Consider the following 80842-nt stretch of genomic DNA (forward strand, 5'->3'; position numbering starts at 1 on the left):
CGCGGCCAGCGGCGTGCGCAGCTCGTGGCTGGCATTGGCGACGAAGTCGGCGCGCATCTCCTCGACCCGGCGCAGCGGCGTCTGGTCGTGGAAGGTCATCAGCATGCATTTGTCGGCGCCGCCGAAGCTGGTCGGCACCGGCACGGGCGTGATGATCAGCTCCATCCAGCGATCGACCGGGACATGGTCGAGATAGGTCGCGCGCCGCGGCTCGGTGGTCGCGATCGACTCACGCAGCGCCGTGATGATCTCCGGCGAGCGCAGCGCGAACTGGGCAAGCTCGTTCCGGCGCAGCGCCGGCGCGAGCTGCGCGGCGGCGGCATTGAGATGGATGACGCGGCCGGCACGGTCGAGCAGCACCGCCGGATCCGGCATGCCGGCGACGACCGCAGCCACCGCGGCGCTCTCGACCGGATTGATACGGCGGGTGTCGTCGCGCGAGGCGGCGGTATCGTGCAGCCGCCACGGGATCAGGGCCGCAACGGCAATGCAGAGGAACACGGCAATGGCGTGCAGCGCCGACAATTCGCCGAGCGAGACCACGACCGACAGCGCCAGCGCTGCGGCGATCAGGATGATCGTCGAGTGCCGCAGCCGGTCGGACCAGGGCTGGGCGGAGGGAGAAGATGGGGCGTCGATCGCCATCGGGGCGGGCTTCTCCTGGAGGGCTCGTCTTAACGATTTGGTGCCGGTCAGGCGCCGCTGTCGCTGCGCTCTCTCACATAGGCGGCTTCAGGCGCCGGGCCGGGGTCGAGCTTGAGCGCCGCCTGCTGCAAACGCTTCGATCGGGCACCGATGATAACTTCGCGAAACGTCAGCAAGATTACAGATATGACGAAAGGGGACAGATAATAGAGGACGCGGAACAGCAGCATGCCGCCGAGCAGCTCCTCCCGGTCCATCTGCCAGAGCCCGACCAGCATGGCGGCGTCGAACACCCCAAGCCCTCCGGGCGAGTGGCTGGCAAAGCCGAGCAGCGTCGCCGAGACGAAGATCACCGCCACCACGACGAAGCCGAGATTGGGCTCGTCGGGGACAAGCACGTACATCGCCAGTGCGCAGAAGCCGAGATCGATGATGCCGATCGCGATCTGCAGCAGCGTCAGCGGGCCGCCCGGCAGCTCCACGGTCCACGGGCCGCGCCCGACCACCCGAGGCTGGGTCCAGACCCAGACCACATATCCAACCAGCGCTGCGAGGATCATCATCGCAAACGTCCGGTTCAGCCAGGGCGGAAGCATGTCGATCGAGGCCGCCGCCTCCGGATGATAGGCGATGCCGAGGCCGAGCACGGCGGCGTTGCCGAGCCAGAAGGTCAGGCCGGCGAGGAAGCAGATCTTTGCGACGTCGATCGCGTTCAGCCGATAGGCCGAATAGATGCGGTAGCGCACCGCGCCGCCGGTGAAGACGCTGGCACCGACATTGTGACCGATCGAATAGCTGGTGAAGGCCGCGAGCGCATTGACGCGGTAGGGCACATGGGAATGGCCGATCGCGCGCACGGCGAACAAATCGTAGAAGGTCAGCGTGAAATAGCCCGCTGCGACGAACAGCCCCGCCATCGCAATCTGGCGCGGCTCGGTGCTCTTGATCGCCTCGATCACCTCGTTCGTGTCGATGCCGCGCAGCATGTGGTAGAGCACATAGCAAGCGATACCGATGACCGCGACGCTGATCACAACGCCGAGCTTATGCAGGATTTGCTTCTGGCGCAGAATCGTCATCGCTCTGCGTATGGCTTCCAGCATCTAGACCTCGAACAACGCTTCAGCGGCCGGGGTGGCCGGCGAACAGGCGGACGACGCACAGGCACTCAACGAACCTTCACCGCCGGCTCCGGCATCGCGCATGCCCCCCGCCCTTCCACTAGCGCGTTTTGGGGCGGAGTGGAATTCGGCAATTCGAACAAAAACTCGTGCCTTCAATGTTTTAGGCAGGTTGCGGGCTCCGGATGCACGGTTTGGCGCTTTCGGCGGCAGGACTGACGCGAATCTCCATGGCAATCCTGCGCAGGCGCCATGAAGTTTTGATGATTTCGGCCGCACAATGTTCCGCCACGCCTTAAGCCGAAATCAATCTATGGGTCGCGCCTGCCTGTTGAAAGAGGGGGGTAAGGGCCGCGTTGTTCACGGTTTTCCGATGCGCCGAAGGCCATGGCAGCAGGCTCCTGCTCCCGGCGCCCAACCACAATGGTCAGGGTGCACGGCAACATCACGGAGCGGCCGGCGGCATGCTCCGCGCGACCACCCGGTCGCGTAGCCAGGCGCCGATGGTGCAGCCGACGAGGTAGCAGGCGAACATGACCAGCCCAAGGTCGAGCCAGTAACCGAAGCGGCCGGGCACCACATGTGCGAACGAAGCCGAGACCAGGGCGACGGCGAGCGCCGCAAGCCAGTATGCGGTGACCTTCGAGGTGCCGTTGCCGCGCTGGACCACCGAGATCCAGCCCATGCAAAATCCGAGCAGCAGCGAGCCGATCAACCAACCCATATGAAACGAGACCAGATAGGGCATCGTCACCTCACCAGAAATTCGATGCGGCGGTTTTGCGCCTTGCCGTCGTCAGTGTCGTTGCCGGCAACGGGCTGCGTGGCGCCATAACCGACCGCGGTGAAGCGGCTGGCGGGCAGCCCGGCCTTGACCAGATAGTCGATCACCGCCTGCGCGCGCTTCTCGGAGAGAGCCTGGTTGAAGGCATCCTCGCCGTCGGCATCGGTGTGGCCTGCGACCTCGATATTGGTGGTGGGACAACGCAGCGCGGTCTCGATCAGATGATCGAGAATGCCTGCGGAATCCGGATCGATGTCGGCGCGCTTGGTGGCGAAGCGGATCTTGCCCTTGTTCAGCAGCTCCGTGAACAGTTGCTGGCAGACGGTGCCGTCAACCGGGCCTGCCGCAGGCTTCACCGTGATCTCCGGCTTGTACTGCCAGTTCTTTGGAAAGTCCTTGCCGAGGCCTGCGCGGATGTCGTTGGCGGCGCCTTCATAAAGCGCATCGCCCGACAGCTTCACCTCGCGGTCGGACACCACGAGCGTGCCGGTGGACAGCCGCGACAGCGCGCCAAGTGCTGCGACCGCGGCCGTGTTGAACGAAGCGGGCGCACCGGCACTGGCCTTGAGATTGTCCACGACCTTCTCGGTGAAGAATTTTCGCGAGGCGCTGCTTGCGATCGCTGCGTGCACATTGTTGTCCGGCACGTAGCCGGTCAGCGTCACGGTCGCTGCAACCGGATCCTTGTAGGCCTGGAAGATGTAGGGCGGCGCCTTGACGTCGTTGGCCGCGATCGAGAAACCCTCGGGCAAATTCTTCAGCGCGGCCGCAATCGCTTCGCGACCGCCGAGGTCGCGCGCCATGCCCGACAGATCGACCTTGGTGTCTGTGATCGTGATCTTGCCGTCCTTGAGCTTGCCGATCTGGTCGAGCAGCAGCATCGCTGCCGCCTCGAATCGCGCAGGCGCGCCACGCGCCAGCCCCATCTGATCGGCCACCTCTGCACCGCCGACCTCCTTGCGGGCCGCCTCGGTCAGGCGGGTTTTCATGGAAGGCAGGGGCGCGGAGCCTGATAGCGTCACCCGGACCACGTCGCGTTCGGCGTTCCAGACGAAGGGCTTGGCCTCGGGAACCAGGCGGGTCCGGTCGTCGACCAGGCGCACGCCGGGGACCAGCTCGACCGTCATGACCGCGTCGCGGCGGCCTTCCTCGGAAAAGGCGTCGGCAGCCAGGCTGACGTCGCGGCCGTCCACGGCGATCCGGGTCTTGTCCAGAACGGTGTCCTTGAGGGCGGCCGAGCTGCGGGCCGACAGGTCGGCCTCGACCGGCAAGGTGTTATTCCAGGCCGCAAATCCCCACATGACAGCCAGGGGGATCAACCCCGGCCACCATTTACCGGCCCACCTGAAAAGCTTCTGCATTCGACGACCCGAACTCTGGAACCGGAGACAAAACAAACCCTTGGCGGGCTGTCAAACCGGAAATGACGCCTTTCCGGGCCCCTTGCGTGAACAATTGGAATAACTTTTTCTTCAAGGGTCCTTCCTTAAATAGAGGGTGGAATGCCAGGGGTCGGCCAACCGGTCATGAAACAACTCCGTAACAACGTCATCCGCGCCGGGCTGGGAGCACTCTATTTCAGCGGGGCGCACCATCTGCTGCGCCCGCTTTTGTCGGGCGTCGGCGCTATTTTCATGCTGCACCACGTGCGTCCGGCCCGCGAGGGCGCGTTCCAGCCGAACCGGCACCTCGAAGTCACCCCCGATTTCCTGCGCGCAACGCTGAGCCATTTGCGCTCGCGCGACATCGACGTCGTCAGCATGGACGAGCTGCATGAGCGGCTGGTGCAAGGACGGTTCGCCCGCCGTTTCGCCGCCTTCACGCTGGACGACGGCTATCGCGATAATTTGGAGTTTGCGCTGCCGGTGCTGCGCGAATTTGACGCGCCGTTGGCTGTGTATGTCGCCAGCGATTTTGCCGAAGGCACCGGACGGTTGTGGTGGGCGGCGCTGGAAGCCGTGATCGCAAAAGCCGAGCAGATCGAGGTCAGCATCGGCAATTCCACGCTGCGGCTCGATGCGACGACGCCGGCCGCAAAACAGGCGGCGTTCGACCGCCTGCACGACTGGCTGCGCGCGCTGCCCGGCGAGCATGATCTGGCGCGCGAGATCGCCGCGCTCTGCGTCAGGCACGGCGTCGACATGGAAGCGCTGTGCCGCGGCCTCTGCCTGTCCTGGGACGGGGTGAAGCAGTTCGCCGCAGATCCCCTGGTGACGATCGGCGCACACAGCGTCAGCCATTGCAATCTTGCGAGGCAAAGCGAAGAGATCGCGGCGCAGGAGATGGCCGAGAGCCGCGCACGGATCGAGCACGCGCTGGAGCGTCCCGTGCTGCACTTCGCTTATCCCTATGGCGACCGCGAAGCCGCCGGCGAACGCGAATTCGCCTTGGCCGCAGCCGCCGGCTTCAAGACCGCGGTGACGACAAGGCCGGGCATGCTGTTTGCCGAGAACGGGCGCCACATGACCGCGCTGCCGCGCGTCTCGCTCAACGGCAATTATCAGGACACGCGGATTTTGCCGGTGTTGACCTCGGGCGCGGCGACCGCGATGTGGAACGGCTTTCGCAGGTTTGCAGCGGCGTAGGCCCCGATCTCCGCAACCGCGCCACACCGGCGCATTCCTTGACTCCCCTGCCCGCCCCGCTCACAACGGACGCCAAATCAAGGGAGGCACCATGTTCAACGATCTGTTCTCGCTCAAAGGCCGCGTCGCGCTCGTGACCGGCGGCTCACGCGGCATCGGCAAGATGATCGCGGCGGGCTTCCTCGCACAAGGCGCGGCGAAGGTCTACATCACCGCGCGCAAGGCAGGCCCCTGCGAGGCGACGGCCAAAGAGCTGTCAGGCCAGTATGACGGCGAGTGCATCGCGCTGCCGATCGACATCTCGAGCGTCGAAGGCTGCGACAGGCTCGCCTCGGAAATCATCAAGCTGGAGCCGAAGCTCGACATCCTCGTCAACAATGCCGGCGCGGCCTGGGGCGCGGAGTTCGACGAATTCCCCGAGAGCGGCTGGGACAAGGTGATGGACCTCAACGTCAAGTCGCTGTTCTTCCTGACCAAGGCGCTGGCCAAACCGCTGCGCGCGGCGGCTTCGCATGAGCGCCCGGCGAAGGTGATCAACATCGCCTCGGTCGACGGCATCTTCGTCAACCCGAGCGAGACCTACTCCTACGCCGCCAGCAAGGCCGCCGTGATTCATCTGACGCGGCGCATGGCGACGAAACTGATCAAGGACAACATCAACGTCACGGCGATCGCGCCGGGCGCGTTCAAGTCCGACATGAACAAAGCCGCGCGCGACCATTCGGACGAAGTCGCAAAGCGCATTCCGGCGCGGCGGATCGGAACCGATGAAGACATGGCGGGAGTCGCGATCTATCTCGCCTCGCGTGCGGGCGATTACGTGGTCGGCAACACCATCGCTGTCGACGGCGGCGTTGTGTATGCGAATGCAGGGCTCGAGATCGCGGGGTAGCGCGCAGTAAAACGCACCTCTCCCGCAAGCGGGGAGAGGTGAAGAGATTACGACTCGATCTTCACGTACTCGAAATCGCCGGGCTTGTTGTCGATGCCGACTTTCGGCGGCGAGATCCACGAGGCGAACACGCCGGTCTCGGTGACGGGCTGCATCAGCGAGCTGATGAAGTCGCCGTCGGCGGTCGAGGGCAGCCAATTATCCTTGCGCTGCGCCCAATTGGCCTCGTCGATCAAAAGGCCATCCGGCGTGGCATGAATGGCCTTGAACTCGCCGATGTGGCGATGGAACGCGACGTTGGGCAGCTTGAGCTGGAAGTCGTAGCCCGCGGTCGAGATCACCTTGTTCCAGCGCAGCATGCCCTTGACGCAATCCTGGCTGTAATCGTCGCGCAGGCGCATGTTGAGCGCGGTCAGCGCCGGCTCGTCGACCAGCTTGATCTCGCCGTCGATGAACTTGAGCACCGGATAGGTCGCGTTCTTGAGCTGGTGATCGTCGTCGATCTGGGTCTCGTGATAGCGGCCCTTGATGCCGGTGTTGAAGGCGTTCGCCGCGTTGGTCGAGACTTCCGAGCCAAAGAGATCAAGCGACAGCGTATAGTGCAGGTTCAGCTTCTTCTGGATGGTCGGCAGATCGATCACGCCGAGCGCACGGACTTTTGCGATATCCGTGGGATCGGTGATGCCGGCCTCGCGCATCGCATCGCAAGTGCGCTGCACGACGCGGGTGATGCCGGTTTCGCCGACGAACATGTGGTGCGCTTCCTCGGTCAGCATGAAGCGGCAGGTGCGCGACAAGGGGTCGAAGCCCGACTGCGCCAGCGAGTGCAGCTGCATCTTGCCGTCGCGGTCGGTGAAGTACGTGAACATGAAGAAGGACAGCCAGTCCGGCGTCGCCTCGTTGAAGGCGCCGAGCATGCGCGGGCTATCCGCATCGCCCGAGCGGCGGCGCAGCAAATCGTCGGCCTCTTCGCGGCCGTCGCGGCCAAAATACTTCTGGAGCAGGTACACCATCGCCCAGAGGTGACGGCCTTCCTCGACATTGACCTGGAACAGGTTGCGCATGTCATAGAGCGAGGGCGCGGTCTTGCCGAGGTGGCGCTGCTGCTCGACGGAGGCAGGCTCGGTGTCGCCCTGGATCACGATCAGGCGGCGCAGCATGGCGCGATATTCGCCCGGGACTTCCTGCCAGGCCGGCTCGCCAAAATGCTCGCCAAAAGGAACGACGCGGTTCTCTTCCTGCGGCGCAAGCAAAATGCCCCAGCGATAATCGGGCATGCGGACATAGTCGAACTTGGCCCAGCCGCGCGGATCGACGGAGTAAGCGGTGCGCAGGTACACCAGCGACTCCTGGAAGCCTTCCGGCCCCATGTCGCTCCACCAATCCATGTAGCCGGGATGCCAGCCTTCGAGCGCTTTGAGCACCTGGCGGTCTTCAGCGAGATTGACGTTGTTCGGAATCTTGGTCGAGTAGTCGACGTTCATGATGTTCATGGCCGTGCTCCTTGCTCCGTCTCGTGTCCCGGACGCAGTGCTAGCCGCGAAGTGCTGCACTGCTGAGCCGGGACCTATTGTTCGGTCCGTCTGGGTCCCGGTTCTGCGCAGCGTCATTTCATGCCGCAGCGCGCCCGGGACACGGGTAGCTACACCCGCGTCATATCGAATTTCGGCTTCTGGCCGCTGCCGTAGCGACGCAGCGCGCCTTCCTCGCCGACGGCGTTGGGACGCTGGAAGATCCAGTTCTGCCATGCGGTGAGGCGCGAGAAGATTTTTGATTCCATCGTCTCCGGGCCGACGAAGCGCAGGCTCGCTTCCATGCCGGTGAGACTGTCGGGCGAGAAGCTGGCGCGCTCTTCGAGGAACACGCGGACCTCGTCGTCCCAGTCGATGTCGTCCAGCGCGAAGGTGACGAGGCCGAGTTCTTCCGCCTGCTCGGCGTCGAGCGCGGTGCCCATCGTGGCTTCCGCGCGCTCGACATCGGACGGGTCGGCCTGGAAGCGCGATTGCAGACGCGTCAGGCCGTGGCTCATCGGATAGGGGCCGAAATTCATCGCCGACAGCTCGATCGACGGCGCCGGGCGGTTGTCGCCCTGGCGCGTGCCGATCAGGATGTAGGAGCGGTCGGCGGCGAACACGAGCTCGGCGAGCGTGCCGGCGAAGCAGGAGCCGGGCTCGACCAGCGTCACCAGCGTGCGCGAGGTGACGTCGATGCGCTTGAGCACGCGCTTCCAGTAATGCCTGATTTCGTTGACCAGCCAGTGCGCCTTGTTGGCTTCGAGGAAGGCGTCGCCGGCGAGCACATGGGCGCGGTCGCCATGGCTCTTGAACACCAGCATCGCGATCTCGAGCTCGTTGATGCGCAGATGCAGGATGGCGTCATCGAGCTCGCGCGCCACTTGCAGCGGCCAGAACGAAGCGCCCTGCGCCATCATGCCGTCGATGTCGGCTGGCGGCGCAACCTCGGGCGCCTTGATCGAGATGGTGGCGATACGCGCGGCGCGATCGATGTCGACGGTGACGAAGCCGTAGCGGATGCTGGTCTCGTCGATGACGCGCTTGAGCGGGGTCAGCGCAACGCCCTTGCCGCTGGCCTTGCGCTTCGAGCCATCGGCAAATTCCCTGGCGCGCTCGGCGACCTTGGCCTCGAGCTTCGAGTTCGGCGCGATCTCGTCGACCAGACGCCATTGCACGGCGCGCTTGCCCTTCACGCCTTCCTCGATGGTGCAGAAAAAGTCGGCGTGGTCGCGGCGCACCTTGCGCTTGTCGACGACGCGCGTCAGACCGCCGGTGCCCGGAAGCACCGCGAGCAGCGGCACTTCGGGCAGCGACACCGCCGAGGCGCCGTCGTCGGCGAGGATGATGTGGTCGGTCGCCAGCGCAAGCTCATAGCCGCCGCCGGCGGCGGAGCCGTTCACCACGGTGATGAAGCGCTGGCCGGAGTTCTCCGAGGAGTCTTCCATGCCGTTGCGAGTCTCGTTGGTGAACTTGCAGAAGTTCACCTTGTGGGCGTGGGTGGAGCCCGCAAGCATGCGGATGTTGGCGCCGGCGCAGAACACGCGGTTCTTGGCCGAGCGCATCACCACGACCTTGACCTCCGGATACTCGAAACGCAGCCGCTGGATTACGTCGGCAAGTTCGATGTCGACGCTGAGATCGTAGGAATTCAACTTGAGCAGATAGCCTTCGAACAGGCCGCCGTTCTCGTCGACGTCCATGGTCAGGGTGGCGACATCGCCGTCGACCGCGAGCTTCCAGTGCTTGTAGCGGGATGGTTCGGTCTGGAAATCGATGAATGTCGCGCCGCCTGCGAGGCGCCGATCTTCCCCAGCCATGGGACCACCCTGAGCTTGATTATGCATTTTCGCCGTAGCGTTAGATGCACAATAATGCATCTTTTTGAGCGCGTCTAGCCCTTAGACGAGACAATATGCATTTTGCTTCATGTAGGCTACTGGGACCGCACAATGGCGCTGAGCGCGATCCAGTCGGCCTTGGAGAGCTGGGGACGGCCGAGCTTAGCCTGGAGCAGCGCGTTGAGCGCCGGGACCGGAAAGCTCTCGACAAAGCCGTCGCCGCCGGCCAGCGCCTTGCGCGAGTTCAGCGCCCGCAACTCTGCCTGCGCCTCGCCGAACAGGCGCGCGGCCGAATGCGAGCGCTGCATCCGCAGCCGCAGATTTGCGTTGGCGACGTGGATGCAGGTGCGAAGCAGAATGCGCTCGCGCCCGCCTTGCGGCGCTGCGGCCCAGACCGCCTCCAGCACCTCCTGCGATTCCCAGAAATAGCCGCGGTCGTTGAGCGTGAGCCCGTAGCGCAGCGCCGGATGGCGCGCGGGCACATAGCCGCGGAAGGCCGAAGGCACCAGCGCCTTGGCCATGTCGAGCGTCTCGGAGTCGGCATCGGCCCCGGTCTCGCCGGGCACATAGGCCCAGCGCGGCCACGGCAATTGGCCGGTCGCATGTGAAGGCACATTCATGGATGTGCCTCCGCAGAATCATGCGGCGCGTCCCTGAAGTCCCTGATCGTCGCGCAGGGCCGCCCTTGCAAATTGCTCAATTGCGTCAAGCGTCGCCCCCGGCGCTTCACGATGCGGGGAATGGCCCGCGTCTGAAATGATTTTTAAATCTACCGGACAGTAGCACTCTTCCTGCGCAATTTCGACCTGTCGCAATGTCCCATATTGGTCTTCCGCGCCTTGCACGATCAGAACAGGAACGCGGACATAGGCCAGATATTCCGAGATGTCCCAATCGCGGAACTTTGGATCGAGCCAGGCGCCGTTCCAGCCAACGAAGGCGTTGTCGACATCCTTGTGCCAGCGCGCGAGTTTTGCCTTGAGGTCCGTGGTCTCGAAGGTCGCCTTGATCGCGGCGATAGATGCCACCGAGATGTCCTCAACGATGAAATGCGGCGCGATCAGCACGAGGCCTTGCAGCCGGTGATCCTGATGCGCGCCGGCATAGATCGTCGCGATCGAGGCACCGTCGGAATGGCCGAGCAGCAGACCGCGCTTGAAGGAAATCGCATCGAGGATTTTCGGCAGCACATCCAGCGCCTCGCGCTGCATGTAATCAAGCGGCCGCGGCAGCGCGACCTTACTCGACTGGCCATAGCCCGCGCGCGAGTAGACGAAGATGCCGGCGCCGGTGGCGTCTCGAAGCTTCTCGGGAAAATCGCCCCAGAGGCCGACCGAACCGAGGCCTTCATGCAGCATCACGATGGTCGGTGCGTCGGCAGCTTGCGGCGCCAGCCATTTGTATTCGAGGCTGGAGCCGCCGATGCTGAGGAAGCCGGTCGGGGGGAGATTTGACATGCTGTCACTCTTCTTCGTGCGCGCAGTTAGAACGAGATGCGTCCGCTGGCTCGGTCGTTCCCTCCCCCCTTGCGGGGGAGGGCTAGGGAGAGGGGTGCCACACAGGGACTCCCGCTGTGACGAAGAACATCTGGTGCGCGACAGCAAACACCGTTTGCTGGGCTTCCCCTCTCCCCTACCCTCCCCCGCAAGGGGGGAGGGAGCGCAGCGGAGTTTGGTGCAGCAGTGTGCATCGCACTGAGCGCTCTCAATTCGCCCCGTCACGCAGCTTGAAGCGTTGGATCTTCCCCGTCGCCGTCTTCGGCAAGGATTCCACCACATCGATCCAGCGCGGATATTTCCACGGGCCGATCTTCTGCTTGACGTGGTCCTTGAGCATCTCCTGCAAGTCCGTCACCTTCGCGCCGGGACGCAGCACAACGAAGGCCTTTGGCTTCAGCAGGCCTTCCGGATCGGCCTCGGGCACGACGGCGGCTTCCAGCACGGCGGGATGTGTGATCAGCGCGCTTTCGACCTCGAACGGCGAGACCCAGATGCCGGAGACCTTGAACATGTCGTCGGCGCGGCCGCAGAAAGTGTAGCGGCCTTCACCATCGCGGACATATTTGTCACCGGTGCGGGTCCACGGGCCCTCAAAGGTGCGGCGGCTCTTGTGGCGCTGGTTCCAGTAGCCTTCGCCGGCCGAGGGCGCATCGACCAGCAGTTCGCCGACCTCGCCATCGGCGACGTCCTGGCCGGCTTCGTTGACGAGCCGCACCGCATAACCCGGCACCGGCTTGCCGGACGAGCCGTATTTGATGTCGCCGGGCGCATTCGACAGGAAGATGTGCAACAGCTCGGTCGAGCCGACGCCGTCGAGAATGTCGACGCCGAAGCGCGATCTCCAGCTATTGCCGACGGATTCCGGCAGCGCCTCGCCGGCGGAGGTGCAGATGCGTAAAGCGCCGCCGCCGCGCTCGCTCTTCATCGTCTCGTCGTTGAGCATCGCCGCGAACAGGGTCGGCACGCCGTAGAAGATCGACGGGTTGTAGCGGTTCATCAGGTCGAACATACGCGCTGGCGTCGGCCGTTCACTGTTCAAAATCGTGGTAGCGCCGACCGACATCGGGAAGGTCAGCGCGTTGCCGAGGCCATAGGCGAAAAACAGCTTTGCCGCAGACAGACCAACATCACTCTCGCGAATGCCGAGCACCTGCTTCGCATAGGTGTCGGCCGTCGCCTGCAAATTCGAATGGATGTGACGCACGCCCTTGGGCATGCCGGTGGAGCCCGACGAATAGAGCCAGAATGCCGGCTCGTCGGGATGCGTCGCGGCGGTGGTGAATTGATCGCCTTCGCCTGCGATTTCTTCGGAGAGCTGCTTGTGGCCATTCTGCTTGGCGCCGGAGACCACGACATGCTCGAGGTCGGGCATGCGGCCGACCACGTCCTTGATGACGGGATAGAGCGCCTCGGAGACGAACAGCACGCGCGCGCGGCAGTCGGCGAGGATGTAGGCATATTGATCGGCGGTGAGCAGCGTATTGAGCGGCACCGGCACAATGCCGGCACGGATCGCGCCGAGGAAAACGACCGGGAAATCGACCGTATCCAGCATGATCATCGCCACGCGCTCCTCGCGACGGACGCCAAGCCGGCGCAGCATGTTGGCCGCGCGGCGGGTCTCGCGCTGGAGCTCGCCATAGGTGAGCCGCGAGACGGTGTCGTCGAAGGCGAGCTTGTTGCCGCGCCCTTCCTCGACGTTACGGTCGAGCAGCCAGGTCACCGCGTTATAGGACCCCTCGCTCACGGTCGTCTCCCCCGAACTTAGAATTATAATTCATACAAAGACACTGCGACGGCTTGCTGTCAATGCTAGCAGGCATTATGTTTCATTAAAACACGCTGCAAGGCCTCCTTTAAAGAAGGCATCCGCTAAAGAAGGTCCATGATCGACAGTCCCGACGCCGAATCCCGATTTCTCGAACAGCTCGGCCAACGCGTGCGCACCATGCGCGCGCTGCGCGGCATGTCGCGCAAAGTGCTTGCCAAGGTCTCAGGGATTTCGGAGCGCTACATCGCGCAGCTCGAGAGCGGCAAGGGCAATGTCTCCATCGTGCTGCTGCGCCGCGTCTCCGACGCGATGGGCGCGCATCTGGAAGATTTGCTCCCCTCGGCAGACCCGACACCGGACTGGCAGATGTTCCGCGATCTCCTGCGCAAGGCGACGCCTGCACAGATCGCGCAGGCCAAGGACCTGCTCGCCGGCGGCAGCGCATCGGCCCCACGGCGCGCGCCGTTCTGCGGCATCGCGCTGATCGGCCTGCGCGGCGCCGGCAAATCGACGCTTGGGCGAATGCTGGCGAAGAAGATCGGCTGGAGCTTTGTCGAGCTCAACAAGGAGGTCGAGCAGCAGAACGGCCTCTCGGTCGCCGAGATCATCGCGCTCTACGGCCAGGAAGGCTTTCGCCGCATGGAGCAGGCAGCGCTGCAGCAACTGCTCGCGCGCAACGAGCTGATGGTGCTGGCGACCGGCGGCGGCATCGTCTCCGAGCCGCTGACCTTCGACCAGATCCTGTCGTCGTTCTACACGATCTGGCTGAAGGCCGAGCCCGAAGAGCACATGGCCCGCGTCCGCCGCCAGGGCGATCTGCGTCCGATGGCCGATGACCGCTCCGCAATGGCCGAGCTGCGCAACATCTTGCTCAGCCGCGAGCCACTGTATTCGCGCGCGACAGCGGTGGTGGATACGGCGGGGCTGTCGGTCGATGCGGCCGCTGCAAGGCTGATCGATGCGGTGCGGCCGGTGCTGCAAAACGAAGCCCGCAGCTTCGGGCTGCGGAGTGTGGCGCTGTAGAAATGACCGACAGCGACGCCGCAATCTCCATGTTCGAGCGGATCGGCGGCAGTGCCACGATCGACCTTCTGGTCGACCGTTTCTACGACCGCATGGATACGCTGCCGGAGGCGAAGATCATCCGCGCGATGCATGCGGGCGACCTCGGCCTGATCAGGGACGTGCTGAAGCGCTATCTCACCGAATGGACCGGCGGTCCAAAACTCTATTCTCCCGAGAAAGGCCATCCGCGGCTGCGGCAGCGGCACATCGGCTTTACCATTGGCGATGCCGAGCGCGACGCGTGGATGGCCTGCATGCGCGGCGCGATGGAGGAGACGGTCGCGGATGCGGTCGCGCGACAGGACCTCGATCGGGCGCTGTCTGGTCTCGCCGACTGGATGCGTAATCGATAGGTGCGTAGCCCGGATGAGCAAAGCGACATCCGGGACTTCCCGCGACGCCTTTCCCGGGTATCGCTTCGCTCACCCGGGCTACAGCAATTGCGACCGCACGGAGTCCGCGGCGTCGCGCAGCAGCGGCAGGAAACGCTCGATCAATTCCTGCGCCGGCACGCGATCGACATGGGCGCCCATATTGATGGCGGCGACGATCACATTGTCGTAACGGCGCACGGGAACCGAGATCGAGCGGAAATGCGGCTCGGCCTCGCGGTCGACCAGCGAATAGTTTTGCGCGCGATCGGTGGCGATGCGCGCGAGCAGCGCCTTGGGATCGGTCTCCGTCTGCGGTGTTACTGCCTCGCGCTTCATCGCCTTGAGCCGTGTGGCGAGATCGGCATCGTTGAGCTGGCCGAGCATAGCGCGTCCGACCGAGGTACAGAACGCCGGTAGCCGGTAGCCGATTTCGAGACCACCGGAGAACATTCGCGCCGGACTACTGCGCGCGATGAACACGACCTCATCACCATCGAGCACTGCGAGCGATGATATCTCCTGCGCCGCAGTCGCGACGCGATCGAGCACAGGCTGAAGTACGGCGACAAGCTGATTGGAGCGCAGATACGACGCCGCCAGCGTCAACACATGCGGCGTCAGGGAAAACAGTTTGCCATCGCCGGAGACGTAGCCGCCGCGCTGGAGCGTGAACAGCATGCGCCGGGCGGTCGCGCGCGGCAGATCGGCAGCGCGAGCGAGATCGCTCAGCGTCATCGGTCCTGTGGTCGCGCCAAAACATTGCAGCAGGCGCAGGCCGCGATCGAGGCTCTCGACGAAATCCGTCGCGCGCTCGTCGGTCTCGCTCCGCTTCAGCTTGGGCATGGGCTTCCGGACAATCCTGCAAAATAGTGCTTGCTGCCTCTCCAAGGCATGTCATAATTCGCCCATTCGTTCAATAGGCGAACAATCGCCACTCCACAAAGGATGCACTCGCCATGATGAGCCAGGAGCAGAACGACCAGATCACCCGCACCGGGCCGAAAGACCCTTGCGGGAAGCTGATGCGGAGCTACTGGCAGCCGGCGGCGCTGGTGGACGAACTGGAAGGCGATCGTCCGATCCGCCCCATCAAACTGCTCAGCGAGAACCTCGTGCTGTTTCGCGACGAGACCGGGCGCTACGGCCTGATCGACCGCCATTGCGCGCATCGCGGCGCCGACCTCGCCTTCGGGCGGTTAGAGCATGGCGGTTTGCGCTGCGCCTTCCATGGCTGGCTGTTCGATGCCACCGGCCAGTGCATCGAGACCCCGGCCGAGCCGAAGGATTCAAAGCTCTGCCAGAACATCCGCCAGCGCTCCTATCCCGTGGTGGAGAAGAGCGGCATCCTCTGGGCCTATCTCGGCGAGGGCGAGCCGCCGGCATTTCCGGAGCTCGACTGCTTCGTCGCGCCCGGCACGCACACTTTTGCGTTCAAGGGCCACATGGCCTGCAACTGGCTCCAGGCGCTGGAGGTCGGCATCGATCCCGCGCACGCCTCCTATCTGCACCGCTTCTTCGAGGACGAGGACACCTCGACGGCCTATGGCAAGCAATTCCGCGGCGCATCGGCGGGAAGCGACCTGCCGATGACGAAAATCCTGCGCGAATTCGACCGCCCGATCATCAATGTCGAGCACACCGAATACGGCCTGCGGCTGATCGCTCTGCGTGAGATCGACGAGGAGCGAACGCACGTGCGCGTCACCAATCAGCTCTTCCCGCACGGCTTCGTCATTCCCATGAGCACGGAGATGACGATCACGCAGTGGCACGTGCCGGTCGACGATGAGAACTGCTACTGGTACGCGATCTTCACCAGCTATTCGAAGCCGGTCGACAAGCAGAAGATGCGCGACCAGCGGCTCGATCTCTATGAGCTACCCGACTACGTCTCGCGCAAGAACCGCAGCAACGATTACGGCTTCGATCCGCACGAGCAGCAGACCGCGACCTACACCGGCATGGGCAACGACATCAACGTCCACGACCAGTGGGCGGTGGAATCGATGGGCGCGATCCAGGACCGCACCAAGGAGCATCTCGGCACGAGCGACAAGGCGATCGTGCAGTATCGCCGCCTGCTGCGGCAGGAGATCGAGAAGGTTTTGGGCGGCCAGAAGCCCATGCTGTTCCTCGACGACAGCAACGCCCGCGCAATCCAGGGCCCGGCGACCATGGACGGCATCGGACCGACGCGGGGCTGGGAGACCTACTGGATGGAAGTCGACGTCAAGCGCCGCCGCGGCGCGCCGTGGACCGCGCCGGTGCCGAAAGAAATCGCGGACAACGTGCACCGGCTGACAGCGGCGGAATGAGGGTGATACTCTCTCCTTCGTCATTGCGAGCGCAGCGAAGCAATCCAGGCTGTCTCCGCGGAGGGATTCTGGATTGCTTCGCTGCGCTCGCAATGACGGAGAACGTGACAGGCGTTTTGCGTCCGTCGAGCATCGTGACTGAGGAGCAATCAAAGTGACTTTCGTCGCGCGTCATGCGCTGTGGTCGGATGAGCAGAAGGACGCCGCAGCGCGCATGCGCCGTCTCGTCGAGGAGAAGAATCTCGAAGTCATCCGCCTCGCCTTCCCCGACCAGCACGGCATTTTGCGCGGCAAGACCATCATCGCCTCCGAGGCGATGGCGTCGCTCGAGAGCGGCTGCTCCATCACCACCACCATGCTCGCCAAGGACACCTCGCACCGCACGGTGTTTCCGGTGTTCACCGCGGGCGGCGGCTTCGGCATGAAGGAGATGGAGGGTGCGGCCGACGTGCTGATGGTCGCCGATCCCACAACGTTCCGTGTGCTGCCATGGGCGCCGACCACGGGCTGGGTGCTGTGCGACCTGTATTTCAACGACGGCCGTCCGGTGCCGTTCGCGACGCGCGGGCTCTATCGCAAGGTGCTCGACGAAATCGGCAACCGCGGCCATGATTTCGTCGCCGGGCTCGAGGTCGAATTCCATATCTTCAAGCTCGACGACCCGCATATGCGAGCGGAGGATGCCGGCCAGCCGGGCACGCCGCCGTCGGTGAGCCTGCTCAGCCATGGCTATCAATACCTCACCGAGCAGCGCTTCGACCAGATGGAGCCGGTGCTGGAGATTTTACGGCGCGACATCGTCGCGCTCGGGCTGCCCTTGCGCTCGGTCGAGGTCGAGTTCGGGCCGAGCCAGTGCGAGTTCACCTTCGCGCCGAAGAGGGGCCTGGAGCCCGCCGACAACATGGTGCTGTTTCGCTCTGCCGTGAAGCAGATCGCGCGCCGCCACGGCTATCACGCCACTTTCATGTGCCGGCCAAAACTGCCGAATACGTTGGCGAGCGGCTGGCATCTACATCAGTCGATCGTCTCGCGTACGTCTGGCGAAAATCAGTTCATGGCGAAAGAAAGCGGCGAACCGCTCAGCGCGTTCGGCCGTTCATATCTCGCCGGCCTGCTCGACCACGCCCGCGCGTCCACCGTCTTCAGCACGCCGACCATCAACGGCTACAAGCGCTACCGCTCCTATTCGCTGGCGCCCGACCGCGCGATCTGGGGCCGCGACAATCGCGGCGTCATGATCCGCGTGCTCGGTGGGGCCGGCGATGCCGCCACGCGCCTGGAAAACCGCATCGGCGAGCCCGCCGCCAATCCCTATCTCTACATGGCCTCGCAGATTCTCTCAGGCCTCGACGGCGTCGATCGCAAGCTCGATCCCGGCCCGTCGGCCGACTCGCCCTACGAGACCAAGGCGCCGCTGCTGCCGAAAAGCTTGCGCGATGCGGTCAGCGCGCTGAAGGACGATCCGTTCTTCCGCGAGAAGTTAGGGGCGGAGTTCGTGGATTACTACACCCACATCAAGAATGCAGAGATTGATCGCTTCCTGAGCGAGGTGACCGATTGGGAGCATCGGGAATATTTCGAGGTGTTTTGAACTGGACCGCAGCCCTCTCCCCCGTCATTGCGAGCGAAGCGAAGCAATCCAGAATCCCTCCGAGGAGACAGTCTGGATTGCTTCGTCGCAAGAGCTCCTCGCAATGACGGGGAGAGAACGGGGGCTAAATCCCCAGATATTTATGCTGCAGATCCGGCTCGGCCATCAGCTCAACCGACGTGCCGCTCCACACCGTCTTGCCGCGCTCGATGATGGTGTGGCGGTCGCAGATGCGGGCGAGATGATCGACGTTCTTGTCGACGACGAGAATCGACTGGCCGCGGCTCTTGAGCAGCGACAGGCAGTGCCAGATCTCTTCGCGGATCAGCGGGGCGAGACCTTCGGTCGCTTCGTCCAGGATCAGCAGCTTTGGATTAGTCATCAGCGCGCGGCCGATCGCGAGCATCTGCTGCTCGCCGCCGGAGAGCTGGTTGCCCATGTTGGACGCGCGCTCGGCCAGGCGCGGAAACATCACGTAGATCGCGGCCAGCGTCCAGGGATTGGGGCTATCGAAGCGATCGGCGGCGGCCGCGACCAGGTTTTCTCGCACGGTGAGGTTCGGGAAGATCTGGCGCCCCTCCGGCACAAGGCCGATTCCGAGTTTTGCAATTCTGTAGGATGGCTGCGTCCGCACCTCAGTGCCCGCAAAGCGGATGCTGCCGGCGCGCGCGGGCGTCAGACCCATGATGGAGCGGATCGTCGTGGTCTTGCCCATGCCGTTGCGGCCCATCAGCGAGACCATCTCGCCCGGCTTGATCGACAGCGACAGGCCGAACAGCACCTGCGAGAGGCCGTAGCAGGTTTCGATGCCGTCGACGTCGAGCAGGGTGTCAGTCACCGCTTTTTCAGACATGGTGCGTCACCACATGCGCCTCGCCGAGATAGGCGCGTTTGACGTCCTCGTTGGCGCGGATCGCGGCGGGATCGCCGGAAGCAATGACGCGGCCATAGACCAGCACCGAGATGCGGTCGGCGAGTGCAAACACCGCGGGCATGTCGTGCTCGACCAGCACGATCGAGACTTCTTTCCGCAGCTCCTGGAGCAGCTTCACCATGCCCTGGGATTCGGTGACGCCGAGACCGGCCATCGGCTCGTCCAGCAGCAGCAACTTGGGCTTGCTCGCGAGCGCGACCGCGAGCTCGATCTGGCGGCGCTCGCCATGGCTGAGTCTGGACACCAGCACATCGGCACGATGCAACAGGCCGACGCGGTCGAGCGCGGCGTGGGCGGCATCGCGCAGACCCTTTTCCTTGCGCGCATCGGCGAAGAAACGGAACGAGTGGCCGGCATGCGCCTGTGCCGCCAGCGCGACATTGTCGGCGGCGGTGAAATCAAGCAGCAGCGAGGTGATCTGGAACGAGCGGGCGAGACCCAGCGCGCAGCGGCGATAGGCCGGCAGATAGGTGATGTCGCGGCCGCCGAGTGAAACGCTGCCGGAATGTGGCTCGAGATGTCCGGTGAGCTGGCTGATCAGCGTGGTCTTGCCGGCGCCGTTCGGGCCAATGATGGCGTGCAGCTCGCCGCTCGCGACGTCGAGCGAGACGTTGTCCGTCGCGACAATGCCGCCGAAGCGGCGCACCAGCTTTTCGACGCGGAGCAAGGGTTCAGCCACGATTGAGCCTCCCGAGCAGGCCCATGATGCCGCCACGGCCGAACAACACGATCAGCAAAAGCAACGGGCCCATGATCAGCGCCCAGTATTCGGTGAGCTGCGACAAAAACTCTTCCAGCAGCAGATACACCACCGCGCCCATGACCGGACCGAACAGCGTGCCCATGCCCCCCAGGATCACCATCACCATGAGGTCGCCGGAGCGGGTCCAGTACATCACGGCCGGGCTGATGAAGTCGGTGTTGTTGGCGAGCAGCGCGCCGGCAAGGCCGCACATCATGCCGGAGATGACGAAGCAGACCAGCTGGTAGCGTTTTGCGGGGAAGCCGATCGCCTGCATGCGCTGCTCGTTGGAGCGCAGGCCCTGCACGACGAGACCGAAGCGCGAATTGACGATGCGCCAGATCAGGACAATGACCGCGAACAGACAGCCGAGGCAGAGATAATAGAACTGCGTGCGGTTCGACAGGTTGATCAGCCCGGAGAAGTCGCTGCGCTTGTAGACGGTCAGGCCGTCATCGCCGCCGTAGCGCGCGAGGCCCGAGGCGACGTAATAGGCCATCTGCGCGAAGGCGAGCGTGATCATGATGAAATAGACGCCGCGGGTGCGCAAGGAGAGCGCGCCGATCACGAGTCCGTAAATCGCGGAGGCCGCGAGCGCGACCGGAAACTGGATGAAGCCGCTTCCGACGCCTTCCTGCGCGAGCATCCCTACTGCGTAACCGCCGATGCCGAGATAGGCGGCATGGCCAAAGCTCATCATGCCGCCGAAGCCCATGATGAGGTTGAGGCTCGCGGCGGCCAGCGCCAGGATGATGACGCGGGTGAACAGCGTCAGGATGAAGATGTTGCCCGACAGCTGCGAATACAGCGGCAGCAGCACGAGGCCCGCCAGCATCAGGGCCGTGACGGCCTTGCTTACCGTGAAAGTCTTCATCGACGGTTGGCCGGAAACAGGCCCTCCGGCCGCACCACCAGCACAATCGCCATCACCAGATAGATCAGCATGGACGACAGCGCGGGCGCTGCGGTCGAGGCCGCGGCACTGCTCAATACCTGCCGCAGCAGGTTCGGCAGGAAGGCGCGGCCGAGCGTGTCGATCATGCCGACAGAGATCGCAGCGATGAACGCGCCGCGGATCGAGCCGATGCCGCCGATCACGACGATGACAAAGGCGAGGATCAAAATGTTCTCGCCCATGCCGATCTGCACGGTGAGGATCGGCGCCTGCATCAGCCCGGCAAGGCCCGCGAGCGCGGCGCCAAGGCCGAACACCAGCGTGTAGAGCAGCTTGATGTTGATGCCGAGCGCGCCGATCATCTCGCGGTTGGAGGCGCCGGCGCGGATCAGCATTCCGATGCGGGTGCGCATCACGCCGAGATAGAGCAGCAGCGCAACCATCAGCGCGACGACGATGATGGCGAGCCGGTAGGCGGGATAATGAATGCCGGGCAGGATCGGCACCGGCACCGTGAGCCAGACCGGCAGCGGCAGCGCAAGGCCGGCCGGGCCCCAGATCAGCCGCACGGCTTCATTGAAGAACAGGATCAGACCGAAGGTCGCGAGCACGTGGTCGAGATGGTCGCGGCCGTAGAGATGCCGCAGCGCCGACATTTCGAGCACGATGCCGAGCACCAGCGTGGCGCCTAGCGCCAGCAGCGCGCCGAGCAGGAAGCTGCCGGTCCAGGCCGCGAAGGTCGCCGCGAAATAGGCGCCCATCATGTAGAGCGAGCCGTGCGCGAGGTTGACGAGATCCATGATCCCGAACACCAGCGTCAGGCCGGCAGCGAGCAGGAACAGCAGCAGGCCGAACTGCAATCCGTTCAAAAACTGTTCGACGACGAGTAGCATCAAAACTCTTTCAGGCGCACGCGGAATAGCGCCGATGTTCGAACACAGTCGCCATCAGTGAAAGAGCTCCCCCTGCCTGTTCAAGGCGGAAAAATGGGTAATGGCAGTATCGTTCCGAGGCAAGAGCGATTCGACACCCAACATGCACTTTGTTGCATGCCGGTGCATGCGATCGAAATCGAGCCTGCAAGAAAGCTGCCGTGCAGGATGGGGCAACCTGCCGCACCCAAACGATCACCCTCCCACCGGCAGGCCGGAGGGAGGGTGCGAATGTCGTCGGAATGGAGAGAGGATGCGCCTAGTGCGACGTGATCTGCCGGGGAGCATCGGCCCGCTCGGCAAGCACGGTGTTGGCCGTTGACGCCTCCAGCGCCGCCATCCGGAACAGATAGGCGAGCGTCGCCAATCCGGAATCGTCCGCCATCTGCGCCAGCTCAAGCGCCATGTCGGACATGTAGCCGAGATTCTCGTCCTTGGTCTGCGCCATGATCTGGCTGTCCCGCATCATGTTCGACATCTCAGGCGCTCTTTCGTTGCGCGGCAAGGCCGCAGATGTTGGCACGGGCAACGGCGTCCAGACGCGGGCCGTCCTGTCGCACGATCGAAGTCACGCCGATGCGGTCATGCAGGGCGTCGACGGTCTCCCGGCGAATGTCTATGGTCGCGGCCATGGTCCAGGCGTTCTCGACCAGAGCCGGCAGACCAAGCGGGGTCACGACGAAGCCGGCCTCGTGGAAGCGCGGCAGCCACCAGGTTTCCATGATCGCGCTGACCTGCGCGATGCCCTGATTGAGGCAGAACTCCTGCACCGCCGCCATCAGTTGCAGGTTGAGGGCGCCATCGCGGCGATCGCGCACGACGAAGTAGCGCGACCATTCCCAGACCAGCGGATCGGAGGGGCAACCGCGAACCGACGCCAGATGCGGGAAGACCTCGCTCATCATCGAGGGCTTGGTCGTCGGGTAGAGCCGGTGACCGCCGATGACGCGCCGATCCTCCAGCGCGAGCAGATAGACAGTGTCCTCGTCGTCATAGGAATCGACCTCGCGGCAATCCGGCCGGCGCAGCGTTTCCCAGCGCCGCTCCTCGACGAAGATGTCATGGCGTATCCGGAAGTGCTGATCGAGCACGTCTTCGTAAAGGTGGCGATTGACCGAGGAAATTGCGTGAATCATGAAAACCCCCATTGAGCCTCAATGGGGAGAAGAATCTTCGAAAAGAGGCGGGTTCGATATTGGGAAATTTCCCAGTACGCCGCCTAGGGATTGATGATCTTGTTGCGAATCGCCAGTGCAACCGCATGCGTACGGTTGACGGCGCCCAGCTTGCGCGCGGCGGTTGCGAGATGCTCTTCGGCGGTCCGCTGCGTAATGTGCAGGATCTCGCCGATCTCCCAGGCCGACTTGCCCTGCGAGGCCCACGAGATCACCTCGCGCTCGCGCGGGGTGAGACGCGTCAATGGATACGGCGTCGGCCGGAGCAGACGGCGGATGTGGTCGAAGCCGTACATCGCCATCAGGTGCAAGGCCGGCTTGCTGCGAGAGTTGAGATCCAGATGAACGCCGCCGAGCGACACCGCGGCCTCATAGCCGGTAAGCCCGTGGATCGGCACAATGAAGCCGCGCGACATGCGAAAATCGGTGGCGCGGTTCATCACCTCGGCCGCATTCGGCTCGAGTTCGGCATTATAGGGCGCTTCCGACCACTCGAACGGATTGACCGATTGCCGGCATAGCCGCACCACGGGATCGGCGCGATCGTAATTGTTCTGGGTGTAGAGATTGAACCAGCCTGCCGGCCAGCGCTTGGCGAGCACCATCTGCGCAAACCGCTGATCGGGATTCGGCAAGCCGGTCACGATGATGGTCTCGAAGCCGAAGCGACCGAAGGCCGATTCAAGCGCATTCATTGCGTCTGGCACCTTGCGATAGGTATCCAGTCCTTCAATGAAGTCGAGCGCTTCCCGGCCATAGTCGACGGCGGACATCGGTGCGTTTCCTACCCCTCGCTCTCGGGTATAGCACGTATTTGAGGGCTGCCTCAATTCGCTGCTCCCGTAGTTTTCCGGAGCCCACCCGTTCCGAACATTTAATCTACTTGTGGAAGAAGTGACGTCAAGATACACCTATGGCGTCTGAAGCGGGAAAACCACGATGCAAGACGAGGACATCGCCCTCAACAGCGTGCTCGGCCTGGAACTCAACCGCGTGTTTTTCGCCGTCCGCGAAACGGCAAACAAGCAGAAGATCATCGAGTTCGCGCGCGAGATGCTGCAAAGCGAGCGCGCAAAGCGGCCCGACAGCGCCGCGCCCGACGGCCCGGCGAGCTAGAACGCAGTCGCGACAAACGACGCCGCAGCATCGCATCGCGCGTCGACACCGCCCTTCCATCTGAACGCGCAGATTTTAGTCGAAAGCAGTCTGGCTGTTGCCTTCCCTTTTTCCCGGCCACGCTCTCGTGCCCCGGACGCAGCGCAGCGTCTCTTCGACGATGCGCTGCAGAGCCGGGGCCCACATTGCCAATAGCAACCGCTGTGACATGGGTCCCGGCTCAGCGCCGCAACGCTAGGGGCGTTGCAGCGCGTCCGGGACACGAGAGCGACTTGCCTCCTCTCTCCACATCGACAAGCACTTGCCACTGGCTGCCATCGCATCTCTCGTGAGATGATCGCCGCCACGATCCTCTTTCGGATGCCCTGTTCATGATGACGCTGCGCCAGGTTGAAGTGATCCGTGCCGTGATGGTGACAGGCACCATTGGCGGCGCGGCCAAGCTGCTCAACGTGTCGGCCCCGGGGATCAGCCGGCTGGTCAAATACACCGAGCGCTCGCTCGGCATCCGCTTCTTTCAGCGCCAGAACGGCCGCTACTTCCCGACGCCGGAAGCCGAGACCATCTTCGAGCAGATCAACGGGGTCTACAAGAAGGTCGACGACCTCTCTGAGATCATCTCCAAGATCGGCCGCGGCGGATTGTCGGAATTGCGCATCGGCTCGGTGCCCAGCATCTCGCAGGTGATGGTGCCGCGCGCGATCGAGCGGGTGCGCCGCCGCTATCCTGATTTGGGCATCGACATCAACATCCTCAAGCTCGAGGAGGCCATCGACTATCTGATGCTCGGCCGCGGCGAGTGCGTGGCGATGAGCTACCGGCTCGAGCATTCCGGACTCGACTTCATGCCTCTCGCCTCTGGCGAGCTCTATTGCATCGTGCCATCAGGCCACGAGCTCGCCGGACGCAAGCAGGTCTCTGCGGCCGAGATCACGCGCTATCCGCTGATCGGCATCGATCCCAACGATCCCTATGGCCGGATCATGGCCGAGATTTTTTCGCGCAACCGGCTCGACTACAACATCACCATCCGCGCGCGCTTCGGCACCACCGTCTGCGCGCTGGTAAAGGCGGGCCTTGGCATCGCCATCATCGACCAGTTCACGGTGGCCCATGGCGGCTATCCCGGGATCGAGCTGATCAAGATCACCGAGCCGACGCGGTTCGACACCTATATTGCGGTCAAGCACGGCGCGCCGCTGTCGCTCCACGTCGAGTATTTCATCGAGTCCCTGCGCGCCGAGATGCGCGCGGTCGAGCCGTCCCGCGGCAACGGCAAGGCCACTGCCGCGCGCGGGCGGAAGAAATAACATTATGTTAGGTTTGCCGGATAAAAGGGTAATTGTGTTAGGCGAGGGAAAAGCTATCGTCCCACGCGTGAGCCCCCTTGGAATCGCGCGCATTTCGCGGCTAATGGCCGGAAACCACCGCTCAGCATCAGGCGATAGTCGATCATGTCAAAGCGCGGACCTGCCGCATCCAAGAAGCTCCTGACCGGCCTGATCGGCGCGCCGATCGCGCATTCCGCCTCCCCCGCCATGCATGAGCGCGCCGCCGAGGCGCTCGGCCTGCGCGGTCATTATCAGCTCATCGAAGTGGCCGGCGCCGACGCAGCCGGGCTCGCCATGATGCTCGAAGGCGTGCGGCGCCTCGGCTTTGCCGGCGTTAACGTCACCTTTCCCTACAAGGAGGCGGTGGTCCCGCTGCTCGACGAGCTGGCACCGGCTGCGGCCGCCATGGGGGCGGTCAACACCGTGGTCGTGAGGGATAACAGGCTGATCGGCCACAACACCGACACGACGGGCTTTGCGCGCGCCGTCGCGCCGCTGCTGGCGCCTACGGGAAACGCGGTCGCCGTGATCGGCACCGGCGGCGTCGGCAAGGCGATCGCCTTTGCGCTGGCGAGCCTTGAGGTCACCGACCTCCGCATCTTCGACAGCGAACCGGCGCGCGCCGAAAAGCTCGCCGCGCTGCTCGCCAAACAGGGTGGCGCCAAGGTGACTTCAAGGGTGGCCGCAAGCGTCGCGGACGCGCTCGATGGTGCAACCGGCCTCGTCAATGGCACGCCGGTCGGCATGCTGCCGAACCGGGGCATCCCGGTCCCGGCCGCGCTGCTGCGCGAAAACCTGTGGGTCGCGGACGCCGTCTATTCGCCGCTGATCACGCCGCTGCTGGCCGCGGCGCAAGCCAAGGGCGCGCGGATCATGACCGGGCGGGAGCTTGCGATCTACCAGGCCGCCGACGCGTTCGAATTGTTCACGGGCCTTGCCCCATCGACCGAGGTCATGGGAGAGGCATTTGACGAGGTGATGGCGGCACGAAGTTCGACCTATCACGCAGCGTAACCGAAGCGGCCGGACACAAGGCCGCAGACAAATTCAATGAAATCGGGAGGAGAGACCATGAAATCGACTTTGCTGGCAGGCGCCCTGCTTGCCTTCGCGACTGCAACCAGCGCCCACGCCCAGGCGATCAAGCTCGCGGACGTGGCCGAGCTTTCGGGCGGCGGTGCCACCGTCGGCACCAATTGGAAGAACGGCATCGACCTCGCGATCGAAGAGATCAACGCCAAGGGCGGTGTGCTCGGCCGCAAGTTAGAGGTCACCCACGCCGACTCGCAGTCCAATCCCGGCGTTGCCCGCGCGCAGGTGCAGAAGGCGCTCGACGCCGAGCCCTACGTGCTGCTCGGGCCCGGTTATTCCGGCTCGGTGAAGGTCACGGCGCCGCTCGCGGCCGAGGCCGGCATCGCGCAGATCATGGGCGGCGAAGCCGCCGAGCTGACGCAGGCCGGAAACAAATTCCTGTTCCGCACGTCTTTCGGCCAGCAATCCTCGATGCCGAAGGTCGCCAAATATATCCACGACGACATGAAGGCGAAGACGGTCGCGGTGGTCTGGGTCAACAATGACTTTGGCCGCGGCGGACGCGACGTCGTCGTCAAGGAGCTCGACCGGCTCGGCTCCAAGGTAGTCGCCGACCTCTCGACCGAAGCGGGCCAGGTCGATTTCGCCGCCGACGTCGGCAAGATCAAGGCCGCCAATCCGGACGCGGTGTTCGTCTATGTCAACGAGGAAGAAAGCGCGCGTATTCTGAAAGAGCTGAAGCGCCAGGGCGTCACTGCGCCGCTGATGGGTGAGACCACGCTGATCGGCCAGAAGGTGATCGAGCTCGCGGGCGACGCCGCCAACGGCGCGCGCGGCCATGTCGGCCTCACCACCGACGCGCCGGTCGATTTGATCAAGGCGTTCCGCGACAAGTTTGCGAAGAAGTATAATTACGTCCCTGATCATAACGGCCTGAAGGGCTATCTCGCCGTCTACATGGTGAAAGCCACCACCGAGAAGATGGGCAAGGTCGATTCCAAGGCGTTCGCCGACGCACTGCACGGGTTGACGATCAAGGCCGCGGACGAGCCGGGCATTTTGATGGACGTAACCTTCAGCGACACCGGCGACATCGATCGCCAGAGCTTTCTGGTCGAGGTGGTCGAAGGCAAGCAGGTGGTAAAGCAGGTGCTGCCGAAGGTGAAATGAGGGCCTCTTTCTTCTCCCTCTCCCCGCAAGAGCGGGGCGAGGGAGACGATAGAGCGGGGCGAGGGAGGCGAAAGAGAGGAAAATGTCCAACCTGTTCGATCTTCTGGTCGCAGGACTGGCCACCGGCGCGATCTATGCGCTGGTCGCGGTTGGCTTCACGCTGCTGTGGCAGACCTCGCAGACCATCAATTTCGCGCAGGGCGAGTTCGTGATGCTGCCGGCGTTTTTGATGCTGGCCGCGATGCATGCCGGCGCGCCGTTCTGGCTCGCGATCATCCTCGGCATCCTGCTCTCGATGCTCCTGCTCGGGCTCGCCTTCAAGATGCTGCTGGTTGATCCGATGATGCGCCATGGCGTGCTGCCGCTGGCGATCGCGACGATGGCGCTCGCAATCGGCCTCAAGGAAGCCGTGAAACAGTTCTTCAGCGCCGAGGCCTCGCCCTTCCCCTCGATCGTGCCGACCGGCGACATCTCCATCCTCGGCCACGCCGTGTCGCTGCAAAGCATCAGCGTCCTCGTCGTCGCCATTCTTGCCGTGTTCGGCCTGACCGCGCTCCTGAACCGCACTTCGCTCGGCCATCAGATGCAGGCAGCCGCGCAAAACCCGACGGTCGCGCGCATCATCGGTGTTCCCGTCGAACGCATGATCCTCCTGACCTTCCTGATCAACGCCTTTCTGGTCGCGCTGGCTTCGCTGCTGATCACGCCGATTTACCTGGCAAAGTTCTCCTCCGGCGAAGTGCTCGGACAAGCCGCCTTCATCGCCGCCATCGTCGGCGGCTTCAACCAGGTGCGCGGCGCGATTGCCGGCGGCCTGTTGATCGGCGTGCTCGACAATCTCGCGGCCGCCTATGTCTCGACGCAGTACCGCGCCGCCGTACCGATGATCTTCCTGATCGCCGTGATCCTGTTCCGGCCGCAGGGATTGCTCGGCCGTGCCGAGGAGCGCACGGTATGAGCGGATTCGCCAAACCGTTGAAGATCGCGCTTGGCCTTGCCGTCATCGCAGGCCTGATCATCGTCCCCATGAATTTCAATCGCTATGGCCTGTTCATTCTGAGCCAGTGGGCGGTGATGAGCATTGCCGCGATGGGGTTGAACCTCACACTCGGCTATGCCGGTCAGGTCTCGCTGGCGCAGGGCGCCTTCGTCGGCATCGGTGCCTATGCCGCCGCGATCATGACCACGCATGGCTGGCCGCTGCCGGCCGCGATCGTGGTCGCGATTGCCCTGAGCTTCGCGGTCGGCTGGGTGCTCGGCTATCCGGCGCTGCGCGTGCAGCATCATTACCTTGCCTTCGTCACGCTCGCCTTTTCGACGCTGGCCTTCCTGGTGTTCCGCAACGAGAGCTGGCTCACCGGCGGCATCTACGGCATCTCCAACATTCCGCGCCCGCACTTTTTCGGGATCGCCACCAGCAAGCCGCTGCCGTTCTACTATGTCTGCCTCGGCTCGCTCGCGATCGTATCGGTCGCGGTGTGGTGGCTGATCCGCTCGCCCTGGGGCCGCGCCTTCATGGCGCTGCGCGAAAACCCGCTGCGCGCACAGTCGCTCGGCATCGACACAAGACGCTACACGCTGATGGCGTTCGCGATCGGCTCGGCGCTCGGCGGCGTCGCCGGCGCGCTCTATGCGCCGCTGACGCAATATATCGACCCCGTGCCGTTCAACCTGTCGCTCTCGCTCGATCTGCTGATGATGGTGATCGTCGGTGGCGCTGGTTTCTTCCTGGGACCGTTCCTCGGCGCGATGATCGCGGTGCTGCTGCCGGAATGGCTGCGCTTCACCGAAGGCTATTATCTGATGATTTACGCGGTCGCGGTGATGGGGCTTCTGATCTGGTCGCCGACCGGCATTCTGGGAATCCTCGATCGCTACATGGCCGAGCGCCGCACCAAGGCAGCCTCCGCGCTGCGCGCCGTTGCAAAGTCTCGCCTGGAGACGGCGCAATGAGTGCCGTCCTCGAAGTCACCGACATCAAGAAGAACTTTGGCGGCATCAGCGCGGTCGACGGCGTCTCGTTCGACGTGCGCGAAGGCGAGATCCTCGGCCTGATCGGCCCGAACGGCTGCGGCAAGTCCACTTTGTTCAACTGCATCCTCGGCCAGCTCACTCCCAGCGGCGGCGAGGTCAAGCTCGACGGCAAAGTCGTCACCGGCTTGCGGCCTGCCGAACTCAACAAGCTCGGGGTCAGCCGCACGTTTCAACTCTTGCAAGTCTTCCCAAAGCTCTCGGTGCGGGAGAATTTGATCCTCGCGGGACAGGAGCATCAGGGCAGCATGGCCTCGCGTCTGGTCGGCCGTTCCGATGCCGGGTTGACGGAGGCTGCCAACCAGATGATCGGCTTCTTCAAGCTCGATCATCTTGCAGCAGAGCCCGCCGGCGGCCTCTCCTACGGCCAGCAAAAGCTGCTCGATGCCGCCATGGCCTTCATGGGCGGCCCGCGCCTGGTGCTGCTTGATGAGCCCGCTGGCGGCGTCAACCCGTCGATGCTGGCGGATCTCAAGGAGCGGCTGGTCGCGATCAACCGCGAGAAGAACGCCACCTTCGTCGTGATCGAGCACAACATGGAATTCGTGATGTCGCTGTGCTCGCGCGTGATGGTGATGGCCGAAGGCAAGGTGCTGGCGATGGGACGGCCGGACGAAGTGCGAAAGAACCCGGCCGTGATCGAAGCCTATCTGGGACATTAGACCATGAGCGATCCGATCCTCTCGGTTCACAATCTTGTCGGTGGCTACGGCAAGATGACGATCTTGAACGGCACCACTTTCGCCGTGCCACAGGCAACCATCACCACCATCATCGGCCCGAACGGCGCCGGCAAGTCCACCGTGTTCAAGGCGATCTTCGGCCTCTTGAAGCTGCGCGAAGGCAAGATCAGTTTTGCAGGCCGCGACGTCACGAACCAAAGCCAACGCGCGCTGCTCAATGCCGGCATCTGCTACGTGCCGCAGGGCCGCAACATCTTTCCCGAGCTCTCCGTGCGCCACAATATCGAGCTTGGCGGCGTTGCCGCCGGGAAGGGCCTCGACCTGCCGAAGCGGATCGAGGCGGCCCTCGACCTGTTTCCGGCGCTGCGACGTAAATCAGCGCAGCAGGCCTCCACACTCTCGGGCGGCGAGCAGAAGCAGCTCGAGATCGCGCGATCGCTGCTGCTCGAGCCAAAGCTCGTGCTGATCGACGAGCCCTCGATCGGCCTGTCGCCGCTGATGGTGCAGCAGACCTTCGACATTCTCAAAAGCTTGCGCGACCGCGGCGTCACCATCCTGATGATCGAGCAGAACGCACGCTCGGCGCTGGAAATCTCCGATATCGGCATCGTGCTCGAGCTCGGCCAGACCCGCATGGTCGACGACGCGAAGCGCATTCTGAATGATCCCCGCATCGGACAATTGTTCCTGGGCGGCGCGATGGAGGACAATGCAGCATGACCAAGCGCTCGATCGCGACCGTCTCTCTCTCAGGCGCGCTGGACGAAAAGCTCCGCGCCATCGCATCGGCTGGCTTCGACGCGGTCGAGATCTTCGAGAACGATCTGCTCTCGTTCGGCTCGGGCCCGCGCGACATCGCAAAGCTCTGCCGCGATCTCAATCTCGAAATCTGCGCGTTCCAGCCGTTCCGCGATTTCGAGGGCATGCCTGAGCCGCAGCGCGCGCGCAACTTTGCCCGTGCCGAGCGCAAGTTCGATCTGATGCAGGAGCTCGGCACCGATCTGCTGCTGATCTGCTCCAACGTCTCGCCTGCCTCGCTCGGCGGCATCGACCGCGCCGCGGACGATTTTCGCGAACTCGGCGAGCGTGCGGCCAAGCGTAGCTTGCGCGTCGGCTACGAGGCGCTCGCCTGGGGCCGCCACGTCAACGACTATCGCGACGCCTGGGAGATCGTGCGGCGCGCCGATCATCCCGCGATCGGAATCATCCTCGACAGCTTTCACGCGCTCGCCCCCGGCTTTCCGGTTCGCGCGATGGCGTCGATCCCCGGCGACAAGATTTTTCTGGTGCAGCTCGCCGACGCACCCAAGCTCGAGCTCGACATCCTGTCCTGGAGCCGGCACTTCCGCTCCTTCCCCGGCCAGGGCGATCTGCCGGTCGGCGAATTCATGCAGGCGATCGCGGCCACCGGCTATTCGGGGCCGTGGTCGCTGGAGATCTTCAACGACCAGTTCCGCGCCGGCTCGGCCACGCAGACCGCGGTCGATGGCCTGCGATCGCTGATACTGCTGGAGGATCAGCTCGCACCGGACTGGCCAAAGCTCGTGAGCGAGCCCTTGGCGCCGAAGGCCAAAAGCGGCGGCACAGGGTTCATCGAGTTTGCCGTCAACGAGACCAAGGCCGGCGAGCTTGCCGGTCTGTTGTCGCAACTCGGCTTCCGCAAAACCGGCAAGCATCGCAGCAAGGCGGTGGAGCGCTGGTCGCAAGGCAAGGTCGAGCTCGTGATCAATTGCGAGACCGACGGCTTTGCGCATTCGCACTACGTCACCCACGGTCCCGGTGTCTGCGCCATCGCGCTCGATGTCGACAATGCCGGCCTTGCCATGCAGCGCGCCGAGACGCTGAAGGCGCGCACCTTCTACCAGCCGGTCGGGCCGGGCGAACTGGAGATCCCCGCGATCCACGGCGTCGGCGGCAGCCTTCTGTATTTCCTCGATCAGGCCGGCAAGAACTGGGACACCGATTTCGAACCCGTACCAAGCGATGCGGGCGCGGACGCGCTGCTTGCGGTCGATCACATCGCGCAGTCGATGCCCTATGACGAGATGCTGTCCTGGTTGTTGTTTTACACCGGCATCCTCGACCTCAAGCGGCTGCCGCAAATGGAGATCGCCGACCCTCGTGGCCTCGTGCAGAGCCAGGCCGTCATCAACGCCGACCAGAGCCTGCGCTTCGTGCTCAACGGATCCTCCGCCAACCGCACGCTGCCGGCGCGCTTCATCTCCGAGTTTTTCGGCTCAGGCGTGCAGCACGTCGCGTTCACGTGCCGGGACATCTTTGCGGCGGTTGCCGAGATGCGCGCCCGTGGCGCGGACTTCCTGGATATCCCCGACAATTATTACGATGATATTGAAGCCAAATACGATCTCGCACCCGAATTGATGGCGCAGCTGCGCGCCAACCACATCCTCTACGACCGCGAGGGCGACGGCGAATTCTTCCAGGTCTATACCCACATTTTCGACGAGCGGTTTTTCTTCGAGATCGTCGAGCGCAGGAATTATCAGGGATTCGGCGCCGCCAATGCCGGGATCAGGTTGGCAGCGCAGGCCCGCGAGGTAAGACCCGCGAGCATGCCGCGGGTGTGATTACCCTCTCCCCTTGTGGGAGAGGGTGGCTCGCCGCGAAGCGGCGAGACGGGTGAGGGGTTCTCTCCGCGCACTCGATGGAAATTACTTCGCGGACAGATACCCCTCATCCGGCGCTTCGCGCCACCTTCTCCCGCAAGGGGAGAAGGGGCAGCATCGCTCGTGGCTACTTCATCGGGCACTTCTCGTGGAAGCGGTCCTGGTCATCGGTGACGATGGTGGCAACGGTCTTCAGCGAAAGCTCGCCCCCGGCGCCCTTCACCACGTCCTGCAAATAGAAGTTCTGGATCGGGATGTGGTTGTTGCCGAACTTGAAGGGGCCGCGCAGCGACTTGAAGTTGGCCTTTTCCATCTCGGCCTTCATCGCGTCCTTCTTGCTGGTGTCGCCCTTCACCGCAACGACCGCGCTGTTGATCAGCTGCGCCGCGTCATAGGCTTGCGCGCCGTAATAGGTCGGGCGCAAACCGGTGTACTTCTTGCGGTAGTCGGCGACGAAGCGCTTGTTCTGCTCGTTGGGGAGGTCGTTGACCCATTCCTGTGCGCCGGGCACGCCAAGCGCATTCTCCTTCTGGAGCGGCAGCGACAGCTCGTCGACGGTGAACGCCGTATAGAGCGGCATCGTGCTCTTCAGCCCCGCCTGCGCATATTGATTGAGGAACTGCACGCCGGCAGCACCCGGATAGAACACGAAGATCGATTCCGCGCCCGAGGCGCGCGCCTTGGAGAGCTCGGCGGAGAAGTCGAGCTGGCTCGGCCACACCGTGTATTCCTCACCCTTGACCTCGCCCTTGAACGTGCTCTTGACGCCCGCGAGCATGTCCTTGCCGGCGGCGTAGTTCGGGCCGATCAGGAACACGCTCTTGACGCCGTTCGCATTCATGTAGAGGCCCACGGCGGCCGGCGTCTGGTCGTTCTGCCAGGAGGTCGAGAACACGTAAGGCGAGCACAGCTCACCCGCGACCTGCGACGGACCGGCATTGGCCGAGATCATGAATGTCTGCGAGTCGACCGCGGTCTTGAGCGAGGCGAGGAACACGTTCGACCAGATGTAGCCGACGATGAAATCGACCTTGTCGGACTGCACCAGCTTCTCGGTCTTCTGCTTGCCGACATCGGGCTTCTGCCCGTCGTCCTCGTAGATCACCTCGACCGGTTTGCCGTCCATCTTGCGGCCGATGTGATCCAGCGCCAGTTCGAAGGAGTTGCGCATGTCGTTGCCGATCACGGCGGTCGGGCCGCTGAAGGTCGAAACGAAACCGATCTTGATGGTGTCGCCGGCGAATGCCGGATTTGCCAGCACCAGCGCCGCTGCGCCCGCCAGCCAGAATGCCGTCCTCATAACCACTCCCCTCCTTATTATTGATCCCGGAAGCGGGGTGATCGCCGCCCCGGGTCTGTCTCTATTGAACGCAAAATCTGTCGCGCCGCCAATGGCTCAGCACCCGCCCTGCACCATATTTCGCCCCAATCGGAGATGGCAAGAAATATAATTCTACTTACTTCGGCCAAGGCATGGTCAAGGCTGCGGCGTTTTCCCGCGGCAGAGCGATACACCGAGCCTATGCGGCGATTGATGACGGCTATTGGACCGCGGCACCCAATCCGCACTTAAATGAGGAAGTAGCAGCAGCAAGATTCGAGGGTACATCATGACCACGGCACCCCATCGCGTCGTCATCGTCGGAGCCGGTTTTGGCGGGCTGGAGACGACCCACCGGCTTGCGGGGGCACCCGTCGAGATCACGCTGATCGACCGCCGCAACCATCATCTGTTCCAGCCGCTGCTCTACCAGGTCGCGACCGCATCGCTGGCCACTAGCGAGATCGCCTGGCCGGTGCGACATCTCATGCGCGACCGGCGCGAGGTGACGACGCTGTTTGCGACGGTCAGCGGTGTCGATGCTGACAGGCGCTGCGTGCAGATCGACGACGGCAGCGAGGTGCCCTACGACACGCTGGTGCTCGCGACCGGTGCGCGCCACGCTTATTTCGGCCACGACGAATGGGAGCAGTGGGCGCCCGGCCTGAAGACGCTGGAGGACGCGACCACCTTGCGCCGTCACATCCTGGTAGCGTTCGAGCACGCCGAGCGCGAGACCGATCCCGCGAAACGCGCGGCGCGGCTGACCTTCGTCATCGTCGGCGCAGGCCCCACGGGGGTCGAGCTCGCCGGCACCATTGCCGAAATGGCGCATCACACGCTGCCTGCCGACTTCCGTAACATCGACACCCACAAGGCGCGCGTCGTGCTGATCGAGGCGGGCTCACGCGTGCTGGCCGGCTTTCCCGACGATCTCTCGGCCTACGCGCAGGCATCGCTGGAAAAGATCGGCGTCGAGGTCGTGCTCGGGCAAGCCGTGACCGAGATCAATCGGGAGGGCGTGGTGTTCGGCGACAAGCGGCTCGAGGCGAAGACCCGGATATGGGCCGCCGGCGTCCGCGCCTCACCCGCGGCCGAATGGCTGGGCGCACCGGCCGATCGCGCCGGGCGCGTGCAGGTCGAAGACGATCTCAGCATTCCCGGTCATCCGGAGATATTTGCGATCGGCGACACCGTCTTGATCAACGCCTGGGACGGGAAGCCGGTGCCCGGCATTGCGCCGGCGGCCAAGCAGCAGGGGCAACACGTTGCCGAGACCATCAAAGCCCGCCTGCGTGGCGAGAACAAAGGCGCGTTTCGCTACAAGCACTCCGGCAGCCTCGCGCAGATCGGCAAGCGGCTTGCGGTGATCGACTTCGGCAAGGTCAAACTGCGCGGCACCATCGCATGGTGGATCTGGGGCATCGCCCACATCTACTTCCTAATCGGCCTGCGTCACCGCCTCAGCGTTGCGCTCAGCTGGCTCTGGATCTACGCACGCGATCAGCGCGCGGCGCGGTTGATCACGCAGGGGAGCAGCAAGGTGGTGTAGGGCTCCTCCCTTCTCCCCTTGTGGGAGAAGGTGGCGCGAAGCGCCGGATGAGGGGTCTCTCTCCGCGAATTCAATCGTGAGAGGCGTACACGTGGAGAGAACCCCTCACCCGGCTTCGCTACGCGAATCCACCCTCTCCCACAAGGGGAGAGGGTACAGCGTCGCTCGTGGCAACAGCGTTCCCTACTTCACCAACTCACAGCCGCCCTCCGCCATCGGCCGGAACGCCTGCTCCGCCGGAATCGTCGAGACCAGCTTGTAATAATCATACGGATATTTCGACTCCTCCGGCTTCTTCACCTCGAACAGATACATGGGATGCACGACGCGGCCGTCCTGGCGGATGACGGTGTCGCCGAACAGCTTGTCCTTGCCTCTAAACTTCTTCATCTCGGGCACCGCGTCCTTGGCGTTGTCGCTGCCAGTCGCGGCGACTGCGTTGAGATAGGCAAGCGTCGAGGCATAGACGCCGGCCTGGTTGCCGCTCGGCATCTTGCCGTTCATGCCGGGCCGCGCGGCGAAGCGTTTTGCGAACGCGCGGGTGTCGTCGTTCATGTCCCAGTAGAAGGCTTCCATCAGTTGGAGGCCCTGCGCGACCTTGATGCCCATGCCGTGGACATCGTTGATGAAGAGCAGGAACGCCACGAGCTTCTGCCCGCTCTGCTGCACGCCGAACTCGGCGGCCTGCTTCACGGCGTTGATGGTGTCGCCACCGGCGTTCGCAAGCCCGATCACCTGCGCCTTCGAGTTCTGCGCCTGCAACAGGAACGAGGCGAAGTCCGACGTGCCGAGCGGATGCTTTGACGATCCCAGCACCTTGCCGCCATGCCCCTCGATATACTTTTGCGCTTCCCCCTCGATGCCCTTGCCGAGCGCATAGTCCACCGTGAGGAAGTACCACTCCTTGCCACCGCGCGACATCATCGCGGCCGCCGTGGTGTTGCCGGTCGCCCAGGTGTCGTTAACCCATTGAATGGTGTTGGGCGAACAGGCCTTGCCGGTGAGATCCGAGCTTGCCGTGGAGGACGCCAGGAACGTCATGCGGCTGTCGCGCAGCAGCGTGTTGATGGAGAGACCGACTGCCGAATTCGGCACGTCGACGATGGCGTCGACACCCTCGACATCGAGCCATTTGCGCGCAATCGCATTGCCGACATCAGCCTTGTTCTGGTGGTCGGCATAGACGATCTCGACCTTGATGCCCTTAGCCCCGCCGTTAAAATCCTCGGCTGCCATGCGCGCGGCCTCGACCGAGCCCATCCCATTGGTGTCCTGAAAGATGCCTGAGATGTCGTTGAGCACACCGACGCGCACAACGTTGTCCGATATCTCGGCGCTTGCGACGCCGCTCATCAGGCTCGCGGCCAGTGTCAGCGTCCACTTCAGGTTCTTCATTGGTCCCTCCCCTATTATTGTTTCGCCACCGACCGCGTCAGGCCGGCGAGATCGTCACCGGCAGGCTGTCGAGCCCGCGCAGCGTGTTGTTGAAGCGGCGCTTTGGTTCACCCGTGATCTCGATGCTGGCGACGCGGCGAGCCAAAGCCGAAAGCATCGTCTCGCCTTCGAGCCGCGCCACGAGCTGGCCGACGCACATGTGAATGCCGGAGCCGTAACCGACATGGCCGGACGTGCGGCGGGTGATGTCGTAACTATCCGGCTTGTCCCATCGCCGCGGATCGCGGTTAGCGGCAGCAAGGAACATCAGCACTTTCTCGCCCTCGCCGATCGTCGCGCCCGACAGGTCGACCTCACGCGTCGTGGTGCGGAAGAAGGTCTGCACCGGGCTCTCAAAGCGCACGGCCTCCTCGAAAGCGTTACGCGCCAGCGTGAGATCGCTGCGCAGGCGCTGCCATTGGTCGGGGAAGCGGGCGAGGCAATAGACGGCCGCGCCAATGCCGTTGACGGTGGTATCGAGCCCAGCCGACAGCAGCGAACGCACCAGCAACGGCGCTTCCGTGGCCGTGATGGCGCCATCGTCGACATGGGCGTGAATGCAGGCGCCGATGCCGCCGGGCGTCAAATTATCGCGCTGGCACTGCGCGGTGACATAGGCCTGATGCGGCGCCGAGCGCGCGATCGCCTCCTTGCGCAATTCGTTCGGCGGGCCGAACGCGTTGAACACCAGGCTCGCATAGGGAATGAGGTTTTCGCGACCCTCGGGCTTCAGCCCAAGAGCATCCGGAAAGATCGAGAGCGGATAGGCCTCCGCCAGATCCGCGATCGCATCAAAACTGCGCTTCTCCAGCAGTGCGTCGACCCGTTGATCGGCCGCCGCGGCGAAGCGCTCGCGCAGCCCCTTCATCACAGTCGGCGACAGCACTTTTGACAGCACGGCGCGGGTGCGGGTGTGCTCGGGAGGATCGGCCTCGAGAATCAGGCTCTGCGGCCGCCACGGCGTCTCCTTCTTGAAGTCGGACAGGCCAACGCCGCGACTGGAGCAGAACGTCGCGGGATCGTTCAGCACGGCATGGACCTCGGCGTACCGCGCCACGCCATAGAGCTTCCACTTGTCGAGATAGACGACCGGCCCCGTCTCCCGCAGCAGCTCATGGGTCGGATAAGGGTCGGCAAAAAAATTCATGTCGAAGGGATCGACATCGAGATGCGGGACGCCTGATACAGTCGAGCCGGGTGCGCTCATAAAGGTCCTCCCTCATTTTGATCTTGTGAAAGCGCCACGCTTGCCCTTAGGTCTTCAGGCACGCAGCGAGACAGAATCCCGATATGCCGCCGTCTTCGACCAGAGCCCGCCAAAAGCCTGCGCCCACGGAGGCCGGACCGACGCTCGATCTCGACCGTTACGTCCCGGCTTTCATCACCTTCATCGCCAACAAGCTCTCGAACAGCGCGACCGCGTTCTATCAGAAGCAGTTCGGCGTCAACGTCACGGAATGGCGGATCATGTCGCTGCTGGCGATCGAGCCCGGCATTCCGGCCTCGCGCATCTGCCACGTCATCGGCTTCGACAAGGGCCCGGTGAGCCGGACGCTCGCAGGTCTGGAGAAACGCGGGCAGGTCGCGATCCGCACCGACCCGAATGACGGCCGCACCCATTCGATCTCGCTGACGGCGAGGGGCCGCGCCACCCATGACAAGGTGATCGTGGCGGCATTCGAGCGCGAACGGCGGCTGTTGTCTTGCTTGAGCAAGGACGAGCGCGAGGTCCTGATTGATTTGTTGCGCCGGCTGCACGAAAATTTGGGCGCGGTGACCGGCGGCAGCACCAGCTGACGCGGCGGCCGTGAGGCGCATCGTCTCGCCGCCTTCAGGCATACGCCGGCAGTTGCCAGCGGCACCCTCTCTGCCGAGCATTCGTTTCCTCCAGGATCAGGCGCAGCGGTTCCCCCGCCGTCATCCTTGTCTGGAACGGTTCGCACGAATTAGTTGCTTAAGCAACAAAAGAATCATGCAGGATATTGCGGCAGGTTGGCTGGCGTATTGCTTTGCCAAACTCTCGTGTCCCGGACGCGCTGCAGCGTGAAACGCTGCTGCGCAGAGCCGGGACCCATCGCCCTGGGCGAAGGATGGGCCCCGGCTCTGCAGCGCACCACTGCGTGCTGCGCTGCGTCCGGGGCACGAGAGGTGCTAGCTCAGAGACCAGCGGTCAATCGTTGCAGCCGATCCACTCCGCCGACGCATCATCATTCAACCGCGCCACCGCATCCGCGCGTCGCGTCAGCACGGCGCGTTGGTTGATGTAGCCCTTGTCGGTGATCTCGCCGCCGTCAACCGACGGCGGCTCGGCGAGCAGCAACGCACGGGTGGCATGGCCGGAGGAATTGGCGCCTTGCTGTTTCAACTTTGCGAGGCCCTGCGCGATCGCGACCCTGACCTTGTCATGCGTCAGCACCTCATTCACGCCGACCGTTTCGGGCAGACCGACATGAGCGCGGCAAGCCGCGATGTTCGGAAACACCAGAAACCGCACCTCGTCGCCACCATGCCCTGTGACGACGATATCCTGCGCAAGCGGCGCCAGTGCTGCAATGCCAGCGACGCGCAGCGTCCCGACGCTGACCCATGTGCCGGAGTTGAGTTTGAAATCTTCCGCGACACGGCCATCGAAGAACAGGCCGCGCTCGGGCCGCACGGGATCGGCAAGCTTCACGGCGTCGCCGATGAGGTAGAAACCTTCTTCGTCAAACGCCTGCCTGGTGAGCTCCGGCGCCTTCCAATAGCCCGGCGTGACGTTGGGGCCGCGCACGCGCACCTCCAGCTTGTCGCCAGAGCTGACGAGCTTCAGTTCGGTGCCCGGAATCGGCACACCGATATTGCCGGAGCGCTCCGCGAGGAAATGGCAGTCTGTCGCGAGCGGCGAGGTTTCGGTCGAGCCCCAGGCCGAGACCATCGGCAGCGCACGGCCGACGGTCTCGATCGAAAGCTCCTCAAGCGCATCCCACAGATTCTGCGGCAACGCTGCGCCGGCATAGAAGGCAAACTTCACCTCGCTGAAGAAGTGGCGGCGCAACTCCTCGTCGCCGCGCAACGCCGCGATCAGCATGTCGAACCCGCGCGGCACATTGAAATAGACCGTCGGCGTCACGCTTTTCAAATTGGCGAGCGACGTCGCAAACAGCCCGGGTGCAGGCTTGCCGCCGTCGATATAGAGCGAGCCGCCGTTGCGCAGCACGAGATTGAAATTGTGGTTGGCTCCGAACGTATGGCTCCACGGCAGCCAGTCGAGAATGACGAGATCGCGGGTCTGTTCGAGAAATGTCCAGGTCTGCGCCTTGGCCTGCTGGCTCGACGTCAGCATGCGCTGGGTGTTGATCACAGCCTTGGGCGTGCCGGTCGAGCCCGAGGTGAACAGGAATTTTGCGATCGTATCCGGCGTCACGGCGGCGAAGGCTTTTGCGACATCCGAAGTTTCAGGCGTTGCCGCAACCGCGCGGAAGGCGAGCGCATCGGCATCGCTCGCATTGCCGCTGATGATCTGCGCACGATGCAGCGGCTTGATCGCGGCCAGCGCCGGCGCGAATGGCCTGGTCGCGGAGACATAGATCGCGCCGGGCTCTAGCAGCGAGATCATGCCCTTGAGCTTGTCGAAGTCCTTTGACATCAGCGAATAGGCGGGCGAGATCGCGGTCGAGGGGACACCGACATGCTGGGCGGCCAGCGCGAGCAGCGCATGATCGATGCCGTTGTCGGAGAGGATGACGACGGGGCGTTCGGCGCTGAACTGTTGCGCGAGCATCCAGGATGCCGCCGCGCGTACCCGCCGCAGGGCACCCGCGTAGGTCACGGTGGCCCAGGGCGTATCGGCGCTGTCGCGCTCGGCGAGGAAGATTGTATCAGGCGCCTGCCGTGCCCAGTGCTCCAGCCAGTCGCCGATGCAACGCGCGCTGTCGCGCAAGGGCTCGCCCGAGCGCAGCACGATGCTGCCGTCGGCGCGATGCTCGGCGACGGTTTTTGGCGTTGCGAACAGGCTCGAAGCGTCGCCATGTGCGGCGGTTGTCATGTTTTCCTCCTCCGCCCGGATGCCCGGATCGGCCGCAGCCTCGTTCCGGGCTGCTTTGGCCATAATGTTGGGCAGGACAATTGTTGTCGTCAACAACAATCTTCCGCTTGAGGCATCAAGGCGCTAAGCTTGCCCGACAGGAGACGCGATGTGACAGCCAGCGCAGCCAGAGTCGATGCTCGCCCTTCCCTACGCAAACGCGTCGGCAACGGCGCCGCGCGGCGGATCGACGCGGACGAGATCGGCCTCGACGCGCTGGTCGGCCACGCCGGCTATGCCGTGCGGCGCTTCCAGATCTGGATCTTTCAGGACTTCATCAGGACACTCGGCGATGTCGACATCAGGCCGACGCAATATTCGGTGCTGACGGTGATCGGCGCCAACCCCGGCCTCTCGCAGATGGCGGTGGCCAAACGCCTCGGCATCGAGCGCGCCCGGCTGGTGCATCTGCTCGACAGCCTCGAGCAGCGCAAGCTGGTGAAGCGGGTCAAGTCGAAGACGGACCGGCGCTCCCACGCCCTGCACCTCACCGGCCAGGGCGAGACGGCACTGGCGAAGTTCAAGCGCCTCGCCGCCGAGCACGAACGGCATGTCGAGGCCAAGATCGGCAAGGCGAACCGGGAGCGGTTGCTCCAGATCCTCGCGGACTTCACTTGATCGCGACTGCACATGATTTGGGCAGATGCCCGTAACAGGGCGCTGGCGCGGCGACCTGCTCAATCATCGAAATATCCCCCAACCCACTGATCCCACGATAATATCCGAGACACCTGCGCTGCCCGGATTCTGTACACAATGGCACATCGCTTGCTTCAATCCGGGTGAGGACAAGTTGCCGGAGTTTTGTCGCCATGAAGGCTGAAATGGGGGCTGATCAGCCTGAAACGATCGCCGCGATTGTGGCCGCGCATCGCGCGGGCACGGTCACGCCGGCGCAGACGATCGCGCGGACCTATCAGCGCATCCGCGACCACAACGATCCCGCGGTGTTCATCAGCCTGCGCGACGAGAAGGACGCCATCGCGGAGGCCGAAAAGCTCGCCACGAAGGATGCAGCCAGCCTGCCGCTCTACGGCGTGCCTGTCGCGGTGAAGGACAATATCGACGCGCTGGGCTTTCCGACCACGGCGGCCTGCCCGGCCTTCTCCTATACGCCGACGCATGACTCGACCGCGGTGGAGCGGCTGCGCGCGGCGGGCGCCATCATCATCGGCAAGACCAATCTCGACCAGTTCGCGACCGGCCTCGTCGGGGTGCGCTCGCCCTACGGCATTCCCAAAAACTCGATCCGCGAGGATCTGATTCCCGGCGGATCGAGCTCGGGTTCGGCAACCGCCGTCGGCGCGGGCCTCGTGCCGCTATCGCTGGGCACCGACACCGCCGGCAGCGGGCGCGTGCCGGCAATGCTCAACAACATCGTCGGGCTGAAACCGAGCCTGGGCATGATCTCGACTGCCGGTCTGGTGCCGGCCTGCCGTACGCTCGACTGCATCTCGGTGTTTGCGCTGACGGTCGACGACGCTGCGTTGGCACTGTCCGTGATGACGGGGCCGGACCAGGCCGATCCATTCTCGCGCGACCGTCCGCTTGGCGCGATCACACCGTTCCCGGCGAATTTGCGCCTCGGCGTGCCGCGCAACGGGCAGCTGATCTTCTTCGGCGACAAGAAGGCGGAAGCGGCATACGCAGATGCTCTGAAGCGCTGGACGTCAATCGGTGCAACGCTGGTCGAGTTCGATCTCGAGCCGTTCTACGAGACGGCGCGGTTGCTCTATGAGGGGCCGTGGGTTGCCGAGCGCTATCTCGTGATCAAGAATTTGCTGGCGTCCGCGCCTGATTCTATTCACCCCGTGACACGCGAGATCACTGCCGCCGGCGCGCGGCTCACGGCGGCGGACACCTTCTCGGCGCTCTATCGCTTGCAGGGCCTGCGCAAGATCGCCGAACGGACGTTCGCCAACATTGACGCACTGGTGCTGCCGACGGCACCGACGGCGTATACGACGGCGCAGGTGCTCGCCAATCCGATCGAGCTCAACAGCCGGCTCGGCACCTACACCAATTTCGTCAACCTGCTCGACCTCTGCGGTCTCGCAATCCCCGCAGCGATGCGCGCCGACGGCATTCCGTTCGGCATCACGCTGCTCGCGCCTGCCGGACGCGATGCGCTGCTCGCGAGCATCGGCCGCGTGTTTCATGCAGATACCAAGCTGACCGTTGGCGCGAAGGGCGTGGCGCAGGCGCCGCTCGCACAGCTCACCGCGAGCAGCAGCGACGAGATTCCGATTGCCGTTGTCGGCGCGCATCTCTCCGGCATGGCGCTGAACGGTGAGTTGAAGGCGCTGAACGGCAAGCTGGTCGAGGCAACCAAAACCGCAGCGGATTACAAGCTCTATGCGCTTCAGACCACGCCGCCGAAGCCCGGCATGCTGCGCGTCGAGGCCGGCACGGGCGCGTCGATCGAGCTGGAGATCTGGTCGCTGTCGTCGTCCGCCTTCGGCAAGTTCGTGAATGCGATTCCGGCACCGATGGCAATCGGTACTGTTCGCTTGGCGGATGGCCGCGGCGTGAAGGGCTTTCTCGTTGAACCGGAAGTGCTGAGCGAAGCCCGCGACATCACAAGCTACGGCGGCTGGCGCGCGTATATGGCGGAAGCTGCGACGGCGTGAATGGTCTCGTGTCCCGGGCGCAGCGCATCACGCAGTGGTGCGCTGCTGAACCGGGACCCACCACTACAATCTCAAGAAAAAATGGGTCCCGGCTCAGCGGAGCAGCGCTTCGCGCTGCACCGCGTCCGGGACACGAGAGTGGAGTTACACCGACACAGCGTAAATCTCGTACTCCCCGCGCACCAATTCGATATGCGCACGCATCGCAGCCGCGGCGCCCTGCTTGTCGCCGCGCATGATGGCGACGACGACGCGGTCGTGTTCGGCTTGCGACTTGGCCAATCGGCCGAGATTGCGGAACTGGGCGCGGCGGAACGGCTGCACGCGCACGCGCGTCGCCAGCGTGATCTCGGCGATGTAGCCGTTCTGCGAGCCCGCATAGATCGCGTTGTGGAAGCGCTCGTTGACCTCGTGGAAGCGATCGGGATTGCCGGCGTAGCTGAGAACACGCAACTCTTCGTGCACGGCTTCGAGACCATGACGCTCAGTGGCGGTCATGCGCTCGGCGGCAAGGCCGGCGCACATCGCCTCGAGCTCCGCCATCGCCTCGAACATGCCCGTCAGCCGCTCGAACGAGGGTTGCGCCACCACTGCGCCGCGATGGGGCCGTGCCTCGACAAGGCCGCTCGCCACCAGCTGCCGCAACGCCTCGCGCACCGGCGTCCGCGAGACGCTGAAGCGCCGCGCGATGTCGGTTTCATCAAGCGGCGAGCCGGGCGCCAGCGTTCCCCGCACGATCTCGTCGGCGAGTTGAAGGCGCAGCTCCTCGGCGCGCGTAACCTTGTGCACGCTTGGCTGCGCCCGGTCGACCCGTGGCACCACCGGCTCGGCCGGCAATGTTCCGGGCGGAAGATCGTCAAGCGTCATACAATCAGGTCTCTTTCGGCTCGTCGATGATGCTGACATGGGCAGCGGCGACGCGCCAGCCCTCCGGGAAGCGAATCCAGGTCTGCATCTGACGGCCGACCCTGCCAGGCGCGGTGTCGCGATAGAACAGGGTGGAGGCGACGGCCGTGTCGCGGCCATAGCTGGTGATCACCGTCTTGGCGGTGCGGCGGTTGAGCCCGACCGGCGAGCGGCCGGCGCGGAAGCCGGAGATCGCCTCGTAGCCATAGAGGTTCTCGCCGATGCCGTAGCGCAACGTGCGGGGATCGTTGCGGAAGAGTTCGCCGAGCACTGCGACGTCGTTGGTGACGAGAGCCTGCTCATAGCGGTCGAACGCGGTTTTGACTTCCGCGAGCACGTCGGGGAGATCGATCTCCATTTCAAATTCCTCTCAAAGTCCCCTTGGCGCGGGCGCCGCGGCGACGCCCATCTTCTCCAATGCGTACGCGACGCGTAGCGCGATGTCCTCGCGCCAGGGCGCGCAAATGATCTGCACGCCGATCGGCAGCGGCTCGAGCGGCACCGGCACGGCGACGACCGGCAGGCCGACGAACGAGATCGGCTGGGTATGGATGCCGATATTGGCGCGCACCGGCAATTCGACGCCGTCGAGCTTGAAATTCACTTGGCCGAGTTTTGGCGCGGTGCAAGGCGTCGCCGGCGCGATCAGCACGTCGACCGATTTGAAGACCTCGGCAAATTGCGCGCGATACCAGCGGCGGAATTTCTGGGCGCGGTCGACCAGCGGCGCCGGCACCATGGCGCCGGCGATCAGCCGGTCGCGCACGGCCGGATCGAAATCGTTGGGGCGCTTGCGCAGGCGATCGAGATGCAGCGAGGCGCCCTCGGTGGTGCTGATGACGTAAGCCGCCGCGCGGGCGCGCGCGGCTTCGGGCACATCGACCACGCGCGTCGCGCCGAGTGCCTTGGCAACGCGGCTGACGGCTTCGACGGCCTCCGGAAACAAATTGTTCTGGAAGTAGCCGCCGGCAATCGCAATGCGCAGGTCCGAAACCGGATTGGCGAGCAGCGGCAGTGTCGGCTCCAGGCCACGCGTGGTGCAGGCGGCGTCGTCCGCATCCGGGCCCTGCATCGCGTCATAGGCGAGCGCGAGATCGGTGACGGAGCGCGCGAACGGGCCGAGATGATCGAAGCTCGCCACGAACGGGAACGAGCGCGCGCGGGAGAGCCGGCCATAGGTCGGCTTCAGACCAAAAATGCCGCAGAACGAGGACGGCACGCGGATCGAGCCATTGGTGTCCGATCCCAGCGCGATCGGCACCAGCGCGCCGCCGACGGCGCTGCCCGAACCGCCGGAGGAGCCGCCGCTCATCCGCGTGGTGTCATGCGGATTGCGCGAGGGGCCGTCATGGACGTTCTCGCCGGTGAAGTCGTAGGCGTATTCGCCCATGTTGAGTGCGCCGACGAGAACGGCACCGGCGGCTTCCATCCGCTCGATCAGCGTGGCGTCGCGTTTGGCCGGTGCGAGATCGCGGTTGATCTTCGAGCCGGCGCGTGTGGCAAGGCCCGTGACGTCGAAGAGGTTTTTCACCGCGAAGGGAACGCCGGCGAGCGGGCCGACTTCCTTACCTGCGGCGACATCGGCATCGATCGCGCGCGCCTTGGCACGGGCGCGATCGGCGGTCACATCGGTGAAGGAATTGAGGATGCCGTCGTGCAGCTTGATGCGCGCGAGCGCGGCTTCGATAGCATCGAGCGCGGACAATTTTCCGCCGGTCACCGCCTTGGCGATGTCGGCAGCATTCATCTCTGGATTGGTGGTCATGGCGGCGTCAGGCGGTGAAGACCGGCGCCGGCTCGGTCTCGTCCGGCAGCGCGAATTCGTCGACCAAGCGGGCGAGCCGCAGCGACACTTCGAGATTGGCGCGGACCACCGGTCTCCAGGCCTCTTCGACCGGCAGCGCCAGCGCTTTGGAAACGGCGTCGATATAGTCGTCCAGCGGCTCGGCCATCACGCTCCCAAACAATCAGTGCACCGGCAACGGCGGATGCGGGATCGCCGTCAGCAGTTCCTTGGTGTAGTCGTCCTGCGGATCGCTCAAAACCCTTTCGGAAGAGCCTTCCTCGACGATTCGACCCGACCGCATGACAATGACACGATCGCACAACAAGCGCACTACATTCAAATCATGCGAGACGAACAGATAGCTCATACCTAGCCGCGCCTTGAGGTCCTGGAGCAGGTTCAGAACCACGGCCTGGACCGAGACGTCCAGCGCCGCCGTCGGCTCGTCCAGGATGACGAGCTTCGGATGCAGGGCGATGGCGCGGGCGATGCCGACGCGGGCCTTCTGGCCACCGGACAATTGGTGCGGAAACCGATCCAGCAGATTGTGCGGCAGGCCGACCATGGTGGCGAGCTCCTCGCAGCGAAAGCGCAGCGCGTCGCGGCCCCTGATGTCGCCGAGCTGCATGATGGGATCGGCGATGGCGCGCACGGCGGTGAAGCGCGGATTGAGGCTGTCGGTCGGGTCCTGGAACACCATCTGGATGCGGCTGCGCTGCGGCAGCCGGGCGAAGGAGGCAGGCGCCATGGCGCCGATGTCCTCGCCGTCGAACTGGATCAGGCCTGAGGTCTGGTCGAGCAGGCGCATCACCATCATCGAGGTGGTCGATTTGCCGCAGCCGGATTCGCCGACCAGGCCGACGCTCTCGCCATGGCCGATCGAGAAGCTGATGCCGTCGACCGCGCGGAACACATCGGGCTCCACGGGCGGCTTGCGGCCAAACAGTTTTCCGAGCGTGGCAGTCGCACCCTGGCGGGGATATTCCTTGACCAGCTTCTCGATGAGGAGGAGCGGCGTCTTCTCCGCGCCTGCTGCGGCCGTCGGAGCGGTTTCGTGCGCGGCGCTTGCGGCGGCGAGTGCAGCACCCTCCTCCTCCGGCAACAGATCCCGCAGGCTCACACCAAGCCGCGGCGTCGCGCGCATCAGCTTCTTTGTATAAGGGTGCTGCGGGTTGGCAAAAATGTCGGCGGCCTTGGCGGTCTCGACCACGCGGCCCTTCTCCATCACCACGACACGGTCGCAATAGGCGGCGGCCAGTCCGAGATCGTGCGTGATCAAAATGGTCGACATCGCCTTGCGCTTGGTCAGCTCGACGATCAGATCCATCACCGCCTTCTGGGTGGTGACGTCGAGACCGGTGGTCGGCTCGTCCGCGATCAGCAGCTGCGGATTGCAGGCCAGCGCGAGCGCGATGACGACGCGCTGGCACATGCCGCCGGAGAGCTCGAACGGATAGGCATGATAGCGCTCGCGCGGACGGGCGATCTTGACCTGCTCCAGCGCCTCGATCGCCTTTTCGCCGCGATCCGAAACCATGGCCTGCTGCACATGGGTGCGCAGCACGTCCTCGATCTGGTCGCCGACTTTGCGGATCGGGTTGAGCGCGGCACGCGGGTTCTGGAAGATCATCGAGACTTCGCGCCCGCGCAGATCGCGCATCTGGTCTTCGGTCGCGGCCTTGACGTCGATGCCGGAGAACATCACTGAGCCCTCGGCGATCCGCCCGGCACGATCGAGGATGCGCATCACCGCATAGGACGTCACCGACTTGCCGGAGCCGGATTCGCCGACGATGGCGAGCGTCTCGCCCTTGGCGACGGAGATGTTGACGTGCTGCACGGCTTTCACGATGCCGCGGCGGGTGGTGAATTCGACCGTGAGATCCTGGACGTCGAGCAGCGGCTGGGCGGTCATGGACGGCTCCCGTCACTCAGGAGATCGAAAACAACCCCATGCACAGTAGAAGCCGCACTGAGATCATTGAAGAATTTTCGTGGGGCCTTTTCCATCACGTCCTCCGCTGGGGATCGACGATGTCGCGAAGGCCGTCGCCGAGGAGGTTGAAGCAGAACACGGCGATCATCAGCGCGAGGCCGGGGAAGAGCGCGATCCACCATTCGCCCGAGACCATGAAACCCGCACCCTCGGCGACCATGATGCCCCATTCGGCGGTCGGCGGGCGAACGCCGAGGCCGATGAAGGAGAGGCCGGCGGCATTGAGGATGGCGTAACCCATGGTCAGCGACATCTGCACGATCATGATCGGCATGATGTTCGGCAGGATGTGCACCAGCAGGATACGGAATTCGCCGTTGCCGGAGAGGCGCGCGGCCTGCACGAAGCCGGCGTTGCGGCGGACATTGGCTTCGGCGCGGGCAACGCGAGCATAGAGCGGGAAGTTCACGATGGCGGTCGCCAGAATGATGTTCTGCACGGTGTTGCCGAGCGCCGCGACGATACCCATCGCCAGCACGAACAGCGGGAAGGCCATGATGGTGTCGGCGATGCGGCCGACGATGCGATCGGTCCAGCCGCCAAAGTAACCCGCCGCGATGCCGGCGAGGCCGCCCATCAAGAACACCAGCACGACGGAGGCGACCGCGATGAACGTATCGAGCCGCGTGGCCACCACGACGCGGCTGAAGATGTCGCGGCCGAGCTGGTCGGTGCCGAACCAGTGCGCGGCCGACGGCGCTTTCAACGCCGCCACCGTGTCGGAGGCGAGCGGATCGTACGGCACCACATAGGGGCCGAAGACCGCGGCCAGGAGAATGACGATCAGCAGGCCGAAGGAAAAGCCAGTGACCTTGTTCTCACCGAGGACGTAGCGGGTCTGTTCGAGGAGCGCGACAAATCCCGACGTACGCGCGGGACCAGCCGGTTCAACAGCAGGTGCAACGGAGCTCATCTTTCACCCCTAGCCTTCAAGCCTTACGCGCGGATCGATCACGCCATAGAGAATGTCGATCACGAGATTCAAAAGCACGTACATGACCGCCATGGTGAGGACAAAACCCTGCACCGGCGCGAAATCCGACGAGATCAACGCTTCCACCGCGTAGGAGCCGATGCCGGGCCAGGCGAACACTTTTTCGACCAACACGTTGGCGCCGAGCAGGAAGGAGAACACCATGCTGAGCGTGGTGATCACAGGCAGCATCGCATTGCGAAACGCGTAGGTGACGATGACGGTGGCCGGCGACAGGCCGCTGGCGCGCGCGGTACGGACGAATTCGGAAGACAGCACCGCGAGCATCGAGGCGCGCGTCATGCGCGCGATCGGTGCCAGCGAGAAGATCGCAAGCGTCGTCGCCGGCAGGATGAGCTGACTGCACGCCGAACGAAACGCCTCGAGATCGCGCGCGAGCAGCGTGTCGATCAGGTAGAATCCTGTGACCGTCGGCGGCGCGCTGTAGAACACGTCGAGCCGGCCGAGTGGCGCGGGCGACCAGCCGAGCTGGAAGTAGAAGACATAGACCAGCACGAGACCGGTGAAGAACACGGGCAACGACACGCCGGCTGTCGTCGTCACCCGACATAAATGATCGACCCATGATCCCGGTCGCGTTGCCGCCAGCACGCCGAGCGGAATGGCGATGACGATCGAGACGATGAGGCCGAGCAAGGTCAGTTCTGCGGAGGCCGGCAGGCGATTGCGGATCTCGGCCGCGACCGGCTGTCCCGTTGTCAGCGAGTTGCCGAAATCGCCGTGTGCGAGATCGTTGGTGTAGCGGAAGAACTGCTCGATCAGCGGCTTGTCGAGGCCGAGCTTTTTCCGGATCTGCTCGACGGCTTCCTTGGTGGCAGCGGGCCCGGCGAAGTACGCGGCGGGGTCGCCGGGCAGCGCACGTGTCAGCAGGAAAGTGACGATGACGACGCCGATTAGCGATGGAATCGCGAACATCAGGCGCTTGCCGATCATGGTCAGCATGGCATGGGACTCCAAGATGACGAAGCTCCGCCAGTTGCTGGCAAGAGTTCTGCCGCTTGCGCGGCTGCGCTCCCTCTCCCCTTGTGGGAGAGGGTTGGGGTGAGGGGTAGCCGCAAGCGAAGTCGGAGTTCGTGGCTACCCCTCACCCTGCCCCTCTCCCACAAGGGGAGAGGGAATGAGAGAGCGGTGGCCACCTCACTCGAATCCGAAAGACCAACAGATGCCGATGCGTCGCCGACGATCAGCATGACCCCCTCACCCCTTCGCCATCGCGCGATAGTCCAGGCGGCGGTGGAACCAGTATTGGTAGCCGCTGATGTTCTTCTGCATCGCGACGTTGACGAACGGTTGATACAGCGGGATGCGCGGGATGTCGCTGAAGGCGAGATCGACAAAACCCTTCACGTCCTTGTCGTAAGTCGCCGTGTCGCCGACAGCTGCCGCGTTGCGCGCGCCGTCGATCAGCTTGTCCATCTCCGGCGACTTGTAGCTCATGGTGTTGAAGACGGAATTGTTGCCGTGATAGCACCAGTAGAAGAAGTATTCGGGGTAATCGAGCCAGCCCGAGAACACGTTGGTGAAGAGCGGCATTTCCTTCTTGTTCAATTCGGTGCGCCAGTTGGCGCCGGGCACCTTGTTGATGGTGGTCTTGATGCCGATTTGTGCGAGGCTTTCCTGCACCAGCACGCAGAGCGGTTCGTTGACGCCCGCGAAATTCAAGTCGAACGAGATCGTGGTCTCGAAGCCGTTGGCGAGGCCTGCTTCCGCCATCAGCGCCTTCGCCTTCTCGATATCGGTGTTGTATTTGTGCGGCTGCGGCCAGGCGACTTCAGTCGGCTTGTCCTTGGGTGCACCGAACATCGGGTTTGCCAGCCCGAACATCACCGCGTCCATGATCTTCTGATAGGGGATCGCGTAGGCAACCGCCTGGCGTACCTTTGGATTGTCAAAGGGCGGCTTGGTCACATTCATGCCGATGTACTGGATGCCGTTGGAGAACGGCAGCGACACCACATTGAGCTTGCCGCTCGCCTTCATCTCCTGAAAGTCCTTGAACGGCAATTCGTAGGAGATGTCGGCGTCGCCGCGTTCCAGCAGCGCGCGACGGTTGCCGGCCTGCGGCACCATGCGCCAGATCACGCGCTTGATCTTCGGCAAGGGGCCGCCGACCCAATCCTCATTGCGCTCCATCACCACTTCGGTGCCGGCCGTCCACTTCGTCACCTTGTAGGCGCCGGAGCCGGCGGTCTGCTGCTTGGTATATTCGAGACCCCAGGGGTCCTTCTCGCTGGCGTTCTTTTTCACCAGCTCGGAATTGATGATGCAGGGAACGATGACGGCGAGATCGGGAATCGTCAGCCTGTCCTTCTTCAGGAAATCGACGCGCACCGTATAGTCGTCGATCACGACGAACTGCTCCGGCTTGGTCAGCGAGCCCGCGCTCATCTGGAAGGTCGGGAAGCCGCCGACGGTGACGGCGCGATCGAGCGACCACTTCACGTCTTTCGCCGTGACCGGCGTTCCGTCGTGGAATTTGGCGTTCTTCTTCAGCTTGAAGGTGACCGACATGTCGTCGATCTTGAAGTCCTCGGCGAGCTCGCCCTTGAACTTGTCGCGGTCGTAATAGGGCACTCCGCCGGGGCCGACCTTCATCTCGTGGCTGATCAGGCGGTCGTAGCAATTCCAGGACACCTCATAGCCGGGCACGTTGGTGCCGACGCCGTGGATGTCGAGATTGTTGGGGCCACCTTCCGAGACGATCAGCAGCGTCTCCGAGCGCGCATCGGCATAAGCGGACGAGATTACGGACGGCATCGCCGGAAGCGTCGCGCCCGCGGCCAATCCGGAAACAGACTTGAGGAAATCGCGGCGTTTCATGAAACTGCTCCAACTCGAAAGTTTCTGGTTGGAACAGGGATTCGCAAGGTTCGTGCCAGAGCTTAATGAAACCTCGATTTCCGTCTAATCCATTGAAATAGCTAATTAATATAACATTATGCGCAAATGACGCCCGAGGCCCAAGACTCAGGCATTGCATACAAAGACGCTCATTTGCTCATCAAATAGACTAAAAAGATCTGCGGCTTATTTGATAGGCGGGCCTATTGGCAGAAGTCCTCGTTGTTGACCCGCAAGCACCTTGGCGCCGCGACCGTCTTCTGCCTGGCGCAGCCGTCGTTGCCGTCCACCTTCTTCAGCGCCCGCAGCGCGGCCATGGTCGGACGATACCAAAGGAAGTGCTCGTCGGAGAGCTGCGACGCCCGGCGCAGGCCCTGGATGGTGGCGGCATCGAACGCCCCGCTTTGCTCGCCTGAGAAGCAATCGAGCCGCGCCAATTGCGCCTGGATGAGCTGTACCAGCTCACGGCCCTCATAGGTCGGCCCGGCGCTGTCGAGCACGGTGATCTCGCGCAGGCGCGAGGCCGCGCCGCGCGCTTCGTCGGCTTCGGGGGAATTGGGAAACAGCGCGGCGACGAGATCGTAGGCCTCTGGCGTCCGCGTCTGCCGCGCGCGATCGAGCACGATTGACGCGGCGGAAGCCACCACGGGCCCGCTACCGGCCGCCCCCTTTTTCAGCTCGGCCACGGCGGCGCGCGCCTCATTGGCTTCCGGGCTCGCCGGAAAGCGGTCGATCAGGAGATCGTAGAGCGCGACATTGCCGGTCTCCTTCGCCGCGGCGAGCAATTGCGCGGCCGGGCTCGGCGGTGGCGGCGGCGGCACGAAGAAGAAGTCGAGCTCGAGCGAGGTGGATTCCCAGGGGATCTGCTGCTCGCCGGTGGCGAGCCGGACCTGGCGGCGTACGCTCTTGAACACGTCCTCCAGCCGCTCGCCGGGTACGACCACCGCATCCGCAAGCGCCTTGGTATAGGGGCTATGGCCGTCCTCGCCGTCGAAGGCGGTCTTGCCCGAGCCGGTGGCTGACGCAATGAACACGCCGTAGACCGCGCCCATCGGCACCAGTCCGGCCGTACTCACTGCTATGCCCGGCGGAAACGGATTATCGCGGCAGGCATCGACGATGAGGATGTTGAGCGCATTGCCGGCGCTGGCGAGACGATCGGCGATGCGTTTGACGGCGAGTGATTGCTGCACGATGTCGGCGCGCCGCTTGATGTCGGCATTGACGGGCACGAGATAGTTGGCGCCATCGCTCTCGACGCCATGGCCGGCATAATAGAGCAATGCGACGGTCGAAGGTCCGCTTGCCCTGACCTTCAGTGCAAACTCCTCGACATCCTGCGACAGGCTTTTCAGGTCGCGGTCGGCAACGGCGGTGACCTCGAAGCCGGTCTGCCGCAGTCTTTCTGCGATGAGCTGGGCATCGCGCCCGGGATTGGCGAGCGTGCCGAGCTTGGAATAGCTGGCATTGCCGATCACCAGCGCGAGCCGCGGCGCGGAGGCAGCCACGGTCTTCCGTTCGCTTGCAGCCAAGGCCGACTGGGCCGCAAGCAGGCTCAAGAGCCAGACCAATAATCCGAATTCAAAAGATTTTCGCATCTGCGTCATGACCATCAGGCAACGCAAAACCTTAGGCGAACGCCTCGCCGCTGTCATTCCGGAGCCCTCAATAAATTGACGGTCAATGAACGATATGCTTGGATTCTGCGGATTGATGATTCCGATCTTTTCCGCGATGCGGCAGTCGCGCTCGCGATCACAGATTTCCTCTTGCCCCGGCCACCCTTGCGAGATCGCGCGTGGCCCTGACGTGCTGCGGATCACATTGGGAAGGGTTTTTCGCAGTTAAAGGTGATCCGGGAATCAGGACATGCCGCGCGGGTTCGCGGCCGGCAGTGGTATCGCTGCCGGTTGCGAGGTCGAGGTCATTCCCAAGCTTTCAAGTTGTTCTTTCAAGTTTGTCCTCGGAGCAAGAACCGCTCTCAAAATTCGTTTCAGACGGCAGGGGTATATTCATGAGGGGCCATGCATCTGGAATTCCGCATCGCAGCCTGTCGAGACTTGCGATTTGCGTCGGCGTATCGGGTCTGCTGGCGCTGCTCATCGGCGGAGCGCCATTCGAAAGCCGTGAGGCCATGGCGCTCACCCCGGTCGGCACGGCCGCACACAACGCGGATGCCGAACTCAACAAGTGTGGCAGCAACACCGGCACGGCGCTCTACGGCTGCGTCGCAAATGTGCTGAACAATTTGTGCTACCAGATCGGACGGAGCGCGATACCACCCGGGATAAAACAACCGTTCGACGGAGCCGTTTCGCGGCTGCGACGCGCCGTCGACAAGGTTCAGGCGCTCTCGGCGCTCGCGCAGGCCCGGGCGGTGATTTCAGGCGCCTTGCAGCAGGCAAGATCGATCGGGCATGTCGAGGGCGGCACCGCCGATGCTCAGGACCTCGCGGCCATTTCCGCAGTGCTCGGCCACGCCGTCCAACTGATACAATCCAAGGGGTGATACGCCTGACTCCCATAATCCCCCTCAGGCCAGCGAGGCTGGCCGCGACCGTTGCGGCGGTTGCTGCCTTGGCGGGGCTCATGGCCTCGGCGGGGCTTATTGCCTCGGCGGGGCCTTCCTCTGCCGGCGTGCTGAGCGGACGCGAATTCCAGAACCTGATCGCGGGCGGGCCTGAAGGCACGACCATCGTGTTTCAGGGCGGCACCGACAAGATCTTCTACTCGCCGAGCCTGAAGAACCGGCTGCGCCAGAGCGCCGAGCTCGGCCCCGACTTCCTCAAGCAGAAGATCCTCCAGAACACCGTGACCGAGGGCACCTTCATCGGCGCGACCATCGAGGACGGCAAATGGCGCACCATTTCGGGGATCGCCGGCATCGCCGCCGATTCCGACAGCGGCCATGGCGTGCTGACGCTGCTCCAGACCTTTCCAGAGGACACCAGCATCAAGGCCTTCCAGAAGCGCGACCGGCTCTATGCCGTCGTCATCGTCGAGGACGCGCCGGGCGGCGTCGTGTGCCGCAGATCACAGTGGGAGAGATTGTTCGCACTTAAGGGTGAACCGAAGCTGACGACGGTGCCGTGCGAATTCACGGTAGGCAACGCGGTGACGCCAACGGCACCGCGATAGGGGGACGTTCATGACGACACTGATTCTCGGAGCCCGCACGGGCTTCCGGCGTAAGGGCGTGCGGATCCTGGCGCTGATCCTGCTGGCGATGCTGGCCGCGCTGGTCCCCAACCGGGACGCATCCGCTTCCACCGTGCTGAACGCCGCCGCGGCCACCGCCAATTCCGGCCTGTCCGGCTGCAATACCAGCCAGGGCAAGGCGCTCTACAATTGCGTCGCCGATGTGCTCGAGCGCACGGCCAACGACCTCAATTCGATCAGGGTCGGCGAGACGCAACGGGCGCTGCTGACGGCCGCGAGCCAGCTCCGCGCCGCAAACAGCAAGGCGCAGGCGCTCTCCGCCATCACGCAATGCCAGGCCGCCATCGCCGGCGCGTTGCGGCAGGTGAAGGCCACCCCCGGCGGCACCATGAGGGTGCCGGGATGGGGCGACAACGGGCTAGCCTCCATCGTGGGCGTGCTGGCGCGCGCGGCGCGGATGATCCAGGCCAAGGGATAACGAGGGATAGAGGAGGACTACGTCATGATTTCAGGAAACAAACTGATCAGGTCGACGGTAACGGGCCTGCGGATCGTCACGGCCTTGCTGTTGCTCGCAGCCATCCCGCTGAGCACCGGCTCGGTCCGTGCCGGCATGGGGATGGCCGCGGCCGCAGCGGTCGGCAGTTCGGGCCTCGAGGCGTGTCGCACCACCAGCGGCAAGGTTCTCTACGACTGCGTCGCGGGCGTGCTGGACAGGATGAGCGGCACCCTGCCGCGAGCTGCCGATCCCGAGGTACGCGGCGCGTTGCAGACCGCGGCGGCGCAATTGCGGGCCGCGAGCAACAAGGCGCAGGCGCTCTCCGCCATCGCGCAATGCCGCTCGGTATTCTCAGGCCTGATCCAGCATCTGCGATCGACCGGCGGAGACGCGCCCGGCCTCAGCGCCATCGCCGGCGTGCTGAGCAAGGCGGCGGCGCTGATCCAGTCGAAGGGATAGGCCCGATCCCGGGCCGCGGCGGGCAGTGCTCGCCGCAGCCTGCTCGCCGCTTCAGCTCGCCCAGATCAGATCCTGCAGCGCGACCAGATCGTCCGCTTGCTGCTGCCAGCCCTCGATGCAGATGTGGCTGTTGAGATCGCTGGCCTGATGCAGCAGCATCAGGGCCATCAGCCGCCGCTTGAGCGCGAAATCGAGCTTCGCATAGCCAAAACCTTCGAGCAGGCTGCACACGCGGCCGGGTCGGCCGGCCGCCATGAAGGCGCTGGGGCCGAGCAGATCGTAGTCGCGCCATCCCGCCCGCACGTCGCCGAAATCGAACAGACCCGCGAGCGACCATGTGCCGTCATCGCAGGCGAGCAGAAAATTCTCCGGAATGTATTCACCGGTCAGGATCACCGGCGATGCGTCCATCGGAATCAGTTTTGTCGCATCGCGCAGCAGATCATCGAGGCCTTCGAGAAATTTTTGCGCAAGGCCGAGGCGCGCGTGCCGTGCCTTGCAGCCTTGCATCTGGGCGCGCATGAAATCGTCCCAGCGCGGCTCGATCTGCGCGAGCGGTCCAAGCGGCGCGCGCTGCACGGCGGCGATGGTCTCGCCGATCTGGCGCAGCACGCGCTCCTTCTGCGCTTCCGGCAAGGACGGCCAGACCTCCGAGCCGAGCGTGCCTGATAGCCGCGTGATGACGAGATAGGGCCAGCCATCGCGGGTCCCTTCTGCGACGATTTTGGGGATCGGCAGATGAAGCCGCCCTGCGAGCTGCGTGAGAGAGCCGCGCTCGGAGACGAATTGCGCGCGGAGCAGCGGCGGGAAGATTTTCAGGATCAGGCTTTCGCCGAGGCCGACGACGAGATTGGTGCCGGTCGAAAACACATGCGGCGAGCCGACATCGAGACCGTGGCTGCGCGCGATGTCGAGCGCGACCGGCAGCCATCGCGCCCGCTCGGCACGCAAGGCGCGGTAGGCATCCAAGCTCGTCGACGCGGACATGCCCCAAGCCCCTGCCGAACAAGCGCCCGCGGAATCCGGCGGCAGCGTCCCCTCCATCACAGCATCAACCTATTCCAACACATCCTTGACGCTGTTCTTGATGGTCGGGGGCACCGCATGCTCGGGGATTTCGATCGTCGTGGCACCGCGCGTGATCCGGTAACTGAACGCGTCGGCTTGGCCCGGATGCGCGGCAGGAACTTTCTTTGGATCGGCAAACAACGCGTCCACCGTCTTCTGATCGGCGGCCGACAGATCCGACAATGCCACTTCACCGCGACTCTTGAGGTGAGGGCCGCCGAAGCCGGCGACCCCTCCGATGCGCTCGATCTTCAGACGATCCACGCGTCCTTCCTTTCGTAACTCGCTTTAGAGCCCGACCTTCTTCCATCCCGTATCGACGGCGGCCGAGACCGCGGCGTCGCCAGGATACAACGTGTGGGCACCCTGCCGGGTCCGCGCCGCAAACGCCTTCATGGTCATGTTCGGCGTCGGCCCGAAACCCGTGAGCGAATGATACCACACCTGCCCGATCTTGGCCCAACTGTATCCGCCAAGCGTCGTGCAGGCCGTGCAGAAGGCGAGGTTCGGCGGGCCGCTGGAGTAATGCGGATCCATGCCGGGCGTGATCTGGGAGTATTTGGTCGGCTGCGGCGCCAGGCAGTGCTTGGCCGCGGGATCGGCCATGTCGCGCAGGCAGATGAAGCCCTGCTTCTTGGAAGCGGGACCCATGATGTCCTTGCCGATCAGCCAGTCGGCCTTCTTGACGTCCTGCTTGGCTTCCCACTGCCGGAACATCGAGCCGAAACAGTCGGAGATGCTCTCGTTGAGGCCGCCGGCATCGCCGCTATAGGCGAGCTGGAGGCTGTGCTGGGTCACGCCATGGGTCAGCTCATGGCCGATGACGTCGTTGCCCCTGGTGAAGTCGACGAAGATGCTGCCGTCGCCGTCGCCATAGATCATCTGCGAGCCGTTCCACATGGCGTTGTTGTACTTGTCGCCGAAATGAACCGACGACATCATGGTCATGCCGTGATCGTCGATCGAATTGCGGTTGAAGACCTGCTGATAGAACTTCGCCACCTTGGAGGTCTGGTTGAAGGTGCGCTTGACCGAGCCGTCCGAAGACGTCTTCGGCTTCGGTATGGGCGTCCCCGGCAGCGTCTGCGTGTGTTTGCAGTCGTAGACGGTGACGGACGGCGCCGCCGCCAGCGTGATCATGCCGCCGGCGCGCGCCGCGGCAACGCTGGTCAGTCGCCCGGCCTGTGTCCGCATTTCGCGCAGCTCATGACTGATCTGGACCGTGTCGACCAATTGCTTGCGAAGCGGAGCAGACAGCTTCTTGTCCTGTGAGAGCCTGGTCAGAACGTCGTTCGGGATGATGCAACATGTGCAAGGCATAGGTGATCTCCACTAGTTGTTCCGAAAATGGATGGATCAAACAACCCTAGGATTATTCCTGCCGGCGAGCGGCAAGCGTCGGCGCCAGCCTGGCGTCACGCGTTCGAGATTATCGCAGGTGGGCGGCCCGTTGCGTGTGAACTCGCACACACTTCGGGGTTGTGCGATGTCCGGCCGCAGTCGCCGGCGAACGAGGCCCGCGGGTGTGGCGTAGCCCCTATCGATCCGGGCTGGCGCGCTCGAACTGGCGCAGCAGCTTGTTACCGCGCTCGACGGCGGCATCGAGCGCTGATTGCGCGCTCTTCTGGCCGGCAAAGGCCCGCTCGAGCTCGTCCTCGATCGCGCCGCGGATCAGCACGAAGGAGCCGAGCCGGATGCCTTTCGAGTTCTCGGTCGGCGGATGCAGCGTGATCTCCTCGAACGAGATCGCGAAGCCCGGATTGCGCTCGTAGAAACCTTGCGCGCGCGTCAGCTCGAATGCGGCGCGGGTAACAGGCAGATATCCGGTGTTCTGGTGCCAGGCAGCCTGCACGCCGGGCTGCGACAGATAGGCGAAGAACCGCGCCACGCCCTTGTATTCCTCGCGCGGCCGGTCGCGCAGCACCCACAGCGTGGCGCCGCCGATGATCGAATTCTGCGGCGCGTCCTTCACGTCGGGCCAATACGGCATCATGCCGTAGCCGATCTCGAATTTCGAATTCGCCTTGATGTCGGCGCGCGTCGCCGAAGAGCCGATGAAGATGCCGCATTCGCCGTTCTGGAAGCGCGGCTCGGCCGTTTGCCCACGGCCGCTATAGTCGAACAGTTTCGTCTTTTGCCACTCGGCAAGCTGGGCGATGTGTTTCACGATAACAGGATTGTTGATGGTCAATTCCGCATCGAGGCCGGCAAAACCATTCGCGCGCGTGGCCAGCGGCAGATTGTGAAACGCCGAAAAATTCTCGATGTGGATCCAGGACGGCCACGACGTGGTGAAGCCGCACGCAGCGCCGCGGTCGCGCAGGCGTTTTGCAGCGGCACCAAGCTCGGGCCAGGTCTTCGGCGGCGTCTCCGGATCGAGGCCCGCGTCACGAAACATGGTCTTGTTGTAGTAGAGGATCGGCGTCGACGAATTGAACGGGAACGACAACAGATTGCCGGCCGCATCGGTGTAATAGCCGGAGACCGCGGGAAGGTAATCGTTGAGCGAGAACGGCTCGCCCATGTCGCGCATCAGGCTGAACACCGGGTAGATCGCGCCCTTGGCCGCGGTCATGGTCGCGGTGGCGACCTCGTTGACCTGGACGATCGCGGGCTGGCTGCGCGAGCGAAAGGCGAAGATCGCCGCCGTCACCGTCTCGGTGTAATTGCCCTTGTAAGCAGGCACGATCCGGTAATCGGATTGCGCGGCGTTGAAATCGGACGTGAGTTTTTCGAGCTGCTTGCCGAGCTCGCCGGACATGGCGTGCCACAGCGCGATGTCGGTTGCAGCGCGCGCCTGCGCGGTGACCATGAAGACCGCGGCGGCGGCAATGACCTGTAAAAAGCGTAATGCTGAAATCACGATGGCACTTCCCATCTCGCGCGGCAAAAAGCGACCGCATCCTGCTTACGGCGGGGCATTGCCGGTTTCAACCGGGAATGAGGCCGAGACGCGGCGCACAATCACCCCGCGGGCCCGGCGCGGGATGGCCTTCCCCTAACCATCTGCTAGATTGCATTGAACCTTTTGCTCCCGCCATAGACTCCACCACTGAGGGGTTGAGTGTGCCAGTGTTGAACCGTGCCGAACTCTCGCGGGCCGGGGTGGTTTTCGTCGCGCTTCTGCTCGCCACCTGCGCGACGAGCGCCGTTGCGCGTGAATTCCGCGCTGCCGACACCCAGACCGAGGATTACCCCACCGTGCAGGCGCTGCGCTTCATGGGCGCGCTGATCAATGAGCGCACCGGCGGCCGGCACGAGATCAAGGTGTTCCACTCCCGCCAGCTCGGTGAGGAAAAGGAAACCATCGAGCAGACCCGGGTCGGCGCGATCGACCTCAACCGGACCAATGTCGCTCTGATCGGCAACTTCGTCCCGGCGATGAACGTGCTCGCGATGCCGTTCCTGTTCCGATCGATCGAGCACATGCAGAAGGTGCTGGACGGGCCTGTTGGCAGCGAGATCCTGGACAGTTTCGAGCCCTACGGCTTCGTCGGGCTCGCCTTCTACGATTCCGGCGCGCGGTCGATCTACAACGGCGTCCGTCCCGTCAGGAGCGTCGCCGATCTGAAGGGCCTGCGGATCCGGGTGCAGCAATCGGAGTTGATGAGCGAGATGATCCGCGCGCTCGGCGCCGAGCCGGTCGAGATGCCCTATGGGCAGGTGCTCACCGGGCTTGCCAACCATCTGATCGACGGCGCCGAAAACAACTGGCCATCCTTCGTGACCACGGACCATTACAAATATGCCGGCTACCTCGCGCTCACCGGGCACACGATGAGCCCCGAGGTACTGGTGATCTCGCTCAAGGCCTGGAAAAGCCTGTCGGCGGACGACCAGCAGATTTTCCGCGAGGCCGCGGCGCGCTCCAGCCGTTTCATGCGCGAGAAATGGCGCGATCTCGAGGAGCAGTCGCAGCTTAAGGCGCAAGCGGCCGGCGTCACCATCGTCAGTGAGATCGACCGCAAGCCGTTCGAGGACGCGATGGCTGCGATCTATGCCAAGGCCGGACGCGATCCCGCCGCGGCGGCGCTGATCGAACGCATTCGCAAGGTGGAGTGAGGCCTGTTGCCTGCGCTTGGACATAGCGAGCACGCAGACCGGCCACCCGGCCCGATCGGGCGGCTGCGCGCGCGTCTCGTCGGCATGCTCCGGGCCGTGCCGATCCGCTGGCGCATCCTGTCGATCGCTGCGCTGAACTCCGCCGTGGTGATTGTGCTGGTGGCGATGATCTGGAACGGCTCGCAGGTGCTCGGCTCGGCCTGGGACGACGTGCGCCAGGTGCGCGAATCCGACCGCATCCTGGCGCTGCTCGAAAGCGAGACCGGGCGGCTGCAGAACCTGATCCACCGCTACATCAACCAGCCGAGCCCGGACCTGTTCGCCGAGATCCTGCTGCTGCGCGAGGCGGTGCTGGGCACGCTGACCAACCGCGCCGCCAAGGACCCGATGCTGTCGGGCTCGGTCGAGGAGCTGGAGCGCACCACCGACCGCTTCCTCAACGGCTTTGGCGAGCTGCGCAGCGTGCAGGCGACCATCGCCAGGACCTATGAAGACCAGGTGCAGGGTCCGGCCAGGGACATGGCCGGCCTCTACTCCGTCATCGAAGGCGCCACCGGGCATCGCGACGCGCTGATCTGGCCCTCGCTCGGCAAGTCGCGCGAGGCTTTCACCGCGATGCTGGTGGCGGCCAATTCCTATTATCTGTCGCTGTCGCCGGGCGCGGCCGACGATGCGCGCCGCAACACCGAGACGATCGAGAAGACCATTCCCGTGATGATCGATCTCGCCGACAACGATCTTCAGCGCATGGCGCTGCAGCGGTTGGCTGCCCGCACCATGGCGCTGCGCGAGGGGTTCGCAAAGCTCTCCGAGCAACTGACGAGCCGAACTGAACTGCTGCGCAACACCATCGATGCCAGCCAGGCCGAGGCGATCGGTGCCATCGACGACCTCTCGACAAAAATGCGCCAGCGCGAGCAGAAGGCGCAGGAAACCTTCGACCGCACGCTGGCGGATATTTCGCGGCGGGTGCTCTCGATCGCGGTGATCTTCCTCGGCATCATCCTTACCGCCGGTGTGCTGATCGCACTGTCGATCCGGCTGCCGCTGCAGCAGATCATGACCGCGATGCGCGCGATCACGCTCGGCGATCTCGGCCGCGAGGTGCAGGGCACGCGCGCGCGCGACGAGGTCGGCGCCATGGCGCGCGCGGTGGAAGTGTTCCGCGAGAACGCGATTGCCAAGCGCGAGACCGAGGACGAGCTGCGCGCGTCGAAGGAAAAGGCCGAGAGCGCGCTGCTCGAGCTCAACACCGCGCAGCAGAATTTAATCGACGCCGAGCGGCTCGCAGCCCTCGGCGGCCTCGTCGCCGGCGTCGCCCACGAAGTCAACAACCCGATCGGCATCAGCCTGACGGTTGCGTCCAGCTTTGCCCGGCGCACCGACATCTTCGAGGCCCAGCTCAAGGGCGACGGCGGCCTGCGCCGCTCGCAGTTGGAGGAATTCGTGCAGTCTTCGCGCGATGCCTCGCAGCAGTTGGTCGCCAACCTCACCCGCGCCGGCGAATTGATCCAGTCGTTCAAGCAGGTCGCGGTCGACCGCTCGCATGCGGAGCGGCGGCAATTCTCACTCAGCGAAGCCACCGACCAGATCATTGCAAGCCTCAGGCCGGTGCTGAAGCGCTCGCCGACCACGCTCCAGGTCGACGTGCCCGAGGGACTGCTGCTCGACGGCTATCCCGGCTCCTACGGCCAGATCCTGACCAATTTGTTCCTCAACGCCGCCAACCATGCCTTCGCCGACGGGCGCGCCGGCACCATCACGATCTCGGCGCGGCCGCGCGGGGCCGACGACATCGAGATCATCTTCACCGACGACGGGGCCGGCATGACCCCCGACGTGCAGCGCCAGGCCTTTGACCCATTCTTTACCACTCGGCGCAATGAAGGTGGCACGGGACTCGGCCTCCATATCGTCTATAACCTCGTCACCCAGCAGCTCGGCGGTCGCATGATGCTGGAATCCAAGCTGGGACAAGGCACTACTTTTCGCATTATCATACCCCGGGTCGCCAAGGGCGGCGCGCAAAGCACAGAGACTGACGGGACTTCTCAATGGCCGAACAGGACGATGTCCTCCACCTGATCGACGATACCGGTACCGCGTCGGAGGAGACCAACGCCCGGAAATGGAAGATCGCCGTCATCGACGACGATCAGGCCGTGCATGACGGCACCCGTTTTGCGCTCTCGGACTACAATCTCAACGGCCAGGGCCTGGAGATCCTCTCGGCGCATTCCGCGGCCGAAGGTCGCAAGCTGATGGCCGAGCACGGCGACATCGCCGCGGTGCTGCTCGACGTCATCATGGAGACCGACGTCGCCGGCCTTGAGCTGGTCGAATACATCCGCAACGAGCTTCAGAACGAGACCGTGCGCATCATCCTGCGCACCGGACAGCCGGGCCAGGCGCCGGAGCGGCGCGTGATCGTGCAGTACGACATCAACGACTACAAGGCCAAGACCGAGCTCACCGCCGACAAGCTGTTCACCTCGCTGACCGCGGCGCTGCGCTCCTATCAGCAGCTCGAGCGCATGGTGCAGACCCGCCGCGGGCTCGAGATCATCATCGACGCGGCATCGACCCTGTACGACTTCAAGTCGATGCAGCGGCTCGCCGAGGGCGTGCTGACCCAGCTCGCCTCGCTGCTCAATGTCGATTGCGCCGGTATACTGGTTTTGCGCGACAATGGCGGCATCGACCCCGAGCTCTCGGTGCTCGCCGGCAGCGGCTGCTACAGCCGCTTCATCGGCACCACGTCATCCAAGGCACTCGACCCTGATTTACGCGCGATGGTGGAAGCCGCCTTCCAGGGCCGCAAGAACGAATTCGCCGACCATCGCAGCGTGATCTATCTGCGCACCGGCAGCGGCCGCGAGGTGGTGGTGCTGCTCCAGGCCGAGCGCGAGCTGTCGGAGACCGACCGCTCGCTGGTCGAAATCTTCTCCAGCCGGCTCTCGATCGCCTTCGACAACGTCATCCTCTACCAGCAGCTCCAGGACGCCAACACCCAGCTGGAAGACCGCGTCGCCCAGCGCACCCGCGCGCTGATGCAGGCCAACCGCCGCCTGTCGGCGCAATGGCTGCGGCTGCAGCGCGCCAACGGCTTCAAGAACGAGATTCTGGGCACCGTCGCGCACGATCTGAAGAATCCGCTCGGCGTCATCCTCGGCCGCACCGAGATGCTGAAGGAGCTGATCTCGACCGGCGCTTCGGCGAGCGGCGTGGTCGCCCAGGTCGACCACATCCGCGACGCCACCAAGCGCCTGACCACGATGGTCGATCATTTGATCTCGGACGCGATGGCCGACGCCTTCGACATCACCATCCGCCGCGAGCCGGTTGATGTCGCAGCCCTGGTCAAGGAAGTCGCCGAGGCCAACCAGCCGCTCGCCGTCAACAAGCAGCAGGCGATCCACGTCACGGCGCCGGCCAACATCGTCACCATGTGCGACACCGACCGCATCCGCGAAGCCATCGACAATCTCATCAGCAACGCCATCAAATACTCACCGATCGGCGGCAAGATCACCGTCGCAGTCACCCATGAGGGCCATGACACCGTGGTCCGCGTCAGCGACGAGGGCGCGGGCCTGTCGCCGGAGGATCTCGGCCGCCTGTTCGGCCGGTTCCAGCGGCTGTCGGCAAAACCGACCGCCGGCGAGAGCTCCACGGGGCTTGGGTTGTCCATCGTCAAGCGTATTGTGGACATGCATGGCGGCGAGGTGACCGCCGACAGCGGCGGCCCCGGCAAAGGCTCGACCTTCACCATCACCCTTCCCGCGACCGAACTGCCGTGATGTAGAGACCATGACCCAAAGCCAGCACATCATGATTGTCGACGACGAGGCCCCGGCCAGGGAGATGGTCGGCGATTACCTCAAGATGCACGGCTTCACCGTGACGCTGTGCGACGGCGGCAAGTCGCTGCGCACCGCGATCGACGGCGGCATGCCCGACCTCGTCGTGCTCGACCTCAACATGCCCGAGGAAGACGGCCTCTCGATCATCCGCGACCTCAAGAGCCGCATCAACGTCCCCGTCATCATGCTCACGGCGACAGCGAGCCCGATCGACCGCGTCGTCGGATTGGAGCTCGGTGCCGACGATTACGTGGCAAAACCCTGCGAACTGCGCGAGCTGATGGCGCGCATCCGTTCGGTGCTCCGGCGGAGCACGCCGATGAAGGCTGCTGCGGCCGAGGCGACGCCCACGAAATCCGACAAGGAGCAATTGGTGCGGTTCGGCACCAAATGGCTCGATCTCGAAGCCCAGGCCTTGCGCGACGACGAGGGCAACGAACATCCGCTGACCGCGTCCGAGTTCGGGCTACTCAAGGTGTTCGCGGCCAATCCGAAGCGCGTGCTGTCGCGCGAGCGTCTGCTGGAATTGGCCAATGCGCGCGATGCCGAAGCCTTCGACCGCGCCGTCGATCTGCGCATCATGCGCATCCGCCGCAAGATCGAGCCCGACCCGACCAAGCCCGCCGTGATCCGCACCATCCGCGGCGGCGGCTATCTGTTCTCGCCCGCTGGCGAGAAGGCGTAGGGCTGGCCACGGACTAGGTGCCGAGGGTGGCTGGTCCCGGATCTGCGCTGACGCTTGTCCGGGACGACAGTGGCGGGTGAGGCGCGACGGAACGCAAACGTTCAAAATTCGTTCCGCGCCCCCAAACCCCACCCCCGTATTTTCCGTACATTGAAATTCCACGACTTTTTGCCCCGAATGTTTCGTCGCGACCCTCGCGACGAAACAATTTGACGGCGCACGAAACCATTTTCCCCTTTTCGTGCAGACGTCCCGAAACGTTGGCTCATTAACACTTTGATCCAAGGAAACGCCGCTCGGTTGCGGCGCTACGGGGAGCCAAGTCAATGCCGAACGTCATCGCCATCAACGCCCAGGCCAGCCAGAGCATCATTGCCGCTCAGGCGACTTCGGACGTCATGCTTCTGGAAAGCATTGCCGACGGCAACCGGACGTCCATGCACATCCTTTATTGTCGGCACAATGTGCGGGTTTATCGCTTCATCCTGCGCATCGTGCGTGACGCAACCACCGCCGAAGACCTGGTCAGCCAGGTGTTTTTGGATGTGTGGCGGACCGCCGGCCAATTCCAGGGCCGCTCGCAGGTCTCGACCTGGCTGCTGTCGATCGCCCGCTTCAAGGCGCTGACCGCGATGCGCCAGCGCCGTTTCGAGGACATCGACCAGGAAGACGTGCGCCAGATTCCCGATGGCTCCGATACGCCGGAGACGTCGCTCGACCGCAGCGACACCAGCGCAATCCTGCGCGCCTGCGTCGCCAAGCTGTCGCCCGCGCATCGCGAGATCATCACCCTCGTCTACTACCATGAGAAGTCGGTGGAGGAGGTCGGTCAGATCATCGGCATCCCCCAGAGCACGGTGAAGACCCGGATGTTCTACGCCCGCAAGCAGTTGGCCGATTTGCTTAAGGGTGCCGGCGTCGATCGCTTCGCTGCCTGAAGGGCAAGGATTTCAATGGGATAGGACCTCGGTTTTGGCCCCATCCCGGACACGGAAGTGTTACCGCCCACGAAACAATTGAAACAAACCACAACATCAGGCGGAAAAACTTCGTCCCTATAAAGATCACATACGGTTTCATTAAACCTCCCAAGACCTCCAGCGACCCGGACGATGCCCCCGTCCGGGTCGTTTTGTATTTGGGCTTAGGCGCATCACGGCACCATGTTGTGACTGAGCCAGGTCAGGCGGGCACAGGTTTCTCATTCCCTCCCCCCTTGCGGGGGTCCGAGGCGAGCGAAGCTCGCTCTCGAGGGCAGGGAGAGGGGTCCACACCGGGACTCCATCAACCTCTCTTCTTCGCAACGGCGACACCATTTCCTGGGCCACCCCTCTCCCCCGCCCTCCCCCGCAAGGGGGGAGGGAGCGCACCGTTGCTGCGGCCGGCAGAGTGCCGCGCGAAACAGCGGCGCCGTCACGAACGTGTGACGCGCGTAACGATCCGCGCATTGGGCCGAACCTCCCCTCGTGACCTCCATCACGAGTGCCCCGATGCTCGAATTTCTCTTCGCCGTCCTTGCCGGTGTCCTCACCATCGCCGCGCCGTGCACCTTGCCGATGTTGCCGATCCTGCTCGGCGCCTCAATCGGGCGCGCGGGACATTTGCGTCCCACCATGATCGCGCTCGGTTTCGTCGTCTCGTTCTCCGCAGTCGCGTTGCTGCTCGGCGCACTGACGCGGCTGTTCGATTTCGATCCGAACGTGCTGCGCGAGGCCGCCTCGGTCCTGCTGCTCGGCTTCGGCCTGTTGATGCTGTGGCCGGCGCCGTTCGAATGGCTGTCGATCCGGCTCAATGGCTGGCTCGATCTCGGCAATTCCAGCGCCACACAGCGCGAAGGCGCGCTCGGCGGGCTCATCCTTGGCACCACGCTCGGCCTGGTCTGGACGCCCTGCGCCGGCCCCGTGCTCGGCTCGATCCTGACGCTGGTTGCGACCTCCAGGAATTTGGCCTGGGCCAGCGTGCTGCTGATCGCCTACGCGATCGGCGCGGCGATCCCGATGCTGGCGATCGCCTATGGCGGACAGGCCGTGACCACGCGCGTGCGCAGCCTCGCCCGCATCTCGCCGCGGCTCCAGCAGGGCTTTGGCATCGTCGTGATCGCCTTCGCGGTCGCCGCCTACTTCCAATACGACACGCTGATCGTGGCGTGGCTCACCGGGTTCTACCCCACCGGCCAGATCGGCCTGTGATCATTCTGCATCTCAACCGGAGGACGTCTTCCATGACTTTCAAACTGCTCGCCGTCTCCGCCGCCCTGATCGGCATCGCCGTGACAGGCGCCGTCATCCCCGGCATCTGCGACGAGGCTGCGCGCGCAACGCCCATCGTCAGCGCCCCTGCGGTGCCGATCCAGGTCGCGGCCGCGAGCCAGCAGGCCGCGCCCGATTTCACCGGCATCAGCAGCTGGTTCAACTCAAAGCCACTCAGCATCGCCAACCTCCGCGGCAAGGTCGTGCTGGTCGATTTCTGGACCTATGGCTGCGTCAACTGCGTCAACACGCTGCCGCACGTCACCGAGCTCTACGCCAAATACCGGGATAAGGGCCTGGTCGTGGTCGGCGTGCACACGCCGGAATTCCCGTTCGAGCGCTCGGCCTCCAACGTGCAGGCGGCACTGAAGCGCCACGGCATCACCTATCCGGTGGCGCAGGACAATGATTCCAGGACCTGGGATGCCTACAGCAACCGATATTGGCCGGCGCAATACCTCATCGACCAGAACGGCAAGATCGTCTTCCAGCACGAAGGCGAAGGCCGCTACGACGAGATCGACCGCGCCGTGGCGAAGCTGCTGAACGCCAGCAGCTGATCCCGCACGGGCATCGGCGGCTGGTTTCGAGTCTCGCCGTTGTTGCTTGACTCCACGGACCCGTCCGTGGAGTTTCGCGGCGACTCAAATCAGCGCCCGCAATGGACGACGCGACCACCAGCACCGACATCCGCCTTCGTGAAGGCGCCTCAATCGCGCAGCGGCTGGTCGTGGCCGGCTCTGCGGCGGCCGTTGCGCTGTGTTTCACGCCGGGCCTGTTCACGCACGATGCCCTGGAAATTATCATTTCCGTGCTCGCGCTGCTGGTGGGCGCAGGGGTCGTCGGCGGCATCATGCTGGCGCCGGCGGTGGTGTGGATCATCACGCCCAACGAGATCCTGATCGGGCGACAAAGTCCGTTCGGAAAGCTCCGCACCAGGGTCGTTGCGAAGAACGAGATCGCGGGATTGCAGGTTCCCGGCAGCAAGCGGGTGAAAGCCCGCTTTCAACTTGTTTTCACGCTCGTTTCAGGGGAACGCCTGGCCTCCCCGCCGATCGCCGACGTCACCCATGTTCGCGAAACCGTGGCCCGGATCGCCGCGCAGTTCGAGGTCCCCAATTTCGAGCAGCCGGTCAATCCGCTCGATGCCAGCAATCCCGAGATGCATCTCGGCGAGCCGCTCGAGGCGTTTTCCACGCGCGACATCAGGATCGTCGCGTTGATCGCCGTCGCCTTGTCCACCGTGCCCTACGCCACCAAGCTCTGGCGCGGATGGCCGCCGAGCCACGTCGACATCCTGCTGCTGCCGCTCGGCGCGCTCGCCGCATTCGCGGTTTACAGATATGCCAACCTCGTGACCGGCGCCTTCTGGATTGTCCGCGAGGGCGATATCCGCGTCGAGCGCCTGTGGGGCAGCGGCGAGCCGCGCGCGGATCATATCGAGGGGCATGACGTGAAGACGATCACCGTCGACCGCCGTGGCCGGTCTGAGGACGAGCACTGTATCGTTACGATCAGAACGCGCTCGGGACGACGGTTTCGCAGCCCGCGCATCGGCTCGCGGCCGGAAGCCCGTGCCGTGGGGACGGAGATCGTGCGGCGGCTCGGAATTGCGCCGGAGAGCAACAAGATCTAGCGGTCCTCCAGCCGGCGAGGATGCCGCCGGCACTGCTTTTCGCGCCATCCCCTGTTTGTGGCATTGCCGGGGCCCGTCAAAAAACCAAAGCATTCTCGTGACATACCAGCCGGGCGCGCCATCAACTTGCCATGATGCTGCCTCTGGGTTCAGATGGTTTTGAATGATATTCGCTGTAGCAGCGGGGAGAGCTTTACATGACGGATTTTCGTCGCCTGACCGGGATGTTTGTGGCTGCGATCGGCCTGATCCTGGCTGCTCCCCACGCTTATGCCCAGCAGCCCGACCGCGGCGATGAGCCGGGCCTGGTCGCCGACGATAGCTACGAGCTCGATCCGGAATGGCAGAAGCAGGTCGTGTACTACCGCACGACCGAATCCCCGGGCACCATCATCATCTCCACCACCGAGCGCCATCTCTATCTGGTGCAGCCGGGTGGGCGCGCGATCCGCTACGGCATCGGCGTTGGCCGCGATGGCTTCCAGTGGCAGGGGCTGGTCCAGATCACCAACAAGAAGGAGTGGCCGGACTGGACGCCGCCGCCGGAGATGATCCAGCGCCAGCCCTATCTGCCGCGCTTCATGGCCGGCGGCCCCGGCAATCCGCTCGGCGCCCGCGCCATGTATCTGGGCACCACGGTCTACCGCATCCACGGCACCAATCGGCCCGATACGATCGGCACCAAGGTCTCCTCGGGCTGCTTCCGGCTGGTCAACCGCGACGTCGCCGATCTCTACGATCGCATTCCGGTCGGGACCAAGGTGGTCATCCGGCAGAAGCCCGAAATCTAAGGGTTATAGTTGGGGCATGATCTTTCCGGAAAACCGCTTCACACTTTTCCGGATCATGCCCTCCGCCCTCGTCCAAATTCCTTTTCCCGATTATTTCGAGAGAGCAACATGATGCGCACATTTCGAGGCGGCCTGCTGATCGGGCTCGCTGTTGCCGTGCTGGTCGGCGTCCTGGCGGTGATCTACGAGTTCTACGATACCCGCACGCTGAAGCGCACCGTGCGCCGCGGCGAAGTGCTGTGCGGCGTCAACAAGGGCCTGCCGGGCTTCTCGATCCCCGACGACAAGGGCAACTGGACCGGCTTCGACGTCGATTTCTGCCGCGCGGTGGCCTCGGCGATCTTCAACGACCCGAGCAAAGCGAAGTTCGTTCCGCTCGACGCCAGCGAACGCTTCAAGGAATTGCAGAGCCGGAAAGTGGACATCCTCTCGCGCAACACGACCTGGAGCATGGCGCGTGAGCTCGACTACGACCTCTATTTCCCCGCGGTCGCCTATTACGACGGCGCAGGCTTCATGCTGCCCCGCGCGCGCAACAAGGAAACCTCGCTGGACCTCGACGGCAGCAAGGTCTGCGTGCAGGCGGGCACCACGACGTTGCTCAACGTCGCCGACTACTTCCGCGCCAACAACATGAAGTACGAAGAGGTGAAGTTCGACAAGCTGGATGACGTCGTGAAGGCCTACGACACCGGCAAGTGCGACACGCTCTCCGCCGACGTCTCCCAGCTCTACGCGCTGCGGCTGAACCTGTCGAAGCCCGGCGACCACATGATCCTGCCGGACATGATCTCCAAGGAGCCGCTCGCCCCCGTCGTGCGCCAGCGCGACGACGATTGGATGATGATCGTGAAGTGGACGCTCTACGCCATGATCAACGCGGAAGAACTCGGCGTCACCTCGGAGAACATCGACGAGGCCCTGAAGTCGAAGAAGCCGGAAGTGATGCGCCTGGTCGGCACCGAGGGCAATTACGGCGAGCAGCTCGGCCTCACCAAGGACTGGGTCGTCCGTATCATCCGCAACGTCGGCAATTACGGCGAGATGTACGAGCGCAATATCGGCGAGAAGTCCAAGCTGAAGATCCCGCGCGGGATGAATCAGCTGTGGAACGCGGGCGGCGTGCAGTACGCACCGCCGATCCGGTAAGCTTCGCGCAACAACAACCGCGCTCTCGAACGTCATGCCCGGGCTTGTCCCGGGCATCGACGTTTTTGAGGCACGTTAAGAACGTGGATAGTCGGGACAAGCCCGGCCATGACGGCTTGCGTTGCTGCCGTAGCCCGGATGAGCGAAGCGACATCCGGGGCCACTGCCCGCGACATTCCCGGATATCGCTGCGCTCATCCGGGCTACAAGCTCAATACCCCCGCGCGCGCGCCAGCTGCTCGGTGTGGTAGTTCGCATCGCCGAACAATTCCTCGCAAACGCGTGCGCGCTTCATGAAGAAGCCGATGTCGAACTGGTCGGTCATGCCCATGCCGCCATGCATCTGCACGCCCTCCTGCACCGCACGGGTGGCGGTGGTGCCGGCGCGCGCCTTGGCCACGGCGACGCTTGAGGCGGCCTTGGCGACATCGGTATCCAGCGCCTGCAGCGCCTTCATCGTGGCGGCGCGGGTGATCTCGATATCAACATAGAGCTCGGCGGCGCGGTGCTGCAGCGCCTGGAATTCGCCGATCAGCTTGCCGAACTGCTTTCTGTTCTTGAGGTGCTCGACGGTGCGGTTGAAGACTTCCTCGCTCAAGCCCACCATCTCGGCGGCCACCGCGCCGCGGCCGATGTCGAGCACACCGTCGAGCAGAGCGGCGCCCTGATCGACCTCGCCGAGCACGCTGTCGGCATTGACCTCGACATTGGCAAGCTCGATCCGCGCCGCATTGTGCGCGTCGACCATGATGGTGCGTTCGATCGAAACGCCCTTGGCTTGGGGGTTGACCAGGAACAGCGTCAGCCCCTCGCGCTCGCCGGCGGAGCCCGAAGTGCGCGCGGCGGCGATGAAGAGATCGGCGACGTGACCGTCAACGACCAGCGCCTTGGCACCGGAAAGCTTGAATCCGTTGCCGGCGCGAACCGCCTGAAGATTGGTCTGGAGCGGGCGATGCTTTGCGCCCTCGTCAACCGCGAGCGTCGCGAGCAGCGAGCCGTTGGAAATTTTTGGCAGATACTCCGACTTCTGCGCGGCATTGCCGCCGCGGTTCAGCGCGGAGGCCGCGACCACGCTGGTGGCGAGGAAGGGCGACGGCATCAGGGTGCGGCCGATCTCCTCCATCACGACGCCCGCTTCCATGAAGCCGAGACCAGAGCCGCCGAACTCTTCCGGCACCAGCAGGCCGGCAAAGCCCATCTCGGCGAAGGAGTGCCAGAGTTCTTTCGAGAAGCCGGTGGGGTCCTTGCTATCGCGCAAGGATCGCAGATGCGACACCGGCGCCTTGTCGCTGATAAGCCCGCGCGCGCTGTCGCGGAGCATCGATTGTTCTTCGGTGAGGACGAGGGCCATGGTGTTCAGTCTCTAACGTCTAGCGAAATGCAATTTGGTTGATGTCATTCCGAGGCGATGCGCAGCATCGAACCCGGAAAGACGGTCAGGCCCCCGGCAGATCCAGGATGCGCTTGGCGACGATGCCGAGCATCACCTCCGTCGTGCCGCCCTCGATCGAGTTGGCCTTGGTGCGCAGCCAGGCGCGCGGGCGCGCGCCTTGCCGCGAGCGCTCGCTCTCCCATTCCAGCGCATCGACACCGCCGGCCGACATCAGGATCTCGTAGCGGCGCTTGTTCAGTTCGGTGCCGTAATATTTCATCGCGGACGAGAACGCCGGATGCGCCTGACCGGCCTTGGCGAGATCGACCGCGCGCTCCGCGCAGGCCGCAAGGGCTGCTTCATCGACATCGAAGCTGGCGATCCGGCCACGCAGCATGGAATCATCCAACTTGCCCTGCGCATCGGAGCCGACGGAATCGGCCGCGATCTGGCCGAGCGGGCGGCCGACGCCGCGCTCGCCCATGCCGGAAATCATCGCGCGCTCGTGCTGGAGCAGATATTTTGCGACGTCCCAGCCGCGGTTGACGGTGCCGACCACATGCGACTTCGGCACGCGAACGCCGTCGAAGAAGGTTTCGCAGAACGGCGAATAGCCTGATATCAAGAGGATCGGCTTGGTCGTCACGCCCTTCGAGGTCATGTCGAACAGGATGAAGCTGATGCCGTCATGCTTCTTCGCGGCGGAATCCGTGCGGACGAGGCAGAAGATCCAGTCGGCGTAATTGGCGTAGGACGTCCAGATCTTCGACCCCGTGATGACAAAATCGTCTCCGTCGCTCTCGGCGCGGGTCTGCAGCGAGGCGAGATCGGAGCCGGCGTTCGGCTCGGAATAGCCCTGGCACCAGCGGATCAGGCCCGCCGCGATTTTTGGCAGATGTTCTTTCTTCTGCGCGTCGTTGCCGTATTTCAAGAGCGCCGGCCCGAGCATCCAGATGCCAAAACTCGACAGCGGCGGACGGGCGCCGATCTTCGCCATCTCGGCGCGCAGCACCTTGTGCTCGGCGGCGCTGAGGCCACCGCCACCATATTCCCTAGGCCAGTCCGGCACGGTCCAGCCCTTGTCGCGCATGCGCTCGAACCAGATGCGCTGCGGCTCGGACGCGAACTTCGTATTGCGCCCGCCCCAGAATACGTCGGCATCTGACGTCGCGGGCTTGCGCATCTCCGGCGGGCAATTGGCTTCCAGCCAGGCGCGCGTCTCGTTGCGGAACTGTTCGAGATCGACGTTTTCAGTCACGCTCATTGGTCGTTTCCATCAATCATAACAGGCTTGTTGGGCGCGACTCTGGGCCATCGCCTTGCGGAATTCAACCACTTCCACAGCCGCATTCCGCTATAGTCGCGGCCACGACGGTGCTTGAAAACAAAGAGGAAACGAGAATGCGCCTGAAACTTCTTTCGCCTGGCGAAATGAACGCGAGCCAGCGGCAGACCTATGACGAGTCGATTGCCGGCAAGCGCGGCAAGCCGCCGGCGCCGATGATGGCCTGGCTCAACAGCCCCGACATGGCCCGTCATGCCACGCGGCTCGGCGAAGTCCTGCGCTACGACACGATATTCCCTGCCAAACTTTCGGAGATCGCGATCCTGGTGACGGCGCGGCACTGGACCGCGCATTACGAATGGTACGCGCATAAGCGCCTCGCGCTCGCGGGCGGCATGAACCCTGAAATCATCGACGCGATCCGCGATCGCCGCACGCCTGAGTTCGACGACGCCAAGGGCAAGATGATCTACGATTTCGCGAAGTCGCTGCATGAGGGCCACGGCGTCGAGAAGGGGCTCTATGATGAGGCGGTGAAATTGCTCGGCGAGCGCGGCGTGGTCGAGGTGATCGGTCTCTGTGGCTATTACACGATGGTGTCGATGACGCTGAACACGTTTGAGTTCGCGCTGCCCGAGGGCGAGATGCCGGAGCTCGCTTAGTTTCGCATTCGGAAACGATGGGTTTCGGGATAGGGCCGTAGCGCTGTCCCGACGCCGGGCTTATCTCGAGCTCACCAACGGAGCAACACCATGTCGCAGAACCAAGCCGTCGCCGCCGGCACCCGGATCGGCCACGTCCACCTCAAGGTCGCCGATCTCGATCGCGCGCTCGGCTTCTATTGCGGCGTGCTCGGTTTCGAGCTGATGCAGCGCATGGGCTCCGGTGCGGCCTTCATCTCGGCCGGCGGCTATCACCACCACATCGGGCTCAACACCTGGGAGAGCAAGGGCGGTTCGCCGCCGCCGCCGGGGACGACCGGGCTGTTCCACACCGCGATCCTCTACCCGACGCGCCCGGCGCTGGCGGATGCGCTGCATCGCGTGCTCACGGCGGGCATTGCGCTGGACGGCGCCAGCGACCACGGCGTCAGCGAGGCGCTGTATCTGCGTGATCCCGACCAGAACGGCGTGGAGCTGTACTGGGACAAGCCGAAAGAGCAATGGCCGTTCGGGCCTGACGGCAAGCTTTCGATGTTTACGAAGCGGCTGGATGTGGAGGGGTTGCTGAAGCAGCGGGAGGCGTAAGCTCTGCTCCCTCCCCTCGCACCATGATCAACGCTGCGGCGATCACCTCCAGCGCAATGCAGAGATAGAACGGCAGCGCGTACCCGCCGGACCAATCTCGCAGGAAGCCGACAATGCCCGGGCCAAACGCATAGGTCACCTGGTTGATCGCGGTGTTCAGGCTGATCAGCACGCCGAACGAGGCGCTGTCGAACTCCCGCTGCACGATCAGCGACGGCAGGGTGATGAGATTGCCCACCGAGAAGCCGAACACCGCGCAGGCCGCGATCAGCACATAGTCGTCATGGATGTTGATGACGACGCACAGCGCCGCCGCCTGGCTGAGGAACGACAGCGCGGAAGCGAGGCGCTGGTTGAGGCGGTCGATCACCATCGAGAACAGCACGCGGCCGAATACCGCCATCGCGGTCAGCACCGCGACAGCGACCGCCGCGCGCTCGCGGCCGATCACGGGATCGAGGAACGAGATCAGGTGCACGATGAAGCCGACTTGCGCGAACAGCACCAAAGCAAAGGCAATGGTCACCGTGAGGAAGCCGACGTCACGCAACGCCCATGCGCGGATCTCGCTTGAGGATTGCGGCTTTGCCTTCGCCGCCGCATGCCAGCCGTGAAGATCGGGCGGCCGGCCGACGACGAAAAGAATCACCGGCAACAGCAGCACCAGCATGGCGCCGGCAGCCGCGTACATCGCGCCGGCAAAACCGACATGGCCGATCAGGGCCACCAGCAACGGCACGCCGACGATGCCGCCGAAGCTCGCGCCGTTCAGCGCCAGACTGATCGCCATGCCGCGCTTCTGGTCGAACCAGAGACTGATCGTGTTGGTGATCATGGCCAGACTCGTGCCGGCCCAGCCGAAGGCGAGCACGGCGTCGGCCAGATAAAGCTGCCAGGGCTCGCGCACCGCCCCGATCGCAACGGCCGCGGCCGCCATCGCCAGCGTGCCGGCGATGAGACAAAGGCGCGGGCCATATTTTCTCACCGCCTCGCCGACGAAGACGACGAGCAGCGCGCCGAACAGGTAGAAGAACGTGGTCCCTGCGGAGATCAGCGAGGTCGGCCAACCCCGCGCGCGCTGGAGCTCTGCGACATAGACGCTCTGGCCGTAAAAGCCGAGCCCCCAGCCGAAAGTCGCGAGCAGGAAGCAGACCGCGACGATGCGCCAGCCTTCGTAGCCGAGCGAGGATTCGTCGATCGTAGGATGTCGGGGATTGTCGAGCATGCTGGCTACTCCGACGCATCACTTAATAGCCATTACCCCGAAAATCACTTCGACCGGGATCGAACTATCGACGTTGCTGACAGCCTCCTGCCAACCTGTTGCGCATGATCTTTTCGGAAAACCGCTTAGCACTTTTCCTGATCATGCGTCAGATCGCATCCGGGAACTCGCCCATCGCCGCCTCCAGCCGCGCCTTGCGGCGGCGGCTGTAGGAGATGAGCGAGAGCACGGCGAGGCCGAGCACCACCGGCGGGAACACCACCATGTTCACCGCGGACCAGCCGTAATTGGCAAGCAGCTGGCCCGAGGAGAACGAGCCGATCGCCATCATGCCGAACACGAGAAAATCATTGAAGGCCTGCACCTTGTTGCGCTCCTGCGGCCGGTGCGTCTCCAGCACCAGCGCGGAGGCGCCGATGAAGGAAAAATTCCAGCCGATACCGAGCACGATCAGCGTCGCCCAGAAGTGCATCGCGGTGATGCCGGACAGACCGATGGTGGCCGCTCCCGCTTCCAGCAGCAGGCCGGCAGCAACGATTCTGGGCGCCCCGAAGCGGGCGATCAGCGCGCCGGTGAAGAAGCTCGGGCCGTACATGGCGACGATGTGCCATTGAATGCCGAAATTGGAATCGGACAGGCTGAGACCGCACAGCTTCATGGCGAGTGGCGCCGAGGTCATGACGAGATTCATCATGGGATAGGAGATGACGCCGCACAGCGCCGCCGCGATGAAACGCGGCTGAGTCACGATGTCGAGCAGCGGCCGCCCACCATGCAGATCAGCCGGAGCAGGCTTCGGCATATCGACGCCGGCGACGATGCCCATTGCAATCAGCGCGACGGCCGCCTGGACCAGGAAGCTGAAAGCGAACAGATAGGGCTGCCAGACATCCATGGTCCACTGCACGAGCTGGGGACCGAGCACGCCGGCGAACACGCCGCCCGCCATCACCCAGGACACGGCTTTCGGCCGGTAGGCCGCGCTGGCGCCGTCGGCGGCTGCGAAGCGATAGGACTGCGCCACGGAGCCATAGAGGCCGCCGAGGAAGGTCGCGAAACAAAACAGCGCGAACGAACCATGCAGGATCGCGAACGAGCCGCACAGACCGGTTAGCACGCCCAGACCCGTACCGACGATAAAGGCTACGCGGCGACCGAAGCGGCGCGAGATCGCACCGGTCGGCAGCGTGCCGGCGGCGAGGCCCACCACATACATCGAGATCGGCACGGTCGCGAACGACATGTCGGGCGCGAGCGTGGCGCCGACGATCGCGCCGGTGGCGAAGATCACCGCCGAATTGGCGCCGGTCAGCGCCTGCGCCGCGGCCAGGCGCACCACGTTGGCACGCACCCGCGCGTCGGCGGCGATTTCATTGGCTGTCGTCACGTCTAACATCGGCATTTCCGCCCGCAGGGTCTTTTAAGTAAAAGGCTTGGTTGATTCCCGGCACTATGGAGGGGCGCGGGAGGGCGAGCAACCGGCGCAAACGGGCGCAGGCCATGCCTCTGACGCAATCGGGCCGATGATACCGGGGCGCACCCTTGACGGCTTGCGTTCGATCAAATCCTATCCGCCGCGTTCTCCAAGCGCTTCGGTCATCAGGAGTTTCGTTCATGTCCGTCGACGACAGGCCTACGCTCAGCGCTCCCGACGACGATCCCTGGCTCTGGCTGGAGGAGATCGAAGGCGCGCAGGCGCTCGATTTCGTCGAGCGGCAGAATCAACTGACGCTAGCTGCGTTCGGCGGAGCGGCCTTCGCGCGCGATCGCGATATCCTCGCGGCGATCTACGATCGTCCCGACAACATCCCCTATGTCAGCCGGCGCGGCAACGATCTCCACAACCTCTGGAAGGATGCCACCAATCCGCGCGGCCTGTGGCGGCGGACCACGCTGGCGGAATTTCGAAAACCCAATCCGGCGTGGGAGACCATGCTGGATATCGATCAGCTTGCCGCGAGCGAAGGCGAGGACTGGCTGCTCAGTGGGATCGGCACGATGCCGGGAAGCGCGCGGGCGATTTTGAGCCTGTCGCGCGGCGGCAGCGATGCCGTCACCTTGCGCGAGTTCGATCTCGCTACGAAGAGCTTCGTTGCCGACGGCTTTGCGCTGCCGGAAGCCAAGGGCGGCGCCGACTGGCTTGATGCCGACACGCTGCTGCTGTCGAGCGCCCACGGCGAGGGCATGGCGACGACATCAGGCTATGCACGGACGGTTCGCCTGTGGCGGCGCGGCCAATCGGTCGAACAAGCGACGGTGCTGTACGAAGCGTCGGCGAACGACATGGCAGCGTATGGCCATATCGATCGCATGACGCCCAATCGAACAATCTGGTTCGGCCGCATGCTGGATTTCTTCAACTACAGCGTCTCGATCGGAGACGAGAGCGGCCCCACCTCAAAGATAGACCTCCCCACCAACATTGAGCTGCAGGCCCATGGTGACTGGCTCGCGATCAAGCCGCGCGCGGATTGGTCCGTGGCCGGACAAACGTACAAGGCGGATGCCGTGCTCGGCATGTCGCTCCCGGCCTTTCTCGCAGGCAGCCGCGAGTTCACAGTGCTGTTCGAGCCGGCGCCTCGCCGGGCAGTCCAAGGCTTCTTCTGGGCGGCGGGCAGACTGGTGCTGTCAATCCTCGACGAACTCAGGCCGCGTTTCGATGTCTGCACGCCATCCGCCAACGGCTGGAGCCGCGAGGCACTTGGCGACCTTCCCGACATCGGCGTCGTCGACATCTGGCCGCTTGATCGCCATCCGTCCGAAAGCAATGGCGATTTAATCGCCAATGTGCAGGATCCGCTCACGCCACCATCGATGCTGCTGATCGCGCGCGGCGTCGCAAGTCCGACCGTGCTGAAGCAGGCGCCGAAGATTTTCACTGCCGACGGCCTCGTGGTGACCCAGCACGAAGCGATCTCGATCGACGGCGAGCGCATTCCCTATGTGCAGACCGGCCCCGCCAAGGAGACCGGCGATGCGCCGGTTTATATGAGCGCCTATGGCGGCTTCGCCCATTCCGTGAAGCCGTACTACAACTCCTCGCTTGGCAAGTTGTGGCTGGAGCGCGGCGGCACCATGGTGCAGGCGAATTTACGCGGCGGCGGCGAGTTCGGTACGCGCTGGCACGACGCCGGCCGGCTCGCCGGCAAGAAACTCTCGCATGACGATTTCGCGGCCGTGGCCGCCGATCTCGTGCGCCGCGGCGTGACCAATGCAAAGCGCATCGCCGCCCAGGGCGGATCGAACGGCGGCATCCTCATCACCAACATGCTGGTGCGCTATCCCGAACGTTTCGGCGCGCTGTTCTGCACCATCCCGCTGATCGACATGCGCCGCTACACAAAGCTACTGGCGGGCGCGAGCTGGATCGCGGAATACGGCGACCCTGATAAGCCAGAGGAGTGGGAGTGGCTGAGGACCTACTCCGCCTACCACAATGTCAAAGCCGGTCAGGCCTATCCGCCGATCCTGATCGCCACCACGCGGCGCGACGACCGCGTGCATCCCGGCCACGCGCGCAAGATGGCGGCAAAGCTCCAGGCGATGGGCTATGAGGCCTGGTTCTACGAGCCGGAAGCCGGCGGCCACGGCTACGGCAAGGACAACAAGGAGCGCGCCGGTTTCGAGGTGATCGGCTTTCAGTTCTTGAAGGAGAAGATCGGGTGGCGGGATGGCGAGGCGTAGTCGATGCGCCCCTTGGATGTGCGTAGCTTCACTTCGTGAGGGAGGCACCGCTCTCTCATTCCCTCCCCCCTTGCGGGCAGGGCTGTCCGGGGAAACTCAGCCATAGCAGAACTCGATCTGGCCGGGGAGTTTGCAGGATTGGCGGCGGCTGGGGTTGATGGGCGGGGGCTTGTCGATCGTGGCAAGGGCTCGGCGGGTGAACAGAAGCTGGCCGACGAGTTCGG

The 80842-nt window shown here is 64.1% G+C and carries 74 protein-coding genes (1 of these 74 running past the window's edge); 36 read left to right on the forward strand and 38 right to left on the reverse strand.

Annotated elements, in window-relative coordinates; translation table 11 throughout:
* The 4 genes from BMW89_RS34125 to BMW89_RS34140 all read right to left on the reverse strand — a co-directional run.
* Positions 1 to 645, reverse strand: partial view of an ATP-binding protein gene (locus BMW89_RS34125; RefSeq protein ID WP_092034725.1) — the start only. 654 nt of this gene lie to the left of the window's left edge; the window shows 645 of its 1299 coding nt (coding positions 1–645); the start codon lies at positions 643 to 645; its stop codon lies off the left edge, out of view.
* Between the two features lie 47 nt (positions 646 to 692).
* Complete coding sequence (locus BMW89_RS34130; RefSeq protein WP_092034726.1) at positions 693 to 1748, reverse strand: putative bifunctional lysylphosphatidylglycerol flippase/synthetase; 1056 nt, start codon at positions 1746 to 1748, stop codon at positions 693 to 695.
* A gap of 463 nt (positions 1749 to 2211) precedes the next feature.
* A complete protein-coding gene (locus tag BMW89_RS34135; RefSeq protein WP_177196521.1) occupies positions 2212 to 2514 on the reverse strand; it encodes a hypothetical protein in 303 nt (100 codons plus the stop codon).
* A gap of 2 nt (positions 2515 to 2516) precedes the next feature.
* Positions 2517 to 3911, reverse strand: a complete 1395-nt coding sequence (locus BMW89_RS34140; RefSeq protein ID WP_092034728.1) for an OmpA family protein — start codon at positions 3909 to 3911, stop codon at positions 2517 to 2519.
* A 165-nt stretch (positions 3912 to 4076) separates the two neighbouring features.
* Here BMW89_RS34140 and BMW89_RS34145 point away from each other — a divergent pair, with 165 nt between their 5' ends.
* Positions 4077 to 5135 (forward strand): polysaccharide deacetylase family protein, encoded by a 1059-nt coding sequence (locus tag BMW89_RS34145; protein WP_092034729.1) that lies wholly within the window; start codon positions 4077 to 4079, stop codon positions 5133 to 5135.
* A gap of 91 nt (positions 5136 to 5226) precedes the next feature.
* Entirely contained in the window at positions 5227 to 6027 is an 801-nt protein-coding gene (locus BMW89_RS34150) for an SDR family oxidoreductase (protein WP_092034730.1), read from the forward strand.
* A 47-nt stretch (positions 6028 to 6074) separates the two neighbouring features.
* Here the strand turns inward: BMW89_RS34150 and boxB are convergent, their stop codons facing one another.
* From boxB to BMW89_RS34175, 5 genes are all read right to left on the reverse strand, one after another.
* Positions 6075 to 7511: a benzoyl-CoA 2,3-epoxidase subunit BoxB gene (gene boxB / locus BMW89_RS34155; protein ID WP_092034731.1), complete on the reverse strand. Its 1437-nt coding sequence runs from the start codon at positions 7509 to 7511 to the stop codon at positions 6075 to 6077.
* A gap of 158 nt (positions 7512 to 7669) precedes the next feature.
* On the reverse strand, positions 7670 to 9358 hold the full coding sequence (boxC, locus tag BMW89_RS34160) for a 2,3-epoxybenzoyl-CoA dihydrolase (protein ID WP_092034732.1): 1689 nt from the start codon (positions 9356 to 9358) through the stop codon (positions 7670 to 7672).
* Between the two features lie 116 nt (positions 9359 to 9474).
* Positions 9475 to 9999 carry a DUF309 domain-containing protein gene (locus tag BMW89_RS34165; RefSeq protein ID WP_092034733.1) on the reverse strand — a complete coding sequence of 175 codons (525 nt, stop codon included), beginning with the start codon at positions 9997 to 9999 and terminating at the stop codon, positions 9475 to 9477.
* Positions 10000 to 10017: 18 nt separating this feature from the next.
* Entirely contained in the window at positions 10018 to 10836 is an 819-nt protein-coding gene (locus tag BMW89_RS34170; RefSeq protein WP_092034734.1) for an alpha/beta fold hydrolase, read from the reverse strand.
* Between the two features lie 247 nt (positions 10837 to 11083).
* Entirely contained in the window at positions 11084 to 12625 is a 1542-nt protein-coding gene (locus tag BMW89_RS34175) for a benzoate-CoA ligase family protein (protein ID WP_092034735.1), read from the reverse strand.
* A gap of 138 nt (positions 12626 to 12763) precedes the next feature.
* Between BMW89_RS34175 and BMW89_RS34180 the strand changes: the two genes are divergently transcribed.
* Both BMW89_RS34180 and BMW89_RS34185 read left to right on the forward strand, forming a co-directional pair.
* Positions 12764 to 13672 (forward strand): helix-turn-helix transcriptional regulator, encoded by a 909-nt coding sequence (locus BMW89_RS34180; RefSeq protein WP_092034736.1) that lies wholly within the window; start codon positions 12764 to 12766, stop codon positions 13670 to 13672.
* Positions 13673 to 13674: 2 nt separating this feature from the next.
* Positions 13675 to 14067: a group II truncated hemoglobin gene (locus BMW89_RS34185; protein ID WP_092034737.1), complete on the forward strand. Its 393-nt coding sequence runs from the start codon at positions 13675 to 13677 to the stop codon at positions 14065 to 14067.
* A gap of 78 nt (positions 14068 to 14145) precedes the next feature.
* On the opposite strand, the gene BMW89_RS34190 is transcribed toward BMW89_RS34185, so the two are convergent.
* Positions 14146 to 14931, reverse strand: a complete 786-nt coding sequence (locus tag BMW89_RS34190; RefSeq protein WP_092034738.1) for an IclR family transcriptional regulator domain-containing protein — start codon at positions 14929 to 14931, stop codon at positions 14146 to 14148.
* A 113-nt stretch (positions 14932 to 15044) separates the two neighbouring features.
* On the opposite strand from BMW89_RS34190, the gene BMW89_RS34195 reads away from it, so the two are divergent.
* Positions 15045 to 16403, forward strand: coding sequence for an aromatic ring-hydroxylating dioxygenase subunit alpha (locus tag BMW89_RS34195; RefSeq protein WP_092034739.1), 1359 nt, complete (start codon positions 15045 to 15047; stop codon positions 16401 to 16403).
* 154 nt (positions 16404 to 16557) lie between these two features.
* Positions 16558 to 17994, forward strand: coding sequence for a glutamine synthetase family protein (locus BMW89_RS34200; protein WP_092034740.1), 1437 nt, complete (start codon positions 16558 to 16560; stop codon positions 17992 to 17994).
* A gap of 124 nt (positions 17995 to 18118) precedes the next feature.
* On the opposite strand, the gene BMW89_RS34205 is transcribed toward BMW89_RS34200, so the two are convergent.
* From BMW89_RS34205 to BMW89_RS34235, 7 genes are all read right to left on the reverse strand, one after another.
* Positions 18119 to 18847 (reverse strand): ABC transporter ATP-binding protein, encoded by a 729-nt coding sequence (locus BMW89_RS34205; RefSeq protein ID WP_177196522.1) that lies wholly within the window; start codon positions 18845 to 18847, stop codon positions 18119 to 18121.
* Entirely contained in the window at positions 18840 to 19607 is a 768-nt protein-coding gene (locus tag BMW89_RS34210; protein WP_092034741.1) for an ABC transporter ATP-binding protein, read from the reverse strand. The genes BMW89_RS34205 and BMW89_RS34210 overlap by 8 nt, the downstream gene beginning before the upstream one ends.
* Positions 19600 to 20544 (reverse strand): branched-chain amino acid ABC transporter permease, encoded by a 945-nt coding sequence (locus BMW89_RS34215; protein WP_092034742.1) that lies wholly within the window; start codon positions 20542 to 20544, stop codon positions 19600 to 19602. The genes BMW89_RS34210 and BMW89_RS34215 overlap by 8 nt, the downstream gene beginning before the upstream one ends.
* The gene (locus BMW89_RS34220) at positions 20541 to 21458 is read right to left on the reverse strand and encodes a branched-chain amino acid ABC transporter permease (RefSeq protein WP_092034743.1); all 918 of its coding nucleotides are present in this window, start codon (positions 21456 to 21458) and stop codon (positions 20541 to 20543) included. Before BMW89_RS34220 ends, BMW89_RS34215 begins: the two co-directional genes overlap by 4 nt.
* Before the next feature lie 298 nt (positions 21459 to 21756).
* On the reverse strand, positions 21757 to 21975 hold the full coding sequence (locus tag BMW89_RS34225; RefSeq protein ID WP_092034744.1) for a hypothetical protein: 219 nt from the start codon (positions 21973 to 21975) through the stop codon (positions 21757 to 21759).
* Between the two features lies 1 nt (position 21976).
* Complete coding sequence (locus tag BMW89_RS34230) at positions 21977 to 22633, reverse strand: acyl-homoserine-lactone synthase (protein WP_177196523.1); 657 nt, start codon at positions 22631 to 22633, stop codon at positions 21977 to 21979.
* 83 nt (positions 22634 to 22716) lie between these two features.
* Positions 22717 to 23445, reverse strand: coding sequence for a helix-turn-helix transcriptional regulator (locus BMW89_RS34235; protein WP_092034746.1), 729 nt, complete (start codon positions 23443 to 23445; stop codon positions 22717 to 22719).
* 166 nt (positions 23446 to 23611) lie between these two features.
* On the opposite strand from BMW89_RS34235, the gene BMW89_RS34240 reads away from it, so the two are divergent.
* From BMW89_RS34240 to BMW89_RS34280, 9 genes are all read left to right on the forward strand, one after another.
* Positions 23612 to 23788 (forward strand): hypothetical protein, encoded by a 177-nt coding sequence (locus tag BMW89_RS34240; RefSeq protein ID WP_092034747.1) that lies wholly within the window; start codon positions 23612 to 23614, stop codon positions 23786 to 23788.
* Positions 23789 to 24159: 371 nt separating this feature from the next.
* Entirely contained in the window at positions 24160 to 25098 is a 939-nt protein-coding gene (locus BMW89_RS34245) for a LysR family transcriptional regulator (protein WP_092034748.1), read from the forward strand.
* Between the two features lie 144 nt (positions 25099 to 25242).
* A complete protein-coding gene (locus BMW89_RS34250) occupies positions 25243 to 26133 on the forward strand; it encodes a shikimate dehydrogenase (protein ID WP_092034749.1) in 891 nt (296 codons plus the stop codon).
* A gap of 57 nt (positions 26134 to 26190) precedes the next feature.
* On the forward strand, positions 26191 to 27321 hold the full coding sequence (locus BMW89_RS34255) for an ABC transporter substrate-binding protein (protein ID WP_092034750.1): 1131 nt from the start codon (positions 26191 to 26193) through the stop codon (positions 27319 to 27321).
* Between the two features lie 82 nt (positions 27322 to 27403).
* A complete protein-coding gene (locus tag BMW89_RS34260) occupies positions 27404 to 28279 on the forward strand; it encodes a branched-chain amino acid ABC transporter permease (RefSeq protein WP_092034751.1) in 876 nt (291 codons plus the stop codon).
* Entirely contained in the window at positions 28276 to 29274 is a 999-nt protein-coding gene (locus BMW89_RS34265; RefSeq protein WP_092034752.1) for a branched-chain amino acid ABC transporter permease, read from the forward strand. The genes BMW89_RS34260 and BMW89_RS34265 overlap by 4 nt, the downstream gene beginning before the upstream one ends.
* A complete protein-coding gene (locus BMW89_RS34270) occupies positions 29271 to 30014 on the forward strand; it encodes an ABC transporter ATP-binding protein (RefSeq protein ID WP_092034753.1) in 744 nt (247 codons plus the stop codon). The genes BMW89_RS34265 and BMW89_RS34270 overlap by 4 nt, the downstream gene beginning before the upstream one ends.
* Before the next feature lie 3 nt (positions 30015 to 30017).
* Complete coding sequence (locus BMW89_RS34275; RefSeq protein WP_092034754.1) at positions 30018 to 30755, forward strand: ABC transporter ATP-binding protein; 738 nt, start codon at positions 30018 to 30020, stop codon at positions 30753 to 30755.
* On the forward strand, positions 30752 to 32623 hold the full coding sequence (locus tag BMW89_RS34280) for a bifunctional sugar phosphate isomerase/epimerase/4-hydroxyphenylpyruvate dioxygenase family protein (RefSeq protein WP_092034755.1): 1872 nt from the start codon (positions 30752 to 30754) through the stop codon (positions 32621 to 32623). The genes BMW89_RS34275 and BMW89_RS34280 overlap by 4 nt, the downstream gene beginning before the upstream one ends.
* Positions 32624 to 32789: 166 nt before the next feature.
* On the opposite strand, the gene BMW89_RS34285 is transcribed toward BMW89_RS34280, so the two are convergent.
* Positions 32790 to 33962 (reverse strand): ABC transporter substrate-binding protein, encoded by a 1173-nt coding sequence (locus BMW89_RS34285; protein WP_092034756.1) that lies wholly within the window; start codon positions 33960 to 33962, stop codon positions 32790 to 32792.
* A gap of 310 nt (positions 33963 to 34272) precedes the next feature.
* On the opposite strand from BMW89_RS34285, the gene BMW89_RS34290 reads away from it, so the two are divergent.
* Positions 34273 to 35535: an NAD(P)/FAD-dependent oxidoreductase gene (locus BMW89_RS34290; RefSeq protein ID WP_092034757.1), complete on the forward strand. Its 1263-nt coding sequence runs from the start codon at positions 34273 to 34275 to the stop codon at positions 35533 to 35535.
* A gap of 183 nt (positions 35536 to 35718) precedes the next feature.
* Here the strand turns inward: BMW89_RS34290 and BMW89_RS34295 are convergent, their stop codons facing one another.
* Together BMW89_RS34295 and BMW89_RS34300 are read right to left on the reverse strand one after the other, a co-directional pair.
* Positions 35719 to 36930, reverse strand: a complete 1212-nt coding sequence (locus tag BMW89_RS34295) for an ABC transporter substrate-binding protein (RefSeq protein WP_092034758.1) — start codon at positions 36928 to 36930, stop codon at positions 35719 to 35721.
* A 37-nt stretch (positions 36931 to 36967) separates the two neighbouring features.
* On the reverse strand, positions 36968 to 38176 hold the full coding sequence (locus BMW89_RS34300) for a cytochrome P450 (RefSeq protein ID WP_092034759.1): 1209 nt from the start codon (positions 38174 to 38176) through the stop codon (positions 36968 to 36970).
* Between the two features lie 83 nt (positions 38177 to 38259).
* Between BMW89_RS34300 and BMW89_RS34305 the strand changes: the two genes are divergently transcribed.
* Positions 38260 to 38766 (forward strand): MarR family winged helix-turn-helix transcriptional regulator, encoded by a 507-nt coding sequence (locus BMW89_RS34305; protein ID WP_092034760.1) that lies wholly within the window; start codon positions 38260 to 38262, stop codon positions 38764 to 38766.
* A 373-nt stretch (positions 38767 to 39139) separates the two neighbouring features.
* Here the strand turns inward: BMW89_RS34305 and BMW89_RS34310 are convergent, their stop codons facing one another.
* Complete coding sequence (locus BMW89_RS34310; protein WP_092034798.1) at positions 39140 to 40993, reverse strand: feruloyl-CoA synthase; 1854 nt, start codon at positions 40991 to 40993, stop codon at positions 39140 to 39142.
* Positions 40994 to 41143: 150 nt separating this feature from the next.
* Here BMW89_RS34310 and BMW89_RS34315 point away from each other — a divergent pair, with 150 nt between their 5' ends.
* Positions 41144 to 41650, forward strand: a complete 507-nt coding sequence (locus BMW89_RS34315) for a MarR family winged helix-turn-helix transcriptional regulator (protein WP_177196524.1) — start codon at positions 41144 to 41146, stop codon at positions 41648 to 41650.
* A 206-nt stretch (positions 41651 to 41856) separates the two neighbouring features.
* Entirely contained in the window at positions 41857 to 43662 is a 1806-nt protein-coding gene (gene atzF / locus BMW89_RS34320) for an allophanate hydrolase (RefSeq protein WP_092034762.1), read from the forward strand.
* Positions 43663 to 43806: 144 nt separating this feature from the next.
* On the opposite strand, the gene BMW89_RS34325 is transcribed toward atzF, so the two are convergent.
* The 9 genes from BMW89_RS34325 to BMW89_RS34365 form a co-directional block, all read right to left on the reverse strand.
* Complete coding sequence (locus BMW89_RS34325) at positions 43807 to 44529, reverse strand: GntR family transcriptional regulator (RefSeq protein WP_177196526.1); 723 nt, start codon at positions 44527 to 44529, stop codon at positions 43807 to 43809.
* A 4-nt stretch (positions 44530 to 44533) separates the two neighbouring features.
* Positions 44534 to 44926: an oxalurate catabolism protein HpxZ gene (gene hpxZ / locus BMW89_RS34330; protein WP_092034764.1), complete on the reverse strand. Its 393-nt coding sequence runs from the start codon at positions 44924 to 44926 to the stop codon at positions 44534 to 44536.
* 12 nt (positions 44927 to 44938) lie between these two features.
* Positions 44939 to 46333: an AtzE family amidohydrolase gene (locus BMW89_RS34335; protein ID WP_177196527.1), complete on the reverse strand. Its 1395-nt coding sequence runs from the start codon at positions 46331 to 46333 to the stop codon at positions 44939 to 44941.
* A 7-nt stretch (positions 46334 to 46340) separates the two neighbouring features.
* A complete protein-coding gene (locus BMW89_RS34340; RefSeq protein ID WP_177196528.1) occupies positions 46341 to 46520 on the reverse strand; it encodes a DUF4089 domain-containing protein in 180 nt (59 codons plus the stop codon).
* Positions 46521 to 46535: 15 nt separating this feature from the next.
* On the reverse strand, positions 46536 to 48269 hold the full coding sequence (locus tag BMW89_RS34345; RefSeq protein WP_092034766.1) for a dipeptide ABC transporter ATP-binding protein: 1734 nt from the start codon (positions 48267 to 48269) through the stop codon (positions 46536 to 46538).
* A 94-nt stretch (positions 48270 to 48363) separates the two neighbouring features.
* Positions 48364 to 49263, reverse strand: a complete 900-nt coding sequence (locus tag BMW89_RS34350; protein ID WP_092034767.1) for an ABC transporter permease — start codon at positions 49261 to 49263, stop codon at positions 48364 to 48366.
* Positions 49264 to 49272: 9 nt separating this feature from the next.
* Positions 49273 to 50286, reverse strand: a complete 1014-nt coding sequence (locus BMW89_RS34355; protein ID WP_092034768.1) for an ABC transporter permease — start codon at positions 50284 to 50286, stop codon at positions 49273 to 49275.
* Between the two features lie 255 nt (positions 50287 to 50541).
* On the reverse strand, positions 50542 to 52164 hold the full coding sequence (locus tag BMW89_RS34360) for an ABC transporter substrate-binding protein (protein WP_092034769.1): 1623 nt from the start codon (positions 52162 to 52164) through the stop codon (positions 50542 to 50544).
* 224 nt (positions 52165 to 52388) lie between these two features.
* Complete coding sequence (locus tag BMW89_RS34365) at positions 52389 to 53783, reverse strand: caspase family protein (protein WP_244547762.1); 1395 nt, start codon at positions 53781 to 53783, stop codon at positions 52389 to 52391.
* A gap of 416 nt (positions 53784 to 54199) precedes the next feature.
* Between BMW89_RS34365 and BMW89_RS34370 the strand changes: the two genes are divergently transcribed.
* From BMW89_RS34370 to BMW89_RS34385, 4 genes are all read left to right on the forward strand, one after another.
* Positions 54200 to 54694, forward strand: a complete 495-nt coding sequence (locus BMW89_RS34370) for a hypothetical protein (protein WP_092034771.1) — start codon at positions 54200 to 54202, stop codon at positions 54692 to 54694.
* An 80-nt stretch (positions 54695 to 54774) separates the two neighbouring features.
* A complete protein-coding gene (locus tag BMW89_RS34375; RefSeq protein WP_092034772.1) occupies positions 54775 to 55323 on the forward strand; it encodes a hypothetical protein in 549 nt (182 codons plus the stop codon).
* A gap of 10 nt (positions 55324 to 55333) precedes the next feature.
* Positions 55334 to 55822, forward strand: a complete 489-nt coding sequence (locus BMW89_RS34380; RefSeq protein ID WP_244547763.1) for a hypothetical protein — start codon at positions 55334 to 55336, stop codon at positions 55820 to 55822.
* 24 nt (positions 55823 to 55846) lie between these two features.
* Positions 55847 to 56302, forward strand: a complete 456-nt coding sequence (locus BMW89_RS34385; protein ID WP_143062878.1) for a hypothetical protein — start codon at positions 55847 to 55849, stop codon at positions 56300 to 56302.
* Between the two features lie 51 nt (positions 56303 to 56353).
* Here the strand turns inward: BMW89_RS34385 and BMW89_RS34390 are convergent, their stop codons facing one another.
* The 4 genes from BMW89_RS34390 to ugpB form a co-directional block, all read right to left on the reverse strand.
* A complete protein-coding gene (locus BMW89_RS34390) occupies positions 56354 to 57289 on the reverse strand; it encodes an aminoglycoside phosphotransferase family protein (RefSeq protein ID WP_244547764.1) in 936 nt (311 codons plus the stop codon).
* Positions 57290 to 57358: 69 nt separating this feature from the next.
* Entirely contained in the window at positions 57359 to 57634 is a 276-nt protein-coding gene (locus BMW89_RS34395) for a protealysin inhibitor emfourin (protein WP_092034775.1), read from the reverse strand.
* A gap of 24 nt (positions 57635 to 57658) precedes the next feature.
* A complete protein-coding gene (locus tag BMW89_RS34400) occupies positions 57659 to 58690 on the reverse strand; it encodes a M4 family metallopeptidase (RefSeq protein ID WP_092034776.1) in 1032 nt (343 codons plus the stop codon).
* A gap of 217 nt (positions 58691 to 58907) precedes the next feature.
* On the reverse strand, positions 58908 to 60248 hold the full coding sequence (gene ugpB / locus BMW89_RS34405) for a sn-glycerol-3-phosphate ABC transporter substrate-binding protein UgpB (RefSeq protein WP_092034801.1): 1341 nt from the start codon (positions 60246 to 60248) through the stop codon (positions 58908 to 58910).
* 188 nt (positions 60249 to 60436) lie between these two features.
* On the opposite strand from ugpB, the gene BMW89_RS34410 reads away from it, so the two are divergent.
* The 10 genes from BMW89_RS34410 to BMW89_RS34455 all read left to right on the forward strand — a co-directional run bounded on the left by BMW89_RS34410 (position 60437) and on the right by BMW89_RS34455 (position 71805).
* Positions 60437 to 61432, forward strand: a complete 996-nt coding sequence (locus BMW89_RS34410) for a TRAP transporter substrate-binding protein (protein WP_092034802.1) — start codon at positions 60437 to 60439, stop codon at positions 61430 to 61432.
* Between the two features lie 84 nt (positions 61433 to 61516).
* Positions 61517 to 63517, forward strand: a complete 2001-nt coding sequence (locus BMW89_RS34415; RefSeq protein WP_244547765.1) for a sensor histidine kinase — start codon at positions 61517 to 61519, stop codon at positions 63515 to 63517.
* Entirely contained in the window at positions 63487 to 65232 is a 1746-nt protein-coding gene (locus tag BMW89_RS34420) for an ATP-binding response regulator (RefSeq protein WP_092034777.1), read from the forward strand. Before BMW89_RS34415 ends, BMW89_RS34420 begins: the two co-directional genes overlap by 31 nt.
* A 10-nt stretch (positions 65233 to 65242) precedes the next feature.
* Entirely contained in the window at positions 65243 to 65980 is a 738-nt protein-coding gene (locus BMW89_RS34425) for a response regulator (protein WP_092034778.1), read from the forward strand.
* Between the two features lie 326 nt (positions 65981 to 66306).
* On the forward strand, positions 66307 to 66918 hold the full coding sequence (locus BMW89_RS34430) for a sigma-70 family RNA polymerase sigma factor (protein ID WP_092034779.1): 612 nt from the start codon (positions 66307 to 66309) through the stop codon (positions 66916 to 66918).
* A gap of 552 nt (positions 66919 to 67470) precedes the next feature.
* Positions 67471 to 68169 carry a cytochrome c biogenesis CcdA family protein gene (locus BMW89_RS34435; protein ID WP_092034780.1) on the forward strand — a complete coding sequence of 233 codons (699 nt, stop codon included), beginning with the start codon at positions 67471 to 67473 and terminating at the stop codon, positions 68167 to 68169.
* A 32-nt stretch (positions 68170 to 68201) separates the two neighbouring features.
* Positions 68202 to 68789: a thioredoxin family protein gene (locus BMW89_RS34440; RefSeq protein ID WP_092034781.1), complete on the forward strand. Its 588-nt coding sequence runs from the start codon at positions 68202 to 68204 to the stop codon at positions 68787 to 68789.
* A 101-nt stretch (positions 68790 to 68890) separates the two neighbouring features.
* Positions 68891 to 69865: a hypothetical protein gene (locus BMW89_RS34445; RefSeq protein WP_092034782.1), complete on the forward strand. Its 975-nt coding sequence runs from the start codon at positions 68891 to 68893 to the stop codon at positions 69863 to 69865.
* A gap of 197 nt (positions 69866 to 70062) precedes the next feature.
* Complete coding sequence (locus BMW89_RS34450; protein ID WP_092034783.1) at positions 70063 to 70656, forward strand: L,D-transpeptidase; 594 nt, start codon at positions 70063 to 70065, stop codon at positions 70654 to 70656.
* A gap of 111 nt (positions 70657 to 70767) precedes the next feature.
* Positions 70768 to 71805 (forward strand): amino acid ABC transporter substrate-binding protein, encoded by a 1038-nt coding sequence (locus BMW89_RS34455; RefSeq protein ID WP_092034804.1) that lies wholly within the window; start codon positions 70768 to 70770, stop codon positions 71803 to 71805.
* Positions 71806 to 72016: 211 nt separating this feature from the next.
* Here the strand turns inward: BMW89_RS34455 and BMW89_RS34460 are convergent, their stop codons facing one another.
* Both BMW89_RS34460 and BMW89_RS34465 read right to left on the reverse strand, forming a co-directional pair.
* Entirely contained in the window at positions 72017 to 73156 is a 1140-nt protein-coding gene (locus BMW89_RS34460; RefSeq protein WP_092034784.1) for an acyl-CoA dehydrogenase family protein, read from the reverse strand.
* Between the two features lie 85 nt (positions 73157 to 73241).
* Positions 73242 to 74441 (reverse strand): acyl-CoA dehydrogenase family protein, encoded by a 1200-nt coding sequence (locus BMW89_RS34465; RefSeq protein ID WP_092034785.1) that lies wholly within the window; start codon positions 74439 to 74441, stop codon positions 73242 to 73244.
* Positions 74442 to 74578: 137 nt separating this feature from the next.
* Here BMW89_RS34465 and BMW89_RS34470 point away from each other — a divergent pair, with 137 nt between their 5' ends.
* Together BMW89_RS34470 and BMW89_RS34475 are read left to right on the forward strand one after the other, a co-directional pair.
* Positions 74579 to 75124: a carboxymuconolactone decarboxylase family protein gene (locus tag BMW89_RS34470; protein WP_092034786.1), complete on the forward strand. Its 546-nt coding sequence runs from the start codon at positions 74579 to 74581 to the stop codon at positions 75122 to 75124.
* Between the two features lie 90 nt (positions 75125 to 75214).
* On the forward strand, positions 75215 to 75709 hold the full coding sequence (locus BMW89_RS34475) for a VOC family protein (RefSeq protein ID WP_092034787.1): 495 nt from the start codon (positions 75215 to 75217) through the stop codon (positions 75707 to 75709).
* Here the strand turns inward: BMW89_RS34475 and BMW89_RS34480 are convergent.
* The gene (locus BMW89_RS34480; RefSeq protein ID WP_092034788.1) at positions 75660 to 76934 is read right to left on the reverse strand and encodes an MFS transporter; all 1275 of its coding nucleotides are present in this window, start codon (positions 76932 to 76934) and stop codon (positions 75660 to 75662) included. The genes BMW89_RS34475 and BMW89_RS34480 overlap by 50 nt on opposite strands.
* A 148-nt stretch (positions 76935 to 77082) precedes the next feature.
* Positions 77083 to 78330 carry an MFS transporter gene (locus BMW89_RS34485; RefSeq protein ID WP_177196530.1) on the reverse strand — a complete coding sequence of 416 codons (1248 nt, stop codon included), beginning with the start codon at positions 78328 to 78330 and terminating at the stop codon, positions 77083 to 77085.
* A 218-nt stretch (positions 78331 to 78548) separates the two neighbouring features.
* On the opposite strand from BMW89_RS34485, the gene BMW89_RS34490 reads away from it, so the two are divergent.
* Positions 78549 to 80618 carry a prolyl oligopeptidase family serine peptidase gene (locus BMW89_RS34490; RefSeq protein WP_092034790.1) on the forward strand — a complete coding sequence of 690 codons (2070 nt, stop codon included), beginning with the start codon at positions 78549 to 78551 and terminating at the stop codon, positions 80616 to 80618.
* The last annotated feature ends 224 nt before the right edge of the window (positions 80619 to 80842 follow it).

The organism is Bradyrhizobium sp. OK095 (genome assembly GCF_900109945.1).
Classification (GTDB): domain Bacteria; phylum Pseudomonadota; class Alphaproteobacteria; order Rhizobiales; family Xanthobacteraceae; genus Bradyrhizobium.

Bases quoted from the DNA above. Each gene is read 5' to 3' on its own strand.
- BMW89_RS34360 (WP_092034769.1), bottom strand. From the start codon at position 52,164: ATGAAACGCCGCGATTTCCTCAAGTCTGTTTCCGGATTGGCCGCGGGC.
- BMW89_RS34470 (WP_092034786.1), top strand. From the start codon at position 74,579: ATGCGCCTGAAACTTCTTTCGCCTGGCGAAATGAACGCGAGCCAGCGG.
- BMW89_RS34440 (WP_092034781.1), top strand. From the start codon at position 68,202: ATGACTTTCAAACTGCTCGCCGTCTCCGCCGCCCTGATCGGCATCGCC.
- boxB (WP_092034731.1), bottom strand. From the start codon at position 7,511: ATGAACGTCGACTACTCGACCAAGATTCCGAACAACGTCAATCTCGCT.
- BMW89_RS34190 (WP_092034738.1), bottom strand. From the start codon at position 14,931: ATGCCCAAGCTGAAGCGGAGCGAGACCGACGAGCGCGCGACGGATTTC.
- BMW89_RS34420 (WP_092034777.1), top strand. From the start codon at position 63,487: ATGGCCGAACAGGACGATGTCCTCCACCTGATCGACGATACCGGTACC.
- BMW89_RS34230 (WP_177196523.1), bottom strand. From the start codon at position 22,633: ATGATTCACGCAATTTCCTCGGTCAATCGCCACCTTTACGAAGACGTG.
- BMW89_RS34255 (WP_092034750.1), top strand. From the start codon at position 26,191: ATGAAATCGACTTTGCTGGCAGGCGCCCTGCTTGCCTTCGCGACTGCA.
- BMW89_RS34325 (WP_177196526.1), bottom strand. From the start codon at position 44,529: ATGACGCTTGACGATCTTCCGCCCGGAACATTGCCGGCCGAGCCGGTG.
- BMW89_RS34365 (WP_244547762.1), bottom strand. From the start codon at position 53,783: ATGCGAAAATCTTTTGAATTCGGATTATTGGTCTGGCTCTTGAGCCTG.
- BMW89_RS34400 (WP_092034776.1), bottom strand. From the start codon at position 58,690: ATGCCTTGCACATGTTGCATCATCCCGAACGACGTTCTGACCAGGCTC.
- BMW89_RS34205 (WP_177196522.1), bottom strand. From the start codon at position 18,847: ATGTCTGAAAAAGCGGTGACTGACACCCTGCTCGACGTCGACGGCATC.
- BMW89_RS34235 (WP_092034746.1), bottom strand. From the start codon at position 23,445: ATGTCCGCCGTCGACTATGGCCGGGAAGCGCTCGACTTCATTGAAGGA.
- BMW89_RS34380 (WP_244547763.1), top strand. From the start codon at position 55,334: ATGACGACACTGATTCTCGGAGCCCGCACGGGCTTCCGGCGTAAGGGC.
- BMW89_RS34480 (WP_092034788.1), bottom strand. From the start codon at position 76,934: ATGCTCGACAATCCCCGACATCCTACGATCGACGAATCCTCGCTCGGC.
- boxC (WP_092034732.1), bottom strand. From the start codon at position 9,358: ATGGCTGGGGAAGATCGGCGCCTCGCAGGCGGCGCGACATTCATCGAT.
- BMW89_RS34390 (WP_244547764.1), bottom strand. From the start codon at position 57,289: ATGTCCGCGTCGACGAGCTTGGATGCCTACCGCGCCTTGCGTGCCGAG.
- BMW89_RS34300 (WP_092034759.1), bottom strand. From the start codon at position 38,176: ATGAGCGCACCCGGCTCGACTGTATCAGGCGTCCCGCATCTCGATGTC.
- BMW89_RS34270 (WP_092034753.1), top strand. From the start codon at position 29,271: ATGAGTGCCGTCCTCGAAGTCACCGACATCAAGAAGAACTTTGGCGGC.
- hpxZ (WP_092034764.1), bottom strand. From the start codon at position 44,926: ATGGAGATCGATCTCCCCGACGTGCTCGCGGAAGTCAAAACCGCGTTC.
- BMW89_RS34475 (WP_092034787.1), top strand. From the start codon at position 75,215: ATGTCGCAGAACCAAGCCGTCGCCGCCGGCACCCGGATCGGCCACGTC.
- BMW89_RS34265 (WP_092034752.1), top strand. From the start codon at position 28,276: ATGAGCGGATTCGCCAAACCGTTGAAGATCGCGCTTGGCCTTGCCGTC.
- BMW89_RS34185 (WP_092034737.1), top strand. From the start codon at position 13,675: ATGACCGACAGCGACGCCGCAATCTCCATGTTCGAGCGGATCGGCGGC.
- ugpB (WP_092034801.1), bottom strand. From the start codon at position 60,248: ATGGGAAGTGCCATCGTGATTTCAGCATTACGCTTTTTACAGGTCATT.
- BMW89_RS34490 (WP_092034790.1), top strand. From the start codon at position 78,549: ATGTCCGTCGACGACAGGCCTACGCTCAGCGCTCCCGACGACGATCCC.
- BMW89_RS34260 (WP_092034751.1), top strand. From the start codon at position 27,404: ATGTCCAACCTGTTCGATCTTCTGGTCGCAGGACTGGCCACCGGCGCG.
- BMW89_RS34145 (WP_092034729.1), top strand. From the start codon at position 4,077: ATGAAACAACTCCGTAACAACGTCATCCGCGCCGGGCTGGGAGCACTC.
- BMW89_RS34460 (WP_092034784.1), bottom strand. From the start codon at position 73,156: ATGGCCCTCGTCCTCACCGAAGAACAATCGATGCTCCGCGACAGCGCG.
- BMW89_RS34465 (WP_092034785.1), bottom strand. From the start codon at position 74,441: ATGAGCGTGACTGAAAACGTCGATCTCGAACAGTTCCGCAACGAGACG.
- BMW89_RS34435 (WP_092034780.1), top strand. From the start codon at position 67,471: ATGCTCGAATTTCTCTTCGCCGTCCTTGCCGGTGTCCTCACCATCGCC.
- BMW89_RS34485 (WP_177196530.1), bottom strand. From the start codon at position 78,330: ATGTTAGACGTGACGACAGCCAATGAAATCGCCGCCGACGCGCGGGTG.
- atzF (WP_092034762.1), top strand. From the start codon at position 41,857: ATGGGGGCTGATCAGCCTGAAACGATCGCCGCGATTGTGGCCGCGCAT.
- BMW89_RS34455 (WP_092034804.1), top strand. From the start codon at position 70,768: ATGCGCACATTTCGAGGCGGCCTGCTGATCGGGCTCGCTGTTGCCGTG.
- BMW89_RS34135 (WP_177196521.1), bottom strand. From the start codon at position 2,514: ATGCCCTATCTGGTCTCGTTTCATATGGGTTGGTTGATCGGCTCGCTG.
- BMW89_RS34310 (WP_092034798.1), bottom strand. From the start codon at position 40,993: ATGACAACCGCCGCACATGGCGACGCTTCGAGCCTGTTCGCAACGCCA.
- BMW89_RS34170 (WP_092034734.1), bottom strand. From the start codon at position 10,836: ATGTCAAATCTCCCCCCGACCGGCTTCCTCAGCATCGGCGGCTCCAGC.
- BMW89_RS34355 (WP_092034768.1), bottom strand. From the start codon at position 50,286: ATGCTGACCATGATCGGCAAGCGCCTGATGTTCGCGATTCCATCGCTA.
- BMW89_RS34340 (WP_177196528.1), bottom strand. From the start codon at position 46,520: ATGGCCGAGCCGCTGGACGACTATATCGACGCCGTTTCCAAAGCGCTG.
- BMW89_RS34215 (WP_092034742.1), bottom strand. From the start codon at position 20,544: ATGAAGACTTTCACGGTAAGCAAGGCCGTCACGGCCCTGATGCTGGCG.
- BMW89_RS34450 (WP_092034783.1), top strand. From the start codon at position 70,063: ATGACGGATTTTCGTCGCCTGACCGGGATGTTTGTGGCTGCGATCGGC.
- BMW89_RS34370 (WP_092034771.1), top strand. From the start codon at position 54,200: ATGAGGGGCCATGCATCTGGAATTCCGCATCGCAGCCTGTCGAGACTT.
- BMW89_RS34250 (WP_092034749.1), top strand. From the start codon at position 25,243: ATGTCAAAGCGCGGACCTGCCGCATCCAAGAAGCTCCTGACCGGCCTG.
- BMW89_RS34415 (WP_244547765.1), top strand. From the start codon at position 61,517: ATGCTCCGGGCCGTGCCGATCCGCTGGCGCATCCTGTCGATCGCTGCG.
- BMW89_RS34305 (WP_092034760.1), top strand. From the start codon at position 38,260: ATGCCGCCGTCTTCGACCAGAGCCCGCCAAAAGCCTGCGCCCACGGAG.
- BMW89_RS34240 (WP_092034747.1), top strand. From the start codon at position 23,612: ATGCAAGACGAGGACATCGCCCTCAACAGCGTGCTCGGCCTGGAACTC.
- BMW89_RS34385 (WP_143062878.1), top strand. From the start codon at position 55,847: ATGATTTCAGGAAACAAACTGATCAGGTCGACGGTAACGGGCCTGCGG.
- BMW89_RS34445 (WP_092034782.1), top strand. From the start codon at position 68,891: ATGGACGACGCGACCACCAGCACCGACATCCGCCTTCGTGAAGGCGCC.
- BMW89_RS34295 (WP_092034758.1), bottom strand. From the start codon at position 36,930: ATGAAGAACCTGAAGTGGACGCTGACACTGGCCGCGAGCCTGATGAGC.
- BMW89_RS34350 (WP_092034767.1), bottom strand. From the start codon at position 49,263: ATGAGCTCCGTTGCACCTGCTGTTGAACCGGCTGGTCCCGCGCGTACG.
- BMW89_RS34165 (WP_092034733.1), bottom strand. From the start codon at position 9,999: ATGAATGTGCCTTCACATGCGACCGGCCAATTGCCGTGGCCGCGCTGG.
- BMW89_RS34285 (WP_092034756.1), bottom strand. From the start codon at position 33,962: ATGAGGACGGCATTCTGGCTGGCGGGCGCAGCGGCGCTGGTGCTGGCA.
- BMW89_RS34150 (WP_092034730.1), top strand. From the start codon at position 5,227: ATGTTCAACGATCTGTTCTCGCTCAAAGGCCGCGTCGCGCTCGTGACC.
- BMW89_RS34430 (WP_092034779.1), top strand. From the start codon at position 66,307: ATGCCGAACGTCATCGCCATCAACGCCCAGGCCAGCCAGAGCATCATT.
- BMW89_RS34275 (WP_092034754.1), top strand. From the start codon at position 30,018: ATGAGCGATCCGATCCTCTCGGTTCACAATCTTGTCGGTGGCTACGGC.
- BMW89_RS34220 (WP_092034743.1), bottom strand. From the start codon at position 21,458: ATGCTACTCGTCGTCGAACAGTTTTTGAACGGATTGCAGTTCGGCCTG.
- BMW89_RS34425 (WP_092034778.1), top strand. From the start codon at position 65,243: ATGACCCAAAGCCAGCACATCATGATTGTCGACGACGAGGCCCCGGCC.
- BMW89_RS34225 (WP_092034744.1), bottom strand. From the start codon at position 21,975: ATGTCGAACATGATGCGGGACAGCCAGATCATGGCGCAGACCAAGGAC.
- BMW89_RS34180 (WP_092034736.1), top strand. From the start codon at position 12,764: ATGATCGACAGTCCCGACGCCGAATCCCGATTTCTCGAACAGCTCGGC.
- BMW89_RS34335 (WP_177196527.1), bottom strand. From the start codon at position 46,333: ATGACCACCAATCCAGAGATGAATGCTGCCGACATCGCCAAGGCGGTG.
- BMW89_RS34280 (WP_092034755.1), top strand. From the start codon at position 30,752: ATGACCAAGCGCTCGATCGCGACCGTCTCTCTCTCAGGCGCGCTGGAC.
- BMW89_RS34345 (WP_092034766.1), bottom strand. From the start codon at position 48,269: ATGACCGCCCAGCCGCTGCTCGACGTCCAGGATCTCACGGTCGAATTC.
- BMW89_RS34290 (WP_092034757.1), top strand. From the start codon at position 34,273: ATGACCACGGCACCCCATCGCGTCGTCATCGTCGGAGCCGGTTTTGGC.
- BMW89_RS34140 (WP_092034728.1), bottom strand. From the start codon at position 3,911: ATGCAGAAGCTTTTCAGGTGGGCCGGTAAATGGTGGCCGGGGTTGATC.
- BMW89_RS34130 (WP_092034726.1), bottom strand. From the start codon at position 1,748: ATGCTGGAAGCCATACGCAGAGCGATGACGATTCTGCGCCAGAAGCAA.
- BMW89_RS34195 (WP_092034739.1), top strand. From the start codon at position 15,045: ATGATGAGCCAGGAGCAGAACGACCAGATCACCCGCACCGGGCCGAAA.
- BMW89_RS34245 (WP_092034748.1), top strand. From the start codon at position 24,160: ATGATGACGCTGCGCCAGGTTGAAGTGATCCGTGCCGTGATGGTGACA.
- BMW89_RS34375 (WP_092034772.1), top strand. From the start codon at position 54,775: ATGGCCTCGGCGGGGCTTATTGCCTCGGCGGGGCCTTCCTCTGCCGGC.